This is a genomic window from Paenibacillus gallinarum (assembly GCF_014836635.1).
Taxonomy (GTDB): Bacteria; Bacillota; Bacilli; order Paenibacillales; family Paenibacillaceae; genus Paenibacillus; species Paenibacillus gallinarum.
On record NZ_JACSQL010000003.1, the window covers coordinates 230,687 to 346,029 of the forward strand.

Here is a 115,343-nt window from a genome sequence, read left to right on the forward strand (position 1 = left end):
AGATCTTAAACAACTGGATGAGGCTTTTCCGGCACCTATGAATAAGGTTCCACTTGATATCGTATAAAAAATAGAATAAACAAGCCCCAATTAGATCACCATACACTATGTAATCGTGAAATGGTTGTACTTAGGCGCCATTACCAAATGGTGATAATACTTTGATCAAAAGGGGCTTGATATTCATGTCAGTTTTCATTGGTATTGTAGGAATACTCTTGCTGCTTGGTGTATGTTATTTACTGAGCAACGATAAAAAGAATATCAATTTCAGGGCGATTATTGTCCTGTTTGTAGTTCAATTGGTAGTGACCTTAATCATGTTCAAAACGACATTTGGGAATACGATTGTTGAAGCCATTTCGAATGGAGTTTCCCATGTACTTATGTATGGACATGAAGGAATTCGCTTTATTCTGGGCGATTTAGTCCCGGCAGACGGCAGCATCTTTTTCTTTAATGTTCTTCTGCTGATCATTTTCACGTCCACACTGCTATCCATTCTTACCTATATTCGAATATTGCCGATAGCAATCAAGTACATAGGTGGTGGCCTGGCTAGGATTACTGGATTATCAAAAGTAGTTACTTTTAACAGTGTGAATAGTATTTTCTTTGGCCAGTCCGAGGCGTTTCTTGCGATTAAATCCCATCTCGATAAAATGAATCGGAATAAGTTATTTGTTGTATCGACCGTGGCGATGGCGAGTGTCTCTGCTTCGATCATGGGGGCTTATATGACAATGATTCCTCCTCAGTACGTGCTGGTCGCGATGCTACTTAATGCACTATCCGGGCTCATTATTACGACCTTTATGGCACCAACGAAGGAAGCAGAAGAAGAAGTAATTAATATTAAAGATGCCTCAAATTCTAAATCTTTATTTGAAGCAATATCAGCCGGAGCGCTCGATGGAGGAAGAATAGCACTGATCGTAGCAGCGATGCTAGTTGCGTATGTAGGTCTCATCGCACTCGTAGACGGCTTATTAGTAGCAGTGATCGGTCTTTCGTTCACCCAACTTTTAGGATATATCTTTAGCCCGATCGCATTTATCATGGGGGTTCCATCGAATGAAATTACAACTGCAGGCGCCATTATGGGAACGAAGCTCGCAACTAACGAATTTGTAGCTATGTTGGAGTTTCAACCTTTGATTCCGGGGCTATCCGCAAAAACGGTAGCGATCGTGTCTTCGTTCCTGGTTTCTTTTGCTAACTTTAGTTCTATTGGGATCATCTCGGGTTCCATTCAGGCGTTAAATGGGGAAAAAGCCAAAGTAGTTGCCACTTTTGGACTTAAAATGCTGCTTGCAGCTACCTTTGTTTCCATCCTGACGGCTACGGTTGTTGGATTGTTCGTCTAAAAGAAATCAGGACCATTAAAGAATACCTTAAAGACGGAGACGGCAGTCTTCGTCTTTTTATTTTGGTTAAGCAAAGAAGGAAGTGGATGGAAATCGAAGCTTGAGTAATGAATCTGTTACCGTCATCGTAAGTATAATGATGAGGTGATAACATGAACGAGCAGAGTAAAAATGAAAATAAAAAAACAGAACAACTGAAATCTTTTACACGCGATAATATTGATAAACCACTCACTTCAAATGAAGGGGTTAAGATTTCAGATGATGAAAATTCGCTAAAAGCTGGAGACCGCGGACCTACCCTGCTTGAAGATTTTTTATTTCGAGAGAAGCTTGCTCATTTTGACCGTGAGCGAATTCCCGAACGTGTTGTCCATGCCCGGGGATACGGAGCACATGGTATTTTTCAGGTATATGAATCTCAAGAGGAATTAACAATGGCCCATTTTCTGCAAGATCCCAACTTAAAAACACCCGTTTTTCTAAGGTTTTCACAAGTTGCAGGATCAAGAGGAGCGAATGAAACAGACCGTGATGTGCGCGGTTTTGCAACTAAGTTTTACACGGAAGAAGGAAATTTTGATCTGGTAGGCAATAATATTCCGATCTTTTTTATTCAGGATAGTATCAAATTTCCGGATCTGATTCACGCAGTGAAACCAGAACCAGATAATGAAATACCGCAAGGGCAGACAGCGCATGATACCTTTTGGGATTTTGTTACTTCCAACCAAGAGTCGGCAGCGATGACGCTCTGGATCATGTCGGATCGGACGATTCCTCGCAGTTTTCGCATGATCGAAGGGTTTGGAGTACATACGTTTCGGCTCGTTAACAAACATGGAAAATCACGATTTGTAAAATTTCACTGGAAACCGCTGCTGGGTCTTCATTCTCTTCTATGGGATGAGGCTCAAAAGATTGGGGGTGTAGACCCAGACTTCCATCGTAGAGACTTGTGGGAGAATATTGAAGCAGGCAACTATCCAGAATGGGAACTAGGCATTCAGATCATTGAAGAAGAAGATGAGTATAAATTCACCTTTGATATCCTTGACGCTACAAAATTGTGGCCTGAGGAGCTCGTTCCGGTACGTAAAATCGGGAAGATGACACTTAATCGAAATGTAGATAATGTTTTTGCAGAAACGGAGCAAGTTGCTTTACACCCAGGAAATATCGTCCGCGGAATTGATTTTACGAACGATCCCTTATTACAAGGCAGATTGTTCTCCTACACAGATACACAAATTTATCGGGTTGGGACGAATTATCAGCAACTTCCGATTAATAGACCGGTTTGTCCTTTTCATAATAACCAAAGAGATGGCAATGCCAGGTATATAATTGATCAAGGGAAAGTAGCCTATCATAACAATTCACTCGCGAATAATACACCCTACACGGTCCCTGGAACAAAAGGCGGATTTGTAACGTACCCATCATTAGTACACGGGTATAAAGTAAGAGCGACAGCCCCTAGTTTTGATGATCATTTCTCACAAGCTAAATTGTTTTGGAACAGTATGAGTCCCGTAGAAAAACACCATATTATTGACGCTTACTCTTTTGAACTTGGAAAAGTGAACTCGATCGAAATTCGGCAAAAACTGGTGAACATGCTTGCTCATATTGATCGGGTACTGGCTACACGCGTGGGGGAGAATTTAACTTTACAACCGGCAGACGTTCCCGAATCTACAGTGACTGAATCGAGCCCCGCACTGAGTATGATGAACACACGTTATCTTCCGAATACCTTAAAAGTAGGTGTGCTCGTTGATGAAGGGTTTGCAGGTGAAGAAACAAGAGAAGTATTAGAAATGTTAATTGAAAATGGATTGAAACCAGTGATCATCAGTGTCAGAAATGGCATGATTCGTGATGATAAGGGAGACCAGTGGGTAGTCAATGAAAGTTTTTTAACGACATCTCCTGTACTCTATGATGGTCTTTACCTAGTAGGAAGTGAGAATGCTGATCCGTATTTTAATAACCGGGCGAGGGCATTTATTGTGGAATCTTATAATCATTTTAAACCGATTGGAAGTTCACCATTAGGCGAGAAGTTGCTCAAGGAACTCGGCATCGTCGGTAAACCAGGCGTAGTTACTGACCATTCTGCAAAAGTTTTCGCAAAAGTATTTACCGAAGCCATGGCAAAACAGCGTTTTTGGGATCGTTACTAAGCTCATTTTAGAAAAAAAGAGGGTCTTTCCTGAATACAGGAAGACCCTCTTTCTATACATACATAAAATTATGATTTATAAGTAATCAATTTATGAATTTGATTCACTTATAAATCTGTTTTTTGCTGCTCCAAGCCCGCAGATGAAAATTAAGATACTTGCTCCAAATAATAAGAACAGCGGAATTGTCCAGCTTGCAGTCAGATCATGCAGGTAACCAAACATCATGGGACCGACAGCTGCCATAAGATAACCAATGGACTGCGCCATACCTGATAATTCGGCTGCTTCTCCTGCTGTTTTTGTACGTAGATTGAAAAACATCATCACGAGACCAAAAGAGAAGGAACCGGCAATTCCAATCAGGGAAACCCAGAGAGGAACAAGGGTGGTACTTCCGAAAATCAAACCTAAAATTCCTACCGTATAGAGCGAGAAAGTTACGTACACAAGTGGAGTTTGGCTTTTCATTCGGCTAGCCAAGATCGGAACCAGAAAAGTAAATGGCATCATCGAAAATTGGGTGAGTGATAACATCCACCCGGCCGTGTCCGCTACCATGCCGCGGTCCATAAGGATCTCTGGCAGCCAGGATACAATATTATAAAAAATAAAAGATTGCAGTCCCATGAAGAAGGTGATCTGCCAAGCAAGCGGTGACTTCCACATGTTCACATGAGATTGGTAAGAAGCTGAGGTGGCTGCACTTAGCCGGGCCGATCTCATCCGAGGCAGCCAGGTCGCAAGGGCAAGAACGGTAAGGATGACCCAGCAAGCAAGAGCACCTTTCCAGCCGATTCCAAGCTGCACAGCAAGCGGGATGCTGATTCCAGAAGCGAGAGCACCGCATATATTCATTGACAGTGTATAGGCACCAGTCATAACTCCTACTTTATTCGGGAATTCCTGCTTCACCAGACTCGGTAAGAGAACATTACATACGGCGATGCCAAGTCCAACGAGTATCGTACCTGCAAAAAGGGATCCAGCGCCAAATAAGGTGCGTCCTATGGCCCCAAGCGCAATGAATAACAAGGCACAAAAAATAACCCGTTCCATGCCGAATCGGCGTGAAAGTTTTGAAGCGAATGGGGAAAGTACAGCAAAAGCAAGTAAGGGTACAGTGGTAATCATACCGGCTAATGTGTTAGATATCCCTGTACTTTCTTTAATAGAACCAAGCAATGGTCCGATGGAAGTAATGGGAGCACGTAAATTTGCTCCTACTAAAAGAAGGGCTACTACAAGAATAAAGCTTTCGCTTATTCTCCATTGCCGCTGCGTTACAGCGGATTTTTCAATTGATTTCATTCATGCTGCCTCCAAGTTGTATAAAATGTTGTTTAGATTCTTCGATGTAATGATGGACAGCATCTACTGCTCGTACCTGATCTTGTTCTACAATTGCGTTTAACAGCTGTTCATGCGTGTCTTTACAGTAGTAGGCATCGCCTGTCTTTGCGGTGATTTTAGTAACCATCTCTTTGAGTGCATCCGTAATATGTTCGTAGAGGTCCATTAGAAGACCATTCTTGCTTGCTGCAACAATAGCCTTATGAAACGCTACATCCCAATCCGCAAAATCTTCATATTGTCCATTCTGTATCGCTTCATTCTGACACTGAAAACATAGCCTGATTTGTTCTATGTCGGACTCGGTTCGGTTATTCGCTGCGAGATAGGCCGCTTCTCGCTCCAAAGCGTGGCGTACTTCGAGAGATTGTATATAATCCGTTTTGTTCACTCTTTTCTGTAATACGGGACCAAGAGAACTAGATGCAGAAACATAGGTTCCATCGCCTTGCCTCGTTTTCAAAAGTCCCGCATGGGTTAAGGCCTTAATCGCTTCTCTAAGCGTATTTCGGCTAACCTCTAATTGACCCATCAGTTCGGGTTCAGGGGGAATCTTTGATCCGAGAGGCCATTCTCCCGTTTCAATTAATTGTTCCAATTGGTCTACAATCTGTTCGGTCAGCGAACGCTTCGTTGTTTTACGTAAATTCATTTCTGTACCTCCAAACGTAGGATGTTTGGCCCTTTGATATTATAGCTGTCCGAGGAGTAAAAAGGAAAGGATAAAAACGGAAATGGTTCTCTTTATGAAAATAAGGTGAATCTTACGTAACTCATGTAGGGTTCAAAGCGTTTACATAAGATAAGGAGGTGTTCTGATGAGAAAAAAGATGAAAAAGCGTACCGCTGTGCTCATTACCATCTTGGTACTTACACTGGCAGCTTGCGGGCAGAATGGAGCAAGCGGACCATCAACAGAACCTGGAACCGATCAGGAAAATAATCAACCCAATGAACCTGAAGTGATTGTAAAGGAAGCCAGGGGAACATTTACAGGACTCGCTGATTCGCATACCATTGAAGTCATTCTTGAGAATGGGGAACCGCAAGCTTATCAATTTGGCGAATCACTGATGGAAGAGATCTCTATTCTTCAGGAGAATGATACCGTTTCTTTAAAATATGAAGAAAAGCCGATTGAAGGAGAAGATACACTGAAGCAGCTGGTACTTATCGAGATTATAAAAACAGGGACAAGCGTTGGAACGGTACCTAACGAAGATGATGACAATTCCGAAAGTCGTCCCGCTACACAAGAGCTAACACTTACGCTAGAGGGGATGACCGAACAGAAAGAAGCGAGTATCATCTCTGCTGCGGATGGTTATTCCCTTTATGTTTTTGATATTTTCACGTTCAATCCGGAAACGGGGCTGCTCACGATGGACGTTGATCCGAATTATGCGGTCCAAATCGAGAAACTGCCTGCTGATATTCAGCTCCAGGAACAGGAGGAGAAAGGAACGCGGGCCCTTGCTGAGTATGGAGAGGTAGAGGTCGTATCTGAAGAGAAGAGACCTGAAGCAATGAAAGACGCCAGCCTCTTTCTAACTGCAAAGGAAGAAAGAAGCGGAACGTTACATCAATATATTGTGAAAGAACTAGACGGAAGTGATTTCGTTTTTAACATCATAATTCCAGTAGGTGAACCATCGGAAGGTTTTGTGGCGCATGTATATGCAAGTTTAAATACGATTGAACTGGAACGAGAATAAGCAAAATGACAAGAGAAAAACGCAACCCCTTAAGAACAAGGAGGCTTGCGTTTTTTTAATCCATAAAAAACTGCTGGCGGTATCTTCGCGGAGAGACGTTTTCCTGCTTGGTAAAGCAAGAAGTGAAATAAGCAGCTTGATTAAATCCGACTTCTTCTGCTACACGGCTGATACTGTAATCGGTTTGAACCAGTAAAAGCTTGGCCTGTTCAATTCGGTACCGCTGTAAGTACTCTACTGGAGAACAGCCATATTCTTTTTGCATACAGCGAGCAATATATACCGGATGGAAATTAATGTTCAGACCCATAGTATGAGCTTTGAATTCATCGCGGTAGTGTGACCGCAAATAACTGGCTGCTTTCTCAGCACAGGCTAAAGAAGGAGAAGCGGAAGGATGTACGCCTGTTGCGGCAAGCAGCTGAATCAGTTCTTGAAAAAGAACTTGTTGATTCCACAGTGCTCTTGTCTGATGTCCGTTTTGTACAAGTCCTGTGAGCGTATCTAATAATTCTACCGTACGCTGCATTTGCGTTAAGCGACCAAACTGAGGAATTTCAATCGTGAAATAGTTGGGAATCATAAACTGCAGCTCAATTGCATCCTCTTTTTGAAACATCTGTGACTTGTCGATGCCCCATTCTCCGCTCGTCTTAAAATGCAGCCAGTAGTAGGTTGTATCCGCAGAACAATCCTTCGTCCCATAATGATGAGCATCCGGTCGTAGAATAAGATACATTCCAGATTCAACTTGGTACGGTTCGCCGTTCTCCATCACATCAAGTTGACCGCTGACGACAACAAGCAGATCGAAAATGCCGAAATTTTTTCGATTAGGCTGTTTGCCTGCATAAGGTGCCTCACACAGACCGCTTATGATGTACTCCGGAAGAGGCGGGACCGTAAAATGTAATGTTGTCATATGTATAACCTTTCAAATCGAATTGAGGTTTCAAATTTATAAGTATGAGTTCATAAAATGATATTATAAATCCATTATACCAACTATAATTTGAAAAGTTAACGCGCTGTATTCGTCATTTTACTTATAGCGCCACTTTCTCATCGGAGGTTGGAATACTAGATATGGATACCAAAAAATTCACCCTGTGGGTGCTGGCTTGGCCTATTTTTATTGAGCTGTTTCTGCAATTTTTGCTTGGAGCGGTAGATACATTAATGGTCAGTCGTATTTCGGATGACGCAGTAGCCGTCGTTGGATTCTCAAATCAACTGTTTCAAGCGATGACGGTTCTGTTCACAACGGTGGCCAGCGGAGCAGGAATACTGATTGCTCAGAAGTTGGGATCGCATAAAAAGATGGATGCCCGGGTGATTGGAATCATGGCGTTCACGGTAACAACTATCCTTGGAGCGGTATGCAGTGTAATCCTTGTTGCATCTCCGCAAAGAATTGCAATGGCATTACAATTACCGGAGCATTTACTGCCGCTGGCAGGTATCTATATCTCGATTGTTGGCGGAGGCATGATCTTGATTGCAATGATGGCCACAATGAGCACTGTCATACGGAATACAGGGAATACGAAAGGACCCATGTATGTCGCACTTGGGATGAATGTGATTCATGTGTTTTTGAATTATGCCTTCATCTTTGGAGCGTTTGGATTTCCACAGTGGGGCTTGACGGGCGTAGCTATTTCTACCGTTGCGAGTCGTTTGCTCGCTGTCATTTTGCTTCTCCTAATGTTCTTACGGTCCTTTGAATACCGGATCAAGTGGCGGGAACTAACCGTATTTAACCGGCCTTTATTCGGTGAAATACTGAAGATTGGATGGCCGCTTGGCGTCAATATGTCTTGCTGGGTGTTTTCTCAGCTTATTATTTACTCCTACATTGCTACACTTGGTGCGGCAGAACTTACGGCACGGACATATATGAATACGCTTGAATCGTTCTGTTTTCTGCTTGGGTCATCGATTGCAATGGCAGCGCAGATTCAAATTGCCCATCTCTTTGGAGCTGGCCGAGTCCGCGAGGCTTACCGGAGTGCCTACCGTGCACTGGGTGTCGGGGCGATCTATGTGGTTGTAAATGCGTTGATTCTTTATCTGTTTGGAAGACAGCTTCTCGGACTCTTTACGGATGATCAGACGATTATCGCGATTGGTGCATCCTTGCTCGGGATGAACCTCATTCTTCAGCCGGGTAAAATGCTGAATATGGCGCTTGGTAATTCACTTAATGCGATAGGTGATACGAGATTCACCATGTATATCTCGCTCGGGTCCATGTGGATCATTGCTACAGGAATGTCATATGTACTTGGGATTCATCTTGGTTTTGGACTCATCGGTATCTATTCTTGCATGATTGTGGATGAGTATTTAAGAGGAATTTTGTCTTATGTGAGGTGGCGGGGTCAGAAGTATTTACGAAAAGCAGAAGCGGCAGAGCAGCAAAAGCCTGATGGGATGACATTAGAACCTGCTGTAGTAATTCAAGGTTGACAAAGGAAATAAATACCAATATACTTCCATTTAACCAATTGAAAAATCAAATGTGCTGATTAGAAATAGTAGAAGTGAGGAACTCTTTCAGAGAGCCGTTGGCAGGTGTGAATACGGCAGCAGGGACCACTTTGAACTCGTCTATGAACAGCTGCCTGAATATAGTAGGGTTCGCCGGGTTCCGCCGTTACAAGGATAGATGGTCTTAGCCATCGAACAAAGATTGTTTCCTATCCGTACATCTGTAGGGGTAAGAAACGAATTAGAGTGGTACCGCGGGTTAACCTCGTCTCTATAGCAGAGACGGGGTTTTTTGTTTGCTAAATTCCGGGTTTAGCAAGCCTCGTGTTCACATAAAATGGATTACATTCTTATTTTCCTTGAGGAGGAAGTTTACATGACAAATCGCAATGTATTGGTACTGGATACGACCCTGAGAGATGGAGAACAAGTTCCTGGAGCAAAACTAAACACCTTGCAGAAAATTGAATTTGCACAACAGCTGAAGCGGTTAAATGTAGATATGATTGAGGCCGGTTTTCCAGCTTCTTCTCAAGGGGATTTTCATGCGGTTCAACAAATCGCGAAGAAAGTAGGAGATCAAATCTCAATAACGGCTCTCGCAAGAGCGGTGAAAAGTGATATTGATGCCGTTTATGAAAGTATTAAGCTCGCGCAGAATCCGTTCATTCATATTGTGCTTGGAACATCTAATATACATCTGGAGAAGAAATTCGCCCGATCAGAGGATGCCGTCATGCAGATGGGAGTAGATGCGGTGAAATATGCGAAGACGCTGCTTCCCGAGGTTCAGTATTCGACGGAGGATGCTTCTCGGTCTGATTTCGAATATTTGTGGAGAACGATTGAGGCAGTAGTGAAAGCGGGGGCGACGATTATTAACGTTCCAGATACCGTTGGATACGCCGTTCCAGAAGAGTTTGGTGACTTAGTAAGAAGAATTAATGAGCGCCTTAAGACTCTAAACGATAAAGTGATACTGAGTGTTCATTGCCATAATGATTTGGGAATGGCGACGGCAAATACACTGAGTGCCATTAAGAATGGGGCAGAAAAAGTAGAGTGTACCATTAATGGACTTGGCGAGCGTGCAGGGAATACCTCTCTTGAAGAAGTCGTCATGGGACTAAAGGTAAGAGAGAATTTTTACGGCTGTACGACCCGAATTCAAACGAAAGAAATTTTGCAGACATCTCGGTTGCTGACGCATTTAACGGGGCTGGATGTTCAAGTGAATAAGGCAATCACGGGTGATAATGCTTTTGCTCACTCCTCTGGAATTCATCAGGATGGTTTGCTCAAAGATAAAAATGTATATGAGATCATGTCACCTGAAGAAGTGGGCGGAGAAAAAATGGAGCTCATCCTTACGGCAAGATCGGGACGGCATGCATTTAAAAATGCAGTGGAACGTATGGGGTTCAGCGTTTCGAGTACAGAAGAATTTGAAATGTTATTTGAAAAATTCATTACCCTGGCCGATGCCAAAAAAGAAGTATACGACCATGATGTGTTTTATCTGGTAACCGAACATTTAAACCAGCCACAGTCAAGAGGACACTTATATGAACTGGCATCCTTTCAAGTGGTCACGAATGATCAGTATCCCACGGCCAGTATAGAACTGAAAAAGGGAGATGATGTCCTCAGAGGAAGCTCCATCGGGGACGGGCCGATTGATGCGCTTTATAGTGTCATTAAAACGTTAACGGATCTTGATGTTCAGCTGATCCATTACAAAATAAATAGTATATCTAGGGGGAAAGAGGCGGTTGGGCGGGTGCATTTGCAGATCTCCTGTGATGGAAAGACATACACAGGGCGTGCGATGGATACGGACATCATCAAGGCCAGTGCGATCGCTTATCTTAATAGTATTAACGCAGTGATCTTGGATCAGATGGAGCTTGAGGAAGACCTGGTGGAACAGTAACAATAAATATACTTCATCACATTATGATCAAAATAACGATCAAAAAAGATGACTCTCGGAATGAACTGAGGTCATCTTTTTTTGATTAATTCAATATGTTGAATCAATTTCATAATACCTTTAGTTGCTTTAATCAGTTATAACGCTAAACGCTATTTAAAGGAAGCATAACCTTGGTCAGCCATAACTACACTGCCGTTAATCGCTTCCGCTTCTTCTAGAGATACAAGATATACAGTTTTAGCAACGGCTTCCGGTTGAGTCAGTTTGCCGCCCATAACTTTATGAGCCATCTCATCCGCCATACCTAGATCTTTGTATCCTTGAATAATAGGAGTGTCTACCACACCCGGAGCAACCGCAACAACACGAATATCATACTGCGCAAGTTCTAATGCAGCCGATTTACTCATCATAATGACAGCACCTTTGGTAGCGTGATAAGCGAAAGATCCTGGCGATGCAAGGAATCCAAATACCGAAGCCGTATTAATAATAACCCCTTTGGTACCAAGTTCTCTCATTTTTTTACTAGCAGCAAAGATTCCGTGTGCTACTCCGTGTTGGTTCACATTAATGACGCGATGGTAGGTATCCCAGTCAAGAGCAGCAACAGGGGTAGGCAGGCCAATTCCCGCATTATTGAACATGACATCAATGCGGCCGTATTGTTGTACGGTTTGCTCCACAAGCGCTTCTACACTTTCATAATTAGATACATCAACTTGAATAAAAGCAGCTTCGCCGCCATTTTTCTCGATCAAAGCAACGGTTTCTTTACCGCCTGCTTCATTATAATCTGCAACAATAACTCGGTCACCTTTTCCTGCAAAAATAAGGCTTGTTTCGCGACCAATTCCACTTGCTCCTCCTGTAATAACAGCAACTCTTTTTTCATTACTCATGATAAAGTCCTCCTATGTAAACTACTTATTTGTGATATGAATCATTGCTTTTGTTTGACTTACGTTCAGTATATACTTGATTTGTTATTAAACATATTTAAAGTATTTTAACTATAGTTAAGAATAGGTTAACTAAAGGAGAGACAGCAGACCGATGAACTTTGATCAACTCTTGTATATAACAGAGACTGCCAGAACAGGATCTCTCACAAAGGCATCAGAATCATGTAATGTTACGCTATCTGCGGTTAGTCAGGCGATTACGAGTCTGGAAAATGAACTAGGATTTCCTTTATTTAAAAGATCGCGAGCAGGTGCTATCCCTACAGAAGATGGAAAACGTATTTTATCCAAAGCATATAAGGTACTTGAAGCATTTGATGAACTAAAAAAAGAGGCTGAGGTTCAACCAGAACAGCTTACAGGGATCCTTAGAATTGCGACCATTCCGCTTCCGACACTGATCTATACCGATGCTATTATTGATTTTAAGAAGAAATTTCCTGGAGTTACGCTTGAATTATGTGAGATGAGCACGAATGATATTATTCATGAAATGAATGAAAGACGTTTTGATGTGGGACTAATTATATTTGAAGAAGAGCTGAAAAATCAGCATAAATCCTTATTATTCGGTAAGCTGATCCGGCAAGAAATGGTCGTTGGGGTTAGCAAGCGGTCTTCCCTTGCCTTACAGGATTCGATTACACCGGAGGAGATTCTGAAACATCAGATTGTTTTATATAAAGACGATCTGCTGCTGAAATTTTACGAAGATCTTCAGCGGGATTATGGGAAGGGTCAACTGTTATTTTCCACGAATCAGACTTCGGTCATTTCCAAATTGGTTCGAGAAAATGTGGCAATTACGATTGGATTTGATTTGTCGTTTGGTAAACATGCTTATATGTCCAGCAGTGATATTGTAGTCTTACCACTTACGATCCCAACTTCGGTTTCTTCTTACGTAGGGTGGGTACAGCCGAACAGGAGAAACATCCCAAAGCAAGTATCTATTTTCTTGAATCAGTTGGCAAATCAATATCGTCTTCATGAATATAACGAAAACTTGTAAGAAAAAAGAACCGCCTTATAAGACGGTTCTTTTATTTAGCTGTAAGCTCTCCGTACTTGGTAAGATATCATCTATTACTTCGTCATTTACTTTGATACTCAGTACTACACCGATGCAGAGCATATTAATGAGTAGAGAAGAACCTCCAAAGCTAAGAAAAGGTAAAGTAATCCCCGTTAAAGGCATGAGTCCAATAAACATTCCAACGTTCTCAAAAATTTGATAGATGAACATAGCAACAATACCAACGATCAGAATAGGACCCGCTTTATTTTTACATTCCAGCGCGATATAGATGAGCCGGTAAATAAGTATGAAATAGAGAAATAATAAAAGAGATACACCCAGAAATCCAAACTCTTCCGCAGCAACGACGATAATTGAATCTGAATAGGTATACGGAACATAACCTGTCTGGACCATCGTTCCTTGCTTATATCCCTTTCCCAATAATCCGCCCGAGGCAATCGCGATTTTCGCATTTCTTGTATGGTAAGAAGCATCTTTGCCTGCTTCTTCAGGCAAAAGCCACGGATCGATTCGATCGAGCCAGTGCCCTTTTTCCGTATTAGAAAGGTAGGTAGTGATTTGATCATGAAATGTAATATATGACTTAATACCACCAACCGAAAGAACGGCGATGAGCAGAAGTATGATAAGTGCATGTCTGTTCTTAATGTCCCCAATCCACAACATACCGATTAAGATGACAAGATAGCTAAGTGCATTTCCCATATCATTTGTTTTCATGACTAATGCAAATGGAAGAAGTGTGACAAGTGAAAGGGGGATGATATTTCTCCAGAAGGTGAGTTTCTTGTTCTGTTTCATTAAGATACCGCCAAGCGTAATGATCAGTACAATTTTAAAGACTTCGGCGGGTTGCACATTAAATAAATGAGGGATAGAGATCCAGCCCCTGGAGCCGTTGATGACCTTGCCGAAAAACGAGACGTATATAAGCAACAATATGCCTGCTCCGTAGATATACCAATAATATTTCAATATGAGTTTGTAGTGAAATAATGCAGTCACAAGTAAAGCTGCAAAACTAAGCAGGTAATAAATCACCATTTTCATTTCGGACCCGGCAAATTTTTCTGGGCTATATTGAATCCCGCTATGTATTAAAAGAATGCTGGCGAGCATGAAAAAACAAAGGATCCAAATGATTGTGGAATCTATCTTTTTTAGTTTTTGCAACATGTAAATCAATCACTCCTTTGTTAATCTAATGCTACATCTCACTAAATTATAGATGAATAACGTTTTATTTACCAATCCGGAAGGAGTTTTCATTCTGATTTCGAATGTTTGAAAGATAGCACTTTGGTTTAAATGGATGGTCACTCATCCCTACTCTATACATAAGGAGAGGAAACTGTATGGAAACCGTATCTTTCGCAAGAAATAAATATAATGACCAGGCGACAGAACTATTTTGGCAGGAAAGTAAAAAGCTAAAGGAACTTCTTGCACATGCAGATATTCATCATGTAGGAAGCTCAGCAATTCCCGGCACCCTGACAAAAGGAGATGTCGATATTCAGGTTCGAGTAAAGCAAGAAGACTTTGATGAGGCAGTTCGGGTGCTAGAATCTTTATACCCGGCTGATGAAAAAGGAGAACAAACGGCTTCTTTTCGTTCCTTTTATACAAAAGAGACAATCCTGCCATTAGGTGTTCAGCTAACGGTATGTCATACCAAACATGATGTGTTTCATAAATTTCGTGATGTATTGTTGATTAATGAAGGATACCGAGATCAATACGATGAACTGAAAGCTTCCTATGAGGGAAGGGATATGAAGAGTTATCGAGAAGCCCAGCATCATTTTTTTGATCAGTTAAAGAAAACACCCGAATATAGAAGCATGTAATAATTGAGAATGTAGGCATAGTGGGAGGAATACAAGATGGGGCAGACGTTTGAAGAAGTGGACATCAGGAAGGAAGGAAGGATACGAGATGAGAGAGTTGCAAGTAGATACAAGATATGGTGCGTTAAAGGGACAGAACATAAATGGAGTAGCCGTATGGAAGGGAATCCCTTATGCGAGACCGCCTGTGAATGAACTGCGTTTTGAAGCTCCCGAGCCGCCTGTTTCCTGGGAAGGTGTTAAGGAAGCGGATCAATTTGGACCTGAATGTATTCAGCCAAGAACAGAAGGAGGGTTATTTCAGACTCCAGGGTATGAGCCGAAAGAATCTGAAGACTGTCTTTATCTGAATGTGTGGGCTCCAGAGCATGCAACCAAAAGTAAACTTCCGGTCATGGTATGGATTCACGGAGGTGCATTCGTTAGCGGGTCAGGCAGTACCTCGTTCTACGATGCAACCCAATTTGTGAAACGCGGCGAAGTAATTGTTGTCACAATGAATTATCGACTGGGACCTTTTGGATTTATGCACTTATCACCGCTTGGTGAATCATTTATTTCGAACGCGGGACTGCTTGATCAAATTGCGGCCTTGGAATGGGTGCAAGAGAATATAGAATGTTTTGGAGGAGATCCCAGCGCAGTGACTGTGTTTGGTGAATCGGCAGGAAGTATGAGTATTGCTGCTCTTATGGCGATGCCAAAAGCAAAAGGGCTCTTCCAACAGGCGATTATGCAAAGCGGGGCTTCTCAGCATATACCAGCAGAACAAGCTGCCCAGGTTACAGCTGGAATGCTGCAGATGCTCGGAATTCGTTCTGACGAGGTTCATAAACTGAAAACTATGCCTGCTGAACAAATCCTTGCAGCAGGAGAACGTTTTAAAGAGCAAACAGGTGCAGGTCTTGCCTTGTTATTCCAGCCCGTGGTGGACCAATCAACCCTTCCAAAATCACCTATTCAAGCAATTAAAGATGGAGATGCCCGTGACGTTCGACTTCTTATTGGAACGAATCTTGACGAAGGAGCGCTATTTATTCGTCCGGAAACAGAGATTATGAATGATGGTGATATTGTGCGAGCGATGGAAATGATGACAGGTGTACCTGATGGGCATAAAATTGCCTCCCAGTATCCGAAAACAACAGATGGACAGGCACAGCTTATGACAGATCTTTTCTTTTGGCGTTCCTCAGTTGAATTCGCTACAGCTCAGTCTAAGTATGCACCGGTGTTTATGTACCGCTTCGATTGGACTCTTGAAGGTCATCCGCTATTAAATAAAGCGATTCATGGAGGTGAAATCGCTTTTGTATTTCATAATTTGCAGTTTTTTACCTCGATGGGAATTACGCTGAGTGATTCGATGCAGCAACTTGCTTCTAGGATGCAAGACGCATGGATTACATTTGCTAAAGGGGAGGTTCCTAATCCGGGAGATTACCATTGGGCTCCTTACTCCACAAAAGATAGAGAAACGATTATCTTCAATTCAGATATTGAATTGATTCAAGATCCGGATCAAGAAAAAAGAATACGTTTAGGATTATGATGTAAACATAACCCCTTGATGAGCCAATCTCATTAAGGGGTTTTTTAGTGTAATCCTTGCGGAAAAAAGAGAAATTATCTCACTATTTGGAACATTTTATCGCTTATTATAGTTTTATCCCAATTAATTAGAAACTTTTTCAAGGATTAAGCGTCTAATAGTAGACGAATTCGAAGAGAATAGAAAATAGAATCAAAAGGAGTCTAAGCATGAAACTGAAGAAATTATCTATGCTGACCGTTCTAGCTTTGTCCCAAGTGGCAACAGCAGTCCCGGTGAGCGCACAGGAAGTGGCTACTTCTACTGCTCAGCAGGTCGTTGCTCAGGAAGTGTACGGAGAGAAAAACACAGCAGAAGAAGTACAAAGCGCACCACAAACACGTGTAACGAAACAAGAAACGGAAAAACAAGCGGAAGCAGAATCAGCAGCAACGACAGATTCAAAAACATCGAAAGCCGCTACGATCTCTGAAGAAAAAGAACCTGCACCATCAGCAGAAACAGCAACAGGTGTTACTAAATCAACAAATGAGACAACTGTAACGAATGAAAAAACGGATGAAGTTACCGGCGAAGTAACAGCCACACCTAATGTGAAGACAGCACCAAGCGAAGAGTCTGCGGAATCAAAACCAGCGACTAACGCGGCTAAAACTGCAACACCAACGGATTTGGTTCTTTATTTTAACAGTACAAAGATGGAACAAGGTGGAGTCACGTACAATGCGCCTCAGCCTATGCAAGTTAAAAAAGGAGTATCCTATGTTCCGATTCGTGCTCTAGTGGACCGTGTAGGGTATAAAGTAAGTTATGATAAAAAAACGAAGGAAACAGTTATCGTCAGCGGTGTGAATGAACTACGGTTCAAGACAGACAGCAGTAAATACACGGTAAACGGTGTGACGAAAACGATGAAAGGTACTTCCTATCAGACGAAAAATACGTTTATGGTTCCTCTGACTGCAATTACAGCAGCCCTGGATATTAAATATAAAGTCGATAATATAGGTAAGAAAGTCATTATGAATCTGGCAACCAAACCTGTTGCTACGTTCACGATTCAGCCGGGTGAGATTATGGCGGGACAAACGGTAGTTACATACAGTACAGATTCCTCTTCACCGCAAGGGCTATCTATTGTTGACGAGCGCTGGGAAGGAAAACAGGAAGTGTTTGCATCTGCTGGAAAGTATGATGTTTCCTATTCTGTTCAGGATTCAAATGGTACTTGGAGCGATCCTTATACAGTGACCATTGAAGTTAAGCAGCCTAATCTTCCTCCAGTAGCTATGTTTACAACGGATAAAGAAGAGTACAAAATGGGTGAACTCATTACGATCACGGATCAAAGTACGGATGACGGTAAAATTGTAAAACATGACTGGAATAACAGTGCTTATGCGTTCTTCACACCAGGTCCTAAAAATATCAGCCTGACGGTGACTGACGATAGCGGACAAACCGCTACTTTCGAAAAAACAATTGTTGTAACAAGTGAGACGCTCTATTCACAAGATGAATTCAATCGCATGTTCTTGCCAGCCGGTGAGAAATTCGTGTTTGATGGTTCAGCGGTTCCAACTTGGTCTAAAGTTCCGTATACATTTAGCGATGAACCAAGCACTCTGATCCGGAGTAATAGCCCAGAAACCGTGAATTCGGAAGGGATTGTATACCAAGAAACGGCAGTTGGTAACACGCGCTTCATGATTCACCATGTGAACAATACAGGTAAGAATGTGAAGATGTACGTAGTTGCAACCAATACGAACTTCACAGCAGCAACGATTAAAACAGAAAACCTTGGATTTGCAGGGCCAAGCCCCATTGCAACGGCTGCTGGTAAATCGTCTGTTGAACGATACTTTGAGTCCATGCAAGATGGAAGTAAACGTTCATCAATAACACTTGCTCCAGGCGAAAGCAAACTTGTCATGACGGAACTAAGTAAGTCTGTCATGAAACAGGGCGGCGTTATCTCGTTATTTTCTGATATGAACAGTGACTTTCCAATTCAATACGATGTAATCATGATTGATGAGAAACTCGATCCGTTAACTGTGCTTGAGAAACTTCCTATTCTGGATCGCGATGGTGTTCATAACCGAGGTACGTACCCTAATTCCACCCGCGTTATTCGCTATTCGGAACCGGTAGGAGCGACTTCTATGCGTCTTGCTCTCGGGGATAATCAAGATGATCCAAACCTAGCAGGTATGGACCCGATGCTCGGTGTAGAAGCTTCTAACTCAGGTAATTTTGGTGTGTTATACAAAATCACACTTGATCGTGTAGCACCAAATACATTGATCTCTTTTAATCCGCGTGGAGGAAAGTATTCTGGTTATGCAATGGTTAACGGAGATATAACTGCGATCTATTCTAAAGGTCAAGTTAGTGCTCCAAATGAGCAAGCGGTACTCTACCGCACAGGTGACTATGAGCAAAAAGTCGAAATTATACTGACGGCTGCACCAGGTAGTAATCTTCCTGTTAACTTGCTATTTACACAAATGCCGAAAAAATAAATACGTTGATCAGAGTCGTCTTCTATCCTGTATAGGAGACGGCTTTTTGTTATGGAATGAACCTTGAGGAGCAGGTTAATGATATCGCTGCCTTGTTAATGGGTAATAGAGATGAAATACGTACCAGTAAATGAGGTGTAGAACGTGGATGAATATGGTCTCCTCTTGATTAAACTCATTACTGCTTTTACAGCATTATGGGCGGCGACAAGATTATTAGGAAAAAGAGAAATTACACAATTGTCTCCTTTTGATTTTATATCGGCTCTCGTATTTGGAGACCTCGTAGGAGATACCATCTATGATGAAGAAGTTTCTGTATGGAAGCTTATCTTCTCTTTAATTATATGGGCGCTGCTATCCTATGTATTTGACAAGATTATGGGATACAGTAAACCTTTGCGTGAAAAATTTGAAGGAAATCCTGACTTGTTAATCAAGAATGGTGAAATTGATATGAAAGCCATGAAAGATAATAAAGTAGAGCTTGAAGAATTAAAAATGATGATGAGACAACAAAATGTTTTCTCATTAAGTGAGGTTGCTTATGCCGTGTATGAAACAAACGGTTCGCTAAGTATTTTAAAAAAATCAGATTCCGATCAACCCAGCCGAAATGACCTGAGGCTGGATACAAAACCTGTTCAACTTCCTCGGACCCTTATTGAAAATAGTAAGCCAAACAGAGAAGCTCTAGCGGCAATTCACCGGGACGAAAAATGGCTGCTTATAGAACTAGCTAAGCAAGGTTACCATACGATTGATTCTGTATTTTATGCGGAATGGACAGAGGATGGAGAAGTTCAGGTAATAGATCATTATCAAAGTGGTAATGGGAACAAACACGAAATTTCGTTCTAGTATATGATAAATAGGAGCTTACGATCAAGATGACATGCATCTTTGATCGTAAGCTCCTTGGATTTTTTATTGATTACATGATTTAATCCGTTTCATGCATCAATTAGTAACTTTTAAAAGCTTTAGCGATGATAACGAGCAAAATGAACAAGACAAGAATCGCTGCAATGCTAGATTTGTTGTTTCTATGGCCACCATCGTAGTTTCCATATACTTCACTCATGTAGTTCACCCCCTCTTTGTTTCTAATCTATCTTATGCGTGAACCGAATCATGCGATTGCACGTTTGTCATAAGTGAGAAAGAACAGGTAATTATTCCTAAGTAATTCATCTACGATAAAACAAATCGCTGACACGTTGTAGATCTAACCCGAGTTTCATTTGAAAAGCATAAAAGATTTGAATACCAGCAAATCGTGTCGGTATTTTTTAATAATCCATGGTAGAATTTGAGGTAATACAATATTTTACTTGTGAACCACAATTTTAAAATAAGAGGAGTGGATCATACTTGTCCCTTGGGCCCAAAGATCAGCATATTTCTGAACAGGTTACATGTTGGATGGATCAGGCTTTTCAACAAGCGGTTAAGAAAGTACTCATTACCTCGGAGCGAATCGGTGCAAATTTCCCCCATGCCAGTCATCAAGGGGCTTACGTGCTAGAAGAACCTGCATGGTGGACCGCTGGATTTTGGCCAGGCTTATTATGGGTTCTGTATGAAGGCAGCGGAGAACAGCAGTTTCGCGACATTGCAGAACAATGTGAGAATCATCTGGACAAGGTACTTGATGGTTATGATCGGCTGGACCATGATATCGGATTTATATGGACACTTACAAGTCTAGCGAACTATAAACTGCATGGCGGTGAAGAATCACGGCGCAGGGCTTTTAAAGCGGCTAATTACTTGATGGGTAGATTTAACCTCAAAGGGAATTACATAAGAGCGTGGAACCCCTGGACACCGGGGGAGATAAACTCTGGACTTGCGATTATCGATTGTGCGATGAATGTACCTTTACTTTACTGGGCTTCTAGGGAGAGTGGAGATCCAAGGTATGCGCATGTTGCTAATGCACATATGAATACCGTCCTATCGCATTTTATTCGGCCTGATGGGTCGGTCCGTCATATCGTTCGGTTTGATCCAGATACAGGAGAAGTGGCAGAATATCTCGGGGGTCAAGGATATGCACCGGATTCGGCGTGGTCAAGAGGAAACGCCTGGGCTTTGTACGGTCTAGCCCTTGCCTATCATCATACCGGTAATGTGGCCTATTTGAATGCATCCAAACAAACGGCGCACTTCTTTTTATCTCAACTGCCTGATGATTCAGTACCTGCTTGGGATTTTCGAGCACCAGAGGATACCAGACACATCAAAGATTCTTCTGCTGGAGCATGTGCAGCTAGCGGACTTTTACTTTTAGCAACACTTGTTCCTGAGTGGGAAAGAGCAGTTTACCGGCAGGCAGGGGAGCGGATCCTAGAGTCACTCTACAAGAACTATGGAGCATTTGATCATCCCGAGGAAGAAGGTTTGATTATGCACGGTACGAGCCATTATCCCGAAAAGCAAAATGTAGACGTCCCATTAATCTACGGTGATTATTTCTATGTGGAAGGTCTTGCGAGGCTAAGGGGAAATCATCAAATTTTCTGGGAGTAGGGTTCAGATTAAGGGAGCAGGGTTCGTAATAAATAAGAAAATAAAGGTGGACTCATCATGACAATACATACAGAGTATACAAATAGATCTTGGCGTGCTGCCAAATTAGATCATTTAGGCTCATCCATTTTTGCAGAAGTGGCAAGCTGGAAAGAAGAAGCGAAAGCCAATGGAAAAGACTTGATTGATCTTGGAATAGGTAGCCCTGATCAGGGGCCATCCCCTTTTATACGTGAGACCCTAAGCAGGGAAGTGTTGAAAGAGGGGAGTTATGCATACCCCAAATCGAGTGGAAGCGAAATATTCCTTACTACTGTGGCGAAGTGGATGAATCACCGATTTCAAGTCGATCTAAATTCGCAGTCCGAAATTATATCGCTGATGGGCTCTCAAGATGGTCTAGCTCATCTGGCTCAGGCCATTTGTAATCCGGGGGACTTAGCGATGGTCCCAAATCCAGGGTATCCCATTTATTCTGGATCACTTGCTATTGCGGGAGTAAGAGCTTACGAAATTCCGCTGAAGGAAGACAATCAGTTTATGCCGGACCTAGATGCGATACCTGATGAGATATGGGCTGAAGCTGTCTTTATTTTACTGAGTTTTCCGGGAAACCCGATTGCATCTGCTGCGTCGCAGGAGTATTTCGAAAAATTAATCGCTAAAGCGAGCAAGTGGAACGTTCTCATTGTACATGATATGGCCTACTCCGAAATGGGCTTCGATGGTTATCGCCCGATGAGTATATTAAGTATTCCGGGTGCCATCAAAACTGCTGTGGAATTCCATTCCTTTTCCAAAAGTTTTCAAATGGCAGGCTGCCGGGTTGCTTTTCTTGCTGGTAATGAACAAGCGATCCAGTCTTTAAGGATCCTCAAGGAAAATATCGATTATGGTGTGTTTGAACCGATTCAGCAAGCTGCGGTTACAGCCTTGGAACAAGCCATCGCAGAGGGAAAAGATTATACAGGGCCGGCTCCGCTTTATGAAGCCCGCCGTAATCTATTCGTTGATTTACTTGCAAAAGAAGGTTGGAACATTAAAAAACCATGTGCAACGATGTTTTTGTGGGCAGCGCTTCCAGAGCCATTTCGGGGAAAACCTCAGGAATGGAATTCAAGATCTTTTGCTAAAGCATTATTACTTCAAAGCGGGGTGGCTGTCATACCTGGTGATGCGTTTGGCAGTGAAGGCGAGGGTTATGTACGAATTGCACTTGTGCAAGAACAAGAGCGACTGGAGGAAGCAGCAAGAAGAATAGGGGAATTTATTCGCAGTTATCGCTAATTGCTTGATCCTGAGAATCCTGGTGACAGGATTCTTTTTCTTATCTAGAGTAAAACTTTACTTGAAGTACTACGTTATTATGAATAGACAGAAAGGGGTCAGCTTATGAAAAGAATCATCTTGGGAATTACTTGTGTATTCATTATTTTATTAGGGCTTCTACTCAGATCAAAAGTACCCTTTATGGGTGATTTTTTATGGGCGGCGCTCATTTTCTTTTTGTTCTCCTTCGTTTTTTTGAATGTTCCCCGTAGATATCAATTCTTTATTCCTTTATTCTTCTGTTATTTCATAGAGTTTACTCAGTTAGTTCATGCTCCTTGGATCAATGAGCTCCGTGAAAATAGGTTTCTTCAGCTGATTCTAGGACACGGTGTTTTCGGTATCCTGGATCTCATTGCATACACCTCCGCAATTCTCGTATCTTACGTAATAACCGGTTTTATAGAACGTAGTATTGTCCGGTATAACTAGCAACATTGGAATTAGAATTGATGTAAGCATACACAAGACGAAAAAAGCGATCGGTACTAAACCAGTTGCTTTTTTATTTGTGCTAATTATGAAATAAAAGGGGGTTATTCTTGTTTTAGGTAAAAATTCATTGTATTATATACATAGATTTACGATACATAGATATACGAGGTATGAAAAGGGGATGTGAAAATGTCTGTAAATAAGGAGCTCCTTAAGGGGAGTACGGTAATTCTGCTACTCACCGTGCTAAATGAACGAGAAATGTATGGATACGAGTTGATCAAAGAAATTGAAAACAAGTCGGATCAGGTGTTTGTCATGAAAGAAGGGACATTATATCCAATTCTTCACACTCTCGAGTCAGAAGGATTGCTTAATGCTTACTGGAGTCAGCAGGATGGGCGTAAACGAAAATACTATCAGATTACAGATGAGGGAAAGAGAAAACTTCAGGAAAAGAAGAAAGAGTGGATTCGGTTTCGTACAGCAGTGGATACTGTAATAGGGGAGAGAGGATAACGTGCAGAACAGTGAAGAGAATGAAGTAGTTCAGCAATTTTTGGATCAAGTATGCCGCCACATTAAGGTGAAAAAGATGCACCCTGAAATCCGAGAGGAACTTACGAGTCATATCGAGGATCGGATAGAGGAATTGCAACTGCGAGGTAGTTCGAATTAAACTGCGACACATAAGGCTATCGAAGAAATGGGATCTCCAGATGTGATTGGGAAAAGCATGAATGAAACCCATAAACCAGTGCTCAATTGGAGAATTACACTTCTTCTTACGATCATATCTTTGATTGGAATTGTTGGAGCAGTCTGTATTGACGTATCGGGTTCATCTCGTATTCCTGATTTGACTGCTAGAAAAACACTGCAGATGGGGATTGGAATCATATTTCTTGTTTGTATTTATTCCTTTGATTATCAGAAGTTGAAGAAATACTCAGACCAAATTTTTTTTCTTCTATTATTTATGAATGCATTTATCTTAATAAATAGTCCTATGATTAATGGTGTTAAGGGTTATTTAGCACTAGGTCCTTTCTCTATAAATATGTTATACAGCTCTGTTATACTGTTCTTGCTGGCACTTGCTGGAATGAAGCCGATAAAAGAAATGAACTGGATCTATAGCATCCTTCACACTTTTTATCGAGGAGTGTTCCCTCTATTACTCATCACTTACGTAGGCAACTCTGTACTTTACGGTGTAATTTACGCAGCGGGGTATATGGTGATGATGTGGCTCACCAAGAGAGATGTAAAACAGTTAGCCATCGTTACCATGATACCTACAGTAGCTTTGTTATATTTTACAATGCCGCATTTCAGTATATTAAAGGAAAGATTCATGCAATTTATGCAACCGATAGAGGATAATGCCTATCTTCAGATGAAATCAATGGAAGCAATCCAATCGGCAGGATGGTTTGGACAAGGATTTGCTTCCAGCAATCCTGGTCTTGGTTATGTTCAAAGTGATTCTTTATTTCCTTATTTGATATACTGTTTTGGCTGGTTTTTTGGCCTCATCACCATTGTTTTGATTGGAGTGTTCCTTGGATATATAGTACAGTTACTATTTCAAGTCAAGGAATCATACGGCAGACAACTCATTTTTGTCGTATTGTTCTTTTTTACGATAAGATTTGCATGGCCCATACTTATGTCATTTGGGTTCCTTCCGTTTGTAGGCATGGAATTACCCTTTATCGGCTATGGAGGTACGAATCAGTGGATTGACTTATCAGCTATTGGACTAGTTCTTTCTATATATCGCAGAAAAAATATGATTCCTACGGCTACATTTTCTTCTAGCCATCTTTCTTCATCTAAATCATAAAAGTAGATTGAGGAAAAGAAATGGGAGTCGCTGATTTACCTTTCGTTTCGAAAGTGATAGAATCTTTCTCGCATATAAACAAATAGAAGAAGAAAAAGTGAAATCGTACTTTCGATTTCACTTTTTTCTTCTTCTAGAAGCAAGTTATTTTTGGAATCTTTATTATGTAATGAAATTGAATTAATTAAATCGTCCTATTGTTCTTTTCCTTCGATGGCACGAATCGCTTTGTTCAAAGCAAAGGCAAAGATAAAGAATCCGACCGCACTAAAAAGACCATCAAAATAAGGAAAATCTTCTAGTACAAGATCGGCATTTACAATCTCGAGCTCTTGTATTGCTTGCTTAAGAAGATAACTGTCTATATTAGAGTATATAGTTACTAGAATCAGAGTCGCTATCCCAAGTTTATAAAGGATGGATACATTCACTTTTTTAAAAAGCCCTTTTTTGTCAATATTCTTTATCAATCTGCTGATATACCAAAGAAAAAGGAGTGCCCATCCCATTAAAGAAATACTGCTAAGAAAAGACAGGGTAAGAAAAGAGGTGCTGCTATAAAGTTCTGGATGCTCATAAAAGTAAAGATTTACATAAGAGAACACAGGTTCAAACGGTCCTAAAAACAAAGTAATCGGATGATCTGGGAACCACAGATGAAAGACATGATCGATCACAGTAAAAATACCGCCAAAGACGGCTGTGATGTAAAATAAAATCATACAAAGAATGTAACTGGGCTTAAGCAGCTTTCTTAATTTCATAAATAAACTCCTTTTAGTAGTCTTGGTTGTAATATAAAACATCTTAAACGATTCCTTAATGTTAAACAATAAATTCCAAAAGTTATTTTAACCCTCCTTTGATAGGAAGTGATTTGTTATAATGAAATCGTGATGGAGGTATAGCCTTTATGAATGATAATCAGAATAGGATTCAGCGAAGTGCAAATGACAGGAAATCGATCCCGAAGCAATCCATTCATCAGAAGAATGAGATTCGCTTCGCGGAATACGAATGGATGGATGAAGAGAAAGAAGCAGAGATTCCGAGAAAAGAAGATTTTTCTGGTGCTCTGTCAGAGCCTGAGGAAGAAGTTCAGGATCTTACTTATGTGCCTATTGACGCTGAATGGGACGGGCTTGATTTTCTAGATGATATGCAGGTAGACGACTGGAATCCATGGAATGAGGAGAGCAGTGAAGACGTCTTCTCAACTAAGCAAGTAAAGAACAACAAGACTCCGGCTCCTTTATATAACAGGAATGTTGATCCTGCTTTTGATATAGATAAAGTGAAACCAATCATGATGCCAGAAGATACCTTAAAACGAAAAGGGAACCTTGTTGTGTCTCCACAAACCTTTGAACGAGATGCAGATTGGGAAAAGCAGTTCATGTTCCTTACACGTGAGCAAACCTTTGTGAAGCAGGCAAGAGAATTTGAAACTGTTGTTTGTTCGGAAGCACCATTTGTCTCTTATCGTGCCTACTGGCCAACCTATGAACAGATGAGTTCAGCCCAGAAGAAATGGTATTTTTATTGGCGTAAGGAAGTAAAACAAGGCAGATATCCAGATACAGATCTATCCTACTTGTTCCTCTATATCTATGAACTGATCCATGGTGTAGGATGGTCTTCTCCGGAGGAAGGACTCGCCTTACTGGACGAAGTCTGGTTTGGTTATGGAGAGCGCGAGAAGAAGATCGATACGTACATGCGAGAATGGATATTTGATTTTTGTTTAGTACACGGATTTGAAATGCCATATAAAGAGCTCATGGAAAAAATCCCACGCAAACTGTCTGATGAATTAAAGGAACGCGAATGGATGCGCAGGTTTACTTCAGATCCTTTAGATTTGTCTTGGGATATGCTTGCTATGTTATTAGATTATAATGCGGAACAGAGCAGCTTCTTCAAGGAACAAGGACGTAAAGAGATGAAAATCTATGCTCCTAAGGTGATCGCATTAGTTGATCGGTACGGGTTGAAAAAGCATGGGCTCCGTTTGATCCATCGTTTTTGGCCTGAAGAAGTGACAAGAAAAAGGATTTTATTCCGCAGTGCGGTGTATGATCATGATTTTTATGGGAAACACGCGGAAGTCAGGGTGTTCCCGATCAGCGAGCATCCTCCACTTCGTGATTACTTAACGCAACTGGTGCGTTATACGGAGAATAAGCTTCGTGAATTGATGGGTTTTAAAGGTCGGCTTCGCGGAGTGAAGTTGGAATCCGAGGTGGAAGAGCTGATATCCCGTTATCTGCGAAGAGAAATAAAAGAACGCGAAGTGAAAGCGGCAAAGAAAGCTCGTCCTGCGGTGTCTATTAATACGAAGAAGTTAAGACGTTTACAGCAAGAGTCGGAAGAAGTACGGAACATGCTGATGATCGATTATGAGTCTGTAGAAACTTCTGCTAAAGAAGCAGGTTATGTTGATACGTCGAGAAACCAAGATATACCTATTCCAGGCAAACTGCAAACGATCCAAACGGAGATGAACTTTGACGATTCTGTGCTATCCAGCCCTCAATCTGTAGATGAAGAGGAATCTCCTGATATAGAAGTTTCTAAGGTAGAAACTACTGATGTAGAAACGACTAATCTAGAAATGACTGATACAGAAATGACTTCAGCTGTTACAAGTGTGGAACAGCCGAATTTGCACTTCGTGTGGAATACAGACAATTTGGATGAAGAATGGCAGGAACTGGCTGAGCGGTTAAGCTCATCTCAACTGGAGGTTCTCTATATACTTAGGGATCAAAAAGGCAATGCTGAGCTGCAAAAGATCGCTACTAAGGCGGGATCCATGCCTGAACTAATGATTGAAGAAATTAACGAAATATCAATGGATATTATCGGTGATATTTTGATTGATGGGGAAGAAATTACAGAAGAATATATAGAAGCATTACAAACTTTGAGTTATACGGATGAATAGAGGTGAACGGCTTCATGAAACAACTGAAAATACCAAAAAGACTAACGACAGCGCTCGTCAATTCTTTAACCGCAGGGGTCGTGCCAAGAGTGGGACTGGAACATATCGCGGTTGGACGTAAACCGGAGGTCGAATCGATCCTGAGAGATATGGATAATATTGCGGAAGGCGGGGCTGCTTTTCGGCTCATAACTGGACGATACGGGAGCGGGAAGAGCTTTTTGCTGCAAATGATCCGGGGATATGCCATGGATCGTGATTTTGTAGTAGCCGATGCGGATTTATCACCGGAACGCCGCCTTGTAGGAACGAAAGGTCAAGGGCTCGCAACCTATCGTGAGCTGATGATGCATTTATCTACGAAGACGAGACCTGATGGCGGTGCACTAGAGATTATGCTACAAAAATGGATTGCTGCTCTTCAGCAGGAAGTGATGATGAGCAGTAGTCTGCGCCCGGATGATCCGGCAATGAACGAAGCAGTCGAAATGAAAATCTACGCGGTAACGAGTGACATGCAAAATCTCGTGCACGGATTTGATTTTGCTAGAGTTCTTGCCGCTTATTGGTCTGGTTATAAACTTGCAGATGAGGACCGCAAAGCAGCTGCACTGAGGTGGCTTCGAGGTGAATTTCCTACGAAGACGGAAGCGCGCAAGGAACTCGGTGTTGGCGTAATTATCGATGATGACAATTGGTATGACTATATGAAACTATGGTCTGAATTTGCTGCGAAAATTGGTTATAAAGGATTGCTACTCTTCATCGATGAAGGGGTTAATCTTTATAAGATTACGAACACGATATCGCGGCAGAGTAACTATGAAAAACTGCTGACCATGTTCAATGATACGATGCAAGGGAAAGCAGAACATTTGGGGATTTACATGGGTGGAACTCCACAATTTGTTGAAGATGAACGAAGAGGACTTTTTAGTTATGATGCCCTGCGCTCAAGACTGATCGATGGACGTTATGGCGGAGGTGCGCTCAAAACCTATACGTCACCCATTTTGAAGCTGGATTTGTTGTCTCATGAAGAAATTCTCATCTTGCTGCAAAAACTGCGTGATATTCACGCGATGCATTTTGGATACGAAGCACAGCTAAGCGATGAACAGTTGATTACTTTTATGCAAGCCGCAGTAGGACGCCTTGGAGCAGAAGAAATGCTCACGACACGGGAAGTGGTCAGGGACTTTATGGATCTTCTTCATACCTTGCATCAGCATCCGGAAGCGACATTTGAAGGTTTGCTCGGTGAGAAAGAAGCTGTATCTGCCGGCAACCAAAAAGTGAATCCATCTGCGAATAAGGACGATCTGGACGATTTATTCTCGGAGTTTGAACTATGAGCAGTGGGCCGTTCGGAAGACTGGCTCCGTTCATTCAAGAATTTATTTACAAAAAGAAATGGGATACACTGCGTGAAGCACAAGTAGAAGCATGCCGTGTTCTTTTTGATACAGATCATCACCTGCTTATCGCATCCGGAACAGCTTCGGGGAAGACGGAAGCTGCTTTTTTTCCTGCGTTAACGGAGTTATATAATGATCCATCCGAATCGGTGGGAATTCTATATATCGGTCCGCTTAAAGCGCTCATTAACGATCAGTTTGAACGGGTTAGTGATCTTCTCAAAGAAGGACAAGTTCCTGTATGGCACTGGCATGGAGATGTCAGTCAAACAGAGAAAACGAAACTGATGCAAAAACCATCGGGCGTACTCCAGATTACACCTGAATCCTTAGAGGGACTTCTGATGAATCGTCCGAATGCCATTCCTGCACTGTTCCAGGACCTCAGGTATATTATTATTGATGAAGTTCATGCATTTATGGGCGCAGATCGAGGGATGCAGGTGATATCTCAGCTAACCCGAATTCAGCGAATGGCGGGCTGCAATCCAAGAAGAATCGGCTTATCTGCGACACTGAGTGATTACGATGCAGCGGCAGGATGGCTTGGAGCGGGTACCCGTCAAGCAGTTGAGGTTGTATCCCCACAAGGAAGACGTAAACTGCGAATCTCGATAGATCATTTTTCGTTCCCAGATGCGAGAGACGAGAAGCAGGCGGAACAACTGGAGCTGGCTAAAAAAGCCTACTACGATTATCTATACGATGTAACGCATCTGAAAAAGGCGCTTGTATTTACGAACAGCCGGTCCGATGCAGAATTAACTACGCTTGAACTGAGGCAAATTGCTGCAAGGAGAGAACAGAGGGATGTGTTCCACGTTCACCATGGGAGCATCTCAGCCATGCTGCGGGAAGAGACAGAAACAGCGCTTCGTACCGGGCAAGGCCCAGCTGTCGCTGCGGCTACGTTAACGCTTGAACTAGGAATTGATCTCGGCGAACTGGAGCGCGTTATTCAGTTAGGTGCGCCTTATAGCTGTTCAAGCTTTGTCCAGCGTCTTGGACGATCTGGTCGCCGGGGAGATCAGGCTTCTGAGATGTTGTTTCTGTGTCCGGAAGAAGAGGACGAACAAGCTGAACTTCCGGCCCGGATGCCGTGGACTTTGCTTCGTGCGATCGCAGTAACGGAGCTATACGTAAGGCATAAATGGGTCGAACCTGTCTACATCCGTAAAAAACCAATGGGTGTACTCTATCACCAAACGATGAGTACACTTAAAAGCATGGGAGAGGCGGAACCGGCGGAACTAGCTAGAGCGGTACTTACGCTTCCTTCGTTTCGGCAGATTGAACCGGCTGAATATAAAACATTTTTGCAGTATCTGCTTGATATCGATCATATCCAGCGGACAGAGGAAGGGACGCTCATCATTGGTCTAGGCGGAGAAAAAATAGTGAATAACTACCGATTCTATGCTGTGTTTAAAGATGATGAAGAACATACGGTGTATAACGGTTCTGAAGAGATTGGCTCGATCACAACCGTTCCCCCGCCAGGTTATTGTTTCTCACTTGCAGGGAAGCTATGGAAAGTAGAAGAAGTAGATACGAAGCACAAAGCACTGTATGTAAAATCGGCTAAAGGCAAGGTGGATACGCTTTGGCTCGGTGCGGGCGGAGATATTCATACACTTGTGATACAGAAAATGCGTGAGGTTCTTGCAAGCAGCGATCTATATCCTTATCTTACGCCGAGCGCAGCCAATCGACTCGAGCGTGCGAGAAGACTTGCCAGAGAAAGCGGGCTTCTGAAAAGTGTCGTCATTCCTGCAGGAGGAGACTCGTTCTTTATTTTACCGTGGGCGGGCAGTAAGCAGTTTCGTACACTAGAACGAATGCTGAAGCACAACCTGGCTGGTCGACTTGAACTTCGTTCCCTCGTTCCGATGGAACCCTATTATATGGTCGTTGCTGGGAACACAAATGAATCAGCGATATGGAATGCGATTCTTTCCGAACTTGAGAATAACAAGGATGCAAGTTCACTGCTTGATGAAGATGAAGCTCCTTATCTCGGTAAATATGATGAGTTTGTTTCTCCGCAGCTTGTACGTGCGGCTTTTCATGTGGATGGGCTTGATTTAGAAGGACTCGCTAAAGTGTTGGTGGATAAAGAAGCAAGTCATTCGCTTGGGTAAATCCGTCTGATCATGACAAATTATATTTTGTAGTTGCGTCCATCAATAAATTGGATATAATAGTAAAAACAGTAAAAAGCAATGATGAGAGAGAGTAGGGAAGACATTCTTCTTTGAACAGAGAGCTCCGATAGCTGAAAAGGAGTAAAGAAGCGTCCAACGAATATGGTCTCTGAGCTGTGCACCGAACTTTTCCATTCAGGAAGATGGTAGGCTGCACCGGGTGCGCCCGTTATCGTGCCAGGGTATAATCACCTTATGATGATAAATCGTAAGATGACGTACTTATGGAGGCCGTTTTTTCGTGAGGAAGCGGTAAATTAAGGTGGAAACACGTGAGCTAAGCTCTCGTCCTTTAGGGGACGGGGGCTTTTTTTGTTTTCATCGTATTTGAGAGCTCATCACATTAGATTATAGGAGGAACGAAACATGAATGTATTGATTGGAGGGGCATGGCCCTACGCGAATGGATCCCTGCATTTGGGAAGAGTCTCAGGGTTACTCACAGGAGATGTGATCGCACGTTTTTATCGTTTAACTGGAGAAAAGGTACTCTACGTATCGGGGAGTGACTGTCACGGAACACCCATTTCATTACAAGCAAAAAAAGAGGGAGTATCCGCCAGATCTATTGCAGATCGCTATCATGAGCAATTTATAGACTGCTTTTCAAAGCTTGGTTTCTCCTATGATATATACACAAGGACAGACGATCCGTTTCATGCGGAAGTGGTGCAGTCCTTATTTCTTGAACTGTTGGAGAAGAAAGTGCTATATAAAAAAGCGGTTGAGCAGACCTATTGTGTAAATTGCGATCGTTTTTTACCAGATCGATATGTAGAAGGAAACTGTCCGCATTGTGGGAATATCGCAAGAGGGGATCAGTGCGATGCCTGTTCATCTATTCTTGATCCACTGGAACTCCACCATCGGGTATGTAAATTGTGTAGTGAGACACCGATTACTCGACTGTCAGATCATTATTTTTTAGCTTTATCCTCTTTTCAGAATAAGCTGGATACCTACCTCAGGAAAGCAGAGGGTTGGAGAGAAAATGCGATCCACCTATCTGCTCGTTATCTGAAGGAAGGTCTTCAGGACCGGGCGGTTACACGTGATTTAGATATTGGTATTGACGTTCCGATCGAGGGCAGTGCTGGAAAGAAGATTTATGTATGGATTGAGGCGATCATAGGTTATTTATCAGCTAGTAAACAATGGTCTGAGGAACAAGGTGACCCAGATTTATGGAAGGATTTTTGGAGTGATAATGAAGTGAAATCTTATTATGTTCACGGAAAAGATAACATTCCGTTTCATACACTTTTATGGCCAACTCTACTCTTGGGCGCAGGTGATTTACACCTGCCAGATCATATCTTATCCAGTGAGTATTTAACGTTAGAAGGAAAGAAGTTTTCTACGAGCAACAATTGGGCGGTATGGGTTCCCTATCTACTAGAACATTATGATCCCGATACCATACGATATTTTCTTATTGCTAATGGACCCGAAAATCGGGATACCGATTTTTCATGGAGAGAGTTTATTTATAGTCATAATGGAGAGCTGCTTGGAGCGTTTGGCAATTTTGTGAACCGAAATCTTGTTTTTATAGATAAAGTGTATCATCATACGATTCCAGACGGGAAGATGGATGACAGTATTCAGATAACAATAAAACAGCTGTATATTTCTAGTGGAGACCTTATAAGACAAGGAAGATTAAAGGAAGCACTTGAGTCAATTTTTAGCTTCATTCGGTCATGTAATAAATACGTGGATGAACAAAAACCATGGATTCAAGTAAAAGAAGATCGAGCCACTTGTGAAGCCACCATGTTTACATGTACACAGGTGATCTTGAATTTATCGATCCTGCTGGATCCCTTCTTGCCTTTCGCTTGTAGAAAGATCAGAAACATTCTGAGCTTAGACGAATTAGACTATAGCTGGAATTATACAGAGATATCTGCAGGTCATGAACTAGGGAAAATTGAGCTGCTTTTTCAGCGAATCGATGTGAATCAAATTGAAGTAGAAGTGGAAAAGTTAAAACAGCAAAACATTCGGAACTAAATAAGACTTAGAAAATAAAGTTTTGGGAATTCTATTACTACACTTTAAGAACGAGTAAAGGGGTAACTAACTTGAATTTCCTTGAATTGATTACGGCTGCTATGCCGATTCTTTCGGTGTTGATTTTCCTTGTGATCTTGCGAATGCCTGCAACCGTCGCTATGCCACTTAGTTTTGTAGTCACTGCTGTTCTAGCTTATTTTGTATGGGATATGCCTCTGATTAACCTTACAGCTTCGACACTAGAGGGTGTATTTGTTACTCTTACGGTGTTATTCATTATATTCGGAGCAATTTTGCTTCTGAATACATTGACCCATGGGGGAGCACTTGCTGTAATCAGAGAAGGTTTTATGAATATCTCCGCGGACATGCGAGTGCAGGTCATTATTGTAGCTTGGTGTTTTGGCGGATTTATTGAAGGAGCGGCGGGTTTTGGTACGCCTGCTGCTATTGCAGCACCTTTACTGTTAGCACTTGGATTTCCTCCCATAGCTGCTGTCGTTGTGGCATTAATCGCAGACAGTACGCCGGTAGCTTTTGGAGCCGTGGGAACAACTTTTAATGTGGGAATCAGACAGGGTCTTGATGAAACTTCACCTGTATTTATGAGCTATTTGACAGAGCAAGGTATAGATATCAGCGGCTTTTTACAAGCTATTGCGATGCGGTTAACCCAGATCGATATCTTCATCGGTACCTTTATTCCTCTAATCTTAGTTCTCATGATTACAAGGGTGTTCGGTAAAAACAAGTCCTTTAAGGAAGGATTTCAAATGGCTCCATTTGCGATCTTTGCAGGACTAACTTATACCATCCCAGCAGCACTCGTTGCTACTTTTGTAGGTTATGAGTTCCCTTCTCTACTGGGAGCTTTAGTCAGCCTGATCATTGTTGTTCTTGCTGCTCAAAAAGGGTTTTTACTGCCTAAAGGAGAACCGTGGTGTAAATTCGGTCCTTCTGAGTATGTCAAGAAAGAGATAAAAGCAGAAGAGGAACAGGAAGCATCAGGACATACGTTAACGCTGGCAAAGGCATGGGTACCTTATATTCTTATTGCGGTATTGCTTGTTTTAACTCGTGTGATTAAACCATTACAACGGTGGTTACAGGGAATAAGCATCTCGTGGAACGATATCCTGGGGACAGGGATTAGTCAAAATTGGCAAATTCTATATTCACCGGGATTCATCTTCTTGCTTGTTGTCGCCATTACCGTGGTTCTTCATGAGATTCCAAGAAATAAAATGAAACTGGCTTTCTCTGAAGCAGCAGGTTCTATGGTAGGAACCGCGATTGCACTGGCATTTTCCACGGCCATGGTACGGATTTTCCTGAATTCTGGAATAGAGGGAGCGGTATTACAAAGTATGCCGACGGAACTGGCACAGCTTGCATCTGATGTGTTCGGAGGAGCGTGGCCAATAGCTGCCCCATTCATAGGAACACTAGGGGCATTTGTATCAGGGAGTGCAACGTTCAGCAATATGATGTTTAGTTCATTGCAATTTGATGTAGCTACCGTGAATGGGTTTGCCCCAGATCTTATCATTGCTCTACAGGCAATCGGAGCCGCTGCCGGAAATATGATCTGCGTTAGTAACGTAGTCGCCGTATCGGCGGTCGTTGGGGTACTGGGTAAAGAAGGACAGATCATCAGACTTGCTTTAATACCAAACTTGTTTTACGTTATCTTGTCGGGGATTATCGCTATGTTGATCGCTATGGTATTCATTTAATCGAAGCAGCAGACTATTCACCAGGTATAAAAGAATAGAAGGAAGCGCTGAATATGTTCAGTCGCTTCTTTCTGTTTTTTATGAGTATATTTACATAGTGCTTCGACTCGAAACACAACTCATTCCTGCTAAGAAGCTTAGAACAAGCAACCAATTTTCTTTAAAGTAAAGACCAATCTCTTATTCATACATATAATAAAATATCTTATTTGTTAGAGGGAGGGAGGAGAATACAATGGCCCAGGGCATAGAAAATATAGGTTTGTGGATTGCGGCCTTGGGAACCACACTGATCGCCTCCGTCTCTAATGAAGGTGAAACCTCCAGATTATACGTGATTGGTACGTGTTCTGCTGCTATTGGAGCTATATTATCGGCTTTGGCAGCAACGAGGACAGTGAAGATCAGGAAAATAGTCAGAGAAAAACTTGAAAAACGAGGAACGTTTCTAAGAGCTATTGGATTTGCATTAGTGGCCGAAGCAAAAGGCATGTCTAGCAGTATCCGCATTGCAGCTTCTTTTAGAGCCATTGGTAATGCAACAGCGTTATTAGGTCTTGAGCTGCCTAGCGGCAATAGAAAAAGAGAGAAACTCATAGAGGAAGGCAACTTATTGGCTGTACTCGGGGGAAGCTATGAAATTGTGGAGAGTGAAAAACCTACGACTAGAGTAGAACGGATTCGCTACTATGGGAATATTTTAGAGACAGTCGGAGATGCCCTCAGTCTGAATATAGAATAAAATAAACAGGCTTTTCCTCTAGTAGACAAATCGTCTTAAAGGAAAAGCCTATTTCTTATTTATCCTTAATTGGTAGCCTTACTATCTGCTTGCGTATTTTCTTGCTCTTTAGCAAGTCCAGCGACGATTTGGTCGGTTGGCTGGGTCAGCAATTGGTACATAAGCGCCGCTGCTTCTTGACGAATAAGCGGTTTGGTAGATTGGTAATTGGCAGAACCATTCCCCTGTAATTTAACTTCAGGTCCATAAAGGCCTAGTCCAATCATCATTTGAACAGCAGGGACGGCCCAGGTATCCGTTTTACCAGAGAGCTTTACATTGCTGAATAATTGATCTGGATATTGTTGTTTGTATATTCTCCATATCATCACGGCAGCCTCTTGGCGGGTAATGACCTGATCTGGTTTGAACAGCTTCTGATCTGCACCTTCAATCATACCCATCTCATAACCTGCCTGGATGTATCCGGCAGCAGAATGAGTAGCCCAATCGCTGTCAGTTTTCGGTGGAGTTTTACTTTGCGGGATACCGCTGAGTTCAAGAATCTCCTCGATAAACTCTGCACGAGTGACCGCATTTCTAGGATGGAAATAGATACTCGCATCGTTCGAATAATGTCCAAGTGACTGCAGTCCATAAATAAACGTTGCATAGGTACTTCCTGGACGAACGTCTTTATATCCTGCTGCTTTGACTCCTTTTTTCTCGTATCCAAATGGATTTAAGTAAGGTTCTTTCATATAGATCGTTCCGTCTGTGTTCTCTTTGAAGCCGGTGAATTGGCCGCTGAGTTCATCCATGAATAAATTGTCGTCTACTTGAATCAAGGTGCGAGAACCAATAAAGGCATCCGATATCTCCATTTTACCTGCCTGATCGTCAGCATCCGCAAGTTTGCTTACGATCGTCTTCAGACGAAGATCGGAATAGAGCCCAGCATAACGCTGTAGTTCCTCTGCCGTTTGCGGTTCATAATGATCGAACTTGGCTGGTTCTGCATACTCTGGGAAGAAAGCTGAAATAAATGCAGGATAGAATAAATTACGTAAAGCACCTGCTTGGTTGTAAGTAAGGAAGACACCTGTATTTTGCTCAGGAATAAGGAAGAGATAAGAACTGAAACCAATAATATCTCCTGCCTTCGTTATAATTTTGGAACTGCTTCCTGCTCCCGGAATTTGGAACGGTGACTCAAATCCATAGGTGGTATCTGGCAACAGGGGATGAACTTCTGAACGGTATGTTTCCATACTTGTTACTGTAGCTTCATTAAGTATGCGGTTCTTGCCGTCAGAACCTCCATTCAGGAAAGCAATCATAAATTTGCCAATATCCTCTGCTGTTGACATCATACCCCCTTGAGGCATAGGTGCAGGTGAAAGGGCGTACAGATCAATGGGATTACGAGCAGCATCATAAGCGATGGACAGTTGGTTTTTAAACTTGTCTGTCAGCATAAAATCACTATTCTGCATATCAAGAGGTTCAAATATGTGTTTCTGCATATAGGTTTCAAACGGTTCGCCGCTGACATTCTGGACAACGAGTCCTAGAAGCAATGACGCAAAGTTATCGTACATATAGGAACTACCAGGTTCACGAACAACAGGAGGCATGTGCTCTTGAACGTAGTCCTCTATGGATATGTATTTGTCAAAATCGGCATGAATATCTTCAGCCTTAGGATCGCGGATTTCAAAACCGGTCGTGTGTGTAAGTAAGTTTTCAATGGTTACGGGTGTATCATAGGGATTATCAAATTTAAGACCAGGGACATAAGTTTGAAAATCATTCTTAAGACCTATTTCGCCTTGTTCGACTAGTTGCATGATCGCAATGGAAGTGAACGTTTTTGATACAGAAGCAATGCGAAAAGCTGTTTTTTTCGGATCAACGGGGGTCTTTTCTTGAAGATTAGAGTAACCATATCCTTTTTCTGCAATCACTTTGCCGTCCTTAACAATAATGACGGAAGCGCCTACATAATGAGATAAAGCTTGCTGTGAGTTAAAGAATTCATCTAGAAAAACCTGAGCTGTTTCGGGAGAAAGATTTTTTGGAGCGCTAGCAGTAGATGAGAGGGATGAATCGGCGTGTGCGGATGGTAAGAGTACACCTAAGAAGAGGAATAGAGCTAGAAAAGCAGATGATAACGCTTTCCTTCGAATAAAGACAGGTGAAAAGTTCATACAATCACTCCTTCTTTAATATCGGTATTCCGTGTGTTCTTTACGGATATCAAGCTAATTATAGCAGAGACCTTATTCCAATTAAAGGAACTTTACCATTATTTTAGATTGAGAAAATATGATGGGAAGCGGAAAAAACTTGCCGTTCTAGAAAGACCGGACCAAGATGGTACAAAGATATTGGTAGGTCGAAGCTGAGAACTCGTTGTGAAATAGGGTGAGGAAGAAGGCGTAGCTGCAAGTATCTATCGTGTATGGAATCTTTCTTGCAATTCTACTACAGGGGTCTTCCAAAAAAACATTAATCAGAATGCATTTTACCGGATGCTGAAAGCGATGCTGCTGAATCCAGCAGAACCAAAAGATCAAGCAGGACTTGAACTGGCTATGGCGCAGCTGGAAGGGGACGGAGCGAAAAATTCAGCATTTCGTTATGCTTGTCCGCAAACATTAGAGCATCTGAAAGGTACAGGTGTAAAATGTGCTGAACCCGATGAATCTTTTATTCATCAATTAATTAGTTATGCAGTGAAGATTGGATATTTCCCTGAGGTAAGTAGATAAGAGAAAAGTGGGAAAATCCATCAAGAACCGGCAATTGCCGGTTCTTTTTATTTTGGTGAAGTATCCTTATTACAAGTACATGTTTCAGGTATTATCTATCGAGTGATGAGCCGGATATAAAATCGTAACTTTAGTTCCAACTGAACTGCTCTCTATTTGTAGCCCATACGGTTCCCCAAAATGATATTGTATCCGGTCATGGACATTTTTGATTCCAATATGATCCATATCGAGGCTGCTTGCAGGGTCATGCAGTTTATTCCGAATCTCTAGCAGCTGATTTTCACTGATGCCTAATCCATCATCTTTAATCTCAATACGCATGATTTGATCTGTGACCTCGGCACTCACTTCCAAATAACCGGTTCCTTTTTTTCGCTCCAATCCATGTACAATCGCATTCTCGATCAAGGGTTGAAGTGAGAAATGAATGACAGGAAGCTGCAGAGCTACAGGATCACAAATTTCACGATACTTGATTTTATCTCCAAAACGCATTTGCTGGATTTGGATATAAAGGCGAGTATGAGCAAGTTCTTCTTCTAAGGGCACCAGTTCTTTGCCGGTTTGGATATGTACTCTGAACATTCTTCCCAGCAGCCCAATCATTTCTCCTATGTCCCGTTGTCCTGATATGACAGCTTTCATCTGAATCGACTCAAGCGCATTTGCGAGAAAATGAGGATTGATTTGGCTTTTTAATGCGCCGTATTGCGCTAATTTTTGCTGAGCTAGCATATCAGACGTTTTTTCAAGATTATTTTTCAAGTCTTCCGCCATGTTGCTTATCCCCTGATATAAGATACCAAACTCATCTTTGCGATTTGTATTCAGTTGAATATTTAGATTCCCTGATCCAACAGCTCGAACTTGTCTGCTTAACAAAATGATAGGCTTCGTTACTCTAGCTGAAAGGATCGCAAGAAATAACAAGGCTACGAGCAGTGTACATACCGCAAAACCAAGCAGGATAAAACGAAGGAACTCCGCGTTTTTGATCATTTGTTTCTCGTCTACGTATTGAATGACTTTCCAACCAGAGTAATCCGAAGTAACAAAATTAATATATGCTGGGGTCCCTTGAACAGAAGCATAGAAGTTACCCGAAGAATGCTGCGTGACTTTTTCCAATACTGATTTCTCAAGCATTGTCTCCTCACCTTCAGCTTCATTCCTTCCTTTATAATCTGTCGCAGATGCATACACCGTACTGCCCTTTTCATCAACAATGATAAAGCTTTGGTTACTATTTTCTGAAAGACTGAGAATTTCCTTTAGTGAATCTGGACGGAGATCCACAAGAATGACGCCAAGCGGCTGTTTGCTGCCGGTAATATTAATAACTCTGCCAATGGAAATAACAGAATGTTCTTGCTCTCCGCCAACTCGGTGAAAAGGGGTATGCGTGCCAAAGAGGACAATTTTCCCTCTTCCATTCAGAATTTCCTGATACCATGGCTTACTTAGGAAGTCTGTTTCTACGTAACTGTAACGATTAAAATCTGCTGAATAAAAGACTCGATTTCCTGCATAAATCTGAACACTATCTACATTCTTAATCGTAATTTCAATAGTACTGACAAACTGTTCAATCACATTTCGATATTGATAGTTTTGGTCCTCTTCCGGGTGCTGCAGCCACCTGTAGAGGGCATCCTGAAGACTGCTGTCAAGCTGAGCGTTAAGGGTACCTTTTTCGATACTTTGCAAATATTGATCAATATTAAAGGACAGATTGTTTAGAATCAGACTGGTGCTGTTCTGATATTCATTCTTGATCGATTGGACTGAAAATAAATAGATGAACCAAGACATAACAGCAAGAGGAATGGTGATTATTAGAATCATGAGGACGAAAATTTGCTGATTTACGCGTTTGAAGTGAATTTGGCTAAACCAATGGGTGAGCAGCTTCAAATAAAATCACATCCCTATTCGTTTGCGATAGTGAGTTGGTGTCATGTGAGTAATGCTGCGAAATGTTTTTACAAAATGTTTGTAACTTTTGTATCCGCACATCAGACTAACATCACTGATGAGAAGACTAGGATCTTTCAGACATTCTTTGGCGTATCCGATTCGAAGTTCTGTAACGTAAGTCATATAGTTTTTATTTAGCTTTGTTTTAAATAGTCGGCTTAGATAAGAAGGGTTATAGAAAAATCGTTCTGCCACCATCTGAAGCGAGAGATCGTGATCCAAATGCTGCTTCATAAACTTTTCGATCTCTGAAAAAATGTAGGTGTCTTTGGAATCAGACAGGCTACTGCTATCCATCTGATCTGGATTAGAGATAATCTGCTCTGCCCAATCGGCTAGCCAGGTAAACAACTGCTCGGAGGTTTGGAAATCTTCTATAAAGCTTAGTTTAATCAATTGTTCACTATAGATTTCCGAGGACGAAGAATGATGATGATCTGCGTAACGCAGGATTAAGCTAATGAGCTCTTGAAGAAAAATGAGCCATTGACGCGAACTTTCCCTTAAGTTCAGTTGGTAAGTGCGATGAGAGAAACTGAGAATAAGCTCGTGAAGAGCGGTTGTATCTTTTTGCTCAAGTGTAGTCATGAGTTGCACTTTTTCCATTCCATCCAGTCTGAAAGTCGAAGTCTCTGTTTTTTGAAGAGAAGAACTTGCTGTAGGAGAGAAAAAGTATGTCTCTCGCTCTGAGTAACGAAGTAACAACAGTTCCTCTGCATAATAAAGATGTTTCCCCAGCTCGAAAAGGGAGGGAGAGGGATGTCCAATAGAAATATACGTTTTATGTACTTGACCTTGATTTAATTTTTTCATCGCTACAGCAAGGTTGTGATCGTTCAAGTTCTCTTGATGACAACAGACGATCACGTACAATCGGTTCTGATGGAAGTAGGAGAGTAGGGGGGAAGAATGATCCTCCAAACAGATTGGGACAATCGGTATATGATTCGCAATCAATTGCAACATTTCACCAGACCACTTTATATCCGGTACTGAAAGACTTCCATAGGGAGCAATATGGGTACTGACAATTGGTATATAAATAAGATCAGACTTGACTTGATCTGAGAGATAGAGTAGGTTGTCCGGAGCTTTTTTTGTGAAGTTAGAATCTAATAATTGTTTGACAAGTACACTTTGATTCCATTTGTTTTGTTCCTCCACTAGTATTAATCGTTCCTTCTGCTCCTCTTTTTTCGTGCGAATTAACTGAAGTGTATTTTGAACTGATTTCATACTCTCCTCATACTCTAGCGGTTTCAGCAAATAATCCTGAATATTACCGAGGCGAATGACCTGCTTCGCATAATCGAAGTCGTTATATCCCGTTAGAATAATATAGAAAGTATCCGGCAAAAGCGGACGCAGCTGCTCAATCATCTCAAGTCCGTTCATTTCTGGCATCCGAATATCACTGATGATGAGATCGGGCCTCACTTCAAGTGCAAGTTGCAATCCATCTGCTCCATTTTCAGCTTCATAAATGTCGTTAACGCCTAGTTCCTGCCACGGAAAATAATGCCGGAGTCCCGTTCGAATGATCCATTCATCTTCCACAATTAGCAGCTTGCACATATATACCACCTCATATTTGAAGGATTTCATTACTAAGACAGTAACAGGTGATGTTTTTAACATCATTATACAAAATGTAGGGATATGTAAAGGTAATTCCCTGCAAATAAGTAAAAATTGTGACCCTGATATCAAATTACAGGGATTCTCGATCTGTAAATTTTACATTATTCTTGAGATAGATCACGAAAGAAAATTTTTCGGGTATCGACTAACAAGGGGGAATGGCAATGATCGCTGTAAAGAAACGGATTACTGGTTTTATTTCCGTACTTCTCATGGTTTCTATGATAGCTGCTTGTAGTCCGAATCAAGAAGGTGGAACATCCACCCCAAACAGTGGGGAGAAGGGGAACACAGCAGAGAAACCAGCAGATACAAATAAACCGGTTGAGATTACATGGTGGAATTTCCCTACATATCAAGCCCTTGACGGTGAAGTAGGGAAATACGAGAAACAGTTAATTGAGGCCTTTAATCAAAAACATCCTGAAATCAAAGTGAATCTAGAGATGATTACTTATGATGGAGGACCAGAGAAACTAAATGTAGCGATCGCCACGAACTCTGCACCAGATGTAATCTATGACGCGCCGGGCCGGATTATTGACTGGGCGAAAAAAGATTTACTAGCACCACTGGATGACATGGTTACAGATGAAATCAAAAATGATATTGCTCCCGCATTTTGGAAGCAGTCGGTAGTAGATGAAACCATTTATATGTATCCAATTAATACGGCTCCTTTTATGATGGCTGTCAACAAGACTGTCTTTGAAAAGATCGGTGCACTTGATCTTCTTCCGTTAGACAAACCGGATCGTACTTGGACATTTGACGAATATAAGAAGGCACTAGAGGCAGTAAAAGAAAAAGCACCGGATGTCATTCCTTCCGGATTCTATGCAAAAAGTCAAGCGGGGGATCAAGGAACGCGCGGTTACCTAGCAAACCTCGGTATTTCCAGATTTTTGAATGAAGAGGGAAGTGAGGTTGCTATTAATACGAAAGAAGCAGGAGCTGCGCTGGACTGGCTTGTGCAGGCGGAAAAAGACGGATTGGTTGTATCAGGCTCAGCATCCCTTGCTGCAGCTGACGTTAACGATCTGTTCTTGCAAGGAAAACTTGCTTTCAGTATCAACTATTCCGCTGTACTTAGAGCACAGAATGCACCGTTAAAACAAGCTGAATTTGAAGATGTTCTTCTTCCTTATCCAACACTGGACGGAAGCGAGCCAAAGCTCGAACCTTATCTTGGGGGAATGGCGATCTTTAATAATGATGATGAGGCGAAAATTACGGCTTCCAAAACATTCATCGATTTTGTCGCTAATGATCCGGAATGGGGTAAGAAAAGCTTAATTCAGACTGGAGGTTTGTCGGTTCGAAATTCCATCACTGGATTATATGACGATTCGGAATATGAATACTCAGAGCTTGCACGAAAATTTGTAACCGATCCGCCGACCATTGCAGATGGTTATGCTGAGGTTCGTACATTCTGGTTCCCAGAATTGCAACGTGCTTTATTAGGTGCAGCTAGCGGTGAGGAAGCACTAAATACGTTTGCGACCAAAGCGAATGATGCGATTACAAAAGCGAAAGCAGCAAATACAGCAAAATAAGATCTGTGTACAAAAAGAGAGACAGTGTGCTCTAAGACACGCTTCTCTTTTTGTACAGAAGTGAGGAAAGAAGGGGAATTATGAATCTTACATTCTTTCGAAATAAGCAGTACATATGGCGTGACTGGATCGCAAGTTATTTGTTCTTACTCCCGGCACTAGCATTTTTCAGTATATTCGTTGCTTATCCTATGCTAAAGGGAATCTACATCAGCTTTTTTTCCTATACGCTTCGTGATTTTGATTTTATAGGGTTTGATAATTACCAGCATCTTTTCCAGGACGAAACATTCGGCAAATCGATGTGGAACACGATGCTTATCGTCTTAATTGCCGTCCCTGTTGTCGTTATCTTCTCACTCTATGTAGCCATGATGATTTATCAAAAATCAGAAGGGATACGTTCCCTATTCAGAGGGATATTTTATCTACCTGCCGTTTCCTCTGTTGTTAGTATTACGGTCGTCTGGGCATCGATCTATCATACCAATTATGGAATACTTAACTACCTTACAAGCCTATTTGGAATGGAACCTATAAACTGGCTGGGCGATACACGAACAGCGCTTCTCGCAATCATTCTAGTTCTGATAACAACGTCAGTTGGACAACCGATTATCCTGTATGTCGCGTCGCTTGGGAATATTCCGAAATCTTATATTGAAGCTGCACAAATGGACCGGGCAAACAGCTGGCAAATATTTAAAAACATATTATGGCCAATGCTGATGCCAACCAACCTGTACATTATCGTCATTACCACAATCAATACGTTCCAGGTATTTGCGATCATTCAATTGCTTACCTCGGGTGGTCCAATGTACGCGACATCTACCGTGATGTACGGAGTATATGAGCAAGCTTTCAAATTAGGGAATTTTGGAATTGCATCCGCAATGGGCGTTATTCTTGCTATCGTCATCGGCGCCATTTCGTTTATTCAGTTTAAATACCTCGGCAGTGATGTTGAGTACTAGGAGGCATAAGGATGATGTTTTTCTCGAAAATCACAGGATCCCGTCCCAGACCTCTATCCAGCGGAACAAATCTGAGAAAAAAGACGCCCAGTATCCCTTCCATTCTCGCTAATCTACTGCTGGTACTACTGGCACTATTGTTTCTCTTTCCATTCTACTGGATTGTCACAGGTGCATTTAAGGTACAAAATGTAGCGGTTGCCATACCACCTCAGTGGTTTCCGGAAGAGCCTACGCTTGATAATTTCAGGGCACTCTTCAAGAATCCGGTATGGCGGTGGGGATTCAATAGTTTTTTTGTAGCCTCCTCCGAGATGATCGGGGTGTGCTTAACCGCATCCATGGCTGGTTATGTGCTGGCAAAGAAGATGTTTCCTGGACGAAAACTCATTTTTATTCTATTTGTATCTGCGATGGCACTTCCAAAGCAGGTAATTCTTGTACCCCTGTTCACCATGTTAGCTGATCTGAACTGGATAGATACGTACAAGGGTCTTATTCTACCTGCCATTGGTTGGCCGTTTGGTGTGTTTCTAATGAAACAATTCGCGCAGACGATTCCATCTGAATTAGTGGAGGCAGCCAAAATCGATGGATGCTCCGAAGTTCGATTGTTTGCGACGATTATTCTGCCTCTGCTCAAACCAGCACTTGGGGCACTGGCGATCTTCACATTTATTAACGCTTGGAATGACTATTTCAGTCAGCTCATTATCACGAGGTCTACACCGATGATGACACTTCCTTTAGGACTCGCAACACTTCAAGGTGAGTACACAACCCCTTATGGAGTACTGATGGCAGGAGCTGCTCTTGCTTCCCTTCCGATGATCACGATCTTTCTCTTATTTCAAAAAGCATTTACGCAAGGAATAACGATGGGGGCTGTGAAAGGATAGCTTCGTTACAAAAAGATCAGCTTTGAGACAGAGCTAACAGGGAAATACCGTACTTTATTATCTTAAGAAAAGAGGGGAAGTTATGGCTACTTCATTTGATTTGTCAAAATTCAAAGGTATTATCCCTGCTTTTTATGCTTGTTACGAGGAAGATGGTCAAATATCGCAGGAGCGTACTTACACATTATGTGATTATTATCTTCAGAAACAAGTGCAGGGTGTATATGTTGGGGGCAGCTCAGGAGAATGCATTTATCATAATATTGAGGAGCGTAAGGATGTACTCACCTTTGTTGCCAACCGTTTGAAAGGGAAAATGACGTTAATTGCCCATGTAGGTGCGCCTTCTACAAGAGACAGCATTCTACTTGCTGAGCATGCGGCTTCTCTTGGTTATGATGCGTTATCAGCGATTCCGCCTATCTATTTCACTCTTCCAGATCATGCCGTTTCTAGCTATTGGAACGATATTATTGATGCGACACCACTTCCTTTTCTAATCTACAACATTCCTCAGACGACAGGTTATACCTTGCGTACTCCCTTCTACAAAGAGCTTCTGAAGAATGAAAAAGTGATCGGCGTCAAAAATTCTTCAATGCCTACTTTCGATATTGAACGATTTAAAAGAACCGGGGGCCAAAATTCCATCGTCTTTAATGGTCCTGATGAACAGTTTGTAGCAGGTAGAATCATGGGAGCTGATGGTGGAATCGGAGGTACGTACGGGGCGATGCCGGAACTTTTCCTTATGGCAGACCAGTATATCTTGCAAGGAAAATTTACGGAAGCAAGAGAACTTCAGAGTGACATTAACGAAATTATAGTAGCTCTATGCTCACTTGATGGCTCAATGTATGCCGGTATTAAAGAAGTGCTTCGAAGAAGGGGAGTTAACATCGGAGGCGTCAGACTTCCACTAGCAGGAATCACGGAACAGGACACTGCTAGAATTGATGAGATCATCTCACTCCTGCAACAAGCAGAAAGCCGGTTCATTTCAGAGCGTATCAGCTAAATCTTCATCACGGAGGAGAGCGAATATGTCCATTAATAATAATGTACTCCAAAACGTTAAAGGGAAGTTGATTGTGTCATGCCAAGCACTTCCGGAGGAACCGCTTCACAGTTCGTATATTATGGGAAGGATGGCATATGCCGCATATCTCGGCGGAGCAGCAGGGATTCGTGCAAACAGTGTAGAGGATATCGAAGAAATTAAGAAACACGTCAGGCTACCGATCATTGGAATTATTAAAAAAGTGTACACCGGTTTCGATGTATTTATTACTCCTACACGAAAAGAAGTGGACGCATTAGTAAGGGCAGGTGTGGATATCATAGCCATCGATGCCACTAACCGAGTAAGACCGGACGGCACAACCATTACTCAGAGTTTTCCGGAACTTAGGAACGCTTATCCGGATCAGCTTTTTATGGCGGATTGTTCTACTTACGAAGAAGGGGTTCAGGCAGAGAAACTTGGATTTGATTGTGTAGGAACAACACTTAGCGGATATACAGATGCAACCAAAGGAAGGCAGCTTCCTGATTATGAAATGGCTGAAATGTTGGTAAGAGAACTTACCATTCCGGTGATTGCAGAGGGAGGGATTTCTACTCCTGAAGAACTTTGCCGTTTATTTGATCTCGGTATTCATACAGCCGTCGTAGGTTCTGCTATAACGAGACCCTATGAGATCACCAAGCGATTTGTACACTCCATTGGGCAAAGTTATTCCCCTCTTGCAGGCAGCCAGTAATGAACATACTGGCATGTGATATCGGAGGTACTACAATTAAGCTAGGGCTATGTAACTCTCTAGGCGAAATAATAGAGTATAAGGAATATGCAACGGAAGCTTTTAAGGGCGGCATGTATATCATCGAACAGGTTATGGATTATATGTCGGATTACGATGGATATGAAGCGATTGGGATTAGTACTGCTGGGCAAGTTAGTCCCTTGGATGGATCCATCTTGTACGCTAACCCGAATATTCCGAATTATACCGGTGTACGGTTAAAAGACATCCTTGAAGATCGATTTGATAAACCAGTGAAGGTTGAAAATGATGTGAATGCAGCAGCTTTAGGGGAAGCTTGGATAGGAGCAGGACGTTCATTTGCAGATTTTATATGTCTTACGTTCGGTACGGGTATCGGGGGAGCAATCGTAATGCAGGGTGAGATCTATAAGGGGATGAATGGAACGGCTGGTGAGTTTGGACACATGGTTATGTATCCTATTACGGATACAGATGCGAAGTGGGATAGCATGTATGAAAAGTTTGCTTCGACTAAAGTACTGGTCCAAAAAGCACAAGCTATCGATCCTAAAATCATAAATGGAAAAATGTTATTTTCTAGAATAGATGAGGGGGAAGAGGAACTTCTCTCTTTATTGGGAAAGTGGGAACAGGAAGTATCAAGAGGAGTAGCAACGCTCATTCATATTTTTAATCCGCCTGCTGTTATTGTGGGTGGAGGCATTATGGAGCAGTCATGGCTCGTTGAACGGATAGGGATAAGTACACGAGAGATACTTTTAGATAGTTTCCAACATACGCCGATCCTCCCTGCGGAATTGGGAAATAAAGCAGCTCTGATTGGAGCAGCATCTCTGTATCATAGGTATTCTGAGTCCGAGTAATTGATTTCATTAGAAAGCATCCTTATTAGGCTTTGGCCTTTAAAGGGTGCTTTTTTGTATCGTTACTATATCTAGGCGGATATTTATAATTATTTTTTACCTAGGAAAAAAAGAAGACATACAGTAAACTGGTAAAGATTTACTTTTATCTTTTTTCATTTCAATTCGTTTTTTATACATTTACATATATATGGGGGTGGGCAATATGCCCAAAGCAAAGACCAAAGAAAAGCAAATATCAATGACTTGGTTGTTTCAGTATTTAAGGCCAGTAAAAGGTCGATTAGCGATCTTGCTGATTATGTTATTAGTTTCAACGGGACTGCAGCTCATTAGTCCGCAAATCATTAAACGATTTATTGATACGGCAGCAGCTGGAGGTGTACTGACTACACTTATACAGCTGGCAGGTCTATTTCTGATCGTGGCTGTTCTAAATCAGGTCATAACCGTAGCAGTAAGTTACCTAGGTAACGATGTCTCTTGGCGTGCGACCAACCGACTTCGGGGTGACTTACTGAAGCACTGTTTAAGGCTTGATATGCGGTTTCACAACATGAAAACACCTGGTGAGATGATCGAACGTGTGGATGGAGATGTGACGAGTATTTCGAACTTTTTCTCCATGTTTATCGTTCAGGTCATTGGGAGCTTTGTTCTGCTCGCGGGAATTCTCGGGTTCATGTTTACCGTGAATTTACCTATTGCTATCGTTATGACGGTATTTACCCTCGTTTCGATCTTGTTTATGGTATTCATTCGTGATTTAGGTGTTGCTCCGTCCAAGGATGAGCGTGAAGCAAGTGCTTCCTTATTCGGACTCATTGAAGAACGGATTGCCGGTATTGAAGATGTGCAAGCGAACGGCAACGTGCCTTATGTGATGAACCGATTTCATCAATTAATGCGGGCCGTATTCCTGAAAGGGAGAAAAGCCTGGATGATTCGAGTCATCCCATGGAATACGACGGTGATCTTGTTTGCCTTAGCGGTTACCGCTGTGCTGCTACTTGGCGTACATTACTATTTAATAGGTCAAATAAGCCTGGGTACGCTTTTTCTAATCTACCAGTATACCCAAATGTTAAATGACCCGATTGAGATGCTGGGAGATCAAGTCCAAGAATTCCAAAAAGCAAAGTCTGGCATGCTTCGTTCAAGAGAATTACTCTTTCATCAAAGTAGCATTGTGGACGGGGAGCAGGAGCAACTTCCAAAAGGAGCTCTTGGTCTAGAGTTTGATAAGGTGAGCTTTAGTTATAACCAAGATAAACCTGTGCTCAGAAACATTAACTTTACTGTTAAACCGGGAGAAAGGCTTGGCATCATCGGGCGAACAGGCAGTGGAAAGTCTAGTCTCAGCCGTATTTTGCTTCGTTTATACAATATAGACAGCGGAGTGATTCGTGTAGGAGGGATAGATATTACTTCACTGAAGCTTCCGGCACTCTATCGCAGAGTTGGCATGGTTACACAAGATGTCCAGCTGTTCGATGGCTCACTGCGTGACAATCTAACATTATTTGATGCGAGTGTGTCTGATGATTCTATTCTGAAAACGACCGAGCAGCTTGGTCTTCGCAAATGGATTGATGCACAGCCGAGTGGGCTGGATACACATTTGACGGCGGGAGGATCCTCCCTATCCGCAGGTGAGGCGCAACTGTTTGCTTTAACGCGTGTCTTTTTAACGAAACCGAGTCTAGTCATTCTCGATGAGCCTTCATCTCGGCTGGATGCAGCCACAGAAACAATGCTGCAAATCGCAGTAGATCAATTAATGGAAGAGTGCACCGGCATTATTATTGCGCACAGACTGGCTACATTAGAGAAGGCAGATAAAATTCTAGTGCTAAGCGATGGCGAAATTATAGAGTTTGGAGTACGGGAAGAACTTGCACTGCGTCCGAATTCGCATTATGCAAGACTGCTGGCGACAGGCACTGAGGAGGAACTAGCATGACGGTAGCTGGATTTATAGGAAGATTATTTCGGTATAATCCCTTTTTATTTTTAATTAATGGAGTGTTATGGTGTGTATTTCACTCTTTACCCCTCGCTATCGGAATTGGCATGCAGTGGTTCTTTGATCGGGCAACCGCTGCAAGTTCAAATGACTATATGTGGCTTGCGGTTCCGCTGATCTTTATTGCGGTAGTAAGGTTCATCAGAGTAGGTACTTTCTTTACAGCATTCTATCAATGGATAACCTATATCTTTCATATTCAAGCGATTCTTCGTACGAATATGCTCTCAGGCATAATGCGCTGGCCTGGTCGGAATTTACCCGCATCACCAGGAGAAGCGATGAGTCGTTTTCGAGATGATGTGGATGAAGTTGTAGAGTATGTAGAGTCATGGGTGGATTTCTGGGGGAAGCTTGTTTTTTTTATCGTATCGATCAGCATTATGGCGAGTATCAACTGGAAGATCATGCTGGTGGCAGTCTTACCTCTGCTTCTCGTTACTTTCCTTAATAATTTGTCAGGGAATCGTGCCCGCAGATATGGACAGAAAAACAAAGAGGCAACTGGGCGCATTACCAGTTTTATTGCGGAAACCTTTGGTGCTGTTCAAGCACTGAAGTTAGGTCAGGCCGAGAATCATGTTCATGATCGCTTTACGAAATTGAATGAAGATCGCCGTCAAGCGGCGCTGAAAGATAATCTGTTTAAGCAATGGATGAGATCACTGAATCAACATGTTATCAGCATTTGTACGGGACTCATTCTTCTTATGTGTGCTTCTGAAATGCAGGCGGGCCGATTTACGGTTGGAAATTTTGCTTTATTCACCACGTATCTAGCTAATATCGGGTACAGTGTTTCGCTATTCGGGTACATGGTTTTTCAACATAAGCGTCTTAAAATATCGTTTGACCGAATGCGTACTTTGTTTCGTCCTGGTGAAGAAGATCGAATTATTGAATCACGAAAAATCTATTTGAATGAGGAACCTCCTGAGCTACCTATCATTCATAGAGAGCCGAATGAACAGCTGAGAGTCCTCGAGGTAAACCGTTTAACCTACCATTATCCGAATTCAGATAAAGGAATTTCAGATATTAATTTTCGTCTTGAACGAGGGAAGTTTATTGTCATTACAGGCCGAATTGGTGCTGGTAAATCTACGCTTGTTCGCACGCTGCTTGGACTTCTTCCGAAGCAAGGGGGCACGGTCAGCTGGAATGGTGAGGAAGTCGATCCTGCCACTTTCTTAATGCCTCCACGAGCCGCATATACACCGCAGGTTCCTCGCCTATTCAGTGATACTCTAAAAGAGAATATTGTCCAAGGAAAGAGATCGAATGTAGATGAGTCTTTAAATAAAGCCATTCGTCTTGCTGTTATGGAGAAAGATATTACCCATTTAGATCAAGGGCTCGAGACTTTTGTGGGACCGCGAGGGGTCATGTTATCTGGCGGGCAAATTCAGCGAGCAGCAACAGCACGTATGATCATGACGGGAGCGGATTTGTTCATATTTGATGATCTATCGAGCGCACTGGATGTAGAGACAGAGCAGCTAGTATGGGATGGATTATTTAAAGAGAAGAATGTAACCTGCATTGCCGTATCTCACCGTAAAGCAGCACTTACTAAAGCGGACCATATTATTGTAATGAAGGATGGGCGAATTGAAGCAGAAGGCAGTCTAAATAAGCTGCTTGAAGAAAATGAAGAAATGCAGCTATTATGGCAGGGAGAACAGGTGCCAGCCAGAGTTTAAATAGGCATATTAACGGGTAAATTTACTACACCTCTTTGTTCATTGGAGAGGTGTTTTTCATTAATTAATGGGGATATACTTCATTTTGTTATCTCCTATGTTCTATGGTAGTATGATAGCGAAAATGAGAAAAGAGATTTATATAAATTAAGAAATAATATAAGGTCAACTTTTTCAGACAACAACAGGGGGAACAGCATGAAGAAGAAAAAGAAAATGACAGGTATGATTAGCGGACTGCTATTATTTGTTGCCGTTATATTTGCTATGTACATATTCATAACAGGGACGCCAAGTGAACAGAAGCTTAATGAAGATGGGGAAGTTACCATTCATTATCTAAGTAGATATATTGACGCTGTGCCTGAAGATTTCAAGACAGCAACGAATGAGGAAATGGCTGAAAAGATGTTTGGCAGTCCTGATTTTTACAATAAAATGAGCGAACAAGATACATTAAAGCTAGATGCAACATTCTCGCCAAATGGAGAATTATATAAAGCGGAAGGGGAAGGGGTTTTAACGATATTTGGTAAGGAATACCCTTTTACGGTATCCAGTTCAGAGCTTGATATAGAAGTATTGCAATCAGGCGATCATCTAATCTGGGGCAATATTAGTGGAGGTTTCGTAGATGAAGGCGGAATAAAAAGAGAGATGATTCTAAGTTTAAGTACCGTCATCGAAACAGAAGAGGTATTTTACTATGCCACGCTCGGAGGAGTTGTAATTTCATTTGGTGATTTCGGATTCGAAACGAAAGAAATCAGGGATATTCTTTTGAAGAATCCGATCTGAGTCATTCGCAAGTATGTAAATAGAAAGGATTACAGGATGATTCTCATACCAAGAAACGGCCATGATGGGCGTTATAAGAAAATGAAACAACGATTAAAAGAGGCGAGCTTGGAAGAACATTATCAGCATCAAGGTATTCTTGATGTATTCAATTATTGCCTTTCTGAGGAAGAAGCTAAGGAAATCATCATCCCCTATGAGTATCATTTGAAACATGAGAACAAGTTTATTTCCTTTCTCAAGGATATGTTTGCTAAATATACGTGTACCGTCTATTTTAACAATCCTATAAAAAAATTAAACAAGGAAGAAAAGAAGAGGCTAGGTGATGTAGACTTCTCAATCTATAAAAAACTGCTCAAGAAACAGCCTGGGTGTGTAATCGTCGAGAACATAGAGGAACTTATTCTGCTAGTGAAGCTGTCCGTATTAGAAATAAGTTTTGTTGATTATATCTTTGGTCAAGGGGAAGTGGTTGTCCAAGGGAATTTTGATCTCAGTTTTCCTATATATTCTCAACAAGATGTTGTTACAAAAATGGTTGTTAACAATCGTCTTTTTATTAGAACCTAAACCTGGGTATACGCAGGACATGGTACCGAAGCGCCCACTCACGAATATATTGGAGTGAAAACCAAACGATACCGGAGGGGAACCCATGTATTACAATACGTATTATCCAGTGAGATATTGTTCAGTAACTCCAACTTCTTATTATCCGTACGGGCAGATGCGTCAGGAAACGACTACTTACAAATCACTGGAAGAAGCGCTGACTCTCATAAAAAATGCGGTTAGCGGCGAGCGTGAGGATGAACTATTTTACGATTACTTAATTTCAGAAGCACCGTCCCAGGAAGAAAAAGAGATCATTGAGAGCATTCGTAATGATGAGCGTAAGCATAATCAAATGTTCCGTAGGATCTATCAAGATCTGACAGGACAAACCATTACTTCTCCGACTGATGTCGAGTTTGAAAAACCAAGTTCTTATATAGAAGGAATTAAGAAAGCTCTATTCGGAGAACTCTCGGCAGTGGAACGTTATCGGAATATCAGAGCAGGGCTCCCTAGCCAGTATTATCGAGATATGGTTTATGAAATTATCACAGACGAACAAAAACATGCAGATAAATATAATTATCTCCTGAATTTGTATCTTAGTAAAATGATGAAAAAGTAAATCAAAAACATATATTTAAATTGATCCGTGGAAAACTCCGCGGATTTTTTGCATTTAATAAGGAACCGTATCTCTTCAAACAGAACGATATGAAGGAACTTAATCCATCATGGAATGTCATTATTTATGGATAAAGCGAAGATAATAGGGACATATTATGTATGCTCCATAGTGGAGAATATTAGCTATGGTGTAAATTGATGAGGGAAAAGGATAAAGCCATTATGTCAGATTATAGTAAGCAGATCGAAAAACAACTGAAAACATTATTGAATGAAAGTGAAGGATTGATTACAAAGCCAGTTGGTGAGAAAATCGCTATTTGTTTTATGTCTGGTATGGTGGACTGTGAGCAAATCAATCAGAATGTAATTGGGAAAATTATAGAGAAAAATCAATATGAAAACATTGAATCTCTTTCAGATCAGATTGCCATCGGTGAATGTAAATTGTTTGATCAAATGTCCAGTGCAATTCAGAAACTGCTAAGCGGGAGTGCTCTTGTTTTTATGGAGGGAAGCAAGGAAGGAATTATCGTTAGTGTAGCTAATATTCCTACTCGTTCACCTTCTAATGCAGAGAATGAAACCACCATTTATGGACCGATGCAGGCATTCACCGAGTCTATGGGGAAAAATATAGCACTTCTTCGCTCCTATATTACAAGTCCGAAGTTGATTCAAGAGGAAATTCAGTTAAATATGGATACAAATACGGTAGGAACCATGCTTTACATGCAATCTCCTGATGTCATTCCGTTTATTGAGATTATTCGAAAACGTATTGAACGACGAAAAGTAAAGGGGGTTTTTGGAAGCCCACTCTTATTGAAACTTTTAACAGACAATAAATATTCACTGTTTCCTGAAATGACGTTAACAGAACGCCCAGATCTTACCTCGCGAGCCTTATTAAAGGGTAAGGTTGTTGTCTTAATGGAGGGAAATTCCCAAGTCATTATTGGTCCAACTACATTTTTTGATTTTTTCTACTCGGTTGAAGATCGGTACAATACTTGGGGAATCGGAACATTCACTCGACTATTAAGAGCGGTCGCGTTTCTGTTTTCGATTTTTCTAACACCGATGTATGTAGCCGCCTTAACGTATCACTATGAAGTTATTCCTGTACCTCTGTTAGAACCTCTTATAAGTACAAGAATTCGTGTTCCGTTTCCACCGCTTTTAGAAGCTTTGGTTATGGAAACGTCAATTGAATTATTAAGAGAAGCAGGAGCGCGTCTGCCGACAAAAGTTGGACAAACCATGGGTATTGTGGGTGGTATCGTTATTGGTCAAGCTGCTGTACAAGCAGGATTTACAAGCAATACACTCGTCATGCTCGTTGCACTTGCCGCGCTTGGCTCTTTTACGACACCAAACTATATGATGGGATCTACCATTCGTTTTGTACGATTCCCTATGCTGATAGCTGCCGGGGCTTTAGGGCTAGTAGGCATTGCTTTCTTTGCCATCTTCTTGTTAATTCATTTACTTCGAATGACAAGTTATGGGAAACCTTACCTTTATCCTCTATATCCACCGGATACCAAAGGGATGCTCAATGCCACATTGATTACAAATTCTGCGGAGTTTGCCTATCGAACGGATTTAACTAAAAGGAACGATTCTTCCTGGAGATCCAAATTTATGAAAAAGTTAAAATCTGACAATGATGATTGATCGCGAGGTAGAGCTATGAAGATTAATGTCTATCCACCTAAAAATATGATGCTCCATGCATACCTTCTCTTTTTTATAATAATCAATACCCAGGTGGGGGTAGGGATATTTACTTTTCAGCGAGTTGTATATGAAGCTTCCATGCGAGATGCATGGATTTCCGTTATTGTTGCTGGGCTCGTTACCCATTTGATCATGTGGCTCATTGTTCGCACCTTGCAAAAATATAAATCGGCTGATCTGTTCGGTATTCATTATGACCTGTATGGCAAATGGATTGGTATGGTATTTAATTTGCTTTATATCGTGTACTATTTTCTCGTTACTTTTGCGGTTATGAGAAACTATTCTTCTGTAGTTCAGGCTTGGATATTTCCTGATATACCAACTTGGGTGCTAATCCTCTTAATTAGCTGCTTAGCATTTTATGCAGCCATGGGAGGAATAAGAGTCATTGTTGGCATATGTTTGTTTAGTTTTATTGTTACGCTGCTGACCGTTTTGTTGTTTCATTCTTCGATACAGCATGCGATTTGGACACAACTCCTTCCTGTGCTTGATTCAAGTTCTTGGGACATTATGAACGGTGCAGTGAGAATGGGATTTAGTCTGGCAGGATTTGAGATTATTTCCGTGATTTATCCGTTTATTCTGAATAAGAACCGAGTCATGTTACATTCACAACTCGCTGTTTTATTCAGTAACGTTCTATACCTTTTTATTATGGTTATATCGATCGGGTACTTTGCTCCAGATCAATTATTACGGTCTCTCTGGCCGTCCCTGAATATGCTCAAAATCGTCGAGTATCCTTACCTGGAACGGCTGGAGTTTATCGTTATATCCGCATGGATGTTAGTCATTCTTTCCGGAATCCTGTTAAATACATGGCTGATTACAAGAGGTTGTAAGAGAATGTGGAAGTTAAACCCAAAACCCGTTTTAATCGCCGTGTTTTTTATCATTCTATTGATGTCGTTTGTATTCCATAAGCGTCTTGAAGTGAAAGATTTTATGATTCGACTTGAAGTAAGCAGCATCTTTTTTTCTTTTATTTACCCAGCATTGCTTTGTTGCATCGTGTTTATTGTATTTGCATGGCGTAAAAAGAAACAGCGAAAAGGAGGAGAACATACATAATGAAGCACCTGCGGATCCTGTTATTCCTACTCGTTATGTTTCTTCTTAGCGGCTGTCCTAAAGCAAATATACTAGAGCAGCAATCCCTTACCCTTGCTATTGGCTATGACGCAAAAGAAAATCATTCTTTTCAAGTAACGGCGACTCTATTAGAGTCGGAGGAGCATGCGGAAGATACCAGTCATATAGTCACGGTAGAAGCGGAGACAAGTAAATCTGCGCGGAGGAAACTCAATGAGAAGCTGCCGAATGAAATTGCCACAGGACAAACAAGGGTCGTTTTATTAAACAAAGCGATCTTTGATCTGAAAATGTTGAATGAGATTTATGTTTTAAGTCGGGATCCGTTTTTTGGAGATATGATTAAGATTGCGATCGTAGACGGTTCTACAGAAGATTTGTTAACACACCCGTATGAGAAATATAAGAATGTCGGGATGTCACTTAACAGTTTGCTTGACCATAATACGAAATTTAACTGGGTACCTGAGTTAACGCTTCACGATTTCACATATTTCAGGGACACGAATACATTAGATCTCGCAATCCCAACATTAAAGAGAGAAGGGGAGGAAATTGTAATCAACTCGCTCTCTTTGTTACATGGCGGGGACATCGTAGGAGAAGCATCCCCAAAAGAAGGTTTTTTTCTAAAAGCACTAAAAGGGAAAAGAACACCCTTTCTTTATGAAGCTATCATTAAGAAAAAAGATATGAAAAAAAGCGGAATGGATCAGTATTTCCTGACAGAATTCAATGATGAAAATACAGACGAAGTAAAAGTAGTGTTTAGTATTATTAAAAATAAAGGAAAAGTCAAATTAATAGACGAGGAATCGAGAACATTTGAGGCCTCTATAGATATGGATATTAACATTGAGGATATATCTCAAGTGTATGATTTTAAACAGAATAAAGCCATTATTGCTTTGGAGAAACAATTAGACATAGAAGTAACTAAAGATCTGCAATCGTTTCTCGATAAGATTCGGAAAGTAAATTCCGATATTATTGGTTTTGGTGAGCTTTACCGAAGTCATGCGAAGGACGGCAAGTTTGTCGACGAGCAGTGGGAAGATATTTTCCCAGATACAAAGATTCATGGGAAAGCACAAATTGATACAATTCGTACTGGAATAATTGAGTAAGGACCACATGAAAAGGATGATTCCTTTATCGGAATGGTCCTTTTTTGTGTGTTATTGCCGAGGAAGTTTAGAAGCATAAGTAACTCTCATCTGCTGAAGATGAGTTAGTTTATCTACATGATGTTCCGGCAGGCTCATCCCAATATGTAAAATCAAATTTTCAATTACATACATAGGAGCGATCATCGAATGAAATTCCCAAACTTCGCCTCGCCCTGCATAAAGGACAAGATCGGCATGATCTAACCTAGGATAGATGAAACGATCTGTGATTAGGATGATACGGTAACGAGCCTCTTGCGCATGATCCATAATAACTTCAATTTCGGGCAGAAGGTGAACAAATCCAAATACGAGAATGACATCCTTCTCACTTGCATGCATAAGGGTCTCTAACAATTCGTGACCGCTTGGCGCCATTATTTGAATGCCTATTCCAAAACGACGTAACCGAAAAGCAAGCAATTGTGCCAGCGAAATACAAGGCCCCGGGCTATATACATACACTTCTCTTGCTTGCTGAATCATGTCAGATGCGTCCTTTAACAGCTGAGGAGAAAGCCTCTTACTTGTCTCTTTTAAATGGTGCAAGCTGCTATTTAACAGCGTCTCCGGCAGGGAAAGTTCCTTCACTAGATTCATCGTTTCTTGAAGTTTCATCGCGGGTGATGTTTCCAGTCGAAATCGAAGTCTTGCTTTGAATTGTTTGGCATTTAGAAATCCAACTGCTTTCCAAAACCGCGACACCGAAGCGATACTTATTCCAAGTTCATCTGCTATTTCTTGTTCAGTCAAATAGAGCACACGCTGTTCATTACGCTGAATAAATTCCGCAAGCAGTCTTTGATTTCTTGAAAATGTTTTCTTATTCCAATTCTCATACATGTTCATCTCACCTCGCAAAATATTCTATTTCTCTACCTTACAGGTGAAATGTCATGTAAATATTTTTACATCATTAAAAATAATGAAAAAAAGTTAACACAGCATTGATAAAACTACCAAGTTGCGTTAATGCCTCCTTCCTATAATGAAATTATATTATGAGATGTTAAGGGAGGATTTTATTAATGAGTACGTTGTCTACACGCTATACACTGACACAATCTCAAAAAATGATGATTTTTGTACTGTCGATGTCCTTGTATGGCTTGTCTAACATGTTCACCGAGCTCATACCCAGCATCCAGCTGGGACCGATTGAATTGTCTGTTGAGTATTTTACATTTATTCCACTCACCCTTTGTATGCTGTTTCATCCTCTTTATGCCGCGGTAGGTGCGTCTGTTGGAGAAATCATCTTCGGTGAGCTGATGCTGGGTCAATTCGGAGGAATTGGCGAAGTAGAAAAATTCATTACTTTCTCCCTTGCGATGTATACAGCTGGCCGAATGGTGTCTGATCCGACGAATAAACGGCAGATTGGGATCGCTGCAATGACAGGAGTCGCTATTCATCAATTGCTGAGTTCTATCGTCGATGTGGTTAAAGTATGGGTTGGGGTAGAGGAACTTGAAGCGGTTCAAGGGCTAGCTGAAAGTATTGTAATCATTGAAGGTGTTGGATTTCTTAACGATGTTTTATTCTCTGGTATTTTGTTTGCACTGCTGCCGACACTGTACTTAGTTCCACGTCTATATGGCAAAATCGAACCGCTTCTAGGGATGAGACCGCGCCATAAAAATACGAAGTATGAAATGTCCAATTGGATGTCTCCTAAATTTGTCATTATAGGCGTAGTACTTGCACTCACTGCAGTTGGTGCTGAGATTATGTCCGAAACGGAATGGAGTTTTGGGGAATGGGAGCTTCCTTTTGCAGAATCTTCGGAAAGTACACTTATCTGGATTAGCATTGCAGTAGCAGCTGTAATCGCTATCGGCACAATCCTTATCCTTCGTAGTAAGGCAAAGGCTGGAAAATCTTCGAACAGGACGGGGACAAAAAATGCATGAGCCACTTATTGAATTATCACACGTTTCTTTTACATACCCTGGGTCTGATCAGCCTGTCTTGAGTGATGTATCGTTAACGCTGCATCGCGGAGATTTTACTGCGATTATCGGAAGTAACGGTTCGGGAAAGTCTACTCTTTGTAAATTGTTTAATGGTCTGATTCCTCATTATTATACGGGAGATTACTTTGGAGAGTCCGTCATATGCGGGCAATCGTCTGAGACCAGCAGTGTTGCGGAACTATCGAGAAAGGTAGGATATGTATACCAAGATTTCGAGAATCAACTGGTTCGTCCGACCGTACTTGATGATGTCGTTTTTACCCCGCTCAACTACGGTTATGCTGACTATCAAGCTCGTGGTCAAAAAGCACTGATGATGATGGGGCTGTCTAATGTAAAAGATGAATTCATTTGGTCACTCAGCGGCGGACAAAAACATCTGCTCGCACTTGCGGGAGCGCTTGCTATGGATCCGGACATTTTAGTGATTGATGAGCCGATATCACAGCTTGATCCGCAGCACGCGAGGCATATCTATGATATTTTAAAACGCTTAAACGAAGATTACGGAAAAACCATTGTTGTCATCGAACATCATGCCGAATTTATCGCTGACTATTGTAAGGAAGTTGTTCTCATGGATCAAGGAAAGGTCGCATGGAAACGTCCAACTCGGGAAGCTTTATCCTCGGTAGAAACGTTACTTGGGCTTGGGATCTATCCGCCGCAAGTGACCCAAGCAGCATGGCTGGATTTGAAGAATCGCGAATCATTACCACAAGGCGGGACTTTACTTCCAGTTCATATCACAGAAGGAGAAAAGTGGTTTCAATCGCGCCAAGTAACCTTGACTCATGGAAACATAGAAAAGCCACCAGTGGTCACAGAGCCCAGTATTCAAAAAAAAGTAGTTGTGGCAGAAGATGTTCGTTTATCATATCGCACCATTCATAAGAAGATGCACCCTGTACTGGATGGAGTGAATGTAACTTTGCACTCTGGTGAAGCCGTGGCGATTATCGGCAATAACGGTGCAGGGAAATCATCCTTACTTAAACTGATCGCAGGAATCGTAAAACCTACGGGCGGATACTTGAATGTGAATGGATTTTCGCTAAAAGGGATGAGCCCCGAGCGAATGGCAGGACATGTATCCTATGTATATCAGAACCCGGAAGAGATGTTTATTGAGGACTCTGTTGAAAAAGAAGTCGGTTATTATGTTCATGCCCACCGTTTACCGGATGCGGAAGAACGTATTCAGAGCGTACTCGAAAGCTTCCGCCTTACTGGACTTAAGGACCGTGACGCAAGACTGCTCAGCGGGGGGCAGCAGCGGCGTGTAGCTTTAGCGATTGGAGCCGCTATACAGCCATCCATTATGCTCCTAGATGAACCAACAGCAAATTTGGATATTGCAACAAAGCAGGAGATGCTCAGTGTACTCTCTACTTTGAAATCACATGTTGAGACGGTCGCTATCGCAACTCATGATATGCAGCTTGTGGCGGAGTGGGCAAGCCGGATCATTGTGATGCATCAAGGGGTTGTCATTGCGGACGGTAGGAAGGAACAGATCTTTGAAGATGAGAGACTTCTTGAACGAGCGGGTCTGCTTCCTACGCAGCTCATGGAACTTAGCCGGTGTCTCGGATTGCCGAAAATTTGTTACTCGCTGGATGAATTCATTTCGTTTTACACACCTAGAGAACTATCTCAACCGGAAGGAGAGGGTACCGCGTGGAAATCGTCAAAAAGACACTTGACCGCATCTCTGTAGAACGAATCAAGCTGGAATTACTCGGTACGGCTTATGGTAATTCCACCACATTTATCGGGCGGCTTGATCCGCGTACGCTTTTATCTTGGTATTTGTTTTTTGCCATCGTTCCCTGGTTTATTCATAACCGGACGATTCTAATCGGCATGTTCGTACTTATGGTAGGTATGACGGTGTTATCCCGCGTTAGTTCCATTCTTATATTCATATTATGTTTAGGACTGGCCGGTCAAGTAGGGTGGATGTTCTTATTCTCGATGCTGTTTGGAGGCGATCTAACTTCCCTCTTACCTCTTCTTACGTTAACGCTGAAGTTATCGGTGATTTCACTTGCCAGTATCGCTGTATTTTCAAGTATGGACCCGGAAAAATTAAGTGATGGCCTGTCCGCTCTCGGTGTACCGGATACATTCTCATTTAGTTTGTCATACGGGTACCGCATTCTACCTACTCTATTAGAAGAATTTCATCAAATTCTGTTGTCTTTCCGTCTAAGAGGAAGGTCTCCCGATCGGCCTGGTTTTCTCTACATTCGGGTCATCATTTATTATCTGCGCCTGACGGTGCTTTGTTTCTATCCGCTGATGTTAAATACGGCCAAACGTTCCAGAACCACGGTTGAAGCACTTGAAACACGAGGGTTCACCTATGGGCTTAATAACCGTCAGGTGAAAAAGATGAGATTATCCTATCTTAAACTCGGCATGCTAGATTTGTATTTTATTGCATTTTCTATTCTTTATATCATCTGGTTGTTCTGGTTCGGTCTGAAATTCCCATCCATTTTGTATTAATTGATATCAACATACTTAGAAGGAGATGAAGTTACATGTTAATCGATTTACACACCCACGGAAAACTATCCAAACAATCCGATTTCTCACTGGATTATTTTCACGAAATGATGCAAGAAGCAAAATTGAACGGGGTAGATGCGGTAGCATTAACCGAACATTTTAATACAAAAAACTATGAAGCGATATATGAAGGACTTGATTCCGCCTTCCCTTATAATGGTCACTACTATGAAGCCCATGGGGTTCGGGTATTCCCAGGAATCGAAGTCGATATAAGAGAAACAGGACATATTCTGCTGATAGGGAAAAAGGAAGAGATCTTGGCCATTCGAGCGGAGCTCGAACCTTATACCTCGAAAGAAAACTTCATTCCATTTGCCCAGCTGTTAAAGCTTGCTGATACGTACCATCTATTAAAAATTGGAGGACATCCCTTCCGGGATTCAACTCCGCTGCATCAATTAAATAGAGAACTGCTCATTCAATTAGATGCACTGGATCTTAATGCAAAAGATTTATATAAACAAGGAGTAGAAGTGAATCGTCAGAAATTAGAACCGTTTGCTGAGGAGCTTGGTCTTCCCATTGTCGCAGGGAGCGATACTCATCAGTGTCTGCAATATGGAAGCGTTGTGAATCGTTTCAATGAACCCATTCATACGGTGGAAGATCTGAAGCAAGCAATTAAAAGCCGCAGATATGAGATTGAAATCTCCGCAGCACTTGATATAAAAGTCAAAGCATCTGTGATGCTGAAGAAAGTACTTAAACAACTAAAAGGTGAACCGCCTTCTCGCGAAGAACTGGAGGAAGTATACACCAGCTAAATATGGTGAGTAAAAAATGGCAGACTTACTAGAGTAAGTTAGCTGTCTACCAACATGCCTAATCGAATTTGATTAGGCAGACTGCAGATCAACTAGCTTAACGAGTTGATCTGCAGTCTTTTTTATTTTTATATGTAGTAAAATACTTATGTAACTATGAACACAATATAAACGTTTATTAACTGAAATGAATGAAAGAGACACTAGCAAGAGATACTAGGGCACAATTTTGGTGTCACTAAGGACAACCCGCAAGGTTATCGAGGGGAGGAAATTTATTAATGATGCTGCTATCACATGTGGAATGGAGATTCACTCGAGAAGAGAGGGAGAGGAGTATAATGAAATTCTGAGGACCGTGATGATTCAAAGCGTATGTTTTCTGGTATTTGTCAGTTAAATTAAGTTAGGAAGAGGATGTGTTGATGTGGCGTTTAGTACATTGGTTATATTATTCATGTTCATCGTACTTATTCTTGCAGTTCCGTTTGTACGATTGGTTAGAAAAAAGTTAGCTCCTACATTTTTGCAGGTTTCACATTACGAACAAAGTACATATATTCCATCCTTGTGATCATCGTATTTCTTTACCAAATCAGTTTTCTACTTGTTTTTTTAACAGATCAATTATATAAGTTGACAGATCCATGGGCAGATCTATATTGGGGCAGCGTCGGAATACTGGGAATTCTTTCTGGGATCGCAGGCGTTACTATGTCTTCGAAATTTGTTGTGCTCTGTTCCATCGTTCAAATGGTCTTAGGCTTGTTACTGCTCATGTTATTTGTAATATCTGCTGTCATAACTTCAATGTAAATAGGAAAATAGATACCTTTATCGAAACCACAAGAGATTGTGGTTTTTTTCTATTGTAAACCTGTAATTATAATTTTAAGTTTACAATAATAAAATCTGAGGATATAATTCTATCATTAGATGTCGACGCTAATAGAATCATCGTTTTACTTTACTTATTGGAGGTATTCACTTGAAGACAAAAGAAATGGTATTTGCCGCATTATTTGCAGCGTTCATAGGAGTATTAGGATTGATTCCACCCATTCCTTTAGGATTTATTCCTGTTCCAATCACTGCTCAAACTCTTGGTGTCATGCTGGCAGGATGTTTTTTAGGAAGGAAAACGGCTGGACTTAGTTTAATTTTATTTATCGTATTAGTTTCATTAGGTTTACCATTATTATCCGGCGGCCGCGGAGGTCTATCTGCTATAATCGGACCGGGGGCAGGATACATACTAAGCTGGCCCATTGCCGCATTCTGTATAGGGTTTATGACGGAAAAGGTATGGGGTAAGCTAAAAACATGGAAATTATTTATGATTAATTTTGTTTTTGGTGTCTTGCTTGTTAGTTTAATTGGTGCACCCGTTATGGCGCTCGTAACGAATACATCAATTTGGGCTGGCCTTATAGGAGCTCTGGCATTCATACCAGGAGATTGTATCAAAGCACTCATTGCAGCGATCGTTGCAGTTCAATTAAAAACCATCAGTCCCATTGAAGATAAAGTCCATCGATCCTTAAATACGGAAATTTAAGTCATAAATAGGTGTGATGAAATTGAATATAGTAAAGCCCATATTGCGACATGCAGCGGTTCAGCCAGATAAAATTGCTTTATCTCATAATGGATCTAGTCTTTCTTACTCTGAATTAGTAACCAGGATCAAAAAAATCGCCCATGGTTTCAAACAGAAGGGTCTCCATCATGATAAGATTGCCATTTTATCTACGAATCGCACCCAGTTTGTGGAAGTTTTTCTTGCAGCCATCTTTGCAGGCTGCGTGCCTATACCTCTAGATCCAAAATGGAGTCAGGCAGAGGTTAATGCCATTTTACAGCGATGTGATCCTCGTATAATTTTTACGGAGAGTGCATATGCGAACAAACTGATTAGGTGCGATAACGAGATTCAGCTGCTTACCATTGCTTCCGAAGAAGAGGGCTCGTATTACGATTGGATCGAATCTTTCGAGCCAACAGCCGAAGTGGATGAAACGAACGAATTATTATTTATCGGTTTCACATCAGGTACAACAGGAGTGCCCAAGGGGTATATGCGTAGTCATTTGTCTTGGATGAAAAGCTTTGAAGCAACGAATGAAGCCTTCGAGTTTCACAACATGGAACATATTATGGCACCAGGTCCCTTCGTTCACTCTTTGTCGTTATTTGCTTTATTACAGAGTCTCGTAAGTGGGGCGACATTTCATATCGTAGACCATTTTGATCCTAAGAAGGTACTGGAACTATGCGAACGTAATCCTGACATGATTTTATTTGTTGTTCCTACGATGATTGAATCGATGATGAAGGAAGCTACTCCAGGCAGGGCACATATGCAAGCCCTGATCAGTTCGGGAGGCAAATGGTCCGAAGCATCCAAGCAAAGGGCCAAGGAGATCTTTGGCGGAGCAAAGCTTTACGAATTTTATGGTTCTTCTGAAGCGAGCTATATCAGTTATATTGATGTATATGCAGAAAATAAACCGAATTCGGTTGGGAAATCATTTCAAGGCGTAGAAATCTCGATTCGCGATGAACATTTTAAAGAGGTGCCTGAGGGACAGATCGGACAGCTATATATTCGAAGTGACATGATGTTTTCAGGCTATTATGGGTTACCTAACGAAACGGCAAAAGTCTTCCGTGAAGGATGGCTTATGCTTGGAGACTATGTATCGAAGGATGAGGATGGATATTTGCATTTGGCCGGTCGTGCTAAAAATATGATCGTATCGGGAGGCCTGAATGTTTTTGCTGAGGAAGTCGAGTCCGTTATGCAGCTTATTCCGGCGATCAAAGAAGTAATGGTACTTGGGCTGCCGGATGACTATTGGGGAGAACAAGTGACAGCACTTGTACAATGGAGTGGAGAAGAAAACCTATCCATAGAAGAAATAAAAAATCATTGCCGCAGGTACTTAGCCAGTTACAAAGCCCCAAAACAACTCATTACAGTGGATCAATTCATCTATACTAGCAGCGGAAAGGTCGCTCGCCATGCGATGAAAGAATACATGAAAGAAGTGATGATATGAGAGAGGCTGTCATTGTCATGGCAAAACGTACACCGATTGGTAAAATGGGCGGGATTTTTAGTGAGCTGGAACCGGAGTCCTTATTAGCACCGCTTATTGAGCATATCGTCTCTGCGACAAACTTGCAGAGGGACCTCATTGATGACGTTATTATTGGCAATGTGGTAGGACCAGGAGGTAATATTGCACGAGTAGCTGCACTCGAAGCGGGGCTTCCTGTCACGGTACCTGGTGTCACCATTGATCGGCAGTGCGGTTCCGGTTTAGAGGCGATTAATATTGCAGCGAGGCTCGTTCAGAGTGGTGCGGGTGAGGTGTATTTAGCAGGCGGGGTCGAAAGTACAAGCCGTGCTCCATGGAAAATGACCAAGCCGCAAACCTTAATGGGCGTACCGCAGCTATATACGCGGGCCTCTTTCACTCCAAGTGCATACGGCGACCCAGATATGGGCGTTGCTGCGGAGAATGTAGCTGAAAAGTATGAGATATCCAGAGAAGAACAAGATGAGTATGCTTTGAAGAGCCATCAAAAAGCAATACATTCACAGCAATGGGGCAGATTTGATGAGGAGATTGTTCCTATTCAGTCGAATGGAGAATGGGTGGATACGGACGAATGTCCAAGAGCCAATACGAGTTTTGCGAAATTGCAGAAATTACCGCCTATCTTTCGGGATCAAGGTACGGTTACTGCTGGTAACTCATGTCCAATCAATGATGGTGCTGCACTGGTTCTTATCATGTCCCGTGATAAATGTACTGAGCTCAAATTACAGCCTATCTTACGTTTTGTGGATGCGCAGGCGGCAGGGGTAGATCCACATTACTTAGGGATCGGGCCCGTTCCTGCTGTCCAAAAATTGTTAAGCCGTCAGCAGCTGACAGTGGAGGATATAGATCTCGTTGAATTCAATGAAGCCTTTGCTTCACAAGTATTGGCCTCATTAAAAGAGCTTCAGATTCCAGAGGACAAGGTCAATCGTGGTGGTGGTGCGCTGGCGATCGGTCATCCTTACGGTGCATCCGGCGCTATTTTAATGACGCGATTATGTGCTGAAATGCTGCGAGAACCTTACAAACGCGGGCTTGCTACACTTGGTATTGGCGGAGGAATTGGTCTTGCCACCTTAGTGGAGGCGGTGGAATGAATAAGCTTCAGAAGCGGATTTATGTATCTGCGAAGTCGATAACTCAGTATGCCAAAAGCATCGAATTCCCCATGCCAACATCAAGTGGTGAGTTGATTGCCCCAGCCACAATGCCGATTATTTTTTGGAGTGAATTTGATATTCCGTGGCTTCCTATGAACGAACCTCTAATTCATGGATCACAGCAATTTAGCTACGAGGCTCCACTTACGGCGGGTATGACTCTGGATTGTGAATTATCGTTACAAAAAGTAGAAAAAAAAGCTGGGCGTCATGGGAATTTGACCTTGTATACTCATAGCCTCGTGTGTACCAGTAGGAACAAACTCATCGTTACAGCAGAAACGGTATTAATCTCCGTAGGTGATGGAATATGAAAAAGCGAATTACAGCCGACCATATTCAGCAGTATGCTGCTGCCTCTAAAGATCGAGCTGCCATTCATTTGAATGCGGAAGCTGCAGCCAGGGCTGGGTATAAACGACCTATTGTACACGGAATGTACATCATGGGTATTGCACAGTCCTTGTATTTAGCGGAACATCCAGCTCAGTGGATCAAAACCTGCAACATGAAATTTATCAATCCACTATTAACAGATGCGGTAGCAAGTTTTCATTTTGAAGTTTGCGTAGATCAAATTGACATAACTGTTACAGCAGAAACTGGCGAAGTCATTGCGAAGGGCACTTTTTCAGTGGAAGAGAGGTTCTAATGGGTAAAACAGCTTTAATTACCGGATCTAGCAGGGGCATTGGAAGAAGTGTTGCTCTTCAGCTTGGATTAAGCGGTTATCAGGTCGTTATCAATGGTACCAAGCAAAGTCTCATAGATGAAGTGGTAAGAGAAGTTCAGAGCTCAGGAGGCGTGGCTACAGGATACTGTGCTAACGTCGCTGACCCATTAGCAGTTACTGCGATGGTAGACCATGTTGCAGAAAAGTATGGCAGGATAGATGTATTGATTCACTCTGCTGGTAACTTACATGACCAAAAGTGTATACGCATGACGGATCATGAGTGGAACTCGGTTATCGATGTTCATTTACATGGTGCTTTCTATTGCACTCAGCGAGTATTGCCTTATATGACTCCATATGGAGGCGATATTCTGTTCATGACATCGACTGCCGGGTTATCTGGTTCTGTAGGACAGTTGAATTATAGTGCAGCAAAAGCCGGAATGCTCGGCATGGTGTGGACTTTAGCTGCAGAGCTTGCGCGCTATCAGATTCGTGTAAATGGTATTTCGCCTGCCGCATTAACGGATATGACTAGACCTGTAATTGAGCATATAAAGGAAAAGTGCGCTAGGCGCAAAGATTCATTTCCTGATTTCTGGAAAATCGGTGAACCGGATGATGTCGCGAAATTCGTAGCCGCATTGCTGGCACAGCCTGATCAGGATATAACTGGTGAGATATTTGGAGTAAATGGTTCAACGGTGACTCGATGGCAAAAACCTGCGCCTGCCTTTTCTGAAGAAGGAATAGACAGATTTTTCGCAACTTGGTATCGGCAGAAGGGAACGAAATAGATGCTTATCTTTGATCATGTACATTTTTATTATCAACAAGAACATCCGATCTTGGATGATTTGAGCTTTACAATTGAGCCTGGTGAATTCGTCGCGATGGTTGGAGCCAATGGCTGTGGAAAATCTACGGTAGCTAAGCTCATGGATGGACTGCTCTTGCCGAAGCAGGGACATGTGACCTTCGGCAATCTGAAGACTTCAAATCCGGAGGATCTTGTAAGTATTCATGAGCAAATCGGGATTGTCTTTCAAAACCCGGAGGATCAGTTTATCACCACAACGGTACTGGATGAAATCCTATTTGGACTTCAGAATATTCGGGTGCCTAGAGAAGAAATGGATCAGCGTGTGGAGGAAGCTTTACATATGGTTCATATGGAGGACTATAAAGAGGCGATGCCGCACCTCCTGTCTGGAGGACAAAAACAGCGCGTTGCCATTGCAGCTATATTAGCGATGCGTCCACAAATCATCATTTTTGACGAAGCAACATCCATGCTTGATCCGGAGGGAAGAGAGCAAGTGATGAAGATCATGAAGGAGCTGCACCGTCAGGGCATGACGATTATTCATATCACCCATCATATGGATGAGGTACTATTTGCCAAGCGGTTGCTGCTTTTACATGAAGGCCGAATTAAATTTGATGGGGAACCAGCGACTTTTTTCGAAACTGTTAATGTAACCGATTATCAGTTGGATAAGCCTTTTTCTGTCCGCCTACATCAAAATCTTCATTTAAATACACCACTTACAGCAGATTGGAAGGAGATGATCCGTTCGGAATGGAATGCGAACTAATAGATGTAGCTGTGGACTATGACGGACGGATGGCTCTAAGACAGATCAGCTGCACTTTGCATGAAGGAAAATGGATCTCTGTCATCGGACCAACGGGTGCGGGCAAATCTACCTTTGTCAAAGTATTAAAGGGGCTCATTCCGAAGGTTCAGGGACAGTACCGGATTGATAAAGAGGGGGTTCCAACCGATTCCAAAGGAAGAATGAAAGTCATACCTGAAATCGGCTTTGTTTTTCAGTATCCGGAACATCAAATTTTTGAAACGTCAGTTTATAAAGAACTTGCTTTTGCACCAAAGATACAGGGATATTCGTCGCAGCAGATTGAGGAGGCTATAGAAAATATACTTCCACAAGTCGGACTCTCTAAAGACGTATTGAACTATGCACCTTTTCAATTAAGTGGAGGTCAGAAACGGCGGCTTGCTATTGCTTCTGTATTGCTTATGAACCCAAAACTGCTTATTTTAGATGAACCAACCGCAGGACTTGATCCTTTGAGCCGAGTAGCTCTACTCAAGATGCTGAAGGAATGGCAGCAGAAGAATAACTGCACGATTATTTTTGTATCCCATCGTATGGATGATGTTGCCGAATATTCGGATGAAGTCATGATATTTAAGGCGGGACTGCTCATCGGTCATGAAGATGCAGATACTTTATTTTTGAGAAAAACAGAATTACTAAGACAAGCAGGGTTATCTTTACCAGAACATATAGAGTTCCTGCAGTTCATCGAACAATGGTACGGGCAGCCAATCGAAGTGAAAAGCTGTAAGGAACGAGATGTTTTTGATAGAATATTGCCCATTTGGCATGCAAGGAGTATTACAAATGGCGAATAGCTTATTACTAGGCGAATATAGGGAACGAGAATCAATGCTTCATCAGCTGGATCCTCGAACGAAGATACTTAGCGTATTTATTATTATGCTTAGCTTTTTGATGCTGAAAACGTTCGTTAGTTATGCAGCAGCTACCCTTTTTGTTATAGGGGTTTACCGATTATCCAATATCCCGTTTCGTATCGTGCTGAGAAGTTTAAAACCTGTTTTACTTATATTAGCGTTCACTTTTTTCTTTCATACGCTGACAACGGAAGGCAGGGTTCTTTGGTCTTATTCCTTTATACATGTAACCGTAGAGGGTTTGCAAAATGGTATGCGGTTTGTGATGCGAATTGTATTGCTGATTTTACTCGCTTCGATCTTGACGTTAACTACCAAACCTTTAACATTAGCTCAAGGGCTTGAAAGGCTTCTCGGACCGTTATCCAGACTAAACATGCCCATCGAACAATTTTCGCTCATGATTGTCATCGCAATCCGTTTTATTCCCACGATCATGCAAGAACTTGAACGGATTCTTCTAGCCCAAAAAGCAAGAGGATATGACATTTCGTCTCTACCTTGGACAAAACGTATTTTTTCGTACATTCCCATTCTTATTCCCTTGCTATTCACAACGGTAAAACGTGCGGAACAACTAACGTATGCGATTGATGCTAGGGCGTATGGGAATGGCAAGGGAAGAACCGTCTATAGACAACTTGAAATGAAGCGGCTCGATTATATAGCCTTGGTTATCGCACTTTTATTTACGTTTGTTGTGTTGCTATTAAGGATGGGGGGGATCTGAAGTGGACGTTTATGGAGCTGTCTTGGATCGTGAAACGCGCTGTATTCATTATCATACGGAAAAAGATATCATCGCAGTGAAATTTGCATGCTGCAACCGATATTATCCTTGTTATAAATGTCATGAGGAACATGCTGATCACGCCATTCGGCGCTGGCCACGGGAGCAGTTCAGTGAACTCGCGATCCTATGCGGGAATTGTCACAGCGAATTGTCAATTAAAGAGTATATGAATACGGACAGCTGTCCGCATTGCCACGCTCTGTTTAATGAAGGGTGTGCTGCACATTATCACATTTATTTTGAAGAAAGAAACCGTCCGTGAGGAATAGGTTTCTTTTTTTTGATTCCACTACTGAACACGATCATAAAATTTCTGCCAATCTTTTTTTCCTACATGAATAAGATCGAGTACAGTCTTTTTTATGACAGTATGGATTGCTTCGCGAAAAAAACGCATTTCTTCTCGAATGGCAGCCTCCACCAAACCATTCGAATTTTCATAGTTTGTTCTTTGGATCCCGAGTTCGATTTGATGTTGTGCTTCATGATCATCTACCATATCAAGAAGATGATCAAAAGCGATGAGAACGTCAGCATGTAAACCTAACTTATTCTCTGTAATCATGAGATCTCTAAATTCTTGTAAACTTTTACGCATAAAGAGTCACTCCTTTGTTCCTTTCTAAGCAGGTTGCACAGGAAATCATTGAGAATAATCTTTATTCATCAGCTAATTTAATGTTATTCTACATATGATGATATATACATAATAAATCAAGAAATGGAACATTTTTTAATGGTGGAGACTCAGCGCTAGCTAAATGACAGGGGGATAAAATATGGTTACATTAGATCCTATGAACCAAGAAGAGTTTCAGCAGTACATGCGTTATGCCATTAAGGATTATGCAAAAGATAAGACTATTTCTGGTAATTGGTCGGAAGAAGAAGCGATGGATCGCTCTGAGCAAGAATTTTCCAGACTATTGCCAAAAGGTGAGAAAACCGAATTTAATCATTTGTATTCCATCTTTGATAAAGAGCAGCTATTAGGAATGATATGGATTGCACCTGAGTCATCCACAAATTATAAAGAAGGCTTTATTTATGATTTTGTGATATGGGAGAAATATCAAGGGCAGGGATATGGCAAACAAGCCATGAAAGAAATCGAAATGAAAGCAAAAGAACTCGGCATGGAGAAAATTCAGCTTCACGTTTTTGGTCACAACCAAGTTGCACGAGGATTATATGAAAAGATGGGATATGAGATTACAAATATTAAAATGGCTAAGACCATTTAGATAAAAAGACCGCTGACAATGATGTCAGCGGTCTTCTTTTTCAGAGATAGGTTCAGAAATGTTAAGTGATACAAATGTAAATAAGAAATGAGAGTACTTCATTTTTAAATACCCAAATACTCTTTAATTCCATCTACAATGGCTTGAGCTGCTTTATCTTGTACAGCTTCTGTGAAGAGCGCCTCTTCTTCTGCTAGGTTACTTAGGAATCCAATCTCCAGCAGTGCGGCGGGCATCGTTGTTTCTCTAATGACTTGGTAATTCCCTTCTTTAACACCGCGGTCTTTAAACCCAAGTGCCTTCACGAGATGCTTATGAATAACCTTTGCTAAATCTTTACTGCTGCTTCGCTGATAATAATAGGATTCGGTTCCGCTGGCTTGAGGGGAGGCTAGGACACTATTCCCATGAATCGATACAAATATATCTGCTTTTAATTGATTCGCTAAGGCTACTCGTTCCGTCCGGGTAGGGTATACATCTTCATCACGAGTCATAACGACATTGATCTCCGGCTCACTTTGTAATAATGTTTCTACTTTTAACGATAAAGCTAAAGTAAAATCTTTTTCATGTGTATTTGTAATACCGATTGTACCTGGATCGCTGCCGCCATGACCGGGATCGATTACAACCGTTTTACGTCCTGAATTGTCAACTGGTGGAATAGGAATAGGAGCAGGAAGAGGGACAAAAGTGCTATTTTCATCCGCTTCCGTTACATCGACAACAAGGGTATTTGATTCCATTTCCGTCTGAAACTCAAAAGGAATTTCTTCTTCGGCAACGATAACAATTCGAACAACTTCCGGATCACGACTGAATAAGGAATATCTCACCTCGGAAACAGTTGAGTATCCGCTAACGTCTAGCTTACCTATTGTCCCTATGTTTAAAGATTGAGAAAAGGAGCTGGAGAAAGTCGCGTTCGGGATATCGACCACAATCCGCTGAGGATTAGCAAGTGTAGATATAGAAGGTTTTACATCCCCATCTAAAGAAACGACGAGCTGGTTGTTTGCAAAATACATATCATTCACTTGTTTGACAGGTTCCTTATAGGTCCCTTCTTCAATGCCATTTGAACCTGCTACAGGAATACTGCTTGTAAGCGTAACGACTTTATTCTTATTATCCCATTTCACAGCAAGTCCCATATTTTCACTTACAAACCGAAGCGGCACAACGACCGTATTATTCAGATTCCTTGGTGAAACCTCAAGCAGGGAGGCTATGTCGTTGATCAAGGCTTCTTTTTTATTCACGGTGAGCGTTAAGGTATCTGTATCATTCTGAATTTTGACGCGTTTTATCTTTTGATCCCAGGTTACTTTAAAGTTCAAATTCTCTGCAACAACACGGATGGGAATCATGACCGAATTATTTATGATGCTCACTTGTGCAGGGGAAGGCAGTTTGATTTCTTTACCATCAAGAATAATTTTGGCTTTAGGCGGATTACTCGAAGCATGCCCGATGTTTGGAAAAATACTGCATAATAATAAACTGAAAAGAAATAAAATCATTGTTTTTTTCATCGCGCACCTCAATATTTGAATAATAATCTTTTTATATGGACAATATTCAACATATTACCAAAATTATCCTGCTTTATTTACACGATAAAATGATTTCTTTCTTCCCGCCAAATGTTTGGGAATTGCTGAACTACGGTATAGAAATAGGAGAGTGAGTAAAATGGAATTCTATTTTTTAAATTAAGTGCAGAAAAAGAAAGGAGTATATTAAGATGAATCAAAAACAACGAGAACGAATGGAATCAGGAAAAGGATTTATTGCAGCCCTGGATCAAAGCGGGGGCAGTACTCCCAAAGCCTTGTTGCAATACGGAGTAAAGGAAACGGAATATAGTAATGAAGAAGAGATGTATACACTTGTACACGAGATGAGAACACGAATCATTAAAAGTCCTGCTTTCTCTTCGGATTATATTTTAGGAGCGATCTTGTTTGAAAATACAATGGATCGTAAAATAGACGGAAAATTTACTGGGGAGTATTTGTGGGAGGAGAAAGGCATTGTTCCTTTTCTCAAGATTGATAAAGGATTAGCTGAGGAGAAAAATGGAGTTCAGCTCATGAAACCAATGCCTGAACTAGATCGTTTGCTGGACCGAGCAAATGAAAAAGGGATTTTCGGGACGAAGATGCGTTCCGTGATTAAAGAAGCGAATAAAGAAGCGATTAAAGAAGTCGTAGCCCAGCAATTCGAAGTTGCCAAGCAAATCTTGGCCAAAGGACTCATGCCGATTATTGAACCGGAAGTAGATATCTATAGTGAAGATAAACAAAAATCGGAAGAAATTTTAAGAGACGAATTAATTAAGCATCTGTCTACACTTGATGAGAACGTAAAAGTGATGTTGAAGCTTTCCTTGCCAAGTGAAGATAATTACTATAAGGAGCTTGTGAGCCATCCTCATGTTCTTCGAGTAGTGGCTTTATCTGGGGGATATGAACGAGAAGAAGCGAATGAGAAATTGGCTCGCAACCATGGAGTAATTGCAAGTTTCTCACGTGCCTTAGCGGAAAGTCTTATAGCAGATCAGACAGATCAAGATTTCAATAAGCTGTTAACAAGTTCCGTGGAAACGATCTATAAAGCTTCTTTAACATAGGAAAATATGAATATCATCTTGATTGATGATTCATTAATAACTTTACAGTCGGGGCAGCCTCTATTAGGAGGTTGCTCTTTTTTGTCTGCTTCGTAATAGAAAAAATGATAGTATAGAAAAAGTCACAGAAAACAGAAAATTTTCAGAAAATAGGAGAGATTTATGCAAACCTCACGTACAACACATCCTAATGTTTTAAAAAAGAAAGAGCGTTTCCCTTTTGCGCTCCTCTGTCTGACACTGGGTGCATTTGCGATCGGTATGACTGAATTTGTAATTATGGGTATTCTGCCTAATGTTGCAAATGATCTGAGTGTTACGATTCCACAGGCTGGACAGTTAATTACCGGATATGCACTTGGTGTCGCGATCGGCGCACCTGTACTTACCATTCTCACCAATCGAATTCCTCAAAAACCGCTGCTTTGTATTTTAATGGCAATCTTTATCCTAGGTAACTTTATTGGGGCAATAGCTCCTACCTATGAATTATTAATGGGGTCGCGCCTGTTAACAGCTCTAGCTCACGGAACATTTCTTGGGACAGGGTCGCTCATTGCAACTCAATTGGTGCGTCCTGAAAAACGAGCCGGCGCTGTATCCATGGTGTTAGCGGGACTTACCATCTCTAATATCATCGGTGTTCCTTTTGGCACAATGATTGGTCAAAATATGGGTTGGCGTGCTTCCTTTATAGCGATTACGATCATGGGGATCATCTCACTTATTGGCATCATCTTCTTAATACCAAAAATAGAGCAAACAACAGAGGCGAGTCTATCCAAAGAGGTTCGCAGTCTTTTCCAGCCACAAGTACTGCTTGTGCTTGCTACGGGGGCTTTTGGTGCATGTAGTATGTTTACGGTCTTTACTTACATCACGCCACTTATGACGGATATTACTGGTTTTCAGGAGAGCAGTGTAACCTGGATTCTCGTAATGTACGGTGTGGGAGTAACGCTCGGAAATATAATTGGCGGGCGGCTTGCAGATTGGAAGCTCATGCCATCTATGATCGCGATATTTAGTGTCTTGACGGCACTGTTATTTATTTTATCAGGCGTGCTGCATTACCCGGTTCTTACGCTGATTTGCGTTTTTTTATGGGGAGCAGCCGCATTTGCTATTTTGCCGGGAATACAGCTTCGCATTATGAATTTGGCACATGAAGCCCCAAGGCTCGCTGCAACCTCAAGTCACTCTGCTCTTAATGTAGGGAACGCTTCTGGCGCATTTATCGGAGGATTCATCATTACTCATGCAGGCCTTGCCTATATCCCGCTGACAGGTGCATTGATGGCGGCTATTGGGATTATAGGAGCTGTATTAAGCTATAATCAGGTTGAAAAAAGAAAAAGAGCTGTGAATTAAAAAATCCGGCTCTTAAGGAAAATACCCCAACAAAAACTGCACTCCAATGGTTAGATGGATTCTAGCTATCGGAGTGTTTTTTTGGTTTCTTGAACTATAAAGTTTCAAGCAATGGCTAGAATGGTTTGCGAGCTTAAGTTAAGGGAATGAAAAATTGGGTTTTCCTTTATTACAACAACGTGTTTCTCTTACTTTCCGAAGCTAACGCATGATCCAGACCGGGGACATCAAGGAAATATAATGGTATTATACAGACAATCCATCTTTATGGTAAAAACATCAGAATATAGATAATGGTAGAAATAATACGCATAAAATGTTATTTATTAGGTAGTAAGACATCCGCAGGCAGCTGATAAAGGAGAGAAGTGCAGTATGGGGATTTTACAAGAACTTTTAAAAGATATTCCTGTTCCAAAAATGGCAAAAGTAAAAGTTGATTTTGATGACAATCAGATCAAAGACTTGGAAACAGAACTTAGAAAGAAGCTGGACCGTGAGAAAATCCTAAGCAAAATAAAGCCTGGAATGGAAATTGCGATCGCCGTCGGCAGCAGAGGACTCGACAGAATTGCGGAAATCACCTATGTAACTGTTAAGTTTCTGCAAGATGCCGGAGCGAAACCCTTTATCGTACCAAGTATGGGCAGCCATGGCGGCGCAACAGCAGAAGGACAGCGCGAAGTACTGGCACATCTCGGGGTAACCGAAGAGACCATGAATTGTGAGATACGTTCCTCTATGGAAGTCGTTCAGCTTGGAGAGCTGTCTAATGGACTACCCGTATATATAGATCAGTATGCGGCTAATGCTGACGGAATCGTCGTTATTAACCGGATCAAGCCCCATACTGCTTTTAGAGGTTCTGTTGAAAGCGGAATCATGAAGATGATTAGTATAGGTCTTGGTAAGCAAAAAGGTGCTGAGGCTTGTCACCAGCTCGGATTTAAATATATGGCCGAGAATGTACCTGCTATGGCTAAAATGATAATGGAGAAAAGACCCGTTTTGTTTGGAGTAGCAACCGTTGAGAACGCATTTGATAAAGTAGCTGTCATCGAGACCCTTACGCCCGATGAGATTGAAGAGAAAGAAGCAGGGTTACAGATGAAAGCAAAGGAAATGTTGCCTAAACTGTTCTTTGATCAATTAGAAGTACTGGTTATTGATGAGATTGGCAAAAACATAAGCGGTGATGGAATGGACCCCAACATTACAGGTCGGTATCCTACCCCGTACGCTCATGGTGGTCCTGACGTGAATAAGATGGTGGTCCTTGACTTGACTTCACAATCGGAAGGAAATGCGAATGGGGTAGGAACAGCGGACTTTACAACTCAAAGACTCGTAGACAAGATGGATCTCGAAACGATGTATGCGAATGGACTCACGTCTACCGTAGTAGCGCCGACCAAAATTGCAACGACGTTATCTAACGATCGTGAAGCAATTCAGGCTGCGATTAAAACAAGCAATATTCTAGATTTTCATCAAGTAAAAATGCTTCGTATCAAAAATACACTTGTACTTAATGAGATTGAAGTATCTGAGGCTTTAATAGAATTGGTGAAACAGCATCCTCAGATGGAACTGGTATCGGACCTATATGATATTCCTTTTGACAGGGAAGGAAACTTATTTTGAACCAGGAGGAGAAGAATGACGAATCTATATAAACTTACAGGAAAATCAGAGGGAATAGCCCTGCTTGAGAATAAATATAACCAATTACAAGCCATCCTTCTGGAAATGAAGTCCGTCGTCGTTGCCTTCTCCGGCGGGGTTGACAGTACCTTTCTTCTAAAAGTTGCTGTCGATACCTTAGGAGCAGATCATGTTCTAGCGGTTACTGCAGATTCAGAGACCTACCCATCAAGTGAATTGGAAGAAGCGAAGGAACTGGCAGCGCAGATTGGTGTAAACCATCAAGTAATCGAAACTTCGGAACTTGCCATTCCGGGGTATGCGGAAAACAATAAGAACCGCTGTTATTTTTGTAAAAGCAGCTTGTTTGACCACCTCATCCCTGTGCTTGAGCGAATGTCATTTCAGAATATTGTATACGGTGTCATTGCTGACGATATGAACGAATTTCGACCAGGAATGCAGGCAGCAAAAGAAAGAGGGATTCGCGGTCCTCTGCTTGAAGCAGAGCTATACAAACAAGAGATTAGAGAACTTTCGAAAGAACGTAATTTACCTACATGGGATAAGCCTTCCTTTGCGTGTCTATCCTCCAGGATTGCTTATGGGGAGCATATTACGAATGAGAAGCTTAAAAAAGTAGAACGAGCAGAGGCTTACTTGAAATCCCTCGGAATCCGCCAGGTTCGCGTTCGAACCCATCAAGAGATTGCAAGAATTGAAGTGGAACCGCAACATATGAGAATTGTATTAGAACATCACTCTAATATCGTACAAGAACTTCAAGACTATGGATATAAGTACGTTACGATGGATTTGCTTGGTTATCACAGCGGTAGCATGAATAAAGTTCTTCCAATGTAGTGTAGTAAGAAAAGATCAATCCTTACAAGTGAGACATTCTGTATTCTTTTTATACATTTTCTAATGCAAGAAGCGAAGTAAAGAGGTGCATGAGATGCTGGAGAACATACTAAATCAAGTGAAAAATGGAGAACTGAGTGTGGATGAAGCGAAGGAGTACTTCGCTGCTTTTGAAGACTTGGGCTTCGCCAAGGTGGATCATCATCGAAAAAAACGCCAAGGTTTCCCTGAGATTGTCTATGGAGAAGGCAAAACATCGGAACATATTATTTCCATTGTCCAGTCTTTGCGTGCGCAGAACAATCAGGTACTGGTCACAAGAGTAACCGAGGATAAGGCGAAAGAAGTTCAGAACGTTCTGCCTGATTTGATATATAACGATGTTGCAAGGATTCTTTATTGGAAAAAGCAAAAGACTCCTAGTAACCTGCCCGGATATATTGCTGTGATTGCTGCCGGCACCTCGGATATTCGTGTAGCGGAAGAAGCAGCCGTTACGGCCGAAGTCCTCGGTAGCAGTGTTCACCGAATCTACGATGTGGGTGTCGCAGGCATTCACCGTCTACTGCACCATGCGGAAGAAATCCAAAATGCGGTTGTTTCGGTGGTTGTGGCTGGTATGGAAGGAGCTTTGCCAAGTGTGGTAGGCGGCTTAGTTGCTCATCCCGTCATTGCGGTCCCAACCAGTATCGGCTATGGAGCAAACTTTAACGGCTTGTCAGCACTGCTTACGATGCTAAATTCTTGTGCTTCAGGCATCAGTGTTGTCAATATTGATAACGGATTTGGCGGCGGGTATAATGCTGCACTCATTCATAAGCTGATTCAGAAGGGATTGTAACTATTGAAAACACTATATCTCGATTGTTTCTCTGGGATTAGCGGAGATATGTTCATTGGCGCATTGCTTGATGCGGGGGCTGATCCGGTTCATTTAAGAGAAGAACTAAGCAAACTTCGAATGGAAGACGAGTATGAGTTGAGATGGGAAAAGGTTTTGAAAAATGGTATCACCTGCACCAAATTCGATGTGATTCTGCAAAAAGATAGTCACTCGCATGTACATAGTCTTACTCATACTCCTGAAAAAGTCGGTCATAAGAATGAATATTCTCATTCTCATGGGCGCGAGGGTCATGAATACGCTCATTCACATGAACATGAACATGAGCATGAGCATTCCCAAGAGCATGTCCATACACATGAAGGTTACGGACATGTACATACGCACGAGCACGACCATACGCAGGAAGATCACGAACATGAGCATTCCCACGGTCACGTCCATACACATGAAGGTCACGGACATGTACATACCCATGAACACAACCATAATCATAAACAAGTACATGTACATGATCATCTTCATGCTCATCGTTCCTATAAAGACATTGTTCGATTAATTGAAGCGGCTGGCTTTTCAGAACAAGTGGAAAATACAGCCTTGCAAATTTTCAAAAAAATCGGGGAAGCAGAAGGGAAAATACATGGAGTTCCTCTGGATGAGGTACATTTTCATGAAGTGGGCGCGGTTGACTCTATAATTGATATTGTAGGTGGCGCTATTGCGTTCCATCAGTTAGGAATTGAAGCTGTCATATCGTCGCCCATCCCAGTCGGTAAAGGGAAAATCCGAATTGATCATGGAATATATCCTGTGCCCGCACCCGCAACACTTGAAATGTTACGTGGCATTCCTATAGAGCGCTCTGATATTAGGGGTGAACTGACAACACCGACGGGCGCCGCGCTTATTGCGGTCTTAGCAGAGGAGTTTGGGTCCATTCCCTCCATGAGGATTCAAACGATTGGCTACGGAGCAGGAACAAAAACATTTCCGGATCATCCGAATGCACTACGGGTTATTATTGGGGATAGCTGAAAACCGAAAGGAGCAGAACTATGGAATCTCACCATCCTCCGAGTCATGAACATGTAGATATGGAAATGGTCAAAATGGAAGTGAATCTGGACGATATTCCAGGAGAATGGCTGGGATATGTTATGGATATGCTGCTGGATCACGGGGCCAATGATGTATTTTATACGCCGATCTTTATGAAGAAAAACAGACCAGGGACCTTACTGCAATTGCTGTGTTCTACTGCTAAAATAGAGAAAATGAAAGAAATCCTCTTTACAGAAACAACCACACTCGGAATTCGTTATTATCCATTAACCGTACACCGCTTGGAACGAATATTTGAACAAGTGGAAACGCAGTGGGGGAATGTGACTGTGAAGAAGGGAATGTATGCAGGACAAGTGGTTCAGTGGGCTCCTGAATATGAAGAATGTAAACAGATTGCAATTTCCCATGGAATTCCTTTGAAAAAAGTGTATGACGAAATTCGTAAAAGCACTTATCTTAACATGTAAATAAGAAGTCGCGATAACGCGGGTATTTCTGCTGTACTTTTTGTAAGATTTGACTTTATGAAAAGAGAGAAATACAATAGTTCTATGATGATCAAACCAAATTCTTCAATGAATGATGTAAAACGGGTTAAAATTTTCAAAGCATTGTCAGAGGTAAAACGTATAGAGATGATTCGATATCTTTATCACCACCGGGACAGCAACACATGTGGTTCAATTGGTGAATCGATGGGAATGGATAAATCAAATGTATCTTATCACCTTAAGATTTTATACGAAGCGGATCTAGTCAGTGTGACACGCATGGGTCAGAATAAGTTCAGTAGTCTTCGAGAAGATACATTCACCGAATTTTTACCGGGTTTCTTGGACAGTTTGTAATTAAAATGTCCAGAAACCCATCATTTTTCGATAATAGTTTGAAAGTTTTATAACTATCAAATATAGGTTTCCGAACATCATTAGCGTTAGATTTCTGATCAGACGGGTAATAAGTAGATGTGAAATCTAAAAAAATATTGAAGTAATGGAGTAGTGATCATATGAGTCAGACAACAAAGAATAGACAAGTTTTATTAATAAAGCGTCCGGAAGGATTGCCAACACCGGGTGATTTTAAATTTAAAGATACAGAAGTACAGCAACCTCAAGAGGGACAAGTTGTCGTAAAAACTTTATATTTATCGGTAGACCCTTATATGCGCGGCAGAATGAACGATTCGAAATCATATATTCCTCCTTATCAGTTGAATGAAGTGATTAAAGGCGGAGCTGTAGGTGAGATCGTAGAATCGAAATCAGACAAGTACAAAGAAGGAGACAAAGTAATCGGTATGCTAGGCTGGCAGCTATTTAATACAGTAGATGATAGCAAAGTTACCAAGATTGACGAGTCGATCGCCCCTGTATCTGCCTATTTGAGTGTTCTTGGTCTAACCGGACTAACTGCTTACTTTGGATTACTAGATATTGGTCAACCTAAAGAAGGAGAAACGGTAGTTGTCTCAGGCGCAGCGGGTTCTGTAGGCATGTTCGTGGGTCAGATTGCTAAAATTAAAGGAGCGCGTGTGGTTGGTATTGCTGGTACCGATGAGAAATGTGACTACTTAATGAAAGAGCTGAACTTTGACGAAGCTATCAATTATAAAACGACAGATAACATCAAGCAGGATTTGGAAAAAGCTTGTCCTGATGGTGTCGATGTTTATTTTGATAATGTAGGTGGATCCATTTCAGATGCAGTGATGAGCTTGCTGAATGATCACGCACGTATTCCACTGTGTGGCGCGATATCTTCTTACAACAGTACGGATGGAGATATGGGACCTCGTATCCATGGTCAGATGATTAAGACTCGTTCTTTACTTAAAGGATTTGTACTTAGCGATTATGCAGATCGTCAGTCAGAAGGACTTCAAGAGCTTGGAAAATGGCTATCTGAAGGGAAATTAAAATACGAAGAGACCGTAGTTGATGGTTTTGATAACGTCGTAGAAGCTTTCCTTCAATTGTTCAAAGGTGCGAACCTAGGCAAGATGCTCGTTAAAGTTAGCGAGTAAAATACGAATTATACTAACATATAGAGGAGAATGTGAGTCATGGAAAATTACGAGAATTTAGCAAAAAGACAGCGGACATTCTTCAAAACAGGTCAAACGAAACCTATGCAATATCGAATTGATTCATTAAATACATTGCAAAACGCGATTAATACAAATGAAAAAGAAATTCTTGCTGCTTTGAGAAAAGACTTGAATAAGTCGGAGACAGAAGGATATGCTTCCGAAATTAAACTAGTGCTTGAGGAAATTAAGTATTCCTTAGAAAACTTGAAAGCATGGATGGAACCTAAAAATGTAGAAACGCCTGTTTTTATTACAGATGCATCTAGCGTAATCTATCCAGAGCCATACGGTGATGCTTTGATTATTGCCCCATGGAACTATCCATTCCAATTGGCTATCTCTCCTCTTGTAGGAGCTATTGCGGGCGGTAACTGTGCAGTACTGAAACCTTCAGAGTTCACTCCAGCGACATCGGGTGTCATTTCTAAAATGATCAGAGATAACTTCCCTGAAGAGTATATTGCTGTTGTAGAGGGTGAAGTCGAAACGAGCACTGCTCTTTTGAAAGAGAAATTTGATTATATCTTCTTTACAGGAAGCACAAATGTCGGAAAAGTAGTAATGGAAGCTGCATCGAAACATTTAACTCCGGTTACTTTGGAACTGGGTGGTAAGAGTCCTTGTATCGTGCATAGTGATGCAGATCTTGCTACTGCCGCTAAGCGGATCGCAAGAGGGAAGTTTCTCAATGCAGGGCAAACTTGTGTTGCTCCAGACTATCTTTTGATACAACGTGATGTAAAAGATCAGTTTCTTAGCAAACTTAAAGAAGCAATTCATGGATTATATGGAGAAGATATTTCCAAAAATCCTGATTTCCCTAAAATCGTAAATGAAAAACAATTTAATCGACTAAGTGCATTCTTAGATAATGGTAATCTGTATTTTGGCGGAAGAACAGATGCTTCTAGACAATTTATTGAGCCGACAATACTTGATCAGATCACTTGGGATGATTCGATTATGCAAGAAGAAATCTTCGGTCCGATTCTTCCTGTGATCGTATATGATGATTTGAATGAGATTATTGAAGAAATTACGAATCGTCCAAAACCGTTAGCTTTCTACGTTTTCTCTGAGAGCAAAGAAGTACAAGATGAGTTGTTGAGCCAAGTCTCCTTCGGTGGCGGCTGCATCAATGAAACGCTTGCGCACTTAACTTCGCCTTATCTGCCTTTTGGCGGTGTGGGTGAAAGCGGTATGGGATCGTATCATGGTAAAGCAAGTTTTGATACATTCACGCATCATAAAAGTGTTTTGAAACGTAAAGCTGAGTAAAACAGCGGGTATAGAGAATCTCCATCCTTAGGGTGGGGATTCTTTTTTAATGGAGTCAAATGATATGATAATTGTCGATGTGACCTTGTGGAAGGGAAGCTAAAATAACTGAGAGTTGTTATTTTGTTAGGAACAAGCTAGATTATTCTTTGGTCTAATTATAAGGGGATGATGAATTAATGAAGAGAATACCACTTAAAATGGTCAGAAAAGATTTACTTGCGATTCCAGAGTACTCACTTCCTGATGGATACCGTATTAGGTTGTTTGAGAAAGGTGATGAACATCATTGGGCTCGGGTGGAAACCAGTGTAGGTGAATTTAAAAATGAAGAAGCTGCACTGGAGCGTTTCAATAAAGAATTTGGACCCTATCTTGATGATATGACAAAGCGCTGTCTATTTATTGAGAATAAAGAGGGAGAAGTAATTGCGACTACAACAGCCTGGTATGGTGATTTACTAGGTAATGGAGACATATCAGGCAGAATTCATTGGGTAGGTGTTACTCCTGAATATCAAGGGCAGAAACTGGCCAAACCGTTACTCAGTGCTGCAATGAATATACTAGCTGATCATCACTCAAAAGCGTACCTTACCTCCCAAACTACAAGTTATCAAGCGATTAATATGTATTTAAACTATGGATTTGAACCTTTCATTACAGGTCCAACTTGTAATGAAGCTTGGTCTTTGTTGGAGGATATATTGGATCGTAAAATAATATTGTAACCCTAACAGTAACCCGATAGATAGACACTTTATAAAAAGAGTGGCTGTCTATCGGGTTTATTTTTATAGAATTATTTTGATATCTATGTATCGCTGACACTTTTCCTTCAGATCCATTGTTCTACTATAGGGCAGCCGTGTCATTCGTAACCTATGAACATAGAATAGATTAATACAAACCATTAATAGAAGGTAAGCTGAAAGGAGGGAGACTTGTGCCATATTCTACGGGTTTAATCTATAATTCTTCAGGTGTAAGCGGGGCAACGCAAATCTTAGTAACCTGTTTAAATGATTCCCCATATATCCCTTCTAATATTGAAATTCAAGTTTTCAAATGGAATGTATCTTTAACCAGCCGAACACCAATTGGCCTTAATTTAATTCAAGTTCAACCGCTCACGACAAAAACATTACTCTACGCACTTTCAGACGCAGGATATTATGAAGTCCAGAGTGATTTTTTTAGTGCAACAAGTTCCATTATCCATGTATATGGCATTGATTCAGCTGGAGGAATTATTCAGCGTGTCCTTCAATCGGAGATGACTTACATTGATCAATTTACGATTACTTCTTAGGAAAAGGGAGGGTGAACGAAATGCCAGTGGTTAATATTACTGCGGGACTTGGCGGTACGCAGTTCGAGCCTTCCATTGCAGTAAATACTTTAAATCCAAATGTACTATGTGTAGTGGCCGTAGATACAAGTTCGGGACCTACACGAACCGGTTTTTATCGATCAATAGATGGTGGATTAACTTGGACAACTGAAATTCTTCCTCAGCCAGTAGGATACTCAGGTGCAGAAGCGCCTACGATAGATTACACATTTCCTCAAACATTCATTGTAACCGTACATGTATTTAATGATTTGAATGACGGTACAATTGTCAGCTATACCTCTTTTGATGACGGTGAAACATGGTCACCGCCTGTCTTTGTTCAGCGTGGCTATGGTACAGTAGTTCACAATGATGAACCATTTATATCCGTAGATCGATCTCCCGGTAGTCCATACCGTGGAAATGCATATGTCGGTTATACGCCGCTTGCTGGATCTGCGTCTTCTATCTTGGTACAGCGCTCCTTAGACCAAGGATTGAACTGGGAAGTACCAGACCGCATTTCAGATCCTCGAGGATTTCACGATCGTGCAGCACTTGCCATTGGTTTTTCTGGGCAAGTCTATGCTGGTTTTATATTAACAGGTCCAATTAATCCAATTGCTTTTTTGCGAATTTCATATGATGGGGGAGTAACCTATCAACCTCCTGTTCTAAGGCAGTCTTCTTTCATATCTTCTGTAGTCAAAGCACCATCTCCATTGCCTGTACCAAATTATAACTTTCGTGTTCAGACGAATTTAAGTTTAGGTGCGGACATCTCAAATGGTCCATTTAGCGGTAGTGTGTATGGCGTATGGAATGATGCAAGAAATGGTTATACCGATATCCTGTTATGCAAGTCTCCCGATGGTCTTCTCTGGACGGCGCCGGTTAGTATTACGGGAGCGCCTCCAGGTTCACAGAACTTCAGCCCCTCTATTACCGTGTCGCCATTTACGGGAACCATACGTGTGATCTACTATACGAATCGGATTAACGGATTTCTTCTGGATGTGTTTGTTGCTGAGTCATTTGACGGGGGAGCTTCCTTTGCGAACCGGCGGGTCACAACGACCTCATTTAATCCGAACGGAATATCTCCGATCCCTACAGACCTTATTGGTGACTATATTACGGCGGCAACGATTGCTCCTGATAATCTCGCTGCCGTATGGAATGCGACCACTCTTCCTACAGGGAAAATGGACATTTATTATGGGACATAACTTTTGAAAAGGGAAGATAGACAGACTAGAGTAATCGTATATACATTTGTGTATAAATTGTATACAAATGTATACATAATATAGAAAGGGATCAATGCGTAACTAACATGGACCTACTGACGAATTAAAGCATAGAGAAGGTGGGAGACATCGAGACCATGGCAATACAAAGAAAATATAAAAAAAGAAGTTAAATACAAAAAGGATGCAGAGCTATGATTACTTTGCATCCTTTTTGTATTTTCCTGTTATTCAGATCTATCTGCCGGATTCAACGGTTTTACGGAATCTCTGTAGATAATTTCCCCTTTTACAACCAGTCTGCCAAAACGCACATCTGGATGATTGATTTGACGAAGAAGAGACTGAACAGCAGTTTGAGCCATTTGATTGATGTTAACATCAATGGTCGTTAGATGAGGCTCCATAAGGGTGGCATAAATATCGTTATCAAAACCAACGACGGAGCAATCTTCTGGTACCCGGTGACCCATCAGCTTGAGCTTCTGTACAACGGAGTATGCGACTTGGTCACAGTTACATACAAATGCAGTAGGAAGCGGAGAGGGGAGTTCAATGTCAATGTAGGTTCCCTGTTCGTCCCGATCATTAATAATCCACTTGGGTTCTAAATGAATGTGATGCTCGAGCAGAGACTTGTAATATCCTAGGAAGCGATCCTGAATACTGCTTGTGGAATAAAGGTTACCCACATATGCAATATCCCGATGTCCTTGTTGGATTAAATAATTTGTAAGTTCATAGGCACCATAGAAATTATCTGTGACTACAGAATCGATACTCGAGTGTTCGTCATAAAAATCCAAAAACAGTTTTGGTTGTTCTATGTTCTCAATCACTTCGATATAAGACTTATTAATTTGACCAAGAACGATAAAGCCATCTACTTTACGGTCGTAGTAAATTCTAGGAAGCAGGAGTCCTTCTTCATCAGAACCGCTAAGGATGTGCAAAATCCCGTAATATCCAGTGGCTTCTAAAGACTTTGATATTTCTTGGTAGACACGTAGATAGAAGGATTGATCAGGACCCGTAAATCTTTCAGGAATAATGACCCCAATGTTATAGGTTAATCCTTCGCGCATCGTTTTAGCGGCCATATTCACTCGGTATCCAAGTTCACTTGCCAGCTGTTTAATTCGTTCCTTTAGCTCATCACTTACGCCTTCTTTATCATTAAGTGCTTTCGACACCGTTACACTACTCACGCCTAGCTGGTTCGCTATGTCACGCATAGTGATGTTTTTATTCATCACATCATCTCCTTTATTCCCGCGGGTGTTGATTATATATGAAGTAAACTAATGATTTTAAAGTAATTAGTTATACGCATGTTAAGTATACCTTCTTCTGGGAAACGAATAAAGAAGATGAATGAAATAATGCAGCGACAAATATAGTAAAAAGCGAATTTATTTCGTTACTTTTAATAAGGATTCATTCTTCTTAATTAATTGTGCACGCTGTGCTGCGGAACCCAGGGAACGGAAGGTGTCAGCTGGTGTATTAAATGTATAATCGATCAATTTGTCGATGGTTGTTGTTGCCACATGGATACGAGTATCGCTGGAAGCATAATAAATGAACACTTCTTCCTGATCATTCACAACAGCTCCGTTACAAAATACAACATTTGATACATCTCCGACTCTCTCATCATCATAAGGAGCAAGGAAATGACCACCTGGTTTGGCGATGATTTCTGTAGGGTCCAAAAGACTAGTAGCAAACGTATAGAGTACATAGCGTAGTCCAGCTGCTGTGTTTCTTACTCCATGAGCAATATGAATCCAGCCGCGATCTGTTTTAATCGGTGCAGGACCTTGTCCATTTTTCACTTCATATACGGTATGGTATTGACGCTCGTCAATTATAAATTCTTCATCAATAACAGGGTTTAAAATGTCTTCACAGTAACCAAAGGCAATTCCGCCTCCTGATCCTGTAGAAATAAATCCGTCCTGAGGACGAGTGTAGAACGCGTATTTTCCATCAACAAATTCAGGGTGGAGAACAACATTACGCTGCTGCGGTGAATTTGTCTTAATATTAGGAAGTCTTGTCCAAGTCTTTAGATCTTGAGTACGTACGAATCCCGCTTGTGCAACCGCACTAGATGTATCAAAAGGAGCTGCATCCGGATCTTTTTGTTCAGAACAGTAGATGCCATAAATCCATCCATCCTCATGTTTCACAAGCCTCATGTCATACATATTGGTCTCGTTCTCATCAATGTCTTCCCACACTAAGGGTTCTCCTACAAAACGGAAATTATCGATACCGTTATCGCTTTCAGCTAAAGCAAAAATGGATTTACGGTCCAGACCTTCGGTGCGTGATACAAGTACGTATTTTCCATCATGATAAATCGCCCCTGGATTCAATGTAGCATTAATCCCGAGTCTTTCCATAAAGTAAGGATTTTGTTCTTCATCCAAATCAAATCTCCAGTGAAGGGGAACGTGATGTCGGGTAAGAACTGGATTTTCATATCGATCGTAGATTCCATTGTAAAATTGTTCGTTCACTTTATTTTCTTTGTTTAGCAATTCCTCTTGTTTTGCAAGTAGTTCATCATATTTTTTGTGTACCATTATTTATTCATCCTCTCCATAATTTCTATACAAAAACGGCTGTTGTGATAAGGACACTTCCAAGCACCTGCGATTTCACGCTGATCATGGCTGCCATCTTCTTTTACTGCCCACACCCATTCACTTCCAGGTCTTGAGTCAATAATATGGTCTTTCGTATATTTCCATAGGTTTGTAACAAGATCCATGAATAATGGATCTTTTGTACACTGATAGGCGTTATAAAATCCTACAATAGCCTCAGCCTGTACCCACCATATTCTTGTTGTATCCATATGATCTTTTTCGCGTTCATTAGCAAGAGAGCCATCACTTTGAATGGCACTTTTTGCAACGGAATAAGCCAAATCAATAATCATTTTTTTGTGATCAGGATTTTCAGAACCAATAACTTGCATAGCGTCATCGATAAGCCAGCTTGCTTCAATATCATGACCGTAAGAAGTAAGGTCAAGTAATGAATTCCAGTTCTGATCAAAGAAAACATGAAGTCTGCCTAGATTTGCGTCAAACATACGGTCGTGAAGGATATGAAGCAGATTTTCAAGCGCAGCTCGAACTCTGCTGTCTGGCCACACACGATAAAGCGTAGTATACGCTTCCAAGATATGAATGTGTGTATTCATCGTTATGCTTGCGATGACATTGTTTTCACTTAACATCTCGTTAGGCTGTTCCTGCCAACTGCGATTAAATTCTTCCTTATAGGCGTTGATCTCGGGGTCATAACCTTTTTCCTCAATGAGAAAAAATAAAGTCTTGGCAAGTTCTAAAGCTTCTTCATTGTGTAATGCCCGGTAATACTCACTTAAACTATACACGGCAAAAGATTGGTTATAGATATGTTTACGCGTATCGAGGGGATTACCTTGGTAATCAACAGACCAATATACACCGCCGAATTCAGGATCAAGAAGTTTCTCTTTCAGAAAACGGAAGGAGTGATTGGCATGATCAGCATACGCTTGAGAGTTTAAGTAACGATAAGCAGCTGAGAAAGACCAAAGAATCCTTGAGTTTGCGATTCCGCCTTTTGCTGCGGTTTTATCTAACTTCAAGCTGTAATCCAGCTCCCCGTAATATCCCCCTTGTTCGTCATCCTTCATATTTGTCCAGAAAGGAAGAATATGAGATATCCATTCATCTCGTATCTCGGCAGTTAGGGTGTTTAAAGAATGGACCAAAAAGTCACAACCTCTCTAAAATGAAATTCATTTAAGTAAACGATAACTTAACCAAATATTAAATACCTTTTTAATGCTTGTCAATGATTTAACGGAAACAGTTCACTATAAAAGAAAGGGAAATAGAAACAAAAATAAGGGTTGACTGGAAAGCGTTATCATTATAAACTTTGGTTTGTAACTTAATCGTTAACTTAAAAACAATTGAAAGGGGTTATGAATGTGAGTAATAAAAAAGGGTTATTTAAGTTTTTATCTGTATTTCTCATCATCTCCATCTTGGCAGCATGCTCTTCTAATGGAGGAGATGATTCAAGTGATTCAGCTTCAGGCGATCCTGGGGCAATTAAAGGTGAAATCACCGTTATCACGCAGAGAACAGATATTGTTGATACGGTATTTAAAGAGTATGCCAAGAAATTTAATGAAAAGTATCCAGATGTAAAAGTGAATTTTGAAGCACTTTCTGATTATGAAGGTCAAATCAAAATTCGGATGAACACGGATGAATATGGCGATGTTCTTTTGATCCCAACGAGTGTTCCTGTTGCAGATCTTCCTAGTTTCTTTGAACCACTTGGAAGCTATGATGAGATGAAAACACAATACACAGGTATTGAAGAACGGATGGTTGACAGTACAATCTACGGAATTCCAGTAGCGATTACATACTCCGGTGTTATCTACAACAAGCAAGTGTTTAAAGATGCTGGTGTAACGGAAATTCCGCAAACGATTGATCAGTTTATGGAAGCTCTTAGAAGTGTGAAAGCAAACACAGATGCTACTCCACTGTACACAAACTATGCAGCAGGTTGGCCGCTGACACAGTGGGAATCTGATCTTACGACGGTAGCTGGCGATGTTGATTATGTAAACGTTACACAGCCAAACAGTGATGATAACTTTGTGGCAGGTCAGCCACACTATGATCTTTATAAAATTCTGTATGATGCAACAAAAGAAGGTTTGATTGAACGCGATCCTACGACAACAGACTGGGAGAGTTCAAAAGCAGATTTAGGACAAGGGAAAATAGCAACGATGGTTCTTGGATCTTGGGCAATTGACCAAATTAAAGGTTCGGCAACGAATCCAGATGATATCGGATTTATGCCATTCCCTACTAACGCAGAGAATGTAATTGTACCACTCGGAGCAGATTACAACCTAGCTATTAACGTAAACAGCAAGAATAAAGCAGCTGCAAAAGCATGGGTAGACTTTTTCATACATGATTCTAACTATGCAGTAGAACAAGCAGGCAGCATCAGTGCGGTTGTTGGCGCGGAACTTCCTGAAATATTGAAAGAGTACGGCGATAAAGGCGTAGAGTTTAAAACCATTACCGCTTCCGAAGAAGGACAAGAAGGTCTAGTAGATAAGATCGATAAAGAAGCGGAAGTTGGTCTCTGGCAGCCTGACTTTAAGAAAAGAATTATTGAAGCTGGGCTTGGTAACCGGAAAGAGTCTTACGATGACATTATGAAAGACTTGAATGATGCTTGGGTAGAGGCTCGCAAAACAGTAGCCGAATAGAGATAGTGAATGGTTCAGGAGATCATCTAAGACCGTGCGGATGATCTTCTGAAAATTCATATAAAATGGCTGGATAAGTGGAGGTATGGCATGTTTAAATTATCTAATTTAAGTTACGCCAATCAGAGAAAATTAATTATACTGGCGTTCTCGTTAATTCCGATTATTCTATTAGTTACATTTGCTTACCTGCCCGTAGTTAATATGTTCAAATACAGTTTTACGAGCTGGAATGGTTACAGCAAAAACATGGAATATGTAGGTTTTAAAAACTATATTAACATTTTTACAAATCCTGAATATTTTGCTGTGTTTAAAGTAAGTTTGTATTACTTTGTAGCTACCTTTTTCCAAATGGGTCTGGCTCTATACTTTGCAACGATATTAAGTTTTAAAGTTCGGTTTAAAAACTTCTTTAAAGGAGTTTTGTTTTTCCCTTATATGTTAAATGGAGTTGCCATTGGTTTTATATTTTTATTCTTCTTTAGACCAGATGGAACCTTTGATACGTTACTGAATACACTCGGACTTGGTGAGTATATAACACTCTGGCTTGGTAATCCAGACGTAATTAACATTTCACTTGCAAGTGCTTCCGTATGGAGATATATGGGCTTTAACTTCATTATCTTCCTCGGGGCTATTTCCTCGATTGATAAAGATATATATGAAGCGGCGGATATCGATGGTGCGAATAAATGGCATCAATTTAAACATATTATTATCCCGAGTATTAAACGGATCGTACAACTGAATCTAATTCTTGCGATTAGCGGCGCGATCAGTGCTTTTGATATTCCATACATTATGGTTGACGGAGCAAATGGCAGTAAAACGTTTGTTATTCAGACCATTGATATGGCGTTCAAATACGGGAAGTTCGGTCTTGCTTCAGCGATGGCAGTGGTGCTCTTATTTATCGTCATCATTGTTACCTTGTTGCAGCGCCTTGTCATTAAGGAGGATAACTGATGTTTACCCTTAAGAAATCAGTAGCGTCGGCTATTAAATATATATCGTTAATCGTAGGTTCTCTTGTCGCTATTGTACCGATCCTTGTTGTGTTTTTTGCTTCATTTAAAACAAAAGAAGAGTATGCAACAACGAGTCCGATTACACCACCGGCAGATTGGACTAACGTGAGTAACTATGTAACTGCTTTTATTGATGGGAATATGCTCATCGGATTTATGAACACTTTTATCATTTTAATTATCTCTATTGTGGGTGCAACCTTAACAGGTTCTATGATCGCTTATATCCTAAGCCGGTTTAAATTTAGAGGCAAAAAATTGCTTATGGGTGCTTTCCTGCTTGCAACACTGATTCCAAGTGTAACTACACAGGTAGCCACTTTCCAGATTATTAATGCACTTGATCTTATGAATACAAGATGGGCAGCAATTGTTCTATATTTGGGAACCGATATCATTGCGGTTTATATTTTCTTGCAATTCCTAGATACCATTTCGCAGGCACTAGATGAGTCGGCAATGCTTGATGGTGCGTCGTACTTTACGATTTATTGGAGAATTATTCTTCCATTACTTATGCCGGCGATCGTCACAGTCATTATTGTAAAAGGTGTCAATATTTATAATGACTTCTATACACCTTTCCTATATATGCCGAAGACGGATTTACAAGTAATATCGACCGCGTTATTTAAATTTAAGGGTCCTTATGGATCCCAATGGGAAGTAATCAGTGCGGGGATTATGATAGCGATTATTCCTACACTTATTATATTCATGAGCCTTCAAAAGTATATTTACAATGGTTTAACAAACGGTTCTGTTAAATAATTATCAAAAAATGGAGAGGGGATTTTACAATGTCAAACGTAAATATTATTGGACAAGCTTTGCCGAACATGCCATGGGAGAACAGACCAGAAGGGGTTACGACACCCGTATGGAGACATTCCGCAAACCCAATTATCGATCGTAATCCGGTGAAAGGAATTGCGCGAATTTTTAACAGTGCAGTAGTGCCTTATGAAGATGGTTATATGGGGGTATTTCGTGCCGAAACAATAAACGGACGTCCTCATTTACATTTAGGAAAAAGTAAAGATGGCTTACAGTGGGAGATTGAAGAAGAAGCGATCGTTTTTACAGATGATAATGGTCAGCCTTATCGACCGAATTATGCTTATGATCCACGCGTAGTAAAAGTAGAAGACACTTATTATATCATTTGGTGTACAGATTTTTACGGAGCTGCTTTGGGATTTGCAAAAACAGAGGACTTCAAAACATTTACTAGACTTGAAAATCCATTCCTGCCTTTCAATCGTAACGGGGTTCTGTTCCCTAAGAAGAAAGATGGTAAATTCTTAATGTTGTCTAGACCAAGTGATAGCGGACATACTCCATTTGGTGATATTTTCCTTAGTGAAAGTCCTGATCTCGTGTATTGGGGGAAACATCGTCACGTCATGAGTAAAGGCGGACAAGGATGGTGGCAATCTGTGAAGATTGGCGGCGGACCAGCTCCCATTGAAACTTCAGAAGGTTGGCTGATGTTCTATCATGGTGTAACGGGTACTTGTAACGGTTTTGTATATAGCATGGGTGCCGTTATCCTTGATAAAGATGAGCCTTCAAAAGTGAAATATCGTTCCTCTACTTTTGTGCTTACTCCGGAGACTTGGTATGAAGAGAGAGGATTCGTTAACAATGTAATCTTCCCTTGTGCCACTCTTCAAGATGCGGATACTGGAAGAATTGCTATCTACTACGGAGCTGCGGATTCTTATGTAGGTGTTGCCTATACTGATGTAAACGAAATTGTTGAATATATTAAAAATACGCATGAAGATATTGCTGACGATCATGAGATTGGCCTCATCTAATAATGGATGTTCTATATTAAATCAACAAGAACTCTAGATTCAAGATTTGCGTTATACCAGTTGTTAATTCCATGCCTTCTAAATGAAGGCATGGAATTAATTTATACAGAGATCTATCATAAATCCGGATTAGGCTAAATCTCTCAACTAAATGGAGGTAACTATGCGTAATTTTAAAAGGTATTTTATTTCAACACTCGCCGTATTATTTATGTTTGGCGCATTTTCATCGGCACTACCGAAAGCGGAAGCTGCAACTGGTTTTTATGTAAGCGGTACCACCCTTTATGACTCTACGGGTAAAGCATTCAAGATTCGCGGTGTTACTCATGCCCACTCTTGGTATAAGGAAGATTCAGCAGAGGCAATGAAAGCAATTGCGAAAACAGGGGCAAATACCGTACGTATTGTCCTGTCAGATGGAACGAAATATACAAAAGATGATGCAGCTGCAGTAAAACATCTGCTTGATTTAGCTGAAGAAAACAAACTGATCGCGATCCTTGAAGTGCATGATGCAACAGGGAGTGACGAATATAGTGCGCTAGATCGTGCGGTAAACTATTGGATTGAACTGAAAGATGTTCTTGCTGGAAAAGAAGACCGGGTACTTATTAACATTGCGAATGAATGGTATGGCACTTGGGACAGCACCGGATGGGCTGAAGGATATAAGAAGGCGATTCCTAAACTGAGAGAAGCAGGAATGAATCACACCTTGATTATAGATTCAGCAGGATGGGGGCAATATCCGCAGTCAATCATCGACAAAGGTAAAGAAGTATTTCAAAGTGATCCAAATAAAAACACGATGTTCTCGATCCATATGTACGAATACGCTGGAGGAACTGCGGAGCAGGTAAAATCTAATATTGATGGGGTTATGAATCAAGGACTTGCGGTAATTGTAGGTGAATTTGGTCATAAACACACCGATGGCGATGTGGATGAAGCGACGATTATGAAGTACTCTGAGAAGAAGCAAATTGGCTGGATTGCTTGGTCTTGGAAAGGGAATGGGGAAGAATGGGCCTATTTGGATTTGTCTAAAGATTGGTCTGGGAATAGTTTAACAAAATGGGGAACAACCGTTGTACATGGTACTTATGGTTTGCAGATGACCAGCACAACGGCACCGATTTTTAAGTAAGTACATTTTTATCAGCTCGTACATGTAGATGGCTCCCACATAGGGGTCATCTTTTTAATTTCACTTTTTCAGGTCAAAATCTCTTATGCTAACGGACTTTTGAATCATTTTTATGGGATAACCATTGAGGCAACTAGAAATAGAAAGACAGAAAATAAGCATTATAGACCATTTACTGTAAGCGTTTTCTTATATAAAATTCAAAATAACTTAATCGATAAAGTTAAATTTATGTATTTTTTATTCCTCGCTGAATAACTTAATTAAAGTTCTGGTTTTACTTTATCTTGGTTTTAGTTCCATCTAGAAGATGAGAATTGAAATAAATAAAAATTAGGAGGTAGTTATATGCTTCGAGTGAAAAAAAGTTTTATTTCCATCTTGGCTGTTCTTACTGTATTTGCCTTTGGAGGGATCGTAGCGAAAGCAGAAGCTGCTGCAGGATTTTATGTAAGCGGAACCAAAATCTACGACTCTACGGGAAAACCTTTTGTGATGAGAGGGGTTAATTATGCACATTCATGGTTTAAGTCTGATCTAAATACGGCCATTCCTGCTATAGCAAATACGGGAGCTAATACCGTACGTATCGTATTATCCAATGGAAGTCAGTACACGAAAGATGATATCAATAGCGTGAAAAATATCATTTCTTTAGTATCACAGCATAAAATGGTCGCTATTCTTGAAGTACATGATGCGACAGGAAAAGATGATTATGCATCACTGGATCAGGCTGTGAACTACTGGATTAGCATCAAGGATGCTTTCATCGGAAAAGAAGACAGAGTCGTGATCAACATTGCGAATGAATGGTATGGAAGCTGGAACGGCAGCGGATGGGCTGATGGATACAAGCAGGCCATTCCCAAGCTTCGTAACACGGGAATTAAAAACACATTAATTGTGGATGCCGCAGGCTGGGGACAGTACCCGCAATCTATTGTCGACTATGGACAAAGTGTATTTGCAGCGGACTCTCAGAAAAACACAGTGTTCTCCATTCATATGTATGAATTTGCTGGGAAAGATGCAGCTACCGTGAAGTCAAATATGGAGAATGTGATAAACAAAGGTCTTCCGCTCATCATTGGTGAATTTGGTGGATATCATCAAGGTGCAGATGTGGATGAAACTGCAATCATGAAGTATGGACAAGAAAAAGGAATCGGCTGGCTGGCATGGTCTTGGCATGGAAACAGTGCCGATTTTAATTACTTAGATCTAGCAACCGGTCCAAATGGAAGTCTTACGAGCTGGGGGAACACCGTGGTTCATGGTACAAACGGGATTAAACAAACTTCAGTTAAAGCAGGTATCTTTTAATCGCTCTATTTATTATGATGGTTATGTTCCATAAGAATAGAAATTATAGTTCTATAAGATTAAGAATATATTTCACTTTAACAAACCCGCCTTCTTTTTGAAGTGCGGGTTTGTTATCATTGATACAGGTTGTAAGGAAAGGAATGTAATACATGAAGAAGAAAGTCATTGTCATCGGTTCAGGAATTCTAGGAGCATCAACCGCTTATCATTTGGTGAAAAAGGGAGCAGAGGTCATTATTATAGACCGCGGTGATAAAGGGCAAGCCACCGATGCTGCTGCCGGTATTATATGTCCTTGGTTATCACAGAGGCGTAATCAAGATTGGTACCAGCTTGCCAAAGCAGGCGCGAGTTTTTATCCTCATCTAATTCAAGAGCTTGAAGCTGAAGGGGAAACAGAAACCGGATATGCGAAAGTGGGTGCTCTTAGTATCCATACAGATGTAGAGAAAATCGTAAAAATAGAGGAAAGAGCACATATTCGTAAGCCAGATGCGCCAGAAATAGGGGAAATCACAAGACTTACAGAGAAAGAAACGCGTGAACGGTTTCCTCTATTAAAAGAAGATTACCATGCTGTACATATTAGCGGTGCGGCTCGCGTTGACGGCCGTGCGCTGCGTGATGCACTGATCCGCTCGGCAGAGCGAAAAGGGGCCGTTTTCATTCATGGGGATGCAGTCCTTGAGTATCAGTCAAACCGAGTAACAGGGGTCACCGTTGGAACCAAGAGTATTTCAGCTGATCAAGTGATCGTGTGTGCAGGTGCTTGGGCTGCATCCTTGCTGGCACCCTTAGGTATTTCTTTTCAAGTAAGTTATCAAAAAGCGCAAATTATGCATGTGCAAGTTCCAGATGATGAGGATACAGATCTATGGCCTGTAGTCATGCCGCCTACGGATCAATATTTGCTTTCTTTTGATAATCAAAAGATGGTTATTGGAGCTACACACGAAAATGATATTGAAGGATATGATACAAGAGTTACCGCAGGCGGGATGCATGAAGTGCTTACAAAAGGGATGGAAGTCGCACCAGGTTTAGCAAACAGTACACTTCAAGAGGTAAGAGTTGGTTTTCGTCCATTTACTCCTGGATTTTTGCCTGTGTTCGGTACGGTTCCGAAGTGGGAGGGGCTGTTAGTCGCCAATGGACTTGGTTCATCAGGCCTGACGATGGGTCCTTATATTGGAAGTCAGCTTGCGAAGCTAGCACTCGGACTGCCGCTTGATATGAATATTGATCCTTATGATGTGCGTAAAGCGATGCAAGGTAACTGAATAAGTCCTTTTAAACTTTCCTATTCACATGAAGAAGTACTTTCCCAGACTCTCTGAATTTGTCATTTATAAAGAATAATAGAGAGAGTGGGCAGAGATAAAGTAAAAGAGTCATGCTTATGATAAGCATGACTCTTTTACTTTATAGAGTATTTTATTTTACAATTTCTGAATCCTTTTTAATCCAACTCGTAATTCCATCATCTTCAATAATAGAAATGACTGCATCAGCGATATCTGGATTTTGCATGAGTTTTTCCTGGATTCGGAATTTGACATCATCAGCATCCGCAAGTGTCAGCCCTTTATGAAGTTCAATTAAACCTTCCACATGGTAATAACGTCCTTCCTGAATAATGCGCATCAGTTGGATATCCGCCACATGCGTATCTGCAAAAATCGTCTGAGACACCTTGTCTTCGATATCTTGAGGGGCAGCAACCCCGATCAGACCAATCATATTGTCATAGCCGACTCGGAAAGCAACGGCAATCATCAAGCAACCAATGAGCGTGGTGACAATTCCATCCATGAGTGCAAAATTGGTGAGTGCAATGACAATGACAGAGATCAAGGCAAAAAGTGCACCTAATACTGCAACCACATCTTCATAGAATACTAACCTTGTTGGCGGGGCAGCTCGACCCACATTTTTGATGGCAGCGGGAACAAGAGCAAATCCTTTCGCCTCAGGAGCGCGCGATTCCTTGAGAATCTCTTTCATCGCTTTAAACAAAATGGCACCATCAATGAGAATATTCAGCACCAGTACACCAATATTAATCCATAGACCACCTGAATGGCCGGTAGGATGCTGCAATAAATGAATCCCTTCATGAATGGTCTCATAGGCCATAATCGTAACGACGATGACAGCAATCATACAGAAAATATTGATTACACGTCCAAATCCAGTAGGGAAGCGATCAGTGGGCTTTTTCTCAGACAATACACTGCCGACAAAGACAAATCCCTGATTAATGGCGTCTGCGAGCGAATGCATGGCTGAGGCGAACATGGCTCCGCTGCCACTGAATATAAATGCTCCACCTTTGCATAAAGCAAGCACCGCATTACCCGCCATAGCGATGGCGGACGAAGCATTTCCTTTCTTTACGAGAGAAATAAAACTTTCTGATTTCGGTTGTTCGATCACTTTTTCTTTTCCTCCTAGAGAACATTTGTAATAGATGTTTTGCAATAAGACAAGTTTGCTTTATATCCATGTTTTTCCATGCAACTGAATTATAACTTTTTTTACCCATTTTGGGTTGATGTAAAAAGCTCTAGGAAACTTTTATTTTTCATTATGTATTACAGCAACACCTTTGATTTTTACAGTAAGATCTATAGTTTGTCAGGTTTCCGTCAACCAGGATACCCGTCATAATAGATCAGGAAGCGTCACAAAGTGATTTGAAAGCGTTTGCTTTGTGGTGTAATCATAAGGGAGGGAACGTAATGAGGAGTAAAATATCAAGTGTATTAGCTTTCATCATGTGCATAACCATCATGGCACCACAAGGTTTATGGCTTCCCAAAGCAGATGCTGCTGCAGTCGGTGATACGGTTGTAAGCAGTGATTTTGAAACAGGAGTTGATCAGTGGTTCAAGCGGGGTTCTGAAACCGTTACACAAAGTACGTATGATGCGCAGAGCGGCAACGGAAGTTTGCTGACAACAGGGCGTACGGCGACATGGAATGGACCAGGGATTAATGTAACAGAAAAACTGGTGAAGGGTGCTACCTATGAATTCTCTATCTATGCCAAATTAAAAGAAGCAGGTTCAGCTACCATTGAATTGACACTGAACCAATCTGATTTGCCAAAAATAGATGGTAAAGAGAATCCGGATACTTACGTCAAAATCGACTCAAATACCGTAACAGAAGCCGACTGGGTACAACTGGTAGGAGAGGTTCAAGTTGATAAGCGTGCGAGCGGATATCAAGTGTATGTACAATCTACCGACAATGCAACGGTTGATTATTACATCGATACGTTCTCTGCTAAACTTGTCAAACTGCCGGAAGACTCTGAGCCAACATTACCGGGTGATGGGGAAATTGACCAACCAGGTAATATATTTGATTTTGAAGACGGCCAAGGTAAATGGATTCGTCGCAATGGAGATGGTCAGATAAGTGTCACTGATCAAGCTAATCATACGACAGGCGGTTCAAAAAGCTTGCTGACTACCATTTCTGAGCAGTATGATGGACCTCTTCTCGATGTACTAAAAAAGATGAATCCAAACGATAAATATGACTTATCCGCATGGGTGAAAATGGCACCTGATTCGCCGCCGACGACCCTTCGAATATCAGTTCAATCAGGCAAAAACAGCTTTTCAAATGTGTCCTCAGACGTACTTGTCACATCAGGACAGTGGATACAGTTGAAAGGTACATATACTGTACCTGCGGCACCTGAAGTACTTAACGTTTATGTTGAATCAGTAGAAAAGCCTGCTGAGGCAAGATCGTTTTACCTAGATGATTTTCAGATATCATTAAGTGCTCCTGCATCGGGTCCAAAGCCGCTGCCAATTCAGACTGACATTGACGCTCTCAAAACGGTTTATGAGCAATACTTCGATATTGGGGCAGCAGTGGAACCTCCTCGATTGAGTGGAAATATTCAGCAGCTTCTTGATTTTCACTATAATTCCGTTGTTGCTGAGAACTCAATGAAACCACAGTCCATGAGTCCGTCCGAAGGGAAATGGAACTTTTCGTCAGCGGATATAATTGCACAGTATGCAATGGACAATAATCTGAATTTGCGGCTGCATACCCTTGCGTGGCACTCACAGGCTGCAGAGTGGATGTTTAAGGATGCAAATGGCGTAGCTCTTGAAGCAACACCAGAAAATAAGAAACTTGTCCTGGATAGACTAACGAATTATATACAAGTTGTGCTTCGCCACTTTAAGGATATGGGAGTTACGATCCACGATATTGATGTAGTTAATGAAGTCATTGACGAAGGTCAGCCGGATGGTATGCGCAGAAGTGAATGGTACCGGTTAACGGGTACAGACTTTATTAAGACTGCATTTATCGTCGCTAGAGAAGAGCTTCCAACTGCGAAGCTGTATATCAATGACTATAATACACACAGTCCGAAAAAACGCGATGCTATGTTTGATCTTGTTATGAAACTTAAAGACGAAGGTGTACCTATCGATGGAGTCGGTCACCAAACACATATTAATATCAGCGGTCCTTCCATTGAGCAAATCTCAGATTCGATTCGAAAATTCGGTGAAGCAGGTTTTGATAATCAATTAACAGAGGTTGACGTATCTGTATACACCAACAATACTACGAGCTATGATACGATTCCTGAGAACTTGCTCGTATCGCAAGGGTACCGATACAAAGAATTATTCAAAGAGTTGATTCGCCTAGATAATCTTGGAAGAACAGATAAGAATCCTGAAGGATGGATTAGCAATGTGACACTCTGGGGCATAGCAGATGATTTTACCTGGCTTCATAACCGTCCGATCGATCGCCAGGATGCACCTTTCCCATTTGACAAACAACATCAAATCAAATATGCATACTGGGGAATGGTTGAAGCGGTAAAAACAATATTCCCTTCCAAACTTCCTGTCTCCGGAAAAGCGGCTACCGCAGCGCAAGGTACACCAAAAGCAGGGGATCCTAAAGATATTGCCTGGGGTACAATTCCGGCTATGAAAACGGAAAGTCTTGGTACACTTGAAGCAGATGTAAAAGTGTTGTGGGACGCGCTTCATTTATATGTTCGAGTGGCAGTAAAAGATAACACGAAAGACTCTACAGATAAGATTGAACTGTTTACGGATGAGGGTGGTAACAATAAACGGACATTTACACGCGATGACTCATCAGTAACTGAAGTAGAAGGTGGATACGTTCTAACAACAGCAATTCCACTGGAAGGAAAGCTCGGAGATAAAGTCAAATTCGATGTAAGAGTAACTGACCATGGTGTTAACGACGGTTCTGAACAGGGCGGCAATGGAATGATCGTATCATGGAGTGACCCGCGAAATGCGCAGGAGCATGATACACAAGGATACGGGGTACTCACTTATATTGAAGCAACGAAAATTGGCACCGCTATCAAAGGCACGCCTATCATTGATGGTGAACTGGATGCAGTTTGGGCGAGTGTACCTGTGTATAAAACGGATGTGAAAGTTGAACAGACAGGTAGTGGAGCAGCCAAAGCAGATTTCCGCACGATGTGGGATGATGAAAACTTATACGTATATGGAATGATCACAGACAGCGTATTAAGCGATGCTATTAAAGAAAGTGCTCATGAACAAGATTCCATTGAAATTTTTGTGGATCAGAATAATGGAAAGACAACAGCATATCAAGATGATGACGGTCAGTATCGTATTAATTTTAAAAATGTGAGAACGACCGCTGGGCATGCATCGGAAGATAATTTCACTTCGCAGACAAAAATTGTTCCAGGAGGGTATGTTGTTGAAGCAGCAATATCACTGGATAAGATTAAAGTGACTCCGAATACGGTAATTGGTTTTGATCTACAGGTAAATGACGATCAGGACGGGGGTTCTCGGGATAGTGTATTCATATGGAATGATCCTACGGGTCTATCTTATACGAATACATCAAGGTTTGGTGTTCTTCAGTTCAAGGATAAGGAGACTGCTCCAAGTCCATCACCAAATCCATCACCTAGTCCAGCACCAAGTCCGTCACCAAACACCAATCAAAATACAAATGAGTCAACTTCAATACAGGTGAGCAAGGATGCGAACGGTCATGCTACCGCAAAAGTGAGCAATGCAGCTTTCACTGAAGCGTTGAAGAAAGTGAAATCAGGCCGAATCTTGTTCGATATTCCGTTACCAAGCGGTACAACAAAGGTGAATGTGAAACTGCCAGTAGATCAGATTAAGACAGCTAAGGCATCTGGTGTCAAGGAATTAGAAATCAATGCGGGTCTAGCTAAGTTAGTTGTGCCTAGCACTTTAATTCCTGATTCGGCGGGTACGGCCGATGCAGAATTCAGCATCGAAAAAGTGGATGACAATTTATTGACGGATGCAATTCGCAGCAAAGTCGGAAACAATCCTGTGTTCGACTTCCAATTAACTATTGGCGGAAAGCAAATCAGTAATGCAAGCAAAAACCAAAAAATTCAAATTGCGATTCCTTATGCGTCAAAAGAAAACGAGAAAAAGGAACAAGTTGTCGTGTACTCCATAAACGGCAACAACAGCTTCCAGATTATTAACAACGGACACTATAATCCAGCTACCTCTATGGTAGAGTTTCGTGTTAATGACTTCAGTAAATTCACAATGGGACATGTAAATGTGAACTTCACTGATTTAAATCAAACGGAGTGGGCGAAAGAGAGCATTTCTGCGTTAGCAGCTCGTAATATCGTGCAAGGCGCAACGGATCAATCGTTTTTACCTCGAAAAGAAGTAACACGTGCTGAATTCGTACAAATGCTGATCAGTACACTTAACCTGGAAGCTACGAATACAGGAGTGAACTTCAGTGACGTAGAGAAGGGGCAATGGTATTCTGAAGCGATTACAGCGGCATATCAAGCAGGAATCGTTCAGGGTAAGAAGAATGGAACCTTTGGCGTCCATGATAAAATCACTCGTGAAGATATGGCAGTTATGACGCTTAGAGCATTAAAGGCGACTGAATTCACGGGGAACACGAACAACCCAGAATCAACTTTTGCAGATCATTCAGCAATTGCGGATTATGCAAAAGAAGCAGTAGCAGCTTTGAAGCAAGCAGGCATCATCAGCGGCATGCCGAATGGCAAATTCCTGCCTAAGGCTACAGCTAGCCGGGCAGAAGCAGCGGTGATTTTGCATCAATTACTAAGTTTGAACTAATAAAATGTAAAAGGGACGTTGTTAACTATTTAGCTGTAAGCTAAATAGTAAGCAGCGTCCTTCTTTTTATGCAGCTCGCTTCACGAAGAGCGTAAATTGAACATCAGCATTCATTCTAGTTCCGTATTCTTATATACCGAATTTAAATTATTATATTTATAAAGTAATTTTCTCGATATAGTATAATGATATGTTCATATAAAGGGATAAGGAGACTTTCATCACAGTGAAAAAAAGTGCAGGGAAATTCAACAAAATTTATGCTATGCAGCTTGCTACCATATTTATCGGTTTTATCATTTTTGGTTTTTCAGAAAACATAAAAGGACCTGCGATTCCACGAATTCAGTTCGATTATATGTTAAATGAATCTCAGCTTGGCACCTTATTATCGCTTAATGCATTAGGTTATTTGCTTGCTTGTTCTTTTACAGCTTACCTGACAAGAATATGGGGAATTAAACTGGTAACGGTTTTATCTTTTGCATCCATGGCTTTCTCAGGTATATTAATATTCTTCTCACAGCAGTATGTCATGTTTTCTGCCTCTTATTTTTTAATGTATATCGGTAACGGGATGCTAGAGATCGGATTAGCAATTCTAGGGGCTCGCATTTTTGTTAAGAACACGGGAACGATGATGAACTTAACCCACGGCTTTTATGGTCTTAGTTCGACGGTAGCGCCACTTATTGCAACAGGTCTCATGCAGGTTACAATTAACGGCCACACACTGGACTGGCGTGGAATGTATCTAGTAATGTTGCTATTATCCTTGATTCCCATTGTTTTCGCGCTGTTTAGTTCTTTTCCTGGCGATGATATTTCAAGAGAAGACCGAGTTCCTCTTAAAACTCTAATTAAAGATCCTGTTTTATGGCTCATGGTGCTTATCCTATCCTTTGGTGTTGTATCTGAATTGGCTGTAGGAGGTTGGCTCGTTAACTTTTTAGAAAAAGCTTACGGTTGGGATACCGTTTCCGCATCGGGAATGCTCTCTGCATTCTTCTTATGTTTTTCACTTGCAAGATTATTGCTTGGACCGTTAACAGACAAAATCGGTTTTACTATATCCTTAACTATTTTTTCAGGCATCTCTGCGGTTTGTACGTTTATTGCTATTTTTGGTGGAAAAGAACTAGCCTTTTTCTTTGCCGCCGCTGGAATAGGTATTGCTATGATTTATCCTACAGTGATGGCTTTTATTGCTAGGAGATATCCTAATGGGAGTGACACGGCGATCACTTTTACGGTAACGCTTATGGGAGTCGGTAGTGTAATTGGTAATTATCTGATCGGGTTAGTAACGGAAATAACAAAAGGTATTTTCGGAGCAGATACTCAGTTGGGGCTATATCGTGGACTCCAGGCCGGGTATGGATTTATCGGTTTATGTGCAGCTTTGTGTATGGTTACAGGAATTATCTTATATATTTATTTAGGTAAAAGGAAAGAGATCATTTAAGTTAAAGATAGGTTTTACATACATCTATTCATAACGAAAGTTATCATGAAAAAAGAGCAACCTTAGTCCAGTTGAGTGACGAACTAAGGTTGCTTTTGATGTTTTTTAGTAATGATCTGTTAACTTCAAAAATTGGCTACCTTATACATAGAGAGAGTTACTCATCAGAGAGATTTATTTATACACACGAACAGGCAGGGAGATTAAGGTTTGCCCTGTTGCTGCAGGCGTTAAATTTTGTTCAAGCTTAAAGTCTGATACGGGTTCAATTCGTGAAAATTTATCCATGAATAACCCGATCCCTATATTCGCTTCCATCCGTGCCAGAGGAGCACCCAAGCAAAAATGAGGCCCATTGCCGAAAGTTAAATGCTGTTTGTTGTTGGAACGGTGAATGTCTAAAGTAAACGGGTTGCTGAATACTTCTTCATCCATGTTCGCTGCGCTCATCCAAGCAACGACGACATCACCTTTCTTTAAGGGAACGCCTAACAAGTCGTTATCTTTTTTGACAGTCCGGTCCATTTTTGCAATGTTAAACCGGAAACGGAGCATTTCTTCTACCGTGTTAGGCAGCAGTTCGCGGTTTGCTCGGACTTCTTCGTATATTTGATCATTGTCATAGAGGAACGAGTAAAACGTGTTCGCGAGTAAATGGCTCGTTGTTTCGATGCCAGCACCGAGAATAAACATCGTCATTCTTACAATCTCGTCATCCGTTAGACGTTCCCCGTCTACTTCAGCCTGGATCAGATCCGATATGATGTCGTCCGCTAGATTTGATCGTTTCTGTACAATATAAGGGAAGAGATAATTATAGTATTCCTTGGCGGCTTCGCGTTTTAATTCATTTACCTTTTCTGCATTCTCTTTTGGAATGGGGAGGAATAAATCGTATACCCAGTTCTGGAATAACTCACGGTCTTTAGAAGGGACACCTAACAGATCGGCAATCACAATTGTAGGAAGGGCGCTGGCAAAATCTTTAACAACATCAATGACTTGTTTCTCTTCTATATCGCTGAGAAGCCCATTCACAATTTCATGAATTCGAGGCTCCCATAATTTTAAACTGCGCGGTGTGAAAGCAGCTGAAAGTAACGAACGGCTTTTTCTGTGTTCAGGAGGATCGGACATAAGATTCACTTTGCCCATATGTTTTCCCTCATCATTATCAGCACCAACGCTGATGGTAGTACGTGTTCTTACACTGGAGAAATGTTCATAATCACTAAGCACTTTTTTTACATCTTTGTACCGATATACATTCCACGTATTCGTTGCTTCATTAAAGCTTACCGGTTCATTTTCTAGTTTGTTCTTATACCATTCGTAAGGATTAAATTCGTGGGTAGGTGATTGAAATTGAGTGATTTCCTCTAAGGAGATGATTTCATTTTTCATGTCGTATCCTCCTCTGATTTTTGAATTGATGTTCCTTACTGGCAAGTTGTGTTAAATTAACATATGTTATTTTAACACAGGAGAGTAAATTGGTGATACATCCCAACGACCCATGGCTTAAAGTCTAGTACCTATTAAAAATATGTCGAATTCTGATTGAATTAAGACTAGCGGTTGTTTCGATAACAAGGCATAATTCAGATACAACAGTAATTAATGAAAGGGAAGCGTTCATGTATATCGAACTACTTATATTAATGCAGATTGAAGAATCTCCGAAATATGGATACGAAATTAAAAAAGAAATACAGAATGATTTAGGATATTTAACGGATGTTAATCACAATATGCTATATCCGACGTTGCGGCGTTTTACAGAGCAAGGTTTTGTTACGAAGAAGATTAATGAACAAAATGGGAGACCCAATCAATATGTATATGAAATTACGGATTCTGGTCGAAGAAAGATTACCGATTTAATAAATGCTTTTTCGGATAAAGAGTCGAAGCATCAAATTGAGTTTTTGATCAGGGTATCTCTTTTTCAGCGAATTTCGAAAGAAAACCAGCTTCGAATCTTGAATATGAGAAAAAAAGATCTGGAATTACTCGAAGCAGATCTTACGAAATGGCAAAAGAAACATGTTCGTGATATGTACAGGTATGAAGTGTTACAACTATCCATCGCTCAGGTGAGAGGTGAGATGAAATGGATACAAGAGCTAATTCGTAAGGAGGGGGAGTAGAAGGAGTCAACTTCTGTTCTCTTTTTATAATGTGATAAAAAATAAAATTCTTGACATTTACTCCTAGTGATACAGGTGCTTGACAGCCGTTTGTTATACTATAACTACTACCCATTCATAGGAGGCATTACATGTTTCAACATAGTAATCAGCATTACGAAGAAGTTAACTTCAGCACTCAAGATTTAAGGTATGGAGAACTCATCAGCTGTACATTTTATCGTTGTTCGTTCATGAACGGTTCATTGGAAGAGATCACGTCCAGCAACTGCCGGTTTATGGAGTGTGATTTTCGTGGAGCATCTCTGAACGGTTCCATTCATAAAGAAAGTGCATTTGAGAATTGCAACTTTAAAGGAGCTAATCTTTATGTTTCGAAATTTGAACAATGTAAAATGACGGGCTCCGATTTTTCAGGTGCAGATATTGATGGCATCACGATCGTCGAAGGGGATTGGTCATATACAAATCTAAGACATTCCCGGCTTAATAAACAGGATTTGCGAGGAGTTAAGTTTTATGAAGCTGACTTGTCAGGTGCCAATCTGGAAAAAGCCGATTTAAGAAATAGTGATTTAACAATGGCAGTATTAGCTAAAGCGAATATGCAGGGGGCTGACCTAAGAGGATCTGCGATGCAAGGCGTGGATTTCAAAACGCTGAGCATTGCAGGCGTGCGAATGGACACGGATCAGGCGGTATTGTTTACACTTTCTCATGGAGCAAAGGTGGACTAACGAGCGGAACTAGAGAAAACAAAAGATAACACCGGTATAATGCTGGTGTTTTTGTCTTTTTTAAATCTAATGTTTTTTACGCAAAAATAAGTAAGAACCGTCTTACATAAGACGGTTCTCCAAAGATTCGATTGCAAGGAGTAGTGCAGTTAAGCGACGCTCATTTAATGTTTTTTGAGAACTGCCTTCTTTTGCTTTTGTTATTTGTTTTTCAATAGAGGGAAGGATACCTTGCAGGACTTCTTTAGAAGTCAATATGATTTCTTCGTTATAGTTAAAATCCTCCTCATTCCAAGTCCCTTTTAAGCTTTCTAAACCAATCTTCACTGCGTTCAGTCTTTTTTTGACAAGAGTTGTGCTTGAACCTTTTTCTGTCATGGTTTTATAAGCATTCGTAAGTTTATTCATCGTTGACTCCAAGGATTTAATGGACAAATCCTGGATTTCTTGGCTAACCGTATTCATATACAAACCACACTTTCATTTTAATAAACCAACATCCTTTAACAAGTTGCTAAACGCTTTGCTCTCACCTTGGCATTTTCCGAATACTCATCCTTTATCTTTTCTAAACTTTGCTGGGCTTACCCCTATCATTCTACGAAACAGATTGGCAAAATGATTATAGTTATTAAATCCTACATCATGTGCTGCTTCGGTTGCCGTTCTCCCCATATGTTCCATATAGATAGCAGCCTGCTTGATTCTCATTCGATTCACATGTTCAATCATACTTTCACCCATTTCTTCTTTAAAAAGATGAGACAGTCTTGAAGAAGATAAGCCGGCGGCATCTGCTAAATCTTGAATTCGTATCTCGTTATTCATAGAGTGAGACAGGTTTTGCAAAGTAAGGATGATTCGCGGGTCGTGCTTTCTATGTAATTGCTGTGCGAGTAGCAGGATAATCTCCCGAATTGTATTTTCACATAAAGCATACCAATAATCCGATCGCTCTCTAGCATGATAGAGGATATGTTCCAATCCATCGGTAACTCGTTGCTGGGTATATCCATCCGGGATAGGTACGATAAGAAACTCTTCCTGAGGCAAATAACTTATTTCCATGAGTTTATGAAAATGAACCCAGATAAAGTTCCAACGACAGCCTTCCACTGTACCATATTCATGAGGAGTGTCGGCACGTAGTAGTCCAAGTTCTCCTGCATGTATATGTTTACACCCCTCTGGTGTATGGAAATATCCTTCCCCTTCGAGTGTGTATACCATGAGCCAGTCTCCCATTCCCTTGGGGCGGCTGTGACTATATGTGTCGTCTTCATTAAAATGTCCGCTCAGAATATCTCCATAACGCGTAGCTGTATAATTCACAGTTCGATATTGAGGAGCCATGCATTGTCCTCCTAATTCGAGATCGGTAGCAGAATCCATGCAGTTTACAGCAAGAATCCTACTTCTTATCTATTATGGATTCCTGTAAGCTGTTGTCAACCGATAAGGTATGTTTAATAAGGAGATGAGTAGCCGTGAACAAAGAGTTGAAAACGCTATCCCCCGATCAGTGGAATCTGTTTCAAAAGGAAGGGTATATCATCGTAAAAGGGCTGTTTAGTGAAGAGGATCTATGCCGGATTGATGATACATTTGATGATATCAGTAATTCATTTATTCCAGGTTATTTCGAACCTGATTTGGAGACTGCTTCAGGCGATCCACTGAAACGGTACCCAAGGGTCATGCATCCGCACCGTTTCAATGAAACGGCTAAATCCTACATGCTGCATAAACCGGTACTTGAAGTACTTGAAGATCTCTATGGTGAAGAAGCGCTAGCTGCACAAAGTATGTTCTATTATAAGCCACCCGGCTCCCGAGGTCAGGCACTGCATCAAGATAATTTTTATTTACAGGTAGAGCCTGGCAACTGTATAGCGGCTTGGACTGCCATTGATCCTGCTACACTTGAGAATGGCGGACTGCTTGTAGTACCTCAAACTAGCGAACATGATATCGTATGTCCGGAAGAGGCGGATTCCAAAGAATCTTTTACGACGCACTATGTGAAACCGCCAAAGGATACATCAGCCATACCTGCAATTATGGATCGTGGAGATGTATTATTTTTTAATGGGAATCTTATTCACGGTTCGTACCGGAACAAAACAAAAGATCAATTCCGCCGCGCTTTTATCTGCCACTATGTGGGTGCATCCGCCACTCATATCAGTAATCATTATCGTCCTCTGTATCGTGCAGACGGTTCTGCCATTGATCTTGAGATAAATCCGGATGGGGGACCTTGCGGTGTAGAGTTCGATAATGTTTATCCTCATTAATCATGTGCACTCAAATGGGATTAAGACGGAAAACTCTATATCAATTACCAATTGTGAACGCTATAATATGATCTATATGAATTGCCTATTATGAAAGACTAGACGAAGGAGGTAGGAAAATAATGATCCTGATTCAATCAGAGTGTGAGTGGGCAACAAAGGTGGCTGCTTCCATCATGGAACGAACACCTAAGCTGTATGAGGGTGAAGGCTATAATGGAAAATGGTCATATGATTACGGTGTAATATTGAAAGGATTCGCGAAACTGTGGCAGATTACCGGTGAAGCTCAATATTTTCAGTACATTCGGGACAATATGGATCATTTCATACAGGATGATGGTACGATTCGAGGATACCGTCAGGAAGAATATAATATTGATCATATAAACAATGGTAAGCTTCTGTTTGTACTATACAATGAGACAGGTGAAGAAAAATATAAAAAGGCTGCTGCTCTCCTTCGCGATCAACTTCGCAGCCATCCGCGCACTTCGGAAGGCGCTTTTTGGCATAAACAAGTATACCCTCATCAGATCTGGCTGGATGGGCTTTATATGGGATCGCCTTTTTACTTAGAGTACTTGCTGAATTTTGAACAGGATGGTGATATTGGAGATGTGACCCGGCAATTTATTCTTTGTGAACGGCATACCAAAGACGAACAGACGGGACTCTTATTCCATGCTTGGGACGAGAAACGGGAACAGCCGTGGGCAGATCGGGTAACGGGATTATCACCGAATTTTTGGGGAAGGTCACTTGGTTGGTATGTGATGGCTTTAGTTGATGTCCTGGAACTTTTGCCAGCAAATCATCAAGATCGAGGGGAGCTTACTCGTATCTTGAATGATACTTTAGACGCTCTTCGTGAGGTGCAGGATCCGGATTCGGGTGTATGGTATCAAGTAGTAAATGAAGGGTCACGCAAAGGTAACTATTTGGAAGCTTCCGCTTCCAGTATGATTGTATACGCGATTGCTAAAGGGCTTCGTCTGAATTTGCTTTCTTCGGAATGGTTGAATGTATTAGATCAGGCCTATGCTGGTCTTATTGCTGAATTTATTCTGGAGACAAAAGAAGGCTGGGTTAACCTGAATAAAAATTGCCAGGTTGCAGGACTTGGTGGCAATTCCCGCCGAGATGGAACTTATGCCTACTATATCAGTGAACCGATCATTACGAATGATCAAAAGGGACTGGGAGCATTTTTGCAGGCAACCACGGAATATGAGAATCTAAACCGGCCTACTCACTAAGCCATATAAAATCAAAAGTTAAATAATCAGAGGATGTATACTGTAGAAGTCGCCAAATTTGGCGGCTTTTTTGTTTTTTGTTTTTTGTTTCATACTTGAATTCTATTAGTAAGGGTCAGCAAGCAGTTAATCATGATACATACATATGAAAAATAATAAACATCATGTCTATCAACTATTCTAGTGAATATAGACGTATTTCCGTAACGGAAACTCACTTCCTTCCATAGTATATAAAATAGATTTTGAGACAGTGGAGGGAGAATTATGGAAGCAATACGTTTACTCATGATTATAGATAAGTTCGAGGTAGGTGGAACAGAGACATATGTATCCGCTGTCGTAGAAGAATTGTTGAGACGTAAGATTGCTGTCTATGTAGCAGGTAAACCAGGTAATCTACTGTCAAAGTTTAAAGCGATTGGTTGTCCTACTTTTACGAATATTCGTAATCAGGAAAAGTTTGAGAGATGGATTGTAAAACATAAGATTAACATGATCAATGCTCACCACGAAACGACGGGAACACTCGGCAGCCAACTCAGCAAGAAACTGAAAATCCCATTTATATTCACCATCCACGGAACCTACTATCCACGCTCCCTGATTAATAGAGTCATGAAGAAATGCGACGAACGTAAGGCCGTAATCAGTGTCAGTTTTCCCGTGAAAAAATGGCTTGAAGAAAAAAACATCTCCTCCATTGTGATCCCAAACGGTATCAATACAGAACAATTTATATATAGCAAAAATAGAGAACTTCTCAAACAGCTTGGCATACCTAGAAAATCGAGAGTGCTCTTGTATGTCAGTCGCTTAGAAGACGAAAAAGGAGATGTCTGCAAAGATTTCATTCGAGCGGCTCAGCGTTTTATGGATAAAGAAGCGGATGTACAGGTGGTAATCGTCGGCGGTGGTCCCGATCTGAATAGTGTACAAAAACTGGCTGCAAAAAAACACGCTCAGCGAATTCATATATTAGGAGAGAGACTAGACACGGTCTCACTATTCTCCATCAGCGATGTGGTAATTGGTACAGGAAGAGTTGCCCTTGAAGCCATGTCCTGTAAACGCCCAGTGATTGCGATTGGCAGTAAAGGGGTCTTTGGTATTGTGAAACCAGAAAATTTTAATGTGGCCTGGAAGTATTATTTTGGGGATCACAGAGCTAAACAAACGGCGGATACGAAAAGAATTGAGCGATTAATCGGTGCTGCACTCCGTTCAAAGAAAACATCTGCCGTATGGGGAGACGCAGGACGAGAGTTTGTTAAGAATAAGTTTCATATATCAGGTATCACGGATAAGTTACTCGCTGTATATCACAAGATGGTCTAAAGAAGCTGGGGGATTGCTTTATGATAAACAAACTTATGATTGTCGCTCATCCGGATGACGAGATTATCTTTGGAGGAGCTTTTCTTTTAGCTGAAAAGGGATGGAAGGTCATTTGTGTAACAAATGGCGGAAATAAAGTTCGTTCCAAAGAGTTTAGAAAAGTGATGAAAGACATTGGAGCTAAATATGAAATGTGGGATTACAAGGATAAATGGGGAGGAGATTTTAACCGTAAGTCGTTAAAGAAAGATATAGAGAACGTGCTTAAAGCGAGTCCCGAGATTAACATGATCGTTACCCATAGTAAGGGAGGAGAGTACGGACACTCGCAGCATAAAGCTCTGCATGAGATTGTGAAAGAGATTGCACCCGATAAACTATATATTTTCAAACGTTCGAAGCAAAAATTGGACAAAGGAGTATTGAGGCGAAAATATACGCTGCTCAAACGATATAAAAGTCAGGATATTGATTGGTTGAAAAAATATATTGAATACGAGAATATACGAAAATACAAATAAAATCGGATTTCCTTTTCTGAATATCATGGCGAAAAGGGCTGTGAGATGATCTCCATACGGAGTTCTCAGACAGCCCTCTACCTACCATTAGGATGGTTTGCTAAATTCTCTAATAGATGAGAAGTTAGGATGATTTATGAGAAAAAGGGTTAGCATACTC

Annotated in this window: 103 protein-coding genes and 1 other annotated feature (2 of these 104 running past the window's edge); of the genes, 82 read left to right on the plus strand and 21 right to left on the minus strand. The window is 41.2% G+C overall.

Features of this window, described 5'->3' with window-relative positions; translation table 11 throughout:
* The 3 genes from H9647_RS10290 to H9647_RS10300 all read left to right on the plus strand — a co-directional run.
* Positions 1 to 67, plus strand: the 3' end of a protein-coding gene (locus H9647_RS10290) for an aldo/keto reductase (protein ID WP_191799677.1). The gene continues 800 nt to the left of window position 1, outside the view; 67 of the gene's 867 nt are visible here — the last part of the coding sequence; its start codon lies off the left edge, out of view; its stop codon occupies positions 65 to 67.
* 118 nt (positions 68 to 185) lie between these two features.
* A complete protein-coding gene (locus H9647_RS10295) occupies positions 186 to 1,367 on the plus strand; it encodes a NupC/NupG family nucleoside CNT transporter (RefSeq protein WP_191799678.1) in 1,182 nt (393 codons plus the stop codon).
* Positions 1,368 to 1,519: 152 nt separating this feature from the next.
* Entirely contained in the window at positions 1,520 to 3,556 is a 2,037-nt protein-coding gene (locus tag H9647_RS10300; protein WP_191799679.1) for a catalase, read from the plus strand.
* A 90-nt stretch (positions 3,557 to 3,646) separates the two neighbouring features.
* On the opposite strand, the gene H9647_RS10305 is transcribed toward H9647_RS10300, so the two are convergent.
* Together H9647_RS10305 and H9647_RS10310 are read right to left on the minus strand one after the other, a co-directional pair.
* Entirely contained in the window at positions 3,647 to 4,867 is a 1,221-nt protein-coding gene (locus H9647_RS10305) for a CynX/NimT family MFS transporter (RefSeq protein ID WP_191799680.1), read from the minus strand.
* Complete coding sequence (locus H9647_RS10310) at positions 4,854 to 5,561, minus strand: FadR/GntR family transcriptional regulator (RefSeq protein ID WP_191799681.1); 708 nt, start codon at positions 5,559 to 5,561, stop codon at positions 4,854 to 4,856. The genes H9647_RS10305 and H9647_RS10310 overlap by 14 nt, the downstream gene beginning before the upstream one ends.
* A 166-nt stretch (positions 5,562 to 5,727) precedes the next feature.
* Between H9647_RS10310 and H9647_RS10315 the strand changes: the two genes are divergently transcribed.
* Positions 5,728 to 6,624, plus strand: coding sequence for an LptM family lipoprotein (locus H9647_RS10315; protein WP_191799682.1), 897 nt, complete (start codon positions 5,728 to 5,730; stop codon positions 6,622 to 6,624).
* Positions 6,625 to 6,679: 55 nt separating this feature from the next.
* Here H9647_RS10315 and H9647_RS10320 read toward each other — a convergent pair whose 3' ends face one another.
* On the minus strand, positions 6,680 to 7,546 hold the full coding sequence (locus H9647_RS10320; RefSeq protein ID WP_191799683.1) for an AraC family transcriptional regulator: 867 nt from the start codon (positions 7,544 to 7,546) through the stop codon (positions 6,680 to 6,682).
* A gap of 155 nt (positions 7,547 to 7,701) precedes the next feature.
* Here H9647_RS10320 and H9647_RS10325 point away from each other — a divergent pair, with 155 nt between their 5' ends.
* Positions 7,702 to 9,096 carry an MATE family efflux transporter gene (locus H9647_RS10325; RefSeq protein WP_191799838.1) on the plus strand — a complete coding sequence of 465 codons (1,395 nt, stop codon included), beginning with the start codon at positions 7,702 to 7,704 and terminating at the stop codon, positions 9,094 to 9,096.
* A 46-nt stretch (positions 9,097 to 9,142) separates the two neighbouring features.
* Positions 9,143 to 9,393 (plus strand) — a binding site (T-box leader).
* A 100-nt stretch (positions 9,394 to 9,493) separates the two neighbouring features.
* Entirely contained in the window at positions 9,494 to 11,050 is a 1,557-nt protein-coding gene (locus H9647_RS10330; RefSeq protein ID WP_191799684.1) for a 2-isopropylmalate synthase, read from the plus strand.
* Positions 11,051 to 11,202: 152 nt separating this feature from the next.
* On the opposite strand, the gene H9647_RS10335 is transcribed toward H9647_RS10330, so the two are convergent.
* Positions 11,203 to 11,955 carry an SDR family NAD(P)-dependent oxidoreductase gene (locus H9647_RS10335; protein ID WP_191799685.1) on the minus strand — a complete coding sequence of 251 codons (753 nt, stop codon included), beginning with the start codon at positions 11,953 to 11,955 and terminating at the stop codon, positions 11,203 to 11,205.
* A gap of 154 nt (positions 11,956 to 12,109) precedes the next feature.
* On the opposite strand from H9647_RS10335, the gene H9647_RS10340 reads away from it, so the two are divergent.
* Entirely contained in the window at positions 12,110 to 13,030 is a 921-nt protein-coding gene (locus H9647_RS10340; RefSeq protein WP_191799686.1) for a LysR family transcriptional regulator, read from the plus strand.
* A gap of 15 nt (positions 13,031 to 13,045) precedes the next feature.
* On the opposite strand, the gene H9647_RS10345 is transcribed toward H9647_RS10340, so the two are convergent.
* The gene (locus H9647_RS10345) at positions 13,046 to 14,236 is read right to left on the minus strand and encodes an FtsW/RodA/SpoVE family cell cycle protein (protein ID WP_191799687.1); all 1,191 of its coding nucleotides are present in this window, start codon (positions 14,234 to 14,236) and stop codon (positions 13,046 to 13,048) included.
* Between the two features lie 179 nt (positions 14,237 to 14,415).
* Between H9647_RS10345 and H9647_RS10350 the strand changes: the two genes are divergently transcribed.
* The 4 genes from H9647_RS10350 (at position 14,416) to H9647_RS10365 (ending at position 19,851) form a co-directional block, all read left to right on the plus strand.
* Positions 14,416 to 14,910 (plus strand): GrpB family protein, encoded by a 495-nt coding sequence (locus tag H9647_RS10350; protein WP_191799688.1) that lies wholly within the window; start codon positions 14,416 to 14,418, stop codon positions 14,908 to 14,910.
* Positions 14,911 to 14,998: 88 nt separating this feature from the next.
* Complete coding sequence (locus H9647_RS10355) at positions 14,999 to 16,462, plus strand: carboxylesterase/lipase family protein (protein WP_191799689.1); 1,464 nt, start codon at positions 14,999 to 15,001, stop codon at positions 16,460 to 16,462.
* 209 nt (positions 16,463 to 16,671) lie between these two features.
* Positions 16,672 to 18,990, plus strand: a complete 2,319-nt coding sequence (locus tag H9647_RS10360; protein WP_191799690.1) for a stalk domain-containing protein — start codon at positions 16,672 to 16,674, stop codon at positions 18,988 to 18,990.
* A 144-nt stretch (positions 18,991 to 19,134) separates the two neighbouring features.
* Positions 19,135 to 19,851, plus strand: a complete 717-nt coding sequence (locus H9647_RS10365; RefSeq protein ID WP_191799691.1) for a DUF421 domain-containing protein — start codon at positions 19,135 to 19,137, stop codon at positions 19,849 to 19,851.
* 103 nt (positions 19,852 to 19,954) lie between these two features.
* On the opposite strand, the gene H9647_RS10370 is transcribed toward H9647_RS10365, so the two are convergent.
* The gene (locus H9647_RS10370; protein WP_191799692.1) at positions 19,955 to 20,074 is read right to left on the minus strand and encodes a YjcZ family sporulation protein; all 120 of its coding nucleotides are present in this window, start codon (positions 20,072 to 20,074) and stop codon (positions 19,955 to 19,957) included.
* Between the two features lie 341 nt (positions 20,075 to 20,415).
* Here H9647_RS10370 and H9647_RS10375 point away from each other — a divergent pair, with 341 nt between their 5' ends.
* From H9647_RS10375 to H9647_RS10400, 6 genes are all read left to right on the plus strand, one after another.
* Positions 20,416 to 21,525: a glycoside hydrolase family 88 protein gene (locus H9647_RS10375; protein ID WP_191799839.1), complete on the plus strand. Its 1,110-nt coding sequence runs from the start codon at positions 20,416 to 20,418 to the stop codon at positions 21,523 to 21,525.
* A 57-nt stretch (positions 21,526 to 21,582) separates the two neighbouring features.
* Positions 21,583 to 22,812 carry an aminotransferase class I/II-fold pyridoxal phosphate-dependent enzyme gene (locus tag H9647_RS10380; RefSeq protein WP_191799693.1) on the plus strand — a complete coding sequence of 410 codons (1,230 nt, stop codon included), beginning with the start codon at positions 21,583 to 21,585 and terminating at the stop codon, positions 22,810 to 22,812.
* Between the two features lie 105 nt (positions 22,813 to 22,917).
* Complete coding sequence (locus tag H9647_RS10385) at positions 22,918 to 23,286, plus strand: ribosomal maturation YjgA family protein (RefSeq protein ID WP_191799694.1); 369 nt, start codon at positions 22,918 to 22,920, stop codon at positions 23,284 to 23,286.
* Positions 23,287 to 23,478: 192 nt separating this feature from the next.
* A complete protein-coding gene (locus tag H9647_RS10390) occupies positions 23,479 to 23,808 on the plus strand; it encodes a PadR family transcriptional regulator (RefSeq protein WP_191799695.1) in 330 nt (109 codons plus the stop codon).
* Between the two features lies 1 nt (position 23,809).
* A complete protein-coding gene (locus tag H9647_RS10395; RefSeq protein WP_191799696.1) occupies positions 23,810 to 23,968 on the plus strand; it encodes a hypothetical protein in 159 nt (52 codons plus the stop codon).
* Positions 23,969 to 24,025: 57 nt separating this feature from the next.
* Entirely contained in the window at positions 24,026 to 25,138 is a 1,113-nt protein-coding gene (locus H9647_RS10400) for an FtsW/RodA/SpoVE family cell cycle protein (protein WP_191799697.1), read from the plus strand.
* Positions 25,139 to 25,332: 194 nt separating this feature from the next.
* On the opposite strand, the gene H9647_RS10405 is transcribed toward H9647_RS10400, so the two are convergent.
* On the minus strand, positions 25,333 to 25,902 hold the full coding sequence (locus H9647_RS10405; protein ID WP_191799698.1) for a hypothetical protein: 570 nt from the start codon (positions 25,900 to 25,902) through the stop codon (positions 25,333 to 25,335).
* Between the two features lie 149 nt (positions 25,903 to 26,051).
* Here H9647_RS10405 and H9647_RS10410 point away from each other — a divergent pair, with 149 nt between their 5' ends.
* The 6 genes from H9647_RS10410 (at position 26,052) to H9647_RS10435 (ending at position 36,204) form a co-directional block, all read left to right on the plus strand.
* On the plus strand, positions 26,052 to 28,085 hold the full coding sequence (locus tag H9647_RS10410; RefSeq protein ID WP_191799699.1) for a TerB N-terminal domain-containing protein: 2,034 nt from the start codon (positions 26,052 to 26,054) through the stop codon (positions 28,083 to 28,085).
* Positions 28,086 to 28,099: 14 nt separating this feature from the next.
* Complete coding sequence (locus tag H9647_RS10415; RefSeq protein WP_191799700.1) at positions 28,100 to 29,440, plus strand: ATP-binding protein; 1,341 nt, start codon at positions 28,100 to 28,102, stop codon at positions 29,438 to 29,440.
* Positions 29,437 to 31,644 (plus strand): DEAD/DEAH box helicase, encoded by a 2,208-nt coding sequence (locus tag H9647_RS10420; RefSeq protein ID WP_191799701.1) that lies wholly within the window; start codon positions 29,437 to 29,439, stop codon positions 31,642 to 31,644. Before H9647_RS10415 ends, H9647_RS10420 begins: the two co-directional genes overlap by 4 nt.
* Before the next feature lie 429 nt (positions 31,645 to 32,073).
* Positions 32,074 to 33,723 (plus strand): methionine--tRNA ligase, encoded by a 1,650-nt coding sequence (gene metG / locus H9647_RS10425; protein WP_191799702.1) that lies wholly within the window; start codon positions 32,074 to 32,076, stop codon positions 33,721 to 33,723.
* Between the two features lie 71 nt (positions 33,724 to 33,794).
* Positions 33,795 to 35,462, plus strand: a complete 1,668-nt coding sequence (locus H9647_RS10430; RefSeq protein WP_191799703.1) for an L-lactate permease — start codon at positions 33,795 to 33,797, stop codon at positions 35,460 to 35,462.
* Positions 35,463 to 35,697: 235 nt separating this feature from the next.
* Entirely contained in the window at positions 35,698 to 36,204 is a 507-nt protein-coding gene (locus H9647_RS10435; protein WP_191799704.1) for a DUF6944 family repetitive protein, read from the plus strand.
* Positions 36,205 to 36,269: 65 nt separating this feature from the next.
* Here the strand turns inward: H9647_RS10435 and H9647_RS10440 are convergent, their stop codons facing one another.
* On the minus strand, positions 36,270 to 38,393 hold the full coding sequence (locus tag H9647_RS10440) for a serine hydrolase (protein ID WP_191799705.1): 2,124 nt from the start codon (positions 38,391 to 38,393) through the stop codon (positions 36,270 to 36,272).
* Between the two features lie 324 nt (positions 38,394 to 38,717).
* Between H9647_RS10440 and H9647_RS10445 the strand changes: the two genes are divergently transcribed.
* Positions 38,718 to 38,957 carry a hypothetical protein gene (locus tag H9647_RS10445; RefSeq protein ID WP_191799706.1) on the plus strand — a complete coding sequence of 80 codons (240 nt, stop codon included), beginning with the start codon at positions 38,718 to 38,720 and terminating at the stop codon, positions 38,955 to 38,957.
* 84 nt (positions 38,958 to 39,041) lie between these two features.
* On the opposite strand, the gene H9647_RS10450 is transcribed toward H9647_RS10445, so the two are convergent.
* Both H9647_RS10450 and H9647_RS10455 read right to left on the minus strand, forming a co-directional pair.
* On the minus strand, positions 39,042 to 40,874 hold the full coding sequence (locus H9647_RS10450) for a cache domain-containing sensor histidine kinase (RefSeq protein ID WP_191799707.1): 1,833 nt from the start codon (positions 40,872 to 40,874) through the stop codon (positions 39,042 to 39,044).
* Positions 40,875 to 40,880: 6 nt separating this feature from the next.
* On the minus strand, positions 40,881 to 42,512 hold the full coding sequence (locus H9647_RS10455; protein WP_191799708.1) for a response regulator: 1,632 nt from the start codon (positions 42,510 to 42,512) through the stop codon (positions 40,881 to 40,883).
* A 230-nt stretch (positions 42,513 to 42,742) separates the two neighbouring features.
* Here H9647_RS10455 and H9647_RS10460 point away from each other — a divergent pair, with 230 nt between their 5' ends.
* The 14 genes from H9647_RS10460 to H9647_RS10525 all read left to right on the plus strand — a co-directional run bounded on the left by H9647_RS10460 (position 42,743) and on the right by H9647_RS10525 (position 58,346).
* Positions 42,743 to 44,137, plus strand: a complete 1,395-nt coding sequence (locus tag H9647_RS10460; protein ID WP_191799709.1) for an extracellular solute-binding protein — start codon at positions 42,743 to 42,745, stop codon at positions 44,135 to 44,137.
* Positions 44,138 to 44,217: 80 nt separating this feature from the next.
* Entirely contained in the window at positions 44,218 to 45,114 is an 897-nt protein-coding gene (locus H9647_RS10465) for a carbohydrate ABC transporter permease (protein WP_191799710.1), read from the plus strand.
* An 11-nt stretch (positions 45,115 to 45,125) separates the two neighbouring features.
* Positions 45,126 to 46,013 carry a carbohydrate ABC transporter permease gene (locus H9647_RS10470; protein ID WP_225229210.1) on the plus strand — a complete coding sequence of 296 codons (888 nt, stop codon included), beginning with the start codon at positions 45,126 to 45,128 and terminating at the stop codon, positions 46,011 to 46,013.
* Between the two features lie 82 nt (positions 46,014 to 46,095).
* Positions 46,096 to 47,031, plus strand: a complete 936-nt coding sequence (locus H9647_RS10475; protein ID WP_191799711.1) for a dihydrodipicolinate synthase family protein — start codon at positions 46,096 to 46,098, stop codon at positions 47,029 to 47,031.
* Positions 47,032 to 47,056: 25 nt separating this feature from the next.
* Positions 47,057 to 47,776 (plus strand): N-acetylmannosamine-6-phosphate 2-epimerase, encoded by a 720-nt coding sequence (locus H9647_RS10480; protein ID WP_191799712.1) that lies wholly within the window; start codon positions 47,057 to 47,059, stop codon positions 47,774 to 47,776.
* On the plus strand, positions 47,776 to 48,666 hold the full coding sequence (locus tag H9647_RS10485) for an ROK family protein (RefSeq protein WP_191799713.1): 891 nt from the start codon (positions 47,776 to 47,778) through the stop codon (positions 48,664 to 48,666). The genes H9647_RS10480 and H9647_RS10485 overlap by 1 nt, the downstream gene beginning before the upstream one ends.
* A 205-nt stretch (positions 48,667 to 48,871) precedes the next feature.
* Positions 48,872 to 50,629 carry an ABC transporter ATP-binding protein gene (locus tag H9647_RS10490; protein WP_191799714.1) on the plus strand — a complete coding sequence of 586 codons (1,758 nt, stop codon included), beginning with the start codon at positions 48,872 to 48,874 and terminating at the stop codon, positions 50,627 to 50,629.
* The gene (locus H9647_RS10495; protein WP_191799715.1) at positions 50,626 to 52,395 is read left to right on the plus strand and encodes an ABC transporter ATP-binding protein; all 1,770 of its coding nucleotides are present in this window, start codon (positions 50,626 to 50,628) and stop codon (positions 52,393 to 52,395) included. Before H9647_RS10490 ends, H9647_RS10495 begins: the two co-directional genes overlap by 4 nt.
* Before the next feature lie 198 nt (positions 52,396 to 52,593).
* The gene (locus tag H9647_RS10500; protein ID WP_191799716.1) at positions 52,594 to 53,193 is read left to right on the plus strand and encodes a hypothetical protein; all 600 of its coding nucleotides are present in this window, start codon (positions 52,594 to 52,596) and stop codon (positions 53,191 to 53,193) included.
* An 81-nt stretch (positions 53,194 to 53,274) separates the two neighbouring features.
* Positions 53,275 to 53,766: a hypothetical protein gene (locus tag H9647_RS10505; RefSeq protein WP_191799717.1), complete on the plus strand. Its 492-nt coding sequence runs from the start codon at positions 53,275 to 53,277 to the stop codon at positions 53,764 to 53,766.
* Positions 53,767 to 53,851: 85 nt separating this feature from the next.
* The gene (locus H9647_RS10510) at positions 53,852 to 54,376 is read left to right on the plus strand and encodes a ferritin-like domain-containing protein (RefSeq protein ID WP_191799718.1); all 525 of its coding nucleotides are present in this window, start codon (positions 53,852 to 53,854) and stop codon (positions 54,374 to 54,376) included.
* A gap of 224 nt (positions 54,377 to 54,600) precedes the next feature.
* Positions 54,601 to 56,058, plus strand: a complete 1,458-nt coding sequence (locus tag H9647_RS10515) for a spore germination protein (protein WP_191799719.1) — start codon at positions 54,601 to 54,603, stop codon at positions 56,056 to 56,058.
* A gap of 15 nt (positions 56,059 to 56,073) precedes the next feature.
* Complete coding sequence (locus H9647_RS10520; protein WP_191799720.1) at positions 56,074 to 57,198, plus strand: GerAB/ArcD/ProY family transporter; 1,125 nt, start codon at positions 56,074 to 56,076, stop codon at positions 57,196 to 57,198.
* Positions 57,198 to 58,346, plus strand: coding sequence for a Ger(x)C family spore germination protein (locus H9647_RS10525; RefSeq protein WP_191799721.1), 1,149 nt, complete (start codon positions 57,198 to 57,200; stop codon positions 58,344 to 58,346). Before H9647_RS10520 ends, H9647_RS10525 begins: the two co-directional genes overlap by 1 nt.
* Before the next feature lie 51 nt (positions 58,347 to 58,397).
* Here the strand turns inward: H9647_RS10525 and H9647_RS10530 are convergent, their stop codons facing one another.
* The gene (locus tag H9647_RS10530) at positions 58,398 to 59,231 is read right to left on the minus strand and encodes a MurR/RpiR family transcriptional regulator (RefSeq protein ID WP_191799722.1); all 834 of its coding nucleotides are present in this window, start codon (positions 59,229 to 59,231) and stop codon (positions 58,398 to 58,400) included.
* A 185-nt stretch (positions 59,232 to 59,416) separates the two neighbouring features.
* On the opposite strand from H9647_RS10530, the gene H9647_RS10535 reads away from it, so the two are divergent.
* The 15 genes from H9647_RS10535 to H9647_RS10605 all read left to right on the plus strand — a co-directional run bounded on the left by H9647_RS10535 (position 59,417) and on the right by H9647_RS10605 (position 72,218).
* The gene (locus H9647_RS10535) at positions 59,417 to 60,301 is read left to right on the plus strand and encodes a cell division protein FtsQ (RefSeq protein WP_191799723.1); all 885 of its coding nucleotides are present in this window, start codon (positions 59,417 to 59,419) and stop codon (positions 60,299 to 60,301) included.
* Entirely contained in the window at positions 60,294 to 62,084 is a 1,791-nt protein-coding gene (locus H9647_RS10540) for an ABC transporter ATP-binding protein (protein WP_191799724.1), read from the plus strand. Before H9647_RS10535 ends, H9647_RS10540 begins: the two co-directional genes overlap by 8 nt.
* Positions 62,045 to 62,878 (plus strand): energy-coupling factor transporter transmembrane component T family protein, encoded by an 834-nt coding sequence (locus H9647_RS10545; protein WP_191799725.1) that lies wholly within the window; start codon positions 62,045 to 62,047, stop codon positions 62,876 to 62,878. The genes H9647_RS10540 and H9647_RS10545 overlap by 40 nt, the downstream gene beginning before the upstream one ends.
* A gap of 35 nt (positions 62,879 to 62,913) precedes the next feature.
* Positions 62,914 to 63,708 (plus strand): PHP-associated domain-containing protein, encoded by a 795-nt coding sequence (locus H9647_RS10550; RefSeq protein WP_191799726.1) that lies wholly within the window; start codon positions 62,914 to 62,916, stop codon positions 63,706 to 63,708.
* Positions 63,709 to 64,278: 570 nt separating this feature from the next.
* Positions 64,279 to 64,524 (plus strand): hypothetical protein, encoded by a 246-nt coding sequence (locus tag H9647_RS10555; RefSeq protein WP_191799727.1) that lies wholly within the window; start codon positions 64,279 to 64,281, stop codon positions 64,522 to 64,524.
* 172 nt (positions 64,525 to 64,696) lie between these two features.
* Positions 64,697 to 65,266 carry a biotin transporter BioY gene (locus H9647_RS10560; RefSeq protein ID WP_191799728.1) on the plus strand — a complete coding sequence of 190 codons (570 nt, stop codon included), beginning with the start codon at positions 64,697 to 64,699 and terminating at the stop codon, positions 65,264 to 65,266.
* A gap of 16 nt (positions 65,267 to 65,282) precedes the next feature.
* The gene (locus H9647_RS10565) at positions 65,283 to 66,770 is read left to right on the plus strand and encodes an AMP-binding protein (RefSeq protein WP_225229211.1); all 1,488 of its coding nucleotides are present in this window, start codon (positions 65,283 to 65,285) and stop codon (positions 66,768 to 66,770) included.
* Positions 66,767 to 67,918, plus strand: a complete 1,152-nt coding sequence (locus tag H9647_RS10570) for a thiolase family protein (RefSeq protein WP_191799730.1) — start codon at positions 66,767 to 66,769, stop codon at positions 67,916 to 67,918. The genes H9647_RS10565 and H9647_RS10570 overlap by 4 nt, the downstream gene beginning before the upstream one ends.
* Positions 67,915 to 68,295 (plus strand): FAS1-like dehydratase domain-containing protein, encoded by a 381-nt coding sequence (locus H9647_RS10575; RefSeq protein ID WP_191799731.1) that lies wholly within the window; start codon positions 67,915 to 67,917, stop codon positions 68,293 to 68,295. The genes H9647_RS10570 and H9647_RS10575 overlap by 4 nt, the downstream gene beginning before the upstream one ends.
* Positions 68,292 to 68,633 (plus strand): MaoC family dehydratase, encoded by a 342-nt coding sequence (locus tag H9647_RS10580; protein WP_191799732.1) that lies wholly within the window; start codon positions 68,292 to 68,294, stop codon positions 68,631 to 68,633. The genes H9647_RS10575 and H9647_RS10580 overlap by 4 nt, the downstream gene beginning before the upstream one ends.
* Positions 68,633 to 69,454 (plus strand): SDR family NAD(P)-dependent oxidoreductase, encoded by an 822-nt coding sequence (locus H9647_RS10585; protein ID WP_191799733.1) that lies wholly within the window; start codon positions 68,633 to 68,635, stop codon positions 69,452 to 69,454. Before H9647_RS10580 ends, H9647_RS10585 begins: the two co-directional genes overlap by 1 nt.
* Positions 69,455 to 70,255 (plus strand): energy-coupling factor transporter ATPase, encoded by an 801-nt coding sequence (locus H9647_RS10590; protein ID WP_191799734.1) that lies wholly within the window; start codon positions 69,455 to 69,457, stop codon positions 70,253 to 70,255.
* Complete coding sequence (locus H9647_RS10595) at positions 70,240 to 71,100, plus strand: ATP-binding cassette domain-containing protein (protein ID WP_191799735.1); 861 nt, start codon at positions 70,240 to 70,242, stop codon at positions 71,098 to 71,100. Before H9647_RS10590 ends, H9647_RS10595 begins: the two co-directional genes overlap by 16 nt.
* Positions 71,090 to 71,893 carry an energy-coupling factor transporter transmembrane component T family protein gene (locus H9647_RS10600; RefSeq protein WP_191799736.1) on the plus strand — a complete coding sequence of 268 codons (804 nt, stop codon included), beginning with the start codon at positions 71,090 to 71,092 and terminating at the stop codon, positions 71,891 to 71,893. Before H9647_RS10595 ends, H9647_RS10600 begins: the two co-directional genes overlap by 11 nt.
* A gap of 1 nt (position 71,894) precedes the next feature.
* On the plus strand, positions 71,895 to 72,218 hold the full coding sequence (locus H9647_RS10605; protein WP_191799737.1) for a CHY zinc finger protein: 324 nt from the start codon (positions 71,895 to 71,897) through the stop codon (positions 72,216 to 72,218).
* A 27-nt stretch (positions 72,219 to 72,245) separates the two neighbouring features.
* On the opposite strand, the gene H9647_RS10610 is transcribed toward H9647_RS10605, so the two are convergent.
* Positions 72,246 to 72,554, minus strand: coding sequence for a hypothetical protein (locus tag H9647_RS10610; protein ID WP_191799738.1), 309 nt, complete (start codon positions 72,552 to 72,554; stop codon positions 72,246 to 72,248).
* A gap of 181 nt (positions 72,555 to 72,735) precedes the next feature.
* Between H9647_RS10610 and H9647_RS10615 the strand changes: the two genes are divergently transcribed.
* Positions 72,736 to 73,200, plus strand: a complete 465-nt coding sequence (locus tag H9647_RS10615; RefSeq protein ID WP_191799739.1) for a GNAT family N-acetyltransferase — start codon at positions 72,736 to 72,738, stop codon at positions 73,198 to 73,200.
* Between the two features lie 104 nt (positions 73,201 to 73,304).
* Here H9647_RS10615 and H9647_RS10620 read toward each other — a convergent pair whose 3' ends face one another.
* The gene (locus H9647_RS10620) at positions 73,305 to 74,738 is read right to left on the minus strand and encodes an N-acetylmuramoyl-L-alanine amidase family protein (RefSeq protein WP_191799740.1); all 1,434 of its coding nucleotides are present in this window, start codon (positions 74,736 to 74,738) and stop codon (positions 73,305 to 73,307) included.
* Between the two features lie 212 nt (positions 74,739 to 74,950).
* Between H9647_RS10620 and H9647_RS10625 the strand changes: the two genes are divergently transcribed.
* The 13 genes from H9647_RS10625 to H9647_RS10685 all read left to right on the plus strand — a co-directional run bounded on the left by H9647_RS10625 (position 74,951) and on the right by H9647_RS10685 (position 87,564).
* Positions 74,951 to 75,838, plus strand: coding sequence for a fructose bisphosphate aldolase (locus tag H9647_RS10625; protein WP_191799741.1), 888 nt, complete (start codon positions 74,951 to 74,953; stop codon positions 75,836 to 75,838).
* A gap of 162 nt (positions 75,839 to 76,000) precedes the next feature.
* Complete coding sequence (locus H9647_RS10630; RefSeq protein WP_191799742.1) at positions 76,001 to 77,209, plus strand: MFS transporter; 1,209 nt, start codon at positions 76,001 to 76,003, stop codon at positions 77,207 to 77,209.
* Between the two features lie 375 nt (positions 77,210 to 77,584).
* Complete coding sequence (locus H9647_RS10635) at positions 77,585 to 78,853, plus strand: lactate racemase domain-containing protein (RefSeq protein WP_191799743.1); 1,269 nt, start codon at positions 77,585 to 77,587, stop codon at positions 78,851 to 78,853.
* A 15-nt stretch (positions 78,854 to 78,868) separates the two neighbouring features.
* Entirely contained in the window at positions 78,869 to 79,717 is an 849-nt protein-coding gene (larE, locus tag H9647_RS10640; protein ID WP_404822616.1) for an ATP-dependent sacrificial sulfur transferase LarE, read from the plus strand.
* Positions 79,718 to 79,811: 94 nt separating this feature from the next.
* Positions 79,812 to 80,558, plus strand: coding sequence for a nickel pincer cofactor biosynthesis protein LarB (gene larB, locus H9647_RS10645; RefSeq protein WP_191799744.1), 747 nt, complete (start codon positions 79,812 to 79,814; stop codon positions 80,556 to 80,558).
* Between the two features lie 3 nt (positions 80,559 to 80,561).
* A complete protein-coding gene (gene larC, locus H9647_RS10650) occupies positions 80,562 to 81,599 on the plus strand; it encodes a LarC family nickel insertion protein (RefSeq protein WP_191799745.1) in 1,038 nt (345 codons plus the stop codon).
* 20 nt (positions 81,600 to 81,619) lie between these two features.
* On the plus strand, positions 81,620 to 82,096 hold the full coding sequence (larC, locus tag H9647_RS25985; protein ID WP_191799746.1) for a nickel insertion protein: 477 nt from the start codon (positions 81,620 to 81,622) through the stop codon (positions 82,094 to 82,096).
* Between the two features lie 84 nt (positions 82,097 to 82,180).
* Entirely contained in the window at positions 82,181 to 82,477 is a 297-nt protein-coding gene (locus H9647_RS10660; RefSeq protein WP_191799747.1) for an ArsR/SmtB family transcription factor, read from the plus strand.
* Between the two features lie 161 nt (positions 82,478 to 82,638).
* Positions 82,639 to 83,655: an NADP-dependent oxidoreductase gene (locus tag H9647_RS10665; RefSeq protein WP_191799748.1), complete on the plus strand. Its 1,017-nt coding sequence runs from the start codon at positions 82,639 to 82,641 to the stop codon at positions 83,653 to 83,655.
* A gap of 39 nt (positions 83,656 to 83,694) precedes the next feature.
* Entirely contained in the window at positions 83,695 to 84,999 is a 1,305-nt protein-coding gene (locus tag H9647_RS10670) for an aldehyde dehydrogenase (protein ID WP_191799749.1), read from the plus strand.
* Positions 85,000 to 85,178: 179 nt separating this feature from the next.
* A complete protein-coding gene (locus H9647_RS10675) occupies positions 85,179 to 85,730 on the plus strand; it encodes a GNAT family N-acetyltransferase (RefSeq protein WP_191799750.1) in 552 nt (183 codons plus the stop codon).
* Positions 85,731 to 85,945: 215 nt separating this feature from the next.
* Positions 85,946 to 86,311 carry a hypothetical protein gene (locus tag H9647_RS10680; RefSeq protein ID WP_191799751.1) on the plus strand — a complete coding sequence of 122 codons (366 nt, stop codon included), beginning with the start codon at positions 85,946 to 85,948 and terminating at the stop codon, positions 86,309 to 86,311.
* 20 nt (positions 86,312 to 86,331) lie between these two features.
* Positions 86,332 to 87,564 (plus strand): sialidase family protein, encoded by a 1,233-nt coding sequence (locus tag H9647_RS10685; RefSeq protein ID WP_191799752.1) that lies wholly within the window; start codon positions 86,332 to 86,334, stop codon positions 87,562 to 87,564.
* 248 nt (positions 87,565 to 87,812) lie between these two features.
* Here the strand turns inward: H9647_RS10685 and H9647_RS10690 are convergent, their stop codons facing one another.
* From H9647_RS10690 to H9647_RS10700, 3 genes are all read right to left on the minus strand, one after another.
* Positions 87,813 to 88,838 carry a substrate-binding domain-containing protein gene (locus H9647_RS10690; protein WP_191799753.1) on the minus strand — a complete coding sequence of 342 codons (1,026 nt, stop codon included), beginning with the start codon at positions 88,836 to 88,838 and terminating at the stop codon, positions 87,813 to 87,815.
* Positions 88,839 to 88,997: 159 nt separating this feature from the next.
* Positions 88,998 to 90,179: a glycoside hydrolase family 130 protein gene (locus H9647_RS10695; protein WP_191799754.1), complete on the minus strand. Its 1,182-nt coding sequence runs from the start codon at positions 90,177 to 90,179 to the stop codon at positions 88,998 to 89,000.
* Positions 90,179 to 91,285, minus strand: coding sequence for an AGE family epimerase/isomerase (locus tag H9647_RS10700; protein ID WP_191799755.1), 1,107 nt, complete (start codon positions 91,283 to 91,285; stop codon positions 90,179 to 90,181). The genes H9647_RS10695 and H9647_RS10700 overlap by 1 nt, the downstream gene beginning before the upstream one ends.
* Before the next feature lie 300 nt (positions 91,286 to 91,585).
* Between H9647_RS10700 and H9647_RS10705 the strand changes: the two genes are divergently transcribed.
* From H9647_RS10705 to H9647_RS10735, 7 genes are all read left to right on the plus strand, one after another.
* A complete protein-coding gene (locus H9647_RS10705; protein ID WP_318245289.1) occupies positions 91,586 to 92,902 on the plus strand; it encodes an ABC transporter substrate-binding protein in 1,317 nt (438 codons plus the stop codon).
* 90 nt (positions 92,903 to 92,992) lie between these two features.
* Positions 92,993 to 93,874, plus strand: coding sequence for a carbohydrate ABC transporter permease (locus H9647_RS10710; protein WP_191799757.1), 882 nt, complete (start codon positions 92,993 to 92,995; stop codon positions 93,872 to 93,874).
* On the plus strand, positions 93,874 to 94,707 hold the full coding sequence (locus H9647_RS10715) for a carbohydrate ABC transporter permease (protein WP_191799758.1): 834 nt from the start codon (positions 93,874 to 93,876) through the stop codon (positions 94,705 to 94,707). The genes H9647_RS10710 and H9647_RS10715 overlap by 1 nt, the downstream gene beginning before the upstream one ends.
* A 29-nt stretch (positions 94,708 to 94,736) precedes the next feature.
* Entirely contained in the window at positions 94,737 to 95,759 is a 1,023-nt protein-coding gene (locus tag H9647_RS10720; protein ID WP_191799759.1) for a glycoside hydrolase family 130 protein, read from the plus strand.
* Between the two features lie 163 nt (positions 95,760 to 95,922).
* Positions 95,923 to 96,909: a glycoside hydrolase family 5 protein gene (locus tag H9647_RS10725; RefSeq protein WP_191799760.1), complete on the plus strand. Its 987-nt coding sequence runs from the start codon at positions 95,923 to 95,925 to the stop codon at positions 96,907 to 96,909.
* A gap of 348 nt (positions 96,910 to 97,257) precedes the next feature.
* Positions 97,258 to 98,235 carry a glycoside hydrolase family 5 protein gene (locus H9647_RS10730; RefSeq protein ID WP_191799761.1) on the plus strand — a complete coding sequence of 326 codons (978 nt, stop codon included), beginning with the start codon at positions 97,258 to 97,260 and terminating at the stop codon, positions 98,233 to 98,235.
* Between the two features lie 152 nt (positions 98,236 to 98,387).
* Positions 98,388 to 99,518 (plus strand): NAD(P)/FAD-dependent oxidoreductase, encoded by a 1,131-nt coding sequence (locus H9647_RS10735; RefSeq protein ID WP_191799762.1) that lies wholly within the window; start codon positions 98,388 to 98,390, stop codon positions 99,516 to 99,518.
* 154 nt (positions 99,519 to 99,672) lie between these two features.
* Here H9647_RS10735 and H9647_RS10740 read toward each other — a convergent pair whose 3' ends face one another.
* Entirely contained in the window at positions 99,673 to 100,674 is a 1,002-nt protein-coding gene (locus tag H9647_RS10740; protein ID WP_191799763.1) for a cation diffusion facilitator family transporter, read from the minus strand.
* Between the two features lie 305 nt (positions 100,675 to 100,979).
* Here H9647_RS10740 and H9647_RS10745 point away from each other — a divergent pair, with 305 nt between their 5' ends.
* The gene (locus H9647_RS10745) at positions 100,980 to 105,416 is read left to right on the plus strand and encodes an endo-1,4-beta-xylanase (protein WP_191799764.1); all 4,437 of its coding nucleotides are present in this window, start codon (positions 100,980 to 100,982) and stop codon (positions 105,414 to 105,416) included.
* 265 nt (positions 105,417 to 105,681) lie between these two features.
* Positions 105,682 to 106,881 carry an MFS transporter gene (locus tag H9647_RS10750; protein WP_191799842.1) on the plus strand — a complete coding sequence of 400 codons (1,200 nt, stop codon included), beginning with the start codon at positions 105,682 to 105,684 and terminating at the stop codon, positions 106,879 to 106,881.
* A 174-nt stretch (positions 106,882 to 107,055) separates the two neighbouring features.
* Here the strand turns inward: H9647_RS10750 and H9647_RS10755 are convergent, their stop codons facing one another.
* Entirely contained in the window at positions 107,056 to 108,285 is a 1,230-nt protein-coding gene (locus H9647_RS10755) for a cytochrome P450 (protein WP_191799765.1), read from the minus strand.
* Between the two features lie 233 nt (positions 108,286 to 108,518).
* On the opposite strand from H9647_RS10755, the gene H9647_RS10760 reads away from it, so the two are divergent.
* Both H9647_RS10760 and H9647_RS10765 read left to right on the plus strand, forming a co-directional pair.
* A complete protein-coding gene (locus H9647_RS10760; RefSeq protein WP_191799766.1) occupies positions 108,519 to 109,031 on the plus strand; it encodes a PadR family transcriptional regulator in 513 nt (170 codons plus the stop codon).
* Between the two features lie 131 nt (positions 109,032 to 109,162).
* Positions 109,163 to 109,768: a pentapeptide repeat-containing protein gene (locus H9647_RS10765; RefSeq protein ID WP_191799767.1), complete on the plus strand. Its 606-nt coding sequence runs from the start codon at positions 109,163 to 109,165 to the stop codon at positions 109,766 to 109,768.
* A gap of 102 nt (positions 109,769 to 109,870) precedes the next feature.
* Here the strand turns inward: H9647_RS10765 and H9647_RS10770 are convergent, their stop codons facing one another.
* Positions 109,871 to 110,233 carry a hypothetical protein gene (locus H9647_RS10770; protein WP_191799768.1) on the minus strand — a complete coding sequence of 121 codons (363 nt, stop codon included), beginning with the start codon at positions 110,231 to 110,233 and terminating at the stop codon, positions 109,871 to 109,873.
* Positions 110,234 to 110,320: 87 nt separating this feature from the next.
* Positions 110,321 to 111,121 carry a helix-turn-helix domain-containing protein gene (locus H9647_RS10775; protein WP_191799769.1) on the minus strand — a complete coding sequence of 267 codons (801 nt, stop codon included), beginning with the start codon at positions 111,119 to 111,121 and terminating at the stop codon, positions 110,321 to 110,323.
* Positions 111,122 to 111,255: 134 nt separating this feature from the next.
* Between H9647_RS10775 and H9647_RS10780 the strand changes: the two genes are divergently transcribed.
* From H9647_RS10780 to H9647_RS10795, 4 genes are all read left to right on the plus strand, one after another.
* The gene (locus tag H9647_RS10780; protein WP_191799770.1) at positions 111,256 to 112,065 is read left to right on the plus strand and encodes a phytanoyl-CoA dioxygenase family protein; all 810 of its coding nucleotides are present in this window, start codon (positions 111,256 to 111,258) and stop codon (positions 112,063 to 112,065) included.
* Positions 112,066 to 112,187: 122 nt separating this feature from the next.
* A complete protein-coding gene (locus tag H9647_RS10785) occupies positions 112,188 to 113,324 on the plus strand; it encodes a glycoside hydrolase family 88/105 protein (protein ID WP_191799771.1) in 1,137 nt (378 codons plus the stop codon).
* Between the two features lie 267 nt (positions 113,325 to 113,591).
* Positions 113,592 to 114,662, plus strand: coding sequence for a glycosyltransferase (locus H9647_RS10790; RefSeq protein ID WP_191799772.1), 1,071 nt, complete (start codon positions 113,592 to 113,594; stop codon positions 114,660 to 114,662).
* A 20-nt stretch (positions 114,663 to 114,682) separates the two neighbouring features.
* Positions 114,683 to 115,183, plus strand: coding sequence for a PIG-L family deacetylase (locus H9647_RS10795; RefSeq protein WP_191799773.1), 501 nt, complete (start codon positions 114,683 to 114,685; stop codon positions 115,181 to 115,183).
* 124 nt (positions 115,184 to 115,307) lie between these two features.
* Here the strand turns inward: H9647_RS10795 and H9647_RS10800 are convergent, their stop codons facing one another.
* Positions 115,308 to 115,343: the final stretch of a glycosyltransferase gene (locus tag H9647_RS10800; RefSeq protein ID WP_191799774.1), read on the minus strand. Its footprint extends 705 nt past the window's final position; only the last 36 of its 741 coding nucleotides appear in the window; its start codon lies off the right edge, out of view; it ends in the stop codon at positions 115,308 to 115,310.

Bases quoted from the DNA above. Each gene is read 5' to 3' on its own strand.
- H9647_RS10610 (WP_191799738.1), bottom strand. From the start codon at position 72,554: ATGCGTAAAAGTTTACAAGAATTTAGAGATCTCATGATTACAGAGAAT.
- H9647_RS10350 (WP_191799688.1), top strand. From the start codon at position 14,416: ATGGAAACCGTATCTTTCGCAAGAAATAAATATAATGACCAGGCGACA.
- H9647_RS10575 (WP_191799731.1), top strand. From the start codon at position 67,915: ATGAATAAGCTTCAGAAGCGGATTTATGTATCTGCGAAGTCGATAACT.
- H9647_RS10360 (WP_191799690.1), top strand. From the start codon at position 16,672: ATGAAACTGAAGAAATTATCTATGCTGACCGTTCTAGCTTTGTCCCAA.
- H9647_RS10475 (WP_191799711.1), top strand. From the start codon at position 46,096: ATGGCTACTTCATTTGATTTGTCAAAATTCAAAGGTATTATCCCTGCT.
- H9647_RS10675 (WP_191799750.1), top strand. From the start codon at position 85,179: ATGAAGAGAATACCACTTAAAATGGTCAGAAAAGATTTACTTGCGATT.
- H9647_RS10455 (WP_191799708.1), bottom strand. From the start codon at position 42,512: ATGTGCAAGCTGCTAATTGTGGAAGATGAATGGATCATTCGAACGGGA.
- H9647_RS10390 (WP_191799695.1), top strand. From the start codon at position 23,479: ATGTCTGTAAATAAGGAGCTCCTTAAGGGGAGTACGGTAATTCTGCTA.
- H9647_RS10355 (WP_191799689.1), top strand. From the start codon at position 14,999: ATGAGAGAGTTGCAAGTAGATACAAGATATGGTGCGTTAAAGGGACAG.
- H9647_RS10375 (WP_191799839.1), top strand. From the start codon at position 20,416: ATGGATCAGGCTTTTCAACAAGCGGTTAAGAAAGTACTCATTACCTCG.
- H9647_RS10750 (WP_191799842.1), top strand. From the start codon at position 105,682: ATGCAGCTTGCTACCATATTTATCGGTTTTATCATTTTTGGTTTTTCA.
- H9647_RS10625 (WP_191799741.1), top strand. From the start codon at position 74,951: ATGAATCAAAAACAACGAGAACGAATGGAATCAGGAAAAGGATTTATT.
- H9647_RS10310 (WP_191799681.1), bottom strand. From the start codon at position 5,561: ATGAATTTACGTAAAACAACGAAGCGTTCGCTGACCGAACAGATTGTA.
- H9647_RS10585 (WP_191799733.1), top strand. From the start codon at position 68,633: ATGGGTAAAACAGCTTTAATTACCGGATCTAGCAGGGGCATTGGAAGA.
- larE (WP_404822616.1), top strand. From the start codon at position 78,869: ATGACGAATCTATATAAACTTACAGGAAAATCAGAGGGAATAGCCCTG.
- H9647_RS10785 (WP_191799771.1), top strand. From the start codon at position 112,188: ATGATCCTGATTCAATCAGAGTGTGAGTGGGCAACAAAGGTGGCTGCT.
- H9647_RS10660 (WP_191799747.1), top strand. From the start codon at position 82,181: ATGATGATCAAACCAAATTCTTCAATGAATGATGTAAAACGGGTTAAA.
- H9647_RS10435 (WP_191799704.1), top strand. From the start codon at position 35,698: ATGGCCCAGGGCATAGAAAATATAGGTTTGTGGATTGCGGCCTTGGGA.
- H9647_RS10765 (WP_191799767.1), top strand. From the start codon at position 109,163: ATGTTTCAACATAGTAATCAGCATTACGAAGAAGTTAACTTCAGCACT.
- H9647_RS10570 (WP_191799730.1), top strand. From the start codon at position 66,767: ATGAGAGAGGCTGTCATTGTCATGGCAAAACGTACACCGATTGGTAAA.
- H9647_RS10715 (WP_191799758.1), top strand. From the start codon at position 93,874: ATGTTTACCCTTAAGAAATCAGTAGCGTCGGCTATTAAATATATATCG.
- larB (WP_191799744.1), top strand. From the start codon at position 79,812: ATGCTGGAGAACATACTAAATCAAGTGAAAAATGGAGAACTGAGTGTG.
- H9647_RS10685 (WP_191799752.1), top strand. From the start codon at position 86,332: ATGCCAGTGGTTAATATTACTGCGGGACTTGGCGGTACGCAGTTCGAG.
- H9647_RS10480 (WP_191799712.1), top strand. From the start codon at position 47,057: ATGTCCATTAATAATAATGTACTCCAAAACGTTAAAGGGAAGTTGATT.
- H9647_RS10725 (WP_191799760.1), top strand. From the start codon at position 95,923: ATGCGTAATTTTAAAAGGTATTTTATTTCAACACTCGCCGTATTATTT.
- H9647_RS10345 (WP_191799687.1), bottom strand. From the start codon at position 14,236: ATGTTGCAAAAACTAAAAAAGATAGATTCCACAATCATTTGGATCCTT.
- H9647_RS10630 (WP_191799742.1), top strand. From the start codon at position 76,001: ATGCAAACCTCACGTACAACACATCCTAATGTTTTAAAAAAGAAAGAG.
- H9647_RS10500 (WP_191799716.1), top strand. From the start codon at position 52,594: ATGAAGAAGAAAAAGAAAATGACAGGTATGATTAGCGGACTGCTATTA.
- H9647_RS10460 (WP_191799709.1), top strand. From the start codon at position 42,743: ATGATCGCTGTAAAGAAACGGATTACTGGTTTTATTTCCGTACTTCTC.
- H9647_RS10415 (WP_191799700.1), top strand. From the start codon at position 28,100: ATGAAACAACTGAAAATACCAAAAAGACTAACGACAGCGCTCGTCAAT.
- H9647_RS10335 (WP_191799685.1), bottom strand. From the start codon at position 11,955: ATGAGTAATGAAAAAAGAGTTGCTGTTATTACAGGAGGAGCAAGTGGA.
- H9647_RS10370 (WP_191799692.1), bottom strand. From the start codon at position 20,074: ATGAGTGAAGTATATGGAAACTACGATGGTGGCCATAGAAACAACAAA.
- H9647_RS10700 (WP_191799755.1), bottom strand. From the start codon at position 91,285: ATGAAGGATGACGAACAAGGGGGATATTACGGGGAGCTGGATTACAGC.
- H9647_RS10710 (WP_191799757.1), top strand. From the start codon at position 92,993: ATGTTTAAATTATCTAATTTAAGTTACGCCAATCAGAGAAAATTAATT.
- H9647_RS10730 (WP_191799761.1), top strand. From the start codon at position 97,258: ATGCTTCGAGTGAAAAAAAGTTTTATTTCCATCTTGGCTGTTCTTACT.
- H9647_RS10615 (WP_191799739.1), top strand. From the start codon at position 72,736: ATGGTTACATTAGATCCTATGAACCAAGAAGAGTTTCAGCAGTACATG.
- H9647_RS10380 (WP_191799693.1), top strand. From the start codon at position 21,583: ATGACAATACATACAGAGTATACAAATAGATCTTGGCGTGCTGCCAAA.
- H9647_RS10495 (WP_191799715.1), top strand. From the start codon at position 50,626: ATGACGGTAGCTGGATTTATAGGAAGATTATTTCGGTATAATCCCTTT.
- H9647_RS10760 (WP_191799766.1), top strand. From the start codon at position 108,519: ATGTATATCGAACTACTTATATTAATGCAGATTGAAGAATCTCCGAAA.
- H9647_RS10665 (WP_191799748.1), top strand. From the start codon at position 82,639: ATGAGTCAGACAACAAAGAATAGACAAGTTTTATTAATAAAGCGTCCG.
- H9647_RS10580 (WP_191799732.1), top strand. From the start codon at position 68,292: ATGAAAAAGCGAATTACAGCCGACCATATTCAGCAGTATGCTGCTGCC.
- H9647_RS10505 (WP_191799717.1), top strand. From the start codon at position 53,275: ATGAAACAACGATTAAAAGAGGCGAGCTTGGAAGAACATTATCAGCAT.
- H9647_RS10620 (WP_191799740.1), bottom strand. From the start codon at position 74,738: ATGAAAAAAACAATGATTTTATTTCTTTTCAGTTTATTATTATGCAGT.
- H9647_RS10600 (WP_191799736.1), top strand. From the start codon at position 71,090: ATGGCGAATAGCTTATTACTAGGCGAATATAGGGAACGAGAATCAATG.
- H9647_RS10405 (WP_191799698.1), bottom strand. From the start codon at position 25,902: ATGAAATTAAGAAAGCTGCTTAAGCCCAGTTACATTCTTTGTATGATT.
- H9647_RS10330 (WP_191799684.1), top strand. From the start codon at position 9,494: ATGACAAATCGCAATGTATTGGTACTGGATACGACCCTGAGAGATGGA.
- H9647_RS10420 (WP_191799701.1), top strand. From the start codon at position 29,437: ATGAGCAGTGGGCCGTTCGGAAGACTGGCTCCGTTCATTCAAGAATTT.
- H9647_RS10440 (WP_191799705.1), bottom strand. From the start codon at position 38,393: ATGAACTTTTCACCTGTCTTTATTCGAAGGAAAGCGTTATCATCTGCT.
- metG (WP_191799702.1), top strand. From the start codon at position 32,074: ATGAATGTATTGATTGGAGGGGCATGGCCCTACGCGAATGGATCCCTG.
- H9647_RS10745 (WP_191799764.1), top strand. From the start codon at position 100,980: ATGAGGAGTAAAATATCAAGTGTATTAGCTTTCATCATGTGCATAACC.
- H9647_RS10695 (WP_191799754.1), bottom strand. From the start codon at position 90,179: ATGGTACACAAAAAATATGATGAACTACTTGCAAAACAAGAGGAATTG.
- H9647_RS10485 (WP_191799713.1), top strand. From the start codon at position 47,776: ATGAACATACTGGCATGTGATATCGGAGGTACTACAATTAAGCTAGGG.
- H9647_RS10550 (WP_191799726.1), top strand. From the start codon at position 62,914: ATGTTAATCGATTTACACACCCACGGAAAACTATCCAAACAATCCGAT.
- H9647_RS10305 (WP_191799680.1), bottom strand. From the start codon at position 4,867: ATGAAATCAATTGAAAAATCCGCTGTAACGCAGCGGCAATGGAGAATA.
- H9647_RS10595 (WP_191799735.1), top strand. From the start codon at position 70,240: ATGGAATGCGAACTAATAGATGTAGCTGTGGACTATGACGGACGGATG.
- H9647_RS10510 (WP_191799718.1), top strand. From the start codon at position 53,852: ATGTATTACAATACGTATTATCCAGTGAGATATTGTTCAGTAACTCCA.
- H9647_RS10540 (WP_191799724.1), top strand. From the start codon at position 60,294: ATGCATGAGCCACTTATTGAATTATCACACGTTTCTTTTACATACCCT.
- H9647_RS10670 (WP_191799749.1), top strand. From the start codon at position 83,695: ATGGAAAATTACGAGAATTTAGCAAAAAGACAGCGGACATTCTTCAAA.
- H9647_RS10385 (WP_191799694.1), top strand. From the start codon at position 22,918: ATGAAAAGAATCATCTTGGGAATTACTTGTGTATTCATTATTTTATTA.
- H9647_RS10470 (WP_225229210.1), top strand. From the start codon at position 45,126: ATGATGTTTTTCTCGAAAATCACAGGATCCCGTCCCAGACCTCTATCC.
- H9647_RS10300 (WP_191799679.1), top strand. From the start codon at position 1,520: ATGAACGAGCAGAGTAAAAATGAAAATAAAAAAACAGAACAACTGAAA.
- H9647_RS10590 (WP_191799734.1), top strand. From the start codon at position 69,455: ATGCTTATCTTTGATCATGTACATTTTTATTATCAACAAGAACATCCG.
- H9647_RS10635 (WP_191799743.1), top strand. From the start codon at position 77,585: ATGGGGATTTTACAAGAACTTTTAAAAGATATTCCTGTTCCAAAAATG.
- H9647_RS10735 (WP_191799762.1), top strand. From the start codon at position 98,388: ATGAAGAAGAAAGTCATTGTCATCGGTTCAGGAATTCTAGGAGCATCA.
- larC (WP_191799746.1), top strand. From the start codon at position 81,620: ATGGAATCTCACCATCCTCCGAGTCATGAACATGTAGATATGGAAATG.
- H9647_RS10465 (WP_191799710.1), top strand. From the start codon at position 44,218: ATGAATCTTACATTCTTTCGAAATAAGCAGTACATATGGCGTGACTGG.
- H9647_RS10320 (WP_191799683.1), bottom strand. From the start codon at position 7,546: ATGACAACATTACATTTTACGGTCCCGCCTCTTCCGGAGTACATCATA.
- H9647_RS10515 (WP_191799719.1), top strand. From the start codon at position 54,601: ATGTCAGATTATAGTAAGCAGATCGAAAAACAACTGAAAACATTATTG.
- H9647_RS10690 (WP_191799753.1), bottom strand. From the start codon at position 88,838: ATGAATAAAAACATCACTATGCGTGACATAGCGAACCAGCTAGGCGTG.
- H9647_RS10490 (WP_191799714.1), top strand. From the start codon at position 48,872: ATGCCCAAAGCAAAGACCAAAGAAAAGCAAATATCAATGACTTGGTTG.
- H9647_RS10315 (WP_191799682.1), top strand. From the start codon at position 5,728: ATGAGAAAAAAGATGAAAAAGCGTACCGCTGTGCTCATTACCATCTTG.
- H9647_RS10790 (WP_191799772.1), top strand. From the start codon at position 113,592: ATGGAAGCAATACGTTTACTCATGATTATAGATAAGTTCGAGGTAGGT.
- H9647_RS10565 (WP_225229211.1), top strand. From the start codon at position 65,283: ATGAAATTGAATATAGTAAAGCCCATATTGCGACATGCAGCGGTTCAG.
- H9647_RS10755 (WP_191799765.1), bottom strand. From the start codon at position 108,285: ATGAAAAATGAAATCATCTCCTTAGAGGAAATCACTCAATTTCAATCA.
- H9647_RS10720 (WP_191799759.1), top strand. From the start codon at position 94,737: ATGTCAAACGTAAATATTATTGGACAAGCTTTGCCGAACATGCCATGG.
- H9647_RS10340 (WP_191799686.1), top strand. From the start codon at position 12,110: ATGAACTTTGATCAACTCTTGTATATAACAGAGACTGCCAGAACAGGA.
- H9647_RS10295 (WP_191799678.1), top strand. From the start codon at position 186: ATGTCAGTTTTCATTGGTATTGTAGGAATACTCTTGCTGCTTGGTGTA.
- H9647_RS10445 (WP_191799706.1), top strand. From the start codon at position 38,718: ATGCTGAAAGCGATGCTGCTGAATCCAGCAGAACCAAAAGATCAAGCA.
- H9647_RS10530 (WP_191799722.1), bottom strand. From the start codon at position 59,231: ATGTATGAGAATTGGAATAAGAAAACATTTTCAAGAAATCAAAGACTG.
- H9647_RS10770 (WP_191799768.1), bottom strand. From the start codon at position 110,233: ATGAATACGGTTAGCCAAGAAATCCAGGATTTGTCCATTAAATCCTTG.
- H9647_RS10535 (WP_191799723.1), top strand. From the start codon at position 59,417: ATGAGTACGTTGTCTACACGCTATACACTGACACAATCTCAAAAAATG.
- H9647_RS10520 (WP_191799720.1), top strand. From the start codon at position 56,074: ATGAAGATTAATGTCTATCCACCTAAAAATATGATGCTCCATGCATAC.
- H9647_RS10410 (WP_191799699.1), top strand. From the start codon at position 26,052: ATGAATGATAATCAGAATAGGATTCAGCGAAGTGCAAATGACAGGAAA.
- H9647_RS10775 (WP_191799769.1), bottom strand. From the start codon at position 111,121: ATGGCTCCTCAATATCGAACTGTGAATTATACAGCTACGCGTTATGGA.
- H9647_RS10400 (WP_191799697.1), top strand. From the start codon at position 24,026: ATGAATGAAACCCATAAACCAGTGCTCAATTGGAGAATTACACTTCTT.
- H9647_RS10795 (WP_191799773.1), top strand. From the start codon at position 114,683: ATGATAAACAAACTTATGATTGTCGCTCATCCGGATGACGAGATTATC.
- H9647_RS10525 (WP_191799721.1), top strand. From the start codon at position 57,198: ATGAAGCACCTGCGGATCCTGTTATTCCTACTCGTTATGTTTCTTCTT.